The organism is Paraburkholderia sp. JPY465, from assembly GCF_050436725.1.
GTDB lineage: Bacteria > Pseudomonadota > Gammaproteobacteria > Burkholderiales > Burkholderiaceae > Paraburkholderia > Paraburkholderia youngii.
On record NZ_JBNDMT010000007.1, the window covers coordinates 57672 to 173014 of the forward strand.

Annotated in this window: 78 protein-coding genes, 50 pseudogenes and 9 other annotated features (1 of these 137 only partly in view); of the genes and pseudogenes, 50 read left to right on the plus strand and 78 right to left on the minus strand. The window is 59.0% G+C overall.

What is annotated here, in order from left to right:
• Together QFZ94_RS40700 and QFZ94_RS40705 are read right to left on the minus strand one after the other, a co-directional pair.
• Positions 1–488, minus strand: a pseudogene (locus QFZ94_RS40700) (IS6 family transposase) (its annotated part extends 31 nt beyond the left edge of the window); the annotation flags it as partial.
• Positions 489–1193: 705 nt separating this feature from the next.
• Positions 1194–1466, minus strand: coding sequence for a hypothetical protein (locus QFZ94_RS40705; RefSeq protein WP_429463744.1), 273 nt, complete (start codon positions 1464–1466; stop codon positions 1194–1196).
• A 361-nt stretch (positions 1467–1827) separates the two neighbouring features.
• On the opposite strand from QFZ94_RS40705, the gene QFZ94_RS40710 reads away from it, so the two are divergent.
• The 5 genes from QFZ94_RS40710 to QFZ94_RS40730 all read left to right on the plus strand — a co-directional run bounded on the left by QFZ94_RS40710 (position 1828) and on the right by QFZ94_RS40730 (position 6049).
• The gene (locus QFZ94_RS40710; protein WP_410853302.1) at positions 1828–2160 is read left to right on the plus strand and encodes a hypothetical protein; all 333 of its coding nucleotides are present in this window, start codon (positions 1828–1830) and stop codon (positions 2158–2160) included.
• A 208-nt stretch (positions 2161–2368) separates the two neighbouring features.
• Positions 2369–3319 (plus strand): branched-chain amino acid ABC transporter permease, encoded by a 951-nt coding sequence (locus QFZ94_RS40715; protein WP_368599720.1) that lies wholly within the window; start codon positions 2369–2371, stop codon positions 3317–3319.
• A 26-nt stretch (positions 3320–3345) separates the two neighbouring features.
• Positions 3346–4515 (plus strand): ABC transporter permease subunit, encoded by a 1170-nt coding sequence (locus tag QFZ94_RS40720; protein ID WP_368592345.1) that lies wholly within the window; start codon positions 3346–3348, stop codon positions 4513–4515.
• A 20-nt stretch (positions 4516–4535) separates the two neighbouring features.
• Positions 4536–5327 (plus strand): ABC transporter ATP-binding protein, encoded by a 792-nt coding sequence (locus QFZ94_RS40725; protein ID WP_152853905.1) that lies wholly within the window; start codon positions 4536–4538, stop codon positions 5325–5327.
• A gap of 17 nt (positions 5328–5344) precedes the next feature.
• Positions 5345–6049, plus strand: coding sequence for an ABC transporter ATP-binding protein (locus QFZ94_RS40730; RefSeq protein ID WP_429463745.1), 705 nt, complete (start codon positions 5345–5347; stop codon positions 6047–6049).
• Between the two features lie 789 nt (positions 6050–6838).
• Here QFZ94_RS40730 and QFZ94_RS40735 read toward each other — a convergent pair.
• Positions 6839–7179: pseudogene (locus QFZ94_RS40735) on the minus strand (IS5/IS1182 family transposase); the annotation flags it as partial.
• A gap of 126 nt (positions 7180–7305) precedes the next feature.
• Here QFZ94_RS40735 and QFZ94_RS40740 point away from each other — a divergent pair.
• A pseudogene (locus tag QFZ94_RS40740) lies at positions 7306–7515 on the plus strand (transposase); the annotation flags it as partial.
• A 134-nt stretch (positions 7516–7649) separates the two neighbouring features.
• Positions 7650–8870, plus strand: a pseudogene (locus tag QFZ94_RS40745) (ISL3 family transposase).
• Between the two features lie 1127 nt (positions 8871–9997).
• Here QFZ94_RS40745 and QFZ94_RS40750 read toward each other — a convergent pair.
• Positions 9998–11008, minus strand: coding sequence for an IS110 family transposase (locus QFZ94_RS40750; RefSeq protein ID WP_429463747.1), 1011 nt, complete (start codon positions 11006–11008; stop codon positions 9998–10000).
• 74 nt (positions 11009–11082) lie between these two features.
• Between QFZ94_RS40750 and QFZ94_RS40755 the strand changes: the two are divergent.
• Positions 11083–11683 (plus strand): annotated as a pseudogene (locus QFZ94_RS40755) (transposase); the annotation flags it as partial.
• 39 nt (positions 11684–11722) lie between these two features.
• On the opposite strand, the gene QFZ94_RS40760 reads toward QFZ94_RS40755, so the two are convergent.
• Positions 11723–12960 (minus strand): IS3 family transposase gene (locus QFZ94_RS40760; RefSeq protein WP_429458928.1). Its coding sequence is split into 2 segments (ribosomal slippage): positions 11723–12657 and positions 12657–12960, totalling 1239 coding nucleotides; the frame shifts between segments, so codons are not numbered across the junction.
• Positions 12554–12670: a sequence feature (AL1L pseudoknot), on the minus strand. Its footprint overlaps the gene before it by 117 nt.
• Before the next feature lie 51 nt (positions 12961–13011).
• On the opposite strand from QFZ94_RS40760, the pseudogene QFZ94_RS40765 reads away from it, so the two are divergent.
• Positions 13012–13521, plus strand: a pseudogene (locus QFZ94_RS40765) (ATP-binding protein); the annotation flags it as partial.
• Positions 13522–13586: 65 nt separating this feature from the next.
• Positions 13587–13736, plus strand: a pseudogene (locus QFZ94_RS40770) (integrase core domain-containing protein); the annotation flags it as partial.
• Positions 13737–13771: 35 nt separating this feature from the next.
• On the opposite strand, the pseudogene QFZ94_RS40775 reads toward QFZ94_RS40770, so the two are convergent.
• Positions 13772–14282: pseudogene (locus QFZ94_RS40775) on the minus strand (transposase); the annotation flags it as partial.
• A gap of 113 nt (positions 14283–14395) precedes the next feature.
• Between QFZ94_RS40775 and QFZ94_RS40780 the strand changes: the two are divergent.
• Positions 14396–14920, plus strand: a pseudogene (locus QFZ94_RS40780) (IS5 family transposase); the annotation flags it as partial.
• A 235-nt stretch (positions 14921–15155) separates the two neighbouring features.
• On the opposite strand, the gene QFZ94_RS40785 reads toward QFZ94_RS40780, so the two are convergent.
• Positions 15156–16358 carry a pectate lyase gene (locus tag QFZ94_RS40785; RefSeq protein WP_429463749.1) on the minus strand — a complete coding sequence of 401 codons (1203 nt, stop codon included), beginning with the start codon at positions 16356–16358 and terminating at the stop codon, positions 15156–15158.
• Between the two features lie 474 nt (positions 16359–16832).
• Complete coding sequence (locus QFZ94_RS40790) at positions 16833–17021, minus strand: hypothetical protein (RefSeq protein WP_429463751.1); 189 nt, start codon at positions 17019–17021, stop codon at positions 16833–16835.
• A gap of 304 nt (positions 17022–17325) precedes the next feature.
• On the opposite strand from QFZ94_RS40790, the gene rpoD reads away from it, so the two are divergent.
• The gene (gene rpoD / locus QFZ94_RS40795) at positions 17326–19311 is read left to right on the plus strand and encodes an RNA polymerase sigma factor RpoD (RefSeq protein ID WP_429463753.1); all 1986 of its coding nucleotides are present in this window, start codon (positions 17326–17328) and stop codon (positions 19309–19311) included.
• Positions 19312–20154: 843 nt separating this feature from the next.
• On the opposite strand, the gene QFZ94_RS40800 is transcribed toward rpoD, so the two are convergent.
• Positions 20155–20337, minus strand: a complete 183-nt coding sequence (locus tag QFZ94_RS40800) for a hypothetical protein (protein ID WP_410850866.1) — start codon at positions 20335–20337, stop codon at positions 20155–20157.
• Between the two features lie 642 nt (positions 20338–20979).
• Between QFZ94_RS40800 and QFZ94_RS40805 the strand changes: the two genes are divergently transcribed.
• A complete protein-coding gene (locus QFZ94_RS40805; protein ID WP_429463755.1) occupies positions 20980–21606 on the plus strand; it encodes an HD-GYP domain-containing protein in 627 nt (208 codons plus the stop codon).
• A 107-nt stretch (positions 21607–21713) separates the two neighbouring features.
• On the opposite strand, the pseudogene QFZ94_RS40810 reads toward QFZ94_RS40805, so the two are convergent.
• The 3 genes and pseudogenes from QFZ94_RS40810 to QFZ94_RS40820 all read right to left on the minus strand — a co-directional run.
• A pseudogene (locus QFZ94_RS40810) lies at positions 21714–21842 on the minus strand (transposase); the annotation flags it as partial.
• 822 nt (positions 21843–22664) lie between these two features.
• Positions 22665–23234, minus strand: coding sequence for a chorismate mutase (locus QFZ94_RS40815; protein ID WP_429464302.1), 570 nt, complete (start codon positions 23232–23234; stop codon positions 22665–22667).
• 667 nt (positions 23235–23901) lie between these two features.
• Positions 23902–24390, minus strand: coding sequence for a DUF3757 domain-containing protein (locus QFZ94_RS40820; protein ID WP_410850864.1), 489 nt, complete (start codon positions 24388–24390; stop codon positions 23902–23904).
• Between the two features lie 906 nt (positions 24391–25296).
• Here QFZ94_RS40820 and QFZ94_RS40825 point away from each other — a divergent pair.
• A complete protein-coding gene (locus QFZ94_RS40825) occupies positions 25297–25497 on the plus strand; it encodes a hypothetical protein (protein ID WP_429463758.1) in 201 nt (66 codons plus the stop codon).
• Between the two features lie 54 nt (positions 25498–25551).
• Here QFZ94_RS40825 and QFZ94_RS40830 read toward each other — a convergent pair.
• From QFZ94_RS40830 to QFZ94_RS40870, 9 genes and pseudogenes are all read right to left on the minus strand, one after another.
• Positions 25552–25693, minus strand: a pseudogene (locus QFZ94_RS40830) (IS3 family transposase); the annotation flags it as partial.
• A gap of 30 nt (positions 25694–25723) precedes the next feature.
• Positions 25724–26164: pseudogene (locus QFZ94_RS40835) on the minus strand (IS3 family transposase); the annotation flags it as partial.
• A gap of 147 nt (positions 26165–26311) precedes the next feature.
• On the minus strand, positions 26312–31762 hold the full coding sequence (locus QFZ94_RS40840) for an AAA family ATPase (RefSeq protein ID WP_429463760.1): 5451 nt from the start codon (positions 31760–31762) through the stop codon (positions 26312–26314).
• A 129-nt stretch (positions 31763–31891) separates the two neighbouring features.
• A protein-coding gene (locus QFZ94_RS40845) for an IS3 family transposase (RefSeq protein ID WP_429458928.1) occupies positions 31892–33129 on the minus strand; the annotation gives its coding sequence in 2 pieces (ribosomal slippage) (positions 31892–32826 and positions 32826–33129; 1239 coding nt in all).
• Positions 32723–32839, minus strand: a sequence feature (AL1L pseudoknot). (Overlaps the previous gene by 117 nt.)
• A gap of 1587 nt (positions 33130–34716) precedes the next feature.
• Positions 34717–35829 carry an ATP-grasp domain-containing protein gene (locus tag QFZ94_RS40850; protein ID WP_429463762.1) on the minus strand — a complete coding sequence of 371 codons (1113 nt, stop codon included), beginning with the start codon at positions 35827–35829 and terminating at the stop codon, positions 34717–34719.
• A gap of 220 nt (positions 35830–36049) precedes the next feature.
• Positions 36050–37153 (minus strand): ATP-grasp domain-containing protein, encoded by a 1104-nt coding sequence (locus QFZ94_RS40855; RefSeq protein ID WP_429463765.1) that lies wholly within the window; start codon positions 37151–37153, stop codon positions 36050–36052.
• A 139-nt stretch (positions 37154–37292) separates the two neighbouring features.
• Positions 37293–37988, minus strand: a complete 696-nt coding sequence (locus QFZ94_RS40860) for an iron-containing redox enzyme family protein (protein ID WP_410850860.1) — start codon at positions 37986–37988, stop codon at positions 37293–37295.
• Positions 37989–38146: 158 nt separating this feature from the next.
• Entirely contained in the window at positions 38147–38950 is an 804-nt protein-coding gene (locus QFZ94_RS40865) for an EamA family transporter (RefSeq protein ID WP_429464304.1), read from the minus strand.
• Between the two features lie 404 nt (positions 38951–39354).
• Positions 39355–39805, minus strand: a pseudogene (locus QFZ94_RS40870) (LysR family transcriptional regulator); the annotation flags it as partial.
• Between the two features lie 285 nt (positions 39806–40090).
• Here QFZ94_RS40870 and QFZ94_RS40875 point away from each other — a divergent pair.
• Positions 40091–40240: pseudogene (locus QFZ94_RS40875) on the plus strand (SDR family oxidoreductase); the annotation flags it as partial.
• A 141-nt stretch (positions 40241–40381) separates the two neighbouring features.
• On the opposite strand, the pseudogene QFZ94_RS40880 reads toward QFZ94_RS40875, so the two are convergent.
• From QFZ94_RS40880 to QFZ94_RS40915, 8 genes and pseudogenes are all read right to left on the minus strand, one after another.
• Positions 40382–40567: pseudogene (locus QFZ94_RS40880) on the minus strand (IS5/IS1182 family transposase); the annotation flags it as partial.
• Between the two features lie 401 nt (positions 40568–40968).
• Positions 40969–42094 (minus strand): annotated as a pseudogene (locus QFZ94_RS40885) (IS110 family transposase).
• Between the two features lie 737 nt (positions 42095–42831).
• A protein-coding gene (locus tag QFZ94_RS40890; protein WP_429458928.1) for an IS3 family transposase occupies positions 42832–44069 on the minus strand; the annotation gives its coding sequence in 2 pieces (ribosomal slippage) (positions 42832–43766 and positions 43766–44069; 1239 coding nt in all).
• Positions 43663–43779: a sequence feature (AL1L pseudoknot), on the minus strand. Its footprint overlaps the gene before it by 117 nt.
• A 46-nt stretch (positions 44070–44115) precedes the next feature.
• Positions 44116–44517 (minus strand): annotated as a pseudogene (locus QFZ94_RS40895) (IS66 family transposase); the annotation flags it as partial.
• A gap of 63 nt (positions 44518–44580) precedes the next feature.
• Positions 44581–44706: a hypothetical protein gene (locus tag QFZ94_RS40900; protein ID WP_410853385.1), complete on the minus strand. Its 126-nt coding sequence runs from the start codon at positions 44704–44706 to the stop codon at positions 44581–44583.
• A gap of 37 nt (positions 44707–44743) precedes the next feature.
• Positions 44744–44920: pseudogene (gene tnpB, locus QFZ94_RS40905) on the minus strand (IS66 family insertion sequence element accessory protein TnpB); the annotation flags it as partial.
• Positions 44917–45303 carry an IS66-like element accessory protein TnpA gene (gene tnpA / locus QFZ94_RS40910; protein ID WP_429463767.1) on the minus strand — a complete coding sequence of 129 codons (387 nt, stop codon included), beginning with the start codon at positions 45301–45303 and terminating at the stop codon, positions 44917–44919. The pseudogene tnpB (QFZ94_RS40905) and the gene tnpA (QFZ94_RS40910), both read right to left, overlap by 4 nt.
• 108 nt (positions 45304–45411) lie before the next feature.
• Positions 45412–45755: pseudogene (locus QFZ94_RS40915) on the minus strand (hypothetical protein); the annotation flags it as partial.
• A gap of 304 nt (positions 45756–46059) precedes the next feature.
• Here QFZ94_RS40915 and QFZ94_RS40920 point away from each other — a divergent pair.
• Together QFZ94_RS40920 and QFZ94_RS40925 are read left to right on the plus strand one after the other, a co-directional pair.
• Entirely contained in the window at positions 46060–46560 is a 501-nt protein-coding gene (locus QFZ94_RS40920; RefSeq protein ID WP_410852983.1) for a transposase, read from the plus strand.
• 12 nt (positions 46561–46572) lie between these two features.
• Entirely contained in the window at positions 46573–46737 is a 165-nt protein-coding gene (locus tag QFZ94_RS40925; protein WP_429455337.1) for a transposase, read from the plus strand.
• 524 nt (positions 46738–47261) lie between these two features.
• Here QFZ94_RS40925 and QFZ94_RS40930 read toward each other — a convergent pair.
• Positions 47262–48710 (minus strand): sigma-54 interaction domain-containing protein, encoded by a 1449-nt coding sequence (locus QFZ94_RS40930; protein ID WP_410852985.1) that lies wholly within the window; start codon positions 48708–48710, stop codon positions 47262–47264.
• 487 nt (positions 48711–49197) lie between these two features.
• On the opposite strand from QFZ94_RS40930, the gene QFZ94_RS40935 reads away from it, so the two are divergent.
• On the plus strand, positions 49198–50664 hold the full coding sequence (locus QFZ94_RS40935; protein ID WP_410852986.1) for an extracellular catalytic domain type 1 short-chain-length polyhydroxyalkanoate depolymerase: 1467 nt from the start codon (positions 49198–49200) through the stop codon (positions 50662–50664).
• A 632-nt stretch (positions 50665–51296) separates the two neighbouring features.
• Here the strand turns inward: QFZ94_RS40935 and QFZ94_RS40940 are convergent.
• The 3 genes from QFZ94_RS40940 to QFZ94_RS40950 form a co-directional block, all read right to left on the minus strand.
• A complete protein-coding gene (locus tag QFZ94_RS40940; RefSeq protein WP_410852987.1) occupies positions 51297–51863 on the minus strand; it encodes a hypothetical protein in 567 nt (188 codons plus the stop codon).
• Positions 51864–52019: 156 nt separating this feature from the next.
• The gene (locus QFZ94_RS40945) at positions 52020–52325 is read right to left on the minus strand and encodes a hypothetical protein (protein WP_429463771.1); all 306 of its coding nucleotides are present in this window, start codon (positions 52323–52325) and stop codon (positions 52020–52022) included.
• A 17-nt stretch (positions 52326–52342) separates the two neighbouring features.
• Positions 52343–53683, minus strand: a complete 1341-nt coding sequence (locus QFZ94_RS40950; protein ID WP_429464305.1) for a tetratricopeptide repeat protein — start codon at positions 53681–53683, stop codon at positions 52343–52345.
• Positions 53684–54594: 911 nt separating this feature from the next.
• On the opposite strand from QFZ94_RS40950, the pseudogene QFZ94_RS40955 reads away from it, so the two are divergent.
• A pseudogene (locus tag QFZ94_RS40955) lies at positions 54595–54935 on the plus strand (SDR family oxidoreductase); the annotation flags it as partial.
• Positions 54936–55218: 283 nt separating this feature from the next.
• Entirely contained in the window at positions 55219–56355 is a 1137-nt protein-coding gene (locus QFZ94_RS40960; protein ID WP_429463773.1) for a branched-chain amino acid ABC transporter substrate-binding protein, read from the plus strand.
• 5 nt (positions 56356–56360) lie between these two features.
• Here QFZ94_RS40960 and QFZ94_RS40965 read toward each other — a convergent pair whose 3' ends face one another.
• Positions 56361–56840: an Lrp/AsnC family transcriptional regulator gene (locus QFZ94_RS40965; protein ID WP_410852918.1), complete on the minus strand. Its 480-nt coding sequence runs from the start codon at positions 56838–56840 to the stop codon at positions 56361–56363.
• A 143-nt stretch (positions 56841–56983) separates the two neighbouring features.
• On the opposite strand from QFZ94_RS40965, the gene QFZ94_RS40970 reads away from it, so the two are divergent.
• The 5 genes and pseudogenes from QFZ94_RS40970 to QFZ94_RS40990 form a co-directional block, all read left to right on the plus strand.
• Positions 56984–58168 carry a M20 aminoacylase family protein gene (locus QFZ94_RS40970; RefSeq protein WP_410852917.1) on the plus strand — a complete coding sequence of 395 codons (1185 nt, stop codon included), beginning with the start codon at positions 56984–56986 and terminating at the stop codon, positions 58166–58168.
• A gap of 167 nt (positions 58169–58335) precedes the next feature.
• Positions 58336–58794 carry a M20/M25/M40 family metallo-hydrolase gene (locus tag QFZ94_RS40975; protein ID WP_429463776.1) on the plus strand — a complete coding sequence of 153 codons (459 nt, stop codon included), beginning with the start codon at positions 58336–58338 and terminating at the stop codon, positions 58792–58794.
• 312 nt (positions 58795–59106) lie between these two features.
• Positions 59107–59778 (plus strand): annotated as a pseudogene (locus QFZ94_RS40980) (pyridoxal-phosphate dependent enzyme); the annotation flags it as partial.
• A 50-nt stretch (positions 59779–59828) separates the two neighbouring features.
• Positions 59829–61066 (plus strand): IS3 family transposase gene (locus tag QFZ94_RS40985; protein ID WP_429458928.1). Its coding sequence is split into 2 segments (ribosomal slippage): positions 59829–60132 and positions 60132–61066, totalling 1239 coding nucleotides; the frame shifts between segments, so codons are not numbered across the junction.
• Positions 60119–60235, plus strand: a sequence feature (AL1L pseudoknot). It overlaps the preceding gene by 117 nt.
• Before the next feature lie 41 nt (positions 61067–61107).
• A pseudogene (locus QFZ94_RS40990) lies at positions 61108–61503 on the plus strand (diaminopropionate ammonia-lyase); the annotation flags it as partial.
• Here QFZ94_RS40990 and QFZ94_RS40995 read toward each other — a convergent pair.
• The 6 genes and pseudogenes from QFZ94_RS40995 to QFZ94_RS41020 form a co-directional block, all read right to left on the minus strand.
• Complete coding sequence (locus tag QFZ94_RS40995; protein ID WP_429464347.1) at positions 61425–61988, minus strand: hypothetical protein; 564 nt, start codon at positions 61986–61988, stop codon at positions 61425–61427. The pseudogene QFZ94_RS40990 and the gene QFZ94_RS40995 overlap by 79 nt on opposite strands.
• A gap of 220 nt (positions 61989–62208) precedes the next feature.
• A pseudogene (locus QFZ94_RS41000) lies at positions 62209–62670 on the minus strand (IS5 family transposase); the annotation flags it as partial.
• A gap of 302 nt (positions 62671–62972) precedes the next feature.
• A complete protein-coding gene (locus QFZ94_RS41005) occupies positions 62973–63890 on the minus strand; it encodes a hypothetical protein (RefSeq protein ID WP_429463778.1) in 918 nt (305 codons plus the stop codon).
• Between the two features lie 198 nt (positions 63891–64088).
• Positions 64089–64667, minus strand: coding sequence for a hypothetical protein (locus tag QFZ94_RS41010; protein ID WP_368587387.1), 579 nt, complete (start codon positions 64665–64667; stop codon positions 64089–64091).
• A gap of 172 nt (positions 64668–64839) precedes the next feature.
• A pseudogene (locus tag QFZ94_RS41015) lies at positions 64840–65021 on the minus strand (DDE-type integrase/transposase/recombinase); the annotation flags it as partial.
• Positions 65022–65641: 620 nt separating this feature from the next.
• Positions 65642–65812 carry a hypothetical protein gene (locus QFZ94_RS41020; protein ID WP_410852915.1) on the minus strand — a complete coding sequence of 57 codons (171 nt, stop codon included), beginning with the start codon at positions 65810–65812 and terminating at the stop codon, positions 65642–65644.
• Between the two features lie 111 nt (positions 65813–65923).
• On the opposite strand from QFZ94_RS41020, the pseudogene QFZ94_RS41025 reads away from it, so the two are divergent.
• The 7 genes and pseudogenes from QFZ94_RS41025 to QFZ94_RS41055 all read left to right on the plus strand — a co-directional run.
• Positions 65924–66069 (plus strand): annotated as a pseudogene (locus QFZ94_RS41025) (IS6 family transposase); the annotation flags it as partial.
• Between the two features lie 105 nt (positions 66070–66174).
• Positions 66175–66617 (plus strand): annotated as a pseudogene (locus QFZ94_RS41030) (IS110 family transposase); the annotation flags it as partial.
• A 380-nt stretch (positions 66618–66997) separates the two neighbouring features.
• Positions 66998–67951 (plus strand): IS5 family transposase, encoded by a 954-nt coding sequence (locus QFZ94_RS41035; RefSeq protein ID WP_429462112.1) that lies wholly within the window; start codon positions 66998–67000, stop codon positions 67949–67951.
• Positions 67952–68139: 188 nt separating this feature from the next.
• Positions 68140–69422 (plus strand): annotated as a pseudogene (locus QFZ94_RS41040) (IS4 family transposase).
• Between the two features lie 785 nt (positions 69423–70207).
• Positions 70208–70432, plus strand: coding sequence for a hypothetical protein (locus QFZ94_RS41045; RefSeq protein WP_429463780.1), 225 nt, complete (start codon positions 70208–70210; stop codon positions 70430–70432).
• An 81-nt stretch (positions 70433–70513) separates the two neighbouring features.
• A complete protein-coding gene (locus QFZ94_RS41050) occupies positions 70514–72247 on the plus strand; it encodes a carbamoyltransferase family protein (RefSeq protein WP_368587385.1) in 1734 nt (577 codons plus the stop codon).
• 204 nt (positions 72248–72451) lie between these two features.
• A pseudogene (locus QFZ94_RS41055) lies at positions 72452–73963 on the plus strand (phage integrase family protein).
• A gap of 123 nt (positions 73964–74086) precedes the next feature.
• Here the strand turns inward: QFZ94_RS41055 and QFZ94_RS41060 are convergent.
• The 5 genes and pseudogenes from QFZ94_RS41060 to QFZ94_RS41080 form a co-directional block, all read right to left on the minus strand.
• A protein-coding gene (locus QFZ94_RS41060; RefSeq protein WP_429458928.1) for an IS3 family transposase occupies positions 74087–75324 on the minus strand; the annotation gives its coding sequence in 2 pieces (ribosomal slippage) (positions 74087–75021 and positions 75021–75324; 1239 coding nt in all).
• Positions 74918–75034: a sequence feature (AL1L pseudoknot), on the minus strand. (Overlaps the previous gene by 117 nt.)
• 50 nt (positions 75325–75374) lie before the next feature.
• A pseudogene (locus QFZ94_RS41065) lies at positions 75375–76268 on the minus strand (ISNCY family transposase); the annotation flags it as partial.
• Positions 76269–76457: 189 nt separating this feature from the next.
• On the minus strand, positions 76458–76628 hold the full coding sequence (locus QFZ94_RS41070) for a hypothetical protein (RefSeq protein ID WP_410853299.1): 171 nt from the start codon (positions 76626–76628) through the stop codon (positions 76458–76460).
• Between the two features lie 11 nt (positions 76629–76639).
• Positions 76640–77104 (minus strand): hypothetical protein, encoded by a 465-nt coding sequence (locus tag QFZ94_RS41075; protein WP_429463783.1) that lies wholly within the window; start codon positions 77102–77104, stop codon positions 76640–76642.
• Between the two features lie 196 nt (positions 77105–77300).
• A pseudogene (locus QFZ94_RS41080) lies at positions 77301–77873 on the minus strand (helix-turn-helix domain-containing protein); the annotation flags it as partial.
• 156 nt (positions 77874–78029) lie between these two features.
• Between QFZ94_RS41080 and QFZ94_RS41085 the strand changes: the two are divergent.
• Both QFZ94_RS41085 and QFZ94_RS41090 read left to right on the plus strand, forming a co-directional pair.
• Positions 78030–79295: an IS256 family transposase gene (locus QFZ94_RS41085; protein ID WP_429455097.1), complete on the plus strand. Its 1266-nt coding sequence runs from the start codon at positions 78030–78032 to the stop codon at positions 79293–79295.
• Between the two features lie 733 nt (positions 79296–80028).
• Positions 80029–80181, plus strand: a pseudogene (locus tag QFZ94_RS41090) (transposase); the annotation flags it as partial.
• 65 nt (positions 80182–80246) lie between these two features.
• Here the strand turns inward: QFZ94_RS41090 and istB (QFZ94_RS41095) are convergent.
• From istB (QFZ94_RS41095) to QFZ94_RS41120, 6 genes and pseudogenes are all read right to left on the minus strand, one after another.
• Positions 80247–81014 carry an IS21-like element helper ATPase IstB gene (gene istB / locus QFZ94_RS41095; protein ID WP_429455436.1) on the minus strand — a complete coding sequence of 256 codons (768 nt, stop codon included), beginning with the start codon at positions 81012–81014 and terminating at the stop codon, positions 80247–80249.
• Between the two features lie 2 nt (positions 81015–81016).
• A pseudogene (locus QFZ94_RS41100) lies at positions 81017–81964 on the minus strand (IS21 family transposase); the annotation flags it as partial.
• Between the two features lie 38 nt (positions 81965–82002).
• Positions 82003–83240 (minus strand): IS3 family transposase gene (locus QFZ94_RS41105; RefSeq protein ID WP_429458928.1). Its coding sequence is split into 2 segments (ribosomal slippage): positions 82003–82937 and positions 82937–83240, totalling 1239 coding nucleotides; the frame shifts between segments, so codons are not numbered across the junction.
• Positions 82834–82950 (minus strand) — a sequence feature (AL1L pseudoknot). Its footprint overlaps the gene before it by 117 nt.
• Before the next feature lie 194 nt (positions 83241–83434).
• Entirely contained in the window at positions 83435–84700 is a 1266-nt protein-coding gene (locus tag QFZ94_RS41110; RefSeq protein ID WP_429463785.1) for an IS256 family transposase, read from the minus strand.
• 225 nt (positions 84701–84925) lie between these two features.
• A complete protein-coding gene (locus QFZ94_RS41115) occupies positions 84926–85279 on the minus strand; it encodes a hypothetical protein (RefSeq protein ID WP_429463787.1) in 354 nt (117 codons plus the stop codon).
• Between the two features lie 207 nt (positions 85280–85486).
• The gene (locus QFZ94_RS41120; protein ID WP_429463789.1) at positions 85487–85858 is read right to left on the minus strand and encodes a hypothetical protein; all 372 of its coding nucleotides are present in this window, start codon (positions 85856–85858) and stop codon (positions 85487–85489) included.
• Here QFZ94_RS41120 and istB (QFZ94_RS41125) point away from each other — a divergent pair.
• The 3 pseudogenes from istB (QFZ94_RS41125) to QFZ94_RS41135 form a co-directional block, all read left to right on the plus strand.
• Positions 85857–86638, plus strand: a pseudogene (istB, locus tag QFZ94_RS41125) (IS21-like element helper ATPase IstB). The gene QFZ94_RS41120 and the pseudogene istB (QFZ94_RS41125) overlap by 2 nt on opposite strands.
• Before the next feature lie 102 nt (positions 86639–86740).
• Positions 86741–87323 (plus strand): annotated as a pseudogene (locus QFZ94_RS41130) (IS5 family transposase); the annotation flags it as partial.
• 150 nt (positions 87324–87473) lie between these two features.
• Positions 87474–87657: pseudogene (locus QFZ94_RS41135) on the plus strand (DDE-type integrase/transposase/recombinase); the annotation flags it as partial.
• 33 nt (positions 87658–87690) lie between these two features.
• On the opposite strand, the pseudogene QFZ94_RS41140 reads toward QFZ94_RS41135, so the two are convergent.
• Positions 87691–87894 (minus strand): annotated as a pseudogene (locus QFZ94_RS41140) (transposase domain-containing protein); the annotation flags it as partial.
• 161 nt (positions 87895–88055) lie between these two features.
• A protein-coding gene (locus QFZ94_RS41145; protein ID WP_429458928.1) for an IS3 family transposase occupies positions 88056–89293 on the minus strand; the annotation gives its coding sequence in 2 pieces (ribosomal slippage) (positions 88056–88990 and positions 88990–89293; 1239 coding nt in all).
• Positions 88887–89003, minus strand: a sequence feature (AL1L pseudoknot). Its footprint overlaps the gene before it by 117 nt.
• Before the next feature lie 96 nt (positions 89294–89389).
• Here QFZ94_RS41145 and QFZ94_RS41150 point away from each other — a divergent pair.
• The 6 genes from QFZ94_RS41150 to QFZ94_RS41175 all read left to right on the plus strand — a co-directional run bounded on the left by QFZ94_RS41150 (position 89390) and on the right by QFZ94_RS41175 (position 94038).
• On the plus strand, positions 89390–90646 hold the full coding sequence (locus QFZ94_RS41150; RefSeq protein ID WP_429457814.1) for a site-specific integrase: 1257 nt from the start codon (positions 89390–89392) through the stop codon (positions 90644–90646).
• Positions 90643–91293, plus strand: coding sequence for a tyrosine-type recombinase/integrase (locus QFZ94_RS41155; protein WP_429457816.1), 651 nt, complete (start codon positions 90643–90645; stop codon positions 91291–91293). Before QFZ94_RS41150 ends, QFZ94_RS41155 begins: the two co-directional genes overlap by 4 nt.
• 113 nt (positions 91294–91406) lie before the next feature.
• Positions 91407–91589, plus strand: coding sequence for a hypothetical protein (locus QFZ94_RS41160; RefSeq protein ID WP_429457818.1), 183 nt, complete (start codon positions 91407–91409; stop codon positions 91587–91589).
• Complete coding sequence (locus QFZ94_RS41165; RefSeq protein ID WP_429463791.1) at positions 91586–92218, plus strand: tyrosine-type recombinase/integrase; 633 nt, start codon at positions 91586–91588, stop codon at positions 92216–92218. The genes QFZ94_RS41160 and QFZ94_RS41165 overlap by 4 nt, the downstream gene beginning before the upstream one ends.
• Positions 92219–92278: 60 nt before the next feature.
• Positions 92279–93544, plus strand: a complete 1266-nt coding sequence (locus tag QFZ94_RS41170; protein ID WP_429455097.1) for an IS256 family transposase — start codon at positions 92279–92281, stop codon at positions 93542–93544.
• A gap of 26 nt (positions 93545–93570) precedes the next feature.
• Complete coding sequence (locus QFZ94_RS41175) at positions 93571–94038, plus strand: tyrosine-type recombinase/integrase (RefSeq protein ID WP_429463793.1); 468 nt, start codon at positions 93571–93573, stop codon at positions 94036–94038.
• An 80-nt stretch (positions 94039–94118) separates the two neighbouring features.
• Here the strand turns inward: QFZ94_RS41175 and QFZ94_RS41180 are convergent.
• The 7 genes and pseudogenes from QFZ94_RS41180 to tnpA (QFZ94_RS41210) all read right to left on the minus strand — a co-directional run.
• Positions 94119–94235 (minus strand): annotated as a pseudogene (locus QFZ94_RS41180) (IS66 family transposase); the annotation flags it as partial.
• An 86-nt stretch (positions 94236–94321) separates the two neighbouring features.
• On the minus strand, positions 94322–95110 hold the full coding sequence (gene istB, locus QFZ94_RS41185; RefSeq protein WP_429463794.1) for an IS21-like element helper ATPase IstB: 789 nt from the start codon (positions 95108–95110) through the stop codon (positions 94322–94324).
• A gap of 6 nt (positions 95111–95116) precedes the next feature.
• Positions 95117–96233 (minus strand): annotated as a pseudogene (locus QFZ94_RS41190) (Mu transposase domain-containing protein).
• Positions 96234–96474: 241 nt separating this feature from the next.
• Positions 96475–97743: pseudogene (gene tnpC, locus QFZ94_RS41195) on the minus strand (IS66 family transposase); the annotation flags it as partial.
• A 63-nt stretch (positions 97744–97806) separates the two neighbouring features.
• On the minus strand, positions 97807–97932 hold the full coding sequence (locus QFZ94_RS41200) for a hypothetical protein (RefSeq protein WP_410853385.1): 126 nt from the start codon (positions 97930–97932) through the stop codon (positions 97807–97809).
• Between the two features lie 37 nt (positions 97933–97969).
• Positions 97970–98146, minus strand: a pseudogene (gene tnpB / locus QFZ94_RS41205) (IS66 family insertion sequence element accessory protein TnpB); the annotation flags it as partial.
• Entirely contained in the window at positions 98143–98529 is a 387-nt protein-coding gene (tnpA, locus tag QFZ94_RS41210) for an IS66-like element accessory protein TnpA (protein ID WP_429463767.1), read from the minus strand. The pseudogene tnpB (QFZ94_RS41205) and the gene tnpA (QFZ94_RS41210), both read right to left, overlap by 4 nt.
• A 71-nt stretch (positions 98530–98600) precedes the next feature.
• Between tnpA (QFZ94_RS41210) and QFZ94_RS41215 the strand changes: the two are divergent.
• Positions 98601–98886: pseudogene (locus tag QFZ94_RS41215) on the plus strand (DDE-type integrase/transposase/recombinase); the annotation flags it as partial.
• Between the two features lie 33 nt (positions 98887–98919).
• Here the strand turns inward: QFZ94_RS41215 and QFZ94_RS41220 are convergent.
• Complete coding sequence (locus QFZ94_RS41220) at positions 98920–99855, minus strand: hypothetical protein (RefSeq protein WP_410853297.1); 936 nt, start codon at positions 99853–99855, stop codon at positions 98920–98922.
• A gap of 476 nt (positions 99856–100331) precedes the next feature.
• Between QFZ94_RS41220 and QFZ94_RS41225 the strand changes: the two are divergent.
• Positions 100332–100421: pseudogene (locus QFZ94_RS41225) on the plus strand (IS6 family transposase); the annotation flags it as partial.
• 145 nt (positions 100422–100566) lie between these two features.
• On the opposite strand, the gene QFZ94_RS41230 reads toward QFZ94_RS41225, so the two are convergent.
• The 9 genes and pseudogenes from QFZ94_RS41230 to QFZ94_RS41270 form a co-directional block, all read right to left on the minus strand.
• Entirely contained in the window at positions 100567–100947 is a 381-nt protein-coding gene (locus QFZ94_RS41230; protein ID WP_429464307.1) for a type VI secretion system contractile sheath small subunit, read from the minus strand.
• A 52-nt stretch (positions 100948–100999) separates the two neighbouring features.
• Positions 101000–101906, minus strand: a pseudogene (locus QFZ94_RS41235) (IS5 family transposase); the annotation flags it as partial.
• Positions 101907–101953: 47 nt separating this feature from the next.
• Positions 101954–102076 (minus strand): annotated as a pseudogene (locus tag QFZ94_RS41240) (type VI secretion system contractile sheath small subunit); the annotation flags it as partial.
• Between the two features lie 125 nt (positions 102077–102201).
• Positions 102202–102363 (minus strand): hypothetical protein, encoded by a 162-nt coding sequence (locus QFZ94_RS41245; protein ID WP_410853016.1) that lies wholly within the window; start codon positions 102361–102363, stop codon positions 102202–102204.
• Positions 102364–102562: 199 nt separating this feature from the next.
• Positions 102563–102826: a hypothetical protein gene (locus QFZ94_RS41250; RefSeq protein WP_429463796.1), complete on the minus strand. Its 264-nt coding sequence runs from the start codon at positions 102824–102826 to the stop codon at positions 102563–102565.
• Positions 102827–102896: 70 nt separating this feature from the next.
• The gene (locus QFZ94_RS41255) at positions 102897–103154 is read right to left on the minus strand and encodes a hypothetical protein (RefSeq protein WP_152855046.1); all 258 of its coding nucleotides are present in this window, start codon (positions 103152–103154) and stop codon (positions 102897–102899) included.
• A 506-nt stretch (positions 103155–103660) separates the two neighbouring features.
• A pseudogene (locus QFZ94_RS41260) lies at positions 103661–103777 on the minus strand (IS3 family transposase); the annotation flags it as partial.
• A gap of 12 nt (positions 103778–103789) precedes the next feature.
• Positions 103790–104272: pseudogene (locus QFZ94_RS41265) on the minus strand (transposase); the annotation flags it as partial.
• A gap of 38 nt (positions 104273–104310) precedes the next feature.
• A protein-coding gene (locus tag QFZ94_RS41270) for an IS3 family transposase (protein WP_429458928.1) occupies positions 104311–105548 on the minus strand; the annotation gives its coding sequence in 2 pieces (ribosomal slippage) (positions 104311–105245 and positions 105245–105548; 1239 coding nt in all).
• Positions 105142–105258, minus strand: a sequence feature (AL1L pseudoknot). Its footprint overlaps the gene before it by 117 nt.
• On the opposite strand from QFZ94_RS41270, the gene QFZ94_RS41275 reads away from it, so the two are divergent.
• The 3 genes and pseudogenes from QFZ94_RS41275 to QFZ94_RS41285 form a co-directional block, all read left to right on the plus strand.
• The gene (locus QFZ94_RS41275; protein WP_429463799.1) at positions 105471–105959 is read left to right on the plus strand and encodes a DUF4158 domain-containing protein; all 489 of its coding nucleotides are present in this window, start codon (positions 105471–105473) and stop codon (positions 105957–105959) included. The two genes, QFZ94_RS41270 and QFZ94_RS41275, sit on opposite strands and share 78 nt — an antisense overlap.
• A complete protein-coding gene (locus tag QFZ94_RS41280; protein WP_429464349.1) occupies positions 105890–106168 on the plus strand; it encodes a hypothetical protein in 279 nt (92 codons plus the stop codon). Before QFZ94_RS41275 ends, QFZ94_RS41280 begins: the two co-directional genes overlap by 70 nt.
• Positions 106169–106272: 104 nt before the next feature.
• Positions 106273–106455: pseudogene (locus tag QFZ94_RS41285) on the plus strand (hypothetical protein); the annotation flags it as partial.
• A 51-nt stretch (positions 106456–106506) separates the two neighbouring features.
• On the opposite strand, the gene QFZ94_RS41290 reads toward QFZ94_RS41285, so the two are convergent.
• A protein-coding gene (locus QFZ94_RS41290) for an IS6 family transposase (RefSeq protein WP_429463801.1) occupies positions 106507–107227 on the minus strand; the annotation gives its coding sequence in 2 pieces (ribosomal slippage) (positions 106507–106860 and positions 106862–107227; 720 coding nt in all).
• A gap of 88 nt (positions 107228–107315) precedes the next feature.
• Here QFZ94_RS41290 and QFZ94_RS41295 point away from each other — a divergent pair.
• On the plus strand, positions 107316–107588 hold the full coding sequence (locus QFZ94_RS41295; RefSeq protein WP_429463803.1) for a hypothetical protein: 273 nt from the start codon (positions 107316–107318) through the stop codon (positions 107586–107588).
• Positions 107589–107602: 14 nt separating this feature from the next.
• Here QFZ94_RS41295 and QFZ94_RS41300 read toward each other — a convergent pair whose 3' ends face one another.
• Together QFZ94_RS41300 and QFZ94_RS41305 are read right to left on the minus strand one after the other, a co-directional pair.
• A complete protein-coding gene (locus QFZ94_RS41300) occupies positions 107603–108274 on the minus strand; it encodes a neprosin family prolyl endopeptidase (protein WP_429463805.1) in 672 nt (223 codons plus the stop codon).
• Positions 108217–108438 (minus strand): annotated as a pseudogene (locus QFZ94_RS41305) (DDE-type integrase/transposase/recombinase); the annotation flags it as partial. The gene QFZ94_RS41300 and the pseudogene QFZ94_RS41305, both read right to left, overlap by 58 nt.
• Before the next feature lie 138 nt (positions 108439–108576).
• Between QFZ94_RS41305 and QFZ94_RS41310 the strand changes: the two are divergent.
• The gene (locus tag QFZ94_RS41310; protein WP_429455097.1) at positions 108577–109842 is read left to right on the plus strand and encodes an IS256 family transposase; all 1266 of its coding nucleotides are present in this window, start codon (positions 108577–108579) and stop codon (positions 109840–109842) included.
• A 47-nt stretch (positions 109843–109889) separates the two neighbouring features.
• On the opposite strand, the pseudogene QFZ94_RS41315 reads toward QFZ94_RS41310, so the two are convergent.
• The 5 genes and pseudogenes from QFZ94_RS41315 to QFZ94_RS41335 all read right to left on the minus strand — a co-directional run.
• Positions 109890–110378 (minus strand): annotated as a pseudogene (locus QFZ94_RS41315) (IS6 family transposase); the annotation flags it as partial.
• Positions 110379–110397: 19 nt separating this feature from the next.
• The gene (locus QFZ94_RS41320) at positions 110398–111246 is read right to left on the minus strand and encodes a hypothetical protein (protein ID WP_429463807.1); all 849 of its coding nucleotides are present in this window, start codon (positions 111244–111246) and stop codon (positions 110398–110400) included.
• A gap of 234 nt (positions 111247–111480) precedes the next feature.
• Positions 111481–113067 (minus strand): integrase catalytic domain-containing protein, encoded by a 1587-nt coding sequence (locus tag QFZ94_RS41325; RefSeq protein WP_429463809.1) that lies wholly within the window; start codon positions 113065–113067, stop codon positions 111481–111483.
• Between the two features lie 91 nt (positions 113068–113158).
• A protein-coding gene (locus QFZ94_RS41330; RefSeq protein WP_429455868.1) for an IS3 family transposase occupies positions 113159–114396 on the minus strand; the annotation gives its coding sequence in 2 pieces (ribosomal slippage) (positions 113159–114102 and positions 114102–114396; 1239 coding nt in all).
• Positions 113990–114106 (minus strand) — a sequence feature (AL1L pseudoknot). (Overlaps the previous gene by 117 nt.)
• Positions 114397–114442: 46 nt before the next feature.
• Positions 114443–115024: pseudogene (locus QFZ94_RS41335) on the minus strand (IS110 family transposase); the annotation flags it as partial.
• Between the last annotated feature and the right edge of the window lie 319 nt (positions 115025–115343).

Consider the following 115343-nt stretch of genomic DNA (forward strand, 5'->3'; position numbering starts at 1 on the left):
ATCGGCGTCTCGCGTTCGGCGGTGAGCGCTTGTAGCGCCGCCAGATTTGATCCGCTTTTATCAATTGTCACAGCCTACGGTTCACCGTTCAGGGTCATCGCCTTTTCGAAGTCTCTCCGGGCCGCAGCCTTGTCACGACGGGCTCGCCGAAGGAAAGCGTTCGTGTTGCCAGCGTTGTCCGCGGCGCGGTACAAATAATATTTCCACTCGCTCCTCACGCGAATGTACGTTTCGTCCATACCCCAACTCCTGCTGCCCGCCGGCTTGCAGCGCCGAAACGGCTTCTCTAGAACCGGCAACAGTTTGAGTGTCCAGCGATGCACAGTCGGATGGCGAACCGAAATTCCTCGTTCGCCATTCGTCTGTTGGAGGTAACGCAGACTCAGCGGATACGCAGCGTACCAGCGCACGCAGAGAAGGATTACGTCAAGCGGATAATGTAGGCGCTTGAGCACCTTCGCCACCGCGCGATTCAGGTTCTGCTTCATCGGTCAGATCATCCGTCTTCGGGGCCTCCACATGGCAGGTCCCTTATTGGGACGAAACCTTGGTCATTTCTTCTTTAGTCGGACGCCGATTCCCATGCACGTTCACCATGCTCCGCGACGGCCCCAACTACCAACGACTTTAACTGCTTGATCACTTCATTCTGATCATTCTGATGGCTCATCGATCGGATCGAACTTCATCACTGGATGACCTTCGTAGCCCTGAAAACACCCACCGAAACGGAGTCCACTCGGATTGTTGAAGGTGTGACCGGGCAATCCTAACGGCAGTTCATCTCTGATACAAGCATAACTTGCTTAAGCCGGCATAAGCAGAATTTATGCGGCAAGGAAAAGTGAGCTGCGCGGATATAAGCCGAATTTATTTCATATTCCTAATCGCGCAAAATAGAATAGGGCCCAGCCTCGGCCCACCGCAGTATTGTGCCGGTGCCGGGGGTACCTTGGTCCTTCTGAAGGAGGCTGACAGTTGGGCGCGTCGGGTAGATTGACAGGAAAGGCACTGCCGCAAGGGGGGGAGGCAACGTAGCGTCGAAAGGGTGTTGGCCGCTCCGAGCCCCGAAGCTGATCATTAGGCCATCAGGCTGTTGGTGCTATTTGAAAGCGCGGTTTTGTAGACAAGCCGGCGGTTGGCGTGACGAGGCGTAGACGGTCGATGCGCTGCTGCGCCCCCTCCTGCAATGGCTAATGCACATCGTTATTTCGGGATGTCGATTCATCAGCATTGGCGATCCACAAAAAAGCGGCCGTTGACAAAAGGGTGGCGATCTGATTGCCGCTTGACGCGCGCAACGACGGGTAGGCGACACCGCTCAACAATTGTCCAGGAGAGGTACCTGAACAACATAGCGTCACGTGAGATCGCTGCGCCATCAAACGCATCATCAAGCTGATGTTCGCTTCAGGAATTTTTTGGATCTGATGCGTCATCCTGTCGGGCACATAGAGATCATGCACATGAGTCGGAAAAAGGGTAAGTATGCGACGCTTGCAATTCAAGAGTTCCAGTCGAATAGTGCTATTCCGGGGCCACGCAACAGAAATTTCTGGTTCTGTGTGATCGCTTTTGACGCTAGCCTTAGCGGGATGCGATGCGACTGCTGACGTGATCCGTGCGGCTCCGAGAAAATGTATTGATCCGTCAGTAACGCTTGGTCGAGAACACGATGAATGCTGTCAAATGTCGCGTCGACACTCGGCAAAAAAAAGAACGCGCGGACTTTTGGAATATTTGGATTTTGGCTGAAGCTTGCGTGCATATCGGGCAAAACGGATGGGAGCCCGTTATCAGTTGAGCAATACAAAGAGAGGGACATCCATGAATGGCATCAATCAGTCGTCCGCTTCGGTCGCGGCACTACCGTCCGGTGTCCGCGTGGCTGGACAGCCTAAATTCGCAACGGAGATAGTTGCTGAACCGCTGACAGGCGGGCAGTTTACCTTTGGAAAGAACGACGAAAGCGCTGTTCGAATCGCGGTTGAAGATGTGAACAGAGCATCAGCAGCGGCAAATCGTCGCTCGGTTGCGTTCGAAGTGCTATCGGAGGATGACGCAGTGGGTCGGGAACCGGGCGCGTACTCCGTTCAGAAACTCGTCTATTCGGGAGACACGACGGCGATCGGCCGCAGTATTTCTGGCGTGATTTCGTGAGAGTGCACAAGCAGATGCAATTCTCGACCATGATCGGGAAGTCGCATTCGATCGGACAGGCGACTGGATCGACGCACATGTGACGGTCTGTGCGATTTGCGGCGATAGCCGCCATCGCACTCGATTATTTTTTGACAGGTAACGGACATCATCGCACTGTCCGTTACCCCGTATCAACCCGTAGGCGGTCAACTGGAGTAAGAGAGACATGGACATTCTGGTCCAACAAATCATGAATGGACTGGTGCTTGGCAGTGTCTACGCCATCATCGCACTGGGCTATACGATGGTTTATGGCATTCTGGGCATCATCAACTTCGCTCACGGCGACGTGTTGATGGTGGGCGCGATGGTTGCGCTCTCCGCCATAGGTGTGCTGCAGAACCACTTTCCCGGCCTCGGCAACGTGCTGACGCTGGTCATCGCGTTGCTCATCGCGGCGGCAGTCTGCGCGGTGGTCGGCTACACGATCGAGCGCGTGGCCTACCGGCCGTTGCGCCGCGCACCGCGTCTCGCGCCGCTGATCACCGCGATCGGTGTGTCGATTCTGCTGCAGACGCTCGCGATGATGATCTGGTCGCGCAATCCGCTGCCGTTCCCGCAGCTGTTGCCCACCGACCCGATCAACGTGATCAAGGCCACCGACACGACGCCCGGCGCCGTGATCTCGATGACCGAAATCGTGATCATCGTGGTGGCGTTCGTCGTGATGGGCGGCCTGCTGCTGCTCGTGCACAAGACCAGGCTCGGCCGCGCGATGCGCGCGATCGCCGAGAATCCGAACGTCGCGAGCCTGATGGGTGTGAGCCCGAACTTCGTGATTTCGGCGACCTTCATGATCGGCTCGGCGCTGGCTGCGCTCGCCGGCGTGATGATCGCGTCCGAATACGGCAACGCGCACTTCTACATGGGCTTCATCCCTGGCCTGAAGGCCTTTACCGCGGCGGTGCTCGGCGGTATCGGCAATCTCGGCGGCGCGATGGTCGGCGGCGTGCTGCTTGGCCTGATCGAGCAGCTGGGCGCCGGCTATATCGGCAACCTCACGGGCGGCGTGTTCGGTAGTAACTACCAGGACGTGTTCGCGTTCATCGTGCTGATCGTCGTGCTCGTGTTCCGTCCGTCGGGTCTGCTCGGCGAACGTGTCGCGGATCGCGCCTGATCCCGGGCCACAAGGAGTCAACAATCATGACCTCAATTCAACCGATCGAGCCGTCCACGACGCTCATTCCCGAAAAGAACCGCACGAAGACGCTGACCATCGGCATCCTGACGACGATCTTCGTGATCGCGGCGCCGATGATCATCGGCGCGGCGGGCGGCAACTACTGGGTCCGCGTGCTCGACTTCGCGATGCTGTACGTGATGCTCGCGCTCGGCCTGAACGTGGTGGTGGGTTTTGCCGGCCTGCTGGACCTGGGCTACATCGCGTTCTACGCGATCGGTGCCTACACGGCCGCGCTGCTCAGTTCGCCGCACCTGTCGACGCAATTCGAGTGGATCGCGGCGCTCGCGCCGCACGGTCTGAACGTGCCGATCTGGATCATCGTGCCGATCGCGATGGCGCTGGCCGCGATGTTCGGGATTCTGCTCGGCGCGCCGACGCTGCGTCTGCGTGGCGACTACCTGGCGATCGTGACCCTCGGCTTCGGGGAAATCGTGCGGATCTTCATGAACAACCTCGACCGTCCGGTAAACATCACCAACGGTCCGAAGGGGATCACCGGGATCGCTCCGGTGCAGATCGGCGGCTTCAGCTTCGCGCAGTCGCACTCGCTGTTCGGCATGCAGTTCCCGGCGGTGTACCTGTACTACTACCTGTTCGTGCTGTGTGCGCTGTTCGTGATCTGGACGTGTACGCGTCTGCAGCATTCGCGTATCGGCCGCGCGTGGGCCGCGATCCGCGAAGATGAAATTGCCGCCAAGGCGATGGGCATCAACACCCGCAACGTGAAGCTGCTCGCGTTCGCGATGGGCGCGTCGTTCGGCGGCTTGTCGGGCGCGATGTTCGGTGCGTTCCAGGGCTTCGTGTCGCCGGAATCGTTCACGTTCTGGGAATCGGTCGTGGTGCTCGCCTGTGTGGTGCTCGGCGGCATGGGCCACATTCCGGGCGTGATCCTCGGCGCGGTGCTGCTCGCGGTGTTCCCCGAGTTCCTGCGCTCCACCATGGGTCCGCTGCAGAACATGATCTTCGGCCATGAAGTCGTCGATACCGAAGTGATTCGTCAGCTGCTGTACGGTCTCGCGATGGTCGTGATCATGCTGTATCGCTCGGAAGGCCTGTGGCCGGCGCCGAAGCACGAAGACAAGATTGCGAAGCTGGCAAAGCGTAGCGGCAAGAAGCCGGTGCGCGCATAAGGTCCGGTGGAGAAAAAGACATGAGCGATAACGTAAGCAACAACGCGGCGATCCGTCTGTCGGTGAAGGGCGTCAACAAGCGCTTCGGCGGTTTGCAGGCGCTTTCCGAGGTCGGCCTGCAGATCCGCGCGGGCGAAATCTACGGTCTGATCGGCCCGAACGGCGCCGGCAAGACGACCTTCTTCAACGTGATCACGGGTCTCTACACGCCGGATTCGGGCGAGTTCAAGCTCGACGGCGAGAACTACACGCCGACCGCGGTCTATCAGGTCGCGAAGGCGGGCATCGCGCGCACGTTCCAGAACATTCGCCTGTTCGGCGGCATGACCGCGCTCGAAAACGTGATGGTCGGCCGTCATGTGCGCACCAAGCACGGTCTGCTGGGCGCGGTGTTCCAGACGCCGGCCGAACGCAAGGAAGAGCGCGAAATCAAGGAGCGCGCGCTCGAACTGCTCGACTACGTCGGCATCACGCAATACGCGGACTACACGTCGCGCAACCTGTCGTATGGCCACCAGCGGCGCCTCGAAATCGCCCGTGCGCTGGCGACCGATCCGAAGCTGCTCGCGCTCGACGAACCGGCGGCCGGCATGAACGCCACCGAGAAGGTCGAGCTGACCAAGCTGCTCGACAAGATCCGCGCGGACGGCAAGACGATTCTGCTGATCGAACACGACGTGAAGCTCGTGATGGGCCTGTGCAACCAGATGACGGTGCTCGACTACGGCAAGGTGATCGCACAGGGTCTGCCGCAGGACGTGCAGAAAGACGCGAAGGTGATCGAAGCTTATCTGGGTGCGGGGGTTCACTGATGTCCACGACGCAAGCAATGTTGAAAATCAAGGGCCTGCAGGTCAACTACGGTGGCATCCAGGCGGTCAAGGGTGTCGACCTCGAGGTCGGGCAGGGCGAACTCGTCACGCTGATCGGCGCGAACGGCGCGGGCAAGACCACGACGATGAAGGCGATCACGGGCCTGAAGGCGTATGCGGCCGGCGATATCGAGTACATGGGCCAGTCGATCAAAGGCCTGCCCGCGCACGAGCTGCTCAAGCGCGGTCTCGCGATGGTGCCGGAAGGTCGCGGCATCTTCGCGCGCATGTCGATCGTCGAGAACATGCAGATGGGCGCGTATCTGCGCAACGATGTCGACGGTATCAAGTCGGACGTCGAGCGCATGTTCGGCTTCTTCCCGCGTCTGAAGGAGCGCGCGTCGCAATACGCGGGCACGCTGTCGGGCGGTGAGCAGCAGATGCTCGCGATGGCGCGCGCAATCATCTCGCGGCCGAAACTGTTGCTGCTCGACGAACCGTCGATGGGCCTCTCGCCGATCATGGTCGAGAAGATCTTCGAAGTGGTGCGCTCGATTTCCGCCGAAGGTATGACCGTTCTGCTCGTCGAGCAGAACGCGCGTCTCGCGCTGCAGGCGGCCAATCGTGGCTACGTGATGGACTCCGGTCTGATCACGATGTCGGGCGACGCGAAACAGATGCTCGACGATCCGAAGGTTCGGACCGCTTACCTCGGAGAATAATGCTGTTGTGTGATACTGGCTATGGTAAGTCGGGTCCCGGCTTCCCGAACGATCCGCCGATGCCGAGGTCATGCTGATCAAAAAGCGCGCTTGGCACGTTAGATCATTTACAGGCATCTACGACTATGGCTATCTCTCGCACCATCGCTTTAAGGTCGACAGTGCCTAAGCGGGATCACTTTCCGCACCGGTGTTGCGCGGTAGGTTCGATCCAGACGCGTTCAATCTGGATATTACAAATCAGCGGCCGTCTAGTGCTGACTGCCAATGGGCCCTTAAGAGCGACGTTTACGCAATACAAGCGTTTCCGGAATGTCGTTGGAGCAGTTACGGAATCGTATGGGGCAAAGCACTCTGCGTACTTGCCGGAGCTGGTCAGATACCACGACTATTCGATGATTTTGTTCGGCCGCTTGTTCTGTCGTGCGCGGGCCGGCATCGAGCGTTTCGAGCGCAACCGGATGGCGCTCTAGGATTCTTCCGGGTTCATCCTTCTGTCTGCTCGCCTTCTCGAAGTAACATCGCGCGGCGGTCTTGTCGCGATGGGCACACGCAGCAGGAGATCGACTGTTTTACCCCCTGTCGACCGCGTAGCACAGGTCTTCTTACTGTCTCTTGGTAGGCGGAAGTCTCCTCGGCGGGTTGTGCGTCTTCTACATCATGCATGATGTACGATTCGATTCGAACGATGCTATTCGCGCGCTTAACTCGACTGGACCGATCCAGCATCGACTTTCTGCGTGGCCACGTATTCACGAGTTCCGTGCTTATTGCTAAGAGAACGTTGCATAAGGACTGCTGAACGCGCTGAAGAGTCTTCCAGCAGATCGAGCAACAGCCGAGTTTGAGGAACGTTTCGTGAATAGCAGCGCGACGTTCGAAGCGAATAGCAGACGACGGAAATGATGCGGTCGGGCATGCGTACGCTCGGCAACCCGACGGACTTTCCTAGGTCCACTGCGATGCGGGTGACCACGCCGCGCGATGCAAGTTGGAATAGTGCGCGCGCGAAGAGCGCGTAGTATTTGTCGTGGTCGTAACCCCGTTCGGCATTGGCGCGGCGAGGGACGGCTCAAAGGCCGCCTGCGCCTGCCGCCGATCGGCACGATGGCCTCAATCAGCGGGACTAGTACAACATCCCTCAATTAGCTTTAGTAATTATCGGGTTGCAAGTAAGGCTGCAGGATGTAGTGGTCTAATTTCCTCGGACGGGTCGATAGGAGGACAATCCAGAATCGACGAGGAAAAAGAGCAAGATGACAAGAAGGCGCCGACAATTTGACGCCAGCTTCAAGCTGGAAGTAGTACGGATGGTGCGAGACCAAGGGCTATCGGTCAGCGAAGTGTGCCGGTCGATGGACCTTGTTGAGACAGCCGTGCGCCGCTGGGTGGCGCAGTACGATGCAGAGCGTGCTGGCGGCCCCGGCGAGGGCAAGCCGCTGACGGCTGAGCAGCAGCGTATCCGGTAGATCGAGGCGGAAAACCGGCAACTGCGCGAGGACAACGCGCTGCAAAAAAAAGGTTCTTCGTAGAAAAGCGTGGAGCGATTTTCACCAATTGCGTAACCTGATACCTGAATTCAGGGGACATCAGGGGGAGATTGCTCGATCGCAAGGCACTGCAGGCGCTGGGTTGCTGGAAGGGCTACCGGCTGGAACGCGTAGAGTGGCCACAGGGCGAGAACCACACGCTTTCGCTTTATCTGAAACCGGTCGGCCGGGTCATGCATTGTGAGCAATGCGGAGCGCGTTGTTCGCAGATTCATGAGACGACAGTGCGACGCGTGCGTGATCTGCCACTGTTCGAATATCGGGTAGTGCTGCACGTGCCCCGCCGCCGGGTCTGGTGCGAAGCTGTGGTGGTCCACGGCTGGAGAAGCTGGAGTGGCTGGGCCGCTACCAGCGGGTAACGGAGCGCTTTGCCAAGGCGTGCGAGAAGTTGTTGCAGGCGGCCAGCGTACAGGCGGTGGCCGCCTTCTACGATCTGGGCTGGCACACGGTCAAGTCGATCGACAAGATGCGCCTGCGTGCCCGTGTGGCCGACCCGGACTGGTCGGCGATCCGCTATCTGGCGATGGACGAGTTCGCGCTGCATAAGGGCCACCGCTACGCCACGGTGGTGGTCGATCCGATCGGCCGCCCAGGTGCTATGGATCGGGCCGGGGCGCTCGCGCGAAACGGCCCGGGCCTTCTTCGAGCAGCTTCCTGAAGGCGTCGCTGGGCGCATCGAGGCAGTTGCCATCGATATGACGACGGCCTATGAGCTGGAGATCAACGCGCATTGCCCACAGGCCGAAGTTGTCTACGACCTGTTCCACGTCGTCGCCAAATACGGGCGTGAAGTCATCGATCGCGTGCGCGTCGATCAGGCCAACCAGCTTCGCCATGACAGACCAGCGCGCAAGGTCCTGAAGTCCAGTCGCTGGCTGCTGCTGCACAACCGCCGCAACCTGAAACCCGAGCAGTCGGTGCATCTGAAGGAACTGCTGGCAGCAAACCAGCCGTTGTTATGCGTCTACGTGCTGCGCGACGAACTGAAACGGCTCTGGTTCTACCGCAAGCCTGCCTGGGCGCAAAAGGCCTGGGAGCAGTGGTTTGAGCAGGCCAGGCAAAGCGGTATCGCCGCCCTGCAACTGTTCGCACAGCGCCTGCAAGGCTACTGGCATGGAATCCTGGCGCGCTGCCGCCACCCACTCAACACCAATGTCGTTGAAGGGATCAACAACACAATCAAGGTCATCAAGCGCCGGGCTTACGGGTACCGCGACGAGGAGTACTTCTTCCTCAAAATCCGCGCCGCGTTCCCCGGTAATCCTCGATGAACCTTAAAATAGCGGGTAGGGTGCGACACGAAGCATGAGGCTCGAAGGACTGAGCGCAGTGCATGCTCGTTTCATCATTGTCCGACCGCGCGATGGTCTTGCACGGTAGCGGACCCGCCGTGCGACCGGCGGTAGCCTAGGAGCGCGTGCATTGCTGGCAACGGCGTTGTGCGAAGCCGTTCCGACAAAGTTGTCCGAAAGCATGTAGCGCTGCGAGGCGCTGCATGGACGCTCTGAGCAGCAACGGGGCTGAGACGCGAGGCTGACTGACATGGGCAATCTAAGTGAATCGCTGATAAACGTCGTTACTATTGACATGCCAAAGCTGCTGTTAGGCATGACCCAAAACGGGACGTGGCCGGTTATCGCTTTCCTACCAGGTGATACGTCGCCAGTGGCGCCACCGGCGAAGAGGCGGGCCCTTACTCAGTCGTGTGATGAAACGGGAACGTGGTAAGCCCGTACAGTTGCCCCCGTGGCAGATGAACCGCAAGGCTAATCGTTGACTGTGCGGGTATGAGAAAACCGAGAAAGCGAATGCCGGGCTGTAATGGTCCGGATAGAGGTTGCAACATCACTTCACGCGAAAGCGCGCTGACTTCCGTTCGGTGTTCCGGCGCAAAGCTGTTGAGTGACTCCGTAGAGGGAAGCATGAGAGAGCATCGTTCGCGATGTCTGCACCCTCCGCTGCGGCGGGAGAACCTTGACATGGCAATGCGCAGGCGTCAGTTGGACGGCGCTGGTTGCACAAACGTGTGCGGCTTTGGAATGCTTGAGCCGTATGCAGGGAAACTTGCACGTACGGTTCTTAGGGGAGGCTGCGCCGGTAACGGCGTGGCCTTACCCGCTCATACGACTGTGTTTTTGACTAACAACAAGCAAGAATCTATGGTCCGCCCCAGTTTTGCAACCCTGACGCTTGATGCTGTGTTGGCTTGCTCGAATCTATCCGGCGTCGTTGTGGGGACTGTTCCCCGCGCCTCGATGAAGTTCGCGCCCGCGGCCCCCATGAAGTTGTGCGGCTTCAGGAGCCTCTTTGCTTGCCGGGGTGTTCCGCAGGCCGGTGTGCCGTTCACGTCATCAGGTTTCAGTCGTCGCAAAAGCAGAGAGGGTTAGCCTGCGTTGATTCAAGCCGATGCTGTCGCAACCCTTGGATCAAAGGTGGTGTGACGTGCCACGATAGCCCAGGCGGTGCGAGCCAGCTTGTTGGCCAGCGCGCACGCCACCACGTTTGAGTGGCGTCGCATCAGTAGTGCACGTGTCCAGTCCGCGAGGTGGCCGGCTCGCTTCTGCAGGCATCGCATATAGGCCCGGGCGCACTGGACGAGAAGACTGCGGATCTTCTTGTCACCCCGTCGGCTGATGCCGAGAAGTTTGGATCTGCCGCCTGTGCTGTACTGGCGGGGAACAAGGCCAAGCGAGGCCGCGAAATCGCGACTGCATCTGAACTGCTTGCCATCGCCGATTTCTGAGGCAAGCACACTTGCAGTGATCGGCCCGATACCAGGAATGCTCAACAGTCTTTGTCCGACGTCGTCGTCGGCGAGCTGCTGCGCCACCTCGCGATCGATCTCACCGATCTGCTGCTGCAGGTACTTGTAGTGCTCGTGAAGCCGCTCAAGGATCGCGACAAGCCGGGGCGGCAACGGATGGAAGCTGAGAAGCTCCGACAGTCGCTCGACGCCATTCTTGCCGACCGGCAGACTGATGCCGAATTCGAGCAGAAAGCCATGCATCTGGTTGATCGTTCTCGTGCGATCGCGCACGCGGTGTAGCACCGAAAGCGTTTGCTGTGACTCGGTCTTCGGCGTTACGAACCGCATGGCCGGGCGCGATGCAGCTTCGCAGATCGCTTCGGCATCGACGAAGTCGTTCTTGTTTGACTTTACGAATGGCCTCACAAACTGCGGCGAAATCAGTCTGACTTCGTGGCCGAACGTGGCCAGCTTGCGTGCCATGAAGTGAGAACCTGCACACGCCTCCATGACGACCGTGCAGGTCGCATAGGTTGCAAAGAACTCGATCAGTTGCTTGCGCCCAAGCTTCTTCCGCAGCACAGCGTTACCCTTGCTGTCCTGACCATGGATGTGAAAGCTGTGCTTGCCAAGGTCGATCCCAACGAGCGTCGCATGGTCCATGATGGTCTCCAGTTACGAGTGAGCTCCTTCAGCGTAACCTGCCCGGTGAGGCGGGGCGGACCATGTCATTAGTGATGGAAGTGTTGACGGGGCCGGAGCGCCGGCGGCGGTGGTCAGCTGAAGAGAAGCTGACGATGGTGCGGGAGAGTTTCGAGCCGGGCAAGTCGGTCTCAATGGTTGCATGCCAGCACGGCGTCAATCCGAATCAGCTGTTTCACTGGCGCAAGCTGTATCAAGACGGCAGCCTGTCGGCTGTCAGTGCCGGCGAGGAAGTCGTGCCGGCGTCGGAACTGAGCGATGCACTCAAGCAAATCAGGGAGCTTCAGCGACTGCTCGGAAAAAGACAATGGAGAATGAGATTCTTCGTGAGGCAGTGGAGGTGGCGAAGTCGCGAAAATGGATTGCGCGCTCACCCTCATTGCCAGGGGACGACCAGTGAAGCGGGTCTGTGACGTTCTCGGTGTAGCGCGCTCGAATGTGGCGGACAAGCTGGCGCGGCCGGCTGACTGGCGGGACGGGCGTACGGCTCGAAAGACTGACGACGCCGGTCTGGTGGAAGAGATTCGACTGGCCGTTGCTGATTTGCCTAGCTATGGCTACCGTCGTGTGTGGGGCCTGTTGCGTCGGCGGCGAGAGAACCATAGCGCGGTGCCCGTCAATGCCAAACGGGTGTACTGAACCGCCCCGGGTTTCCCGGAGACTATTTTGCTTGAGTCATGCCACGGCGGCAGACCCAGCGAGATTTGCATAATAAGCGGCTTCGGCCTGCGCGGGTGGAATGTTGCCGATGGGGCCGAAGAGCCGACGATTGTTGAACCAGTCCACCCATTCGAGCGTCGCCATTTCAACGGCCTGCAGATTGCGCCACGGTCCGAGGCGATGGATGACCTCTGCCTTGTACAAGCCGTTGATCGTTTCAGCCAGTGCGTTATCGTAGGAGTCGCCCACGCTGCCCACCGACGGCTCGATGCCCGCCTCGACCAGCCGATCCGTATAGCGGATCGATACGTATTGCACGCCGCGGTCGCTGTGATGGATCAGCCCGTCCTGCTGCGCCGGCTGTCGTTCGTACAAGGCCTGCTCCAGTGCGTCCAGAACGAAGTCCGTGCGCGCCGAGCTCGACACGCGCCAGCCGACAATGCGTCGGGCGAACACGTCGATGATGAACGCGACATAGACGAAGCCCTGCCAGCTCGATACATAGGTAAAATCTGAAACCCACAGCGCATTGGGCCGTTCGGCCGTGAATTGCCGCTTCACCAGATCCTTCGGGCACGGCGTCGAACCATCGCTCACTGTCGTACGTACCGTCTTGCCCCGCACCACGCCGCGCAGGCCCATCTGCTTCATCAGCCGCTCGACCGTGCAGCGCGCCACGACAATGCCTTCGCGCTTCAATTGCGTCCAGACCTTGTCTGCGCCATAGACCTGGAAGTTTTCTTCCCACGCGCGCCGGATCTCATCCTTGAGCATCCTGTCACGCTGGGCCCGCGGCGGCACCAGGTCAGGATTGGCGCGGCGAGCCACATGGGTGTAGTACGTCGACGGTGCGATTGGCAGCACCCTGCAGATCGGCTCGACCCCGTAGACGTGCCGGTGATCATCGATGAACGTGATCATCACTTCGGTCGGCGGTCGAGCTCCGCCTGTGCGAAATACGCTGACGCCTTGCGCAGGATTTCATTGACCTGCCGAAGCTCACGTACTTCCCGCTCCAGTTCCTTGAGCCGATCCTGCTCCTGCGTACTCGTGCCCGGGCGCAAACCCCGATCCCGCTCCTCCTTGCGCACCCAGCTACGCAGCGTCTCGCCCGAGCAGCCAAACTTCGCCGCAATCGACGCGATCACTTTCCATTGCGATTCCCGGTCGCCTTGATGTTCCAGCACCATTCGCACAGCCCGCTCACGCACTTCCGGCGAGTATCTTGGGGATTTCTTCTTCGTGTTTTCCATAGCTCCATTTTCTCAAGAAGTGGAGTCTCCGGAAAACCCGGGGCGGTTCACTGCTTCGAGCTACACACGCTGAAGTTCGTCGCCGACAGCGACAACGCGCTGCTGATCGGCAAACCCGGCACCGGCAAAAGTCATATCGCCAAGGCTATCGCCTACAACGCCACCCTGCAGGGAATGAAGGTGCGATACGTCGAGTCCGACACCGTGTTCGCCGGCTATGCCGTGGAAACACGTGCCGATCAGGACCGGCTGCTCAAGGCCCTGGTCGAGCCCGAACTCCTCGTGCTTGACGATCTGTTCCTCGCCAAACGCATTCCCGATGCCGCGGCCGAATTGCTGCAGACACTGGTCCATCAACGCTACAAGCAACGTCGCAGCATCCTCGTCACGTCCAACCGTGTCGTCCAGGACTGGGGGCGCTACCTTCGCGACAGCACCATGGCCTCGACGATCCTTGATCGTCTGCTGCATCGCTCCAAACTCCTCGAGTTTGAAGGCAAGAGCTATCGACTCCGGGAAGCTGCTGCCAGGCTTGCCGTCACTGAGGAATCCGACGCATAATCCGCTCGTCCTGCCTGGGGGAATTTAGCCGCCCACAAGTGGAGGAGTTTGAACTGCCCATCGGGGCCTTCATGCCAAAACCAGATGCCGCGACCGCAGCGCGCAATCTCGCCGTCGCGTTCGAGCATTACAACGAGCAGCACCCTCATAGCGCGCTGAAGTACCGCTCGCCACGCGAGTTCAGGCGCACAACCGATTCATCAACTCAAGTGTGAGGCGGTGTCCGGAGGTGCAGGGGCAAATTCAGCCGGCCACGTAGGCCGCCAATCGGTGGAATGGCGTCAGGCAGCGGCAGCAACTGGGTGACGTCGTTGCGATTCGCCCCAGTGAGGATCGCGCCGACAAAGACGCCATTGGCGTCTACGAGGACGTGGTGCTTGGAGCCTGGGCGCGATCCGTGGGGCTCGGACCAGCTTTTCGCCCGCCCCAACGGCTCGCACAGCCAAAGAGTCGACGGCTGCTCGGCTGAAATCGAGTTCGCCTGCCTCGCGTAACTTCGGCAGCAGTAGCTCCTGCAGTCGTTTCCCGACGCCGGCCTTCTGTCAGTCGCGCAACCGTCGTCAGCAGGTTGAATCCGATCGAAAATCCCTATTTCGTCGACAGGTCGGGCCAGCGGATACCGGTCTTGAGCACGAACAGGATTCAGTTCAGTGCAGCTCGGCTGGCAACCGGCCTCGATTCTTCTTGCGCCGGGGTTTGGGCGACGGCAGCAATGGCTCGATCAGCGTCCAAAGTTCGTCATCAACAATCGGCGCGCCCATCCTTGGTTCCAGTTGTTCAGGTGGCCAAGGTTAAGGAAGGTCGGCAAAAGTCCTGGCATTGGGATTCCGGTGAACTATCCTGGGATGAAGGGAGTGAGTTAAGGAGAGCCCAGATGACGCAACTTGGACTTGACCTGGATTTGACAACGAAGCGCACGCGTAAGCGCGAATTTCTCGATGAGGACGGCGCGGTGTGCCTTGGTTGAAGCTCATTGCGCTGCTCGAACCGTACTATCCGACTGGTAAGACTGGACGGCCGCCGTTCCCGATCGCGACGATGCTGCACATTCATTTGATGCAACAGTGGTTTGGTCTGTCCGATCCAGCGATCGAAGAAGCGTTATATGACGTGCCGCTGTATCGTGACTTCGCAGGATCTGACGGCGGCACGATGCGTTTGCCGGACGAGAGCACGATTCTGCGGGTTCGTCACCTTCTCAAAGCGCCATGGACTGGCTGCGCAGATGCTCGCGCTGGTCAATGAAATCCTGGTGAAGAAAGGCATGATGCTCAAGACCGGCACGGTGGTCGTTGCCACGTTGATTCCGGCGCCCAGTTCGACGAAAAACAGCTCCGGAACGCGCGATCCCGAGATGCGTCAGACGCAGAAAAGCGATAACCGGCGTTTCGGTGTGAGGGGCGGATTTCGCTTGATAGAAGGCGCCGTCGCGCAGCATGTGAAACTCGCTCCCGGTAGCACATACTAATGCAATCACCGATACGTGCTGCGCGGCGGGCGATTCCCGATCTGTGGTATTGCAGTGCCTGCGATGCGTCGTTGGATCGTGAAAGGGCCGCCCCTGGGCACTGACGTCAATGCCAGCGAGACGACCCCAACAGCCAGCGGGAAGTCGTCCTGATTGATCGCTGGCACTAGCGAGGACCGTAGGCCGACGCGGCGTTGAGAACGGACGAGGCCGTCCCAACTCGATAGGCGTAACCGACGGGCGCGATTAAAAAAGCCTCGCCCTTTGCCGATCTGCCGGTGGACTGAACGTACCGGTTTGCGTTTTCATGAAAAGAGTAGACATCGTCCGGCAAATCCAGACCGACCTGAATGCTCTGGTTAGTTCTAAGAAAATAGTTGCTTTCAACATAAACGACGCTGCCGCTTCCGATCTGCAGGGCGTTGTACTGGGTCTCGTCTGACCCGACGGCCGTGAGGCCAGTCGGTGTGGCGTCGTTATCGAAATAATTGTCGTAGGCGTGGACCCAGCCCCGCAGCAGCGGACGCCCCTTTAGGTTGGGGCCGAACTGGTTATGGTGCAAGGTGACATGCAGCCTGTGCCCACCATATGCATACGAATCCTGCCGAGATGCGCCCACTACCATCGCCAGGCGTTCATTGGCCAGATCTTGGTTCTTGCCCGTCCAGTCCCACAGGGGATCGGGGCGCATCGCCAGCCATTCATTGGTGAAATAAAACCGGCTATACGAGACCGTCACATTATCCGATGACAGCGTCACACTCATCAGATTGTCGCTCGTATCGTAGAAGGAACAATGATCGACCCATGCATTGGTGACCCGTCGCAGCGACACGCCTTCATAGTTGATGCCGGCGTTGTTGGATGTGCCGTAGACTTGGGCGGGTAGGGCCTGTAGATCTCCGATGACGCCATGAAAAGTGATGTTTCTGATCACGACATTCTGGATGTTCTGGTCTGCCGGCAGCATTTCGCCGTCGAATTTAAGCTGGACGTTTTTCAGCACCGCATTGCCACCGCTGGCGCCTTCGATCGTGGTGTTGTTCCAGTCCGTGCTGGCGAAGGTGATGGTCGTCAGTCGCGGTCCGCCGTAGATTTCGCCCTTGACTAGGATGTGGTGCTGTCGCGCGCTGAACGCAGCCAGCAGATCAGCGAGGCTGTCGACCGTGACGGCTGGATCGTCTGATCCGGTCGCCGTTGCGAAACCGCCGGTGTCCGTGGGCAGACGCGCGGTAATTGCGGTCCGATTGAAATTGGACCGCAAGCCTGTCTCTGCTGAGCGGGCAGGCGCAGAAGACGACCCGTGCCCCCCAACACAAGCGCACAGCAGATATGCGATCAATATTGTCAGGATCAGCTGCGGCTTCATTTCATTTCCTCCTTTCAGGCCCGCACATTGTCAAGAGCCGGCATAGGCGATTTCGGCACGAAGGTGCTTCCGCACTGTCAGCTTCTCTCATTCAGCTTTGGAATACGCCGGCGCCAATGTGCATCTTGTGGCGTGGCTGCTAGTTCGTGCCGCGCCCGGTAGGACCGCCGCCCGCGGGCGGATGTGAAATCCATGCCCACAGGAGCGTTCGAGATTGCGCCAATGCGCCGATGCGCGCGCCCAAGGCGCCATAACGCCCAGCCATTCACCGAAACCCGGTGGATGCCGGATTTCTGTCAAAAAGAGCGAGAATATCGGCTTTGCTAATGAGGGTCAATCCAGAGCCCACGCGGGAGAAGGTACTGAAGGCGGCCGACACGCTAGGGCAGTTGCACGCCGTAGACGTGATATCCGTCAAACAGCAAAAGCTAGCGGTCCAGCCGAGATGTTCTCGTACGGACCTCGATGAGAGGCCTACTCGCCAATGAACCGCCATTTTCGGCGTAGAACCGACGACTGAACGACGGAAAGAGGCACGTCTCCAAGTCGGAGCTCGACCGAACCCAACGACGTTTGGCCGGAACGGCCCTGATGCGCTTCCGACTCCGCGCCGTATTCATAGATGCTCCAGTTCCACGCAAAGATCTCGATAAGCTTCGTCATATTCTATCCATCCAGATGTCGAATTCTTAGTGTGGCCCGCGGCGTAGCACGTTAACGTTGCGGACGGTCCAGATTCGCCAACTGGTGAAATGCGGTAGTTTGTGTTACGTTGCTAACGCATTGATGCTTTTCGCCAAGTCTTGCGGTTCCCTCGCGTCCGCCCGTATCTAGGGGCTACGCATTCACTGCCCGTTGCGATTCCACAGCCTGTGTCCGTCTGTAACAGCGAAACGTGCGCGGCTCGTCGGCCGAGTGTGGACAGTCGCTGGTCGCGATTGCCGGGCAATCACGTCCAGGAGAATCTATGTCAAAGGTCGATTGGCCCTATTCACGTCCAGGCACAGTTTCGTCCGCTCTGAACGCGTCGGTCCCGCGCGCGTCGAAGGTCGATCCCGTAACACCCCTGCAGTCGATCGACGGGATATCGCAGGACGAAGAGCAACAGGAGCGCTGGATGCGCACTCTCATCCGACTCGGCAACCAGCGCGGCTACCTGACTCATGCGGAAATCAACGATCATCTCCCCGACAATTTTGTGCATACCGCGGCCATTGAAATCATTGCCAGCACTTTCAACGACATCGGCATTGCAGTCTACGAGCAGGCGCCTGACACGGAGAAGCCGTTCTTGGACGACGCGGCGCCGGCAGCCACGTCGGACGACAAGGCAGATCTGGAGGCCGAAGGCGCGCTTTCAACCGTCGATCCTGAATTCGGGTGCACAACGGATCCCGTTCGGATGTATATGCGTGAAATGGGTGCGACCGAATTATTGACTCGCGCGGGCGAGACTGAGATTGCGAAACGCATCGAAGAGGGACTCCACGAAATGGGCTTGGCGATCGCACGCTGCCCGCCGACTGTCTTCACGATCCTTCGAATGGTAAAGCAGATTCAATCTGGTGAACTGCGCATCGATGAACTGGTCGACGGCCTAAATGAAGACTCCGAAGCGGTCCTTCGGTCGTTGCCAGAGCCGGCTAAAACCCCGGACATTGAACACGACAGCGCTAAGGGCGACGGCGGTGAGGGCAGCGTCGTCGAAGACCGGGACATGGTGAAGGGGAGCGAACCGCGAATGAAACAGCTCACGAGAGACGGCCTCGCTATCTTTGCGCGAGTTCGTGACCTGTACGAACAGATTTCAGAAGCCGACGCCGCGCAAGAAAACGGGCAGGTCGCCCGCGAGCGCCTTTTTGAAGCGATCCAGCGGGAGCTTGCGGCTGTTCGCTTCACGGCACGGACTATCGATGCGCTATGCGCTGATGTGCAGCAGCAAGTCGCACAGGTACGTGCGGTCGAGCGACGTATTCTGCAGATTGCCGTTGACCGGTGCGGCATGCCGCGCGCGCGTTTCGTCGAGTCGTTTTTGGGATACGAAACTGATCTCGCGTGGACTGAAAACTCGGCGACGTCCCGCGAGTACGGTGCGGCACTTTCACGCAGTCTACCGGAGATCCAGACTGAACAGCAGAAGCTTATCGATATTGAGGCTAAGGCCGGCCTGCCCTTGCAACACTTGAAGAAGATCAACAGGCAGATGGTGGCAGCCGAGTCGAAGATGCGGCAGGCGAAGCGCAAGATGATCGAGGCGAATCTGCGTCTCGTGGTCTCTATCGCGAGAAAGTACGCGAACCGAGGCGTGCCCCTTCTGGATCTGATCCAGGAAGGTAACATCGGCCTGATGAAAGCCGTCGACAAATTTCAATATCGACGCGGCTGGAAGTTTTCAACTTACGCAACATGGTGGGTCAGGCAGTCAGTCACGCGTTGTCTTGCGGATCAGGCGCGCACAATCCGAGTCCCCTCGCATATGATCGAGTCAATCAACAAGCTAAACCGGATTTCGCGGGAGATTTTGCAGGAGACTGGGCAAAAGGCTAATCCTGCTGCGTTGGCTCAGCGCATGGAATTATCAGAAGACAAGATTCGTGACATACTGAAGGTCATGAGGCAACCCTTATCGCTCGAGACGCCAGTGGGCGAAGATGCCGACGCCACGCTTGGCGATATGATCGAAGATCCAATGGCTGGATCCCCGGCGGATGCGGCCGCGCGCTCGAATCTGCGAGCCGCAATCGACGAAGCGCTGGATTCATTGTCGCCGCGTGAAGCGAAAGTACTGCGAATGCGGTTCGGGATTGATGTAGCGTGCGGCTACACGCTCCAGGAACTTGGCAAACAATTCGACCTGACGCGCGAACGAATCCGGTACATCGAAAGCAAGGCGATGCGAAAACTGATGCAGCCAAATCGCGCCGACAAGTTACGGCGATTTGTCGACGATTAAGTCCCACGTCCACGCATCGGAGGGACTCGTGGTCAGAGCAACATCGAGCTGCAGCATCCCATCCCGATCTGTGTGTTCGCCAACAAGGAACACATCCGTTACATCGAAATGTGATGGACCCGCTTGTCTACGATCGTGGCCGCATCCTTGAACGTTTCGCAGACGACGGCTCACGGCTTGGACGAACTCATGTGCATTGTCTATGCCAAGGACTTGAAGCCCGGTGCGATGGTTTCGCACCAATACGTAGACCTGTACATTGAGATAGTCAATGCTGGACCGCAGAACCTTCGGATCGGTGTTGTCGAGAATCTTTGGCGTCTTTCGTGGCAGCGTGATACCGTTCAGACCAATGCCGATTGCGCTTGTCCGACGCCAAGGCGGCTTGCTTCGTCAGGATGCGGTCTATGCATCATAGTCGCCCCGCGTGAAACCACGAAAAGGAACCGACTTGACGATAAGGGCGGATTCGATGATAGGTCGTGTCCAGCTTCCCAGCATGAGCATCTACGTCATGGGAAGCCGCTTCACCAACAGTTCCCGCGCATGTGGACGGTCACTTTGACGTCTTTCGGAGTCGACCACCTTGGACCGCCGCCAATCCACCTTTTGCTGAACCTTATTCCAACGTCTGGTGCTCATTTGCTCACAATCGCTGCCAGCAAGCGAATGCGGCGGCTTGATTGTCCCCACGGCTTTTCGGCTACTGAGATGGATTCGAGCCGCTCGCTTAGGTACGCACTGCGAGCGACCCAATCGCGCAGCGTCGAATCCCTGAGTCGCGAAAAAAACGTCATCACGCCAGCTGTGAATATCGCCGTCAGCCTCAGCATCCTCCACAGGTTACGTATCCGATTCGGTGTCCGCACCATGTGCACGAAGGGCAGCGAAAGCGTCGCCGAACTGGACGATTGCCTCTAAATCGTCATCCAACGCGAGCGATGAGTCATAGTCAGATAATGCATTTTCCGTCGCTTCGACAAGCATGGCCTCAAGCGTTTGCGGATCGATCCTTTTCCTGAGCATGGAAGACTCCTTGTGAGGTGTGCAGCCATTCCCAGCAATTTGTGGGCCACAAGAAAGAGACGGTCAGTGCAGGTTCCGACCGACTGGGCCCCATCACTTTGTCGCGTTCCGGACATGCGACCGTCATAAGTGCAACAAGATGGTCATCTCCGGTGCAGCATCGGAATCCCTGAGATTCGGCCCTCAAGAGGTGTCTTGTGAGACGTAATCTCCGGAAATCGAAAAAGCCTCGCCATTGTCAATGCAAGAACACCTTGACGCATCGCACACTTTGCCCTCTTGTCGATTTGTGTTTGCGGGACTTACCTTTATCATCCGCCGTGTCGAATCAGTTCATGGCCTCAGCTCGCGATGGAACTGGCAACAAGTTGGCGACGAGTTCTCAAGGGCTCCTCTGAAAGGGAGCGGTTTGTCGAATTGGAGGGCAGTTGCATGTATTGGGGAAAGGAACATATCGCGCACGAAACGATCGTCGTAAGTCTAATGGTTCGATCAAACCGTTTGGAGATTTGAATGCATTTTCATGAGCTAACCAATGACGAATGGGGGCGACCAAGATGCCCCGCGAATACGTTTGAGCATCGACCGCTTAAGCGAGATGGACCGATGGAACCCGGATCGTCTCTTACCCGGCGGTTGCGCGTGGCCGCGTTGCAGCGCTTTATCGAAGTTAACGGGTCCCTAGATTACAAACTCAATTCTATGGTCATCCGGCAGACAGTCAATCACAGCAAGCGCGTCGCGGCACTCGCGAGTAGGATGACGAGCAAGATGAGCGGGATGGGCTGGAACACGGACACCGCCTGCGAAATTTGGGCGAAGCGCCTGTCAGTTGCTGCGCTTTTTCACGACATAGGCAAAGCCGCTGTATCGGCGCGAATCCTTGGCAAACCGAGTGCGCTTGACAAAGCGGAATACTCAGCGGCGAAGGCTCACGCGGCACTCGGTGCGAAGCTGATTGACCAGGTAGCTTCCGGCTTTCCGCAATCCGATTTGGCTGGTCTCCTCAGGGAGGTAGCCCTGTGTCATCACGAAAAATGGGACGGAACTGGCTATCCTAGCGGCCTTCGGGGCGAATCGATTCCGATGGCAGCGCGTCTCGTCTCAGTCGCTGATGCCTACGACGCCATCCGGTATGCGCGAGTCTACAAGCGCGCTATCCCCAGAAGTCAGGCGATACGGGCGATTGTTGATGGTGCAGGCTCGCAGTTCGACCCTCGTATGGTGCACCTCTTCCTTTCGGTCGTTTCTGCCGTTCGTCAGAAATAGATGGATCTAGAAGAGGAGGGAGGGGGCCACGGAACCGAAGCGCACCCTTCCCGATTCACTCGAACTCGCCAAGGGCAACTGATCCTTCACCAAATGAGCTCCTCTCCTCTCGCACGCCAAGTGTAGAACGATGCATGACTGAACCCCTGCTTCTCGCTTAGCTCTTTGACTGGCACACCGGCATCGGCTTCCTTCAGAAAACCGATGAGTTGTCCTTCCGTAAAGCGCTTCTTCATGTTCGTCTTCTTCTCCGAAACGAACTTTACTAGGTTCCGGTTAGCTCTACTCGTTGGGAGCAGGTCACTGGGGGACGAATCATGCGGGGCCTAGCAGGCCAAAGCCACAAATATCGAGGTGGGAAGATAGTAACGGGGATCACGGCCGGGATAGAAGCGAGAGGTCAGGGATCTCGACTATTGCTAGCGAGTGTTTCGCCGAAGCTCGATGATCGCACGAAGCTCGTCTGCACTAAATCTACCGTCCAGCACAATCTTTCCTTGCCGCCAGTCCGGCGCGTTCCGGACGTCATTCCAGTCGATCCAGCCATCAGCCTGTCTGAGTACATTTCGCGCTGTTTGGTCGTCCATGCTTCCTATCTCAGCGTAGAAGGTTGATGAGCCGAACACGGCGTATTAAAGGATGATGCGTACTTCAGCGAACTTGATCGCCGATTTGGAATCGTGACCGACTCGGCGGGTCTGGCATTGCGCGATGTCGATTGTAGGTTTTTCCGCAGTTGAGATCGAGTTCGGCTCCAGGACGTTGGGGTTTTGGGGATGTTTTCTAAGTGGTCCACCTGTGCGTGATCCAGTGATGACGCCACATGAGACCGTAAAGCATCGCGTCGGCAATGGTTTCGTCGCCACTCTACTCACGGATAGTCCCCAAAGAACGTTGCGCACGTCGTCAGGGCACGCTTCGACATTGAAACAATGCTGGTGCCCCAGCGCAGGGGATCCTCTCCATCTCAAATGCGCAACGCCGCCATTTGCGCAACCGAGTTCCGATATGTCCGCCTTCAGGAAGCTTCCTTGCATGTCTTTAGCCCCCCCGGAAAGTCAAAACTTGACACATATCCGCGCGACCGCACGGTCGAGGGCCGCGAGATGTAGGGCATCAAGCGACGTTTGTTGGGCGACGCGTCCCACTGCTGTTGCAACCTGTGTCTGGCAGTCTGTATTGCTGCGAAGAGGCGCCACGCCCTTCAAATTCAGCATGATATTGGCCTGCAGCTTATCCAGAATGGGTCGAATAACGCCCGGCAAGCTCTGGCGAGGCGTTGCGGGAGCATTGCCCTGACGCATCCAGTTGCTGAGCAGCTCGTACTGAATTTCTTTGTTAGCTTCAATTTGGTCCGAGAAAATGTTTGTCACATCCTCCGTGGTTAGTCCGTACTCAGACGCCATCGCCACCGCATTTGCGATGACTTGCGCTTCTCGCTGAGGGTCATAGACGGGTTGGCCCGTGTCCCACTTGTTCAGGGCGACCTGGTCCGCGGTGTTGAGGCGATCTGCCATGCTGCGCACGAGCGGCACGAACGCATCCTGCTGTGCCTCGGCAGAGCAGCCTGTCACGAGCCATACGGCTAGTGCGAGTGTCACGGCATTCCGAGTGCAAACACACCTCATGTTCTTCTTCAGTTTCAAAACTACGACTCCCTATTGGTTCATTCTCGCCTGCGGCGAAGCGCTCCGATACGACGTCCATCGCTACAGTCGCTCTGCAGTTCGCACTACATTGGACCTCAAATCCGGATAGTTAGGACATGGTCTGAGCCAAGACATTGGTCAACGCTAATTTTCGACGCCCACTCGACAAGAATTTTCCATTTTCCAGAGCGCCGGAGAATTTAACGTAATCATCAAAACTCTCACGGTCCAGACAGTTGTCAACATGACCAGCAAGCAAAACCTCAGATTCCGCGCCCCCCATTCTCGAACTTAAGCCGGCAAGCTCCGGGAGTTTGTCGTCCGACGTCCTTGAGCTTACATGCTTCGCCGAGCGCCCCCAGTTTGCCTCCGTTTTCATTGGAGCCGACAATCGTCAGAAATCTTCCGATATCCCAACCCGTTCAATCAAGGTCAGCTTGACCGCTTGTCGCGGAGCTCCTTCGTATAGACCGCTTTTGAAATTCGATTCATCCATACCTCCGCTTCTCGGTATTACGAAACGTTGGCTCACATTCTTTTCGACCGGGCCTCATTGCGCCCGCAAGTCGGTGTTGCGGACGAAATCGCGGATCTTGCTGAACGCAAAAGCGAGGCGAGAGAAATCGTACGCTTACGATTGCTCAGGTCAGGGCCGCCGAACGACCTCGAACCTACAACGCCAAGCGGCCCGCTCAGTGCATTCATAGTAGTCGAGATCGTAAGGTCCCGATTTCCGGCGCCATAAACCTACATCGACCCTTAGACCAGGTAGCGGCGGCCTGGGGTCGAACCGTAGATCCAAATGGCCGCCTTGGGCAAGTTCGTAGGAGCACCGGACTAACGGCGATCGCACAGAACCGTCATTATCAAGTTGCGGCGGAAAAAACATGGCAGAAGTAAATTCCTTGATATTACCGTCGCCCGGCCCTCTCGAAGTACCAATCCATTCACCCTCGTTATCGTTGGTTGTTGCCGTGTACACACCCCGCGCAATCTTGATGTTGGCAGGCATCGGGCAGCTTTCGTACGTTTCAGCAGCAGCGCAATACGATGCGCCGAGCGCAAGGGCAACAACAAGTAAACTTTTCATCATCGGTTTCGTTTCTCCACTTTGCAAAACGGTAAGTTCAAGCATCTGATCGTCTGGCTGAGCACTCAACACATTCTATTATGCAAACTATAGGTGGCAGCCAATTTCGCCCTTTGATGACCTATAGTCCACAATGACCATAGAAACCAAAATCATACTTATATATTAATGACGCGGATGATGAAAAGTAAAAGTAACTTATGCCTGATAAAATATCGTTGATAGTATGTCGAGCCCATGTTTCCCGTAGCAACAAGGAGGGCGGCGATAACGCATTCAGCGGACACGAGGAAATGACGAAGATGATCCGACGCACACTCAAGGCATTCAGCGCGAAACAGGCCACCCGCAATAGTCTGCGGACAGTATGAACACTTACCAGGGCGGCGGGATCGCGACAGGTGCATGAACCAGGACCGTGCTGGCACGCGGCACTTGCCCGTCGGTGAGCGGCAACAGTCTGTTGGCAGGAATGCGAAGAAATGAAAATGGCATCAAAAAGTAACCGGAAAGTCGTGGGCTCTTTGCCCGCGTCGTGCCCGAGACCACCTCTCGACCTAGCAGCACGGTCCCCACCGACGATCGTGCGTTGGTATCAATATACTTGATGCTTTTCTTCTGGCAGTTGATCAGACAATTTAGTAAGGTACGCGATTGCGGCGCCCAGTGGACGAGTCACATAATTTACGGCATGTTAACAAAGGAATGTATATGGAAAAGATGAAGAGTGTGCTTTTTGGTGGCCTTCTGTCCGCGGTTCTAATGGGTGTGGCGGCGCAGGCCTATGCGGTCGCGGCGAGCGATATATGCATATACACAAACCAGAAAGACCCTACCGAGAGTTATCCCTACTACTGTGGGACCGGCCCGATAGATGGTCCGGGGAGTCAGGCGACGGAGTAATGTGGCCGGTCTTTGGGCTTGGCACAATGTCGGCCGAGAACCTAGGCGATGACAAAAGGAACTCGCGCAATCATCAGCGGCGTAGTATCAAACGTAGCATTGGCCGATGTCCGAGGGGAAGGTGCACTGGTGGAACTGGCTTCCATTCCGCTGTTTGTCTTGGCCAGATCACTGATTGCGGGCAAGGAACCCGCGGCGGAAGTGTTCCGCACGCCCGCCGCAGTTGTGAAGTGCTTCTATCGAAATTAGGGAGCGGCTGACCCATTTCATGCGCCCGGTTTTTCGCCTTCCAGAGGCCCCGAGTTAGTCCGTTAGCCGCGCAGGCCAGTCCTGCATGAACTGAGTTGGTGACAAGCCACGCCATGAATGACGACGACTGGCGGTTATAGAACATGTCAAGGTATTTGAACAAGTCGGCCATGGCTTCGCGATGCGTGCGATACTGGATCGGACGGAATTGGCGAAGGCCAACAGGTTAAGCAGTGATTTGATTCAGATAAAAGCGTCGTGTGAACGCGACAGGCGATTGGTAGTCAGCAGCGCCTGCGGGCGTTGCCGGTTGTAGAGGATTTCGATGTATTCGGTGATCGCCAAACGTGCCTGCTCGCACGTGGCAAAACATTAATGCTAGACCAGTTCATTCTTCGGCGTTGCCCCGACGGATTCGATCGGGGCGTTGTTGTAGCGGTTGCCACGGCGGCTCAGCAACGCGTGTATGTCAAGGTGGCCGATGAGTGTTTGATAGGCGAGCGGGCGCTAGTGCCATCCTCGATCGCTATGGTGAACCAGGCCGGCGGGTCACGACAGCGCGAAACAGCGCCGACATGACCAAATTTGTCGTCATCCGTTCCCTTACCGCCTAGCCGACAATTTTACCACTGTACAGTTCCTTCAGGCCGGCAAATACAGTCATGCCCCCGCCCCTGCTTCTCGGTATGACGAAACGTTGGCGTCCACTTTTTCCGACCGATCTCGGAACGGCGAGTTCCGGATCTGCGGCGCGCACGGATTCCGGACCTTCGGTTCAGCACGCCGAGCGAGCGCAGGCGTTACGTGTGTGACTTTAACGGCTATTCTCGATCGCCCACTTGTCAGGAAGTCGCACCTTGATCATGGTGCCGGCTCCCGGCGAGCTGATAACGTCGATCGCACCGCCCAGCATCAGAACACGCTCTTCCATCCCTGCCAGTCCGAATGACCTCTTTCTCGTTGCAAAAACATCGAATCCGCAACCGTCGTCGTGCACTTCGAGAAGGCAAGCATCGGGGGTTCGCTCTAATGCGATGATTACTCTTCTGGCCGCAGCGTGTCGGGTGACATTGGTCAGTGCCTCCTGAACGATGCGAAACAGCACGATAGCGCGATCCTCGCTTACGGCGATATTCTCGTCCTGCAAGTTGAGATGACAGACCGTCCGGCCGTTGCGGTTGAAATCGGCCACGAGCCACTCGAGCGCTGCTGCAATACCGGAATCAAGCGCTGCGGGGCGCAGCGACGCGATAACGCCTCTGACCACCTGCATCGTTACATCCACAAGTGAAACGAGCGCCTGCGTATGCTCGACCAGATCCGGGTGATCCGCGCCAAGCCTCATGCGCAATATCGACGCCCTCAGGCGAAGCGCGGTAAGGTGTTGCCCGAGTTCGTCGTGCATTTCCCGCGCAATGTGCTTGCGTTCATCCTCGCGAGCCGTCTCGCGATGTGAGGCAAGTTCACGCAGCATCTCGTAGGACTCACGCAAGCGGTGCTCAGCTTCCTTGCGCTCCGTGAGATCAACTACAAAAGCAACGCCTTCGTTCCCGCTACAGTCGAAAGCAGCGCGGCCGACCATGACCGGTATACGACTGCCATCCTTCCGCATGTATTCTTTTTCCTCGGGTTGAACGTCACCGTCGTTTCTGATTTGGGCCAAAGCCCGTTCGCTGCTTTCCTTCCAGTCAGTTGGCGTGAGATCCCTCCAGCGGAGGCATCCTGACGCAAGATCCTCTCGCTCATATCCCACCATGCGAAGAAAAGCGTCGTTGGCTTCGAGAATGTCGCCGGCAGCATTCCAGACGATGATGCCAATGATATTGGCGTCGACGAGGCGGCGAATCCTGGCCTCCCGTTCCCGCAGGTCGCGGTACAGGCGGGTGTTCTCCAGCGCAGTCGCCGCCTGCGACGCGAGCAGCCGCAGCAGTGCAATCCGGGTCGATCTGAAGGCGCGGGTGATCAGATTGTTTTCGAGGTACAGGGCCCCGATCAGCTTCGCTTGATTCATTAATGGCAGGCATAAGACGGAACGAGGCAGATACTGCCGGATATGAGGATCTGTCGCGAACCTGGGATCGGCCGCAGCATCATCGAGAATGACACTTTCGCCTGTGCGCAATACATCGTAGAGAACAGGCTCGGGAATCATGGTCGCGCTCACGGGTGCATCACGCAATTGGACGCATGCCTTGTCGCTGTCCGTCCATGCTTCCGCTGCGAGCCGCTGTTCTCCTGTATGCGAAAGTATCAGTAATCCACGCTCGGCTCCCGCCTGCTCGATAGCGGTACGCATGATCGTCTCAATCAGTCTGTCGAGGAAAACCTCTCCGGAAACAGCCTGCGACACCCTTATGACGGTAGCAAGGTCAAGGTGTTCGAGAGGCGCCCCGATAGTGCTGCCTGAGTCAGGCGCTCGCTCGTCGGCCCTGAGACCTGGGTGCAGTTGGTCGAGTTGACGCACCTTGCCTTCTGCCCCCCAGCGTCGATAAGCCCGTCGTGCGTCCTGCAAATAGACACGGGCAATCTTCTCATACCCCCGCGCCGCGTAGAACGCGGATGCGAGTTCATTGGCAAGCGCTTCATTGTGTATGAGGTCGTTTGCGCGCGCAAGATGAATGGCCGCTTCGTAGAGTCGCATCGCCTCGAGATCACGGCCTTCCAGGCGCGCCATCTCGGCGCTTACCAGTGAAACCCGATTGCCGAAATTCGCCGGACAGTTGTTCGCCCAGATCTCCAATTGCCGACAATGCGCGGCGATGCTGTGGAGGTGCTCCTGTCGCTCCTCGGCCGGCACCCGGTCGAAATGCGCGGCCCTTGTGAGAGCGGCGTAAAAATGGTACTCGCATTCCTCCAGGTGCGGCGACGAGCTCCAAAGTTGCTCTTGCGCGATCGATGCCGCGTTCATGGCGGCCACATAGTCGCCTGAAAAGAATCGTCCCTGCAGTTTCCGGATCCAGTACCAGCACGCGGCCGTCGCGAGCGCGGGGTTGCCGGACAGGTGCTCCTCTGTACGAAGCTCGTTGAACTCGTCATAGTCGAAGTGGCCGAATTTCAGTGTGACGCCGCGGAGCATCCGGATCAATGCGAGTTGCGTGGTGAGGTTATCGACGACCAGGCCGAAACGTGCCTTCCTGGAAAACGCGAGGCCCTGTACAGTTTCGAGTTCGACATCGCTTAGAGGGTCACCGCCGAAAAGTCGGTCCGAAACGATATGGCAGCAGGTATAGGCGCCAGACGGAAGGTCACCGGTCCGGCCCGCTGCTTCGAACGCACGGCGCAGCACTTCGCTGCTGAAGCGCACGTGTTTCGTCCAGCGCACAACATACAGCGCGTAGCAAAGATAGGTGACTGCCTCGAAGCGTTTGAGTCCGCGTCGCTCGACCAGATCGAAGCCGAGCTGACCGAACTGGACTCCAGCGTGGTAATCGCCAAAGCGTGGCCCAGCGATCCGCGGGAACATGACATACGCGAAGCACGAGGCGTCGCAGTTCCCGCACTCCAGACTCAAGCTGATCACTTTGCATATAGCGAGAGAAGCCAGATTCGCGTCAAAAAACCAGGCTGGTCTCAGGAGCTTGCTAAGCACGTCAGTAATTGCGAGCGACGCTGGGTCCGACATCAACGGCATATCGATGAGTGCCTCGATAGTCCGGCCCGCAAGCCGCAACCGTATGTTTTCGTACTCCCCCCGTACGTTGCTTTCATGTGGGTGTGCCGGCCAGTCGATGCCGAGTTGACGGAGGTGATCGAGGCAAACCTCGACCGCCAGATCGCTTCGATCGAGAGTCAGGTAAACATCCATTCGCAGACACGCGACGCTCGCCTGATCGACCGTGTTCGTCGCGCGGTTTGACAGCATCGCCAGCCGCTCTTCGGCATCGGTTAGCCGCCCGGTGAGGAACTCGCATTCTGCCAGGTTCAACTGGAGCGGAAAGACCAGTTCGTGCCTACGTCCCCAGCAATCGTCCTGGAGGAGTTGAGCGCCGGCAGTGAGATAGGTGAGCGCCGACGCATAGGCTGTCGACGCCTTGGCTCTCTTGCCGGCGATCAGGTTAAAGGCAGCCAGTTGTTGGCGTTCCTGCCTGGATCTCACCAGCGCCGCGCCTCGGTTAAGCTGACTGACGATATCGAAGATCGCCTCTTCCCGTTTGCTAGCGGGAGTTTGCGCCGCGAGTAGCCGTCCAATACGCAGATGCGTGTGAGCACGTAACTCTTTAGGAATCAGCGAATAGGCGGCTTCCTGCACCCGGTCGTGCACGAACCCGTAGGCGTCTTCTAGTTGCTCCACCAACTCCTGCGCGAGTGCCGGCTTCAGCAGCGCCCGAATTTCCTGCTCCGAGACGCCCAGAACTTTAGGCAGCATCACATAGGAGGCGGTGTTGCCGAGACAGGCAAGCTGTTGCACGGCGCGTTGCGTTGACGCCGGTAGGCGCACTAGCTTTACCACCATTAGGTCGACTACATTGTCGGTGTACTCTTTCCGGTGGATGCGGGGCAGGTCCCAGCTCCAACAGGCCGTGTCATGGGCAAAGCTCAGCAGATCGCTATCGGCAAGCTCGCGCAAAAACTGAATGACGAAAAACGGATTGCCCGCCGTCTTCTCATGCACGAGGTGCGCAAGCGGTGCCGCACGTCCCGGCTCACAGTGAAGCGCTTCGACAATCAGTTGCTCCACGTGTTCACAAGCAAGAGGCGCGAGAACAATTTCATCGAGCTTTGCGCCGGCAGCCCTTAACGTCTGAAGCTTGTGCAGCAGCGGATGTCCGGGAGTTACCTCATTGCTGCGATAGGCGCCGATTACCATCAGATGCTGCAGATCCGAGCGCGCAAGGAGCCCGTCGAGCAAGTCGAGCGTCGCGGCGTCGAGCCATTGCAGATCGTCAAGAAATAGTGCCAACGGATGTTCACGTCGCGCAAAGACGCCGATAAAGCGCTGGAAGACGACTTCAAAACGGCGGCGCGCCTGATTCGGCTCGAGCTCTGGGACGGGCGGGGGATCGCCGATGATCAGCCTGAGCGCAGGGATCAGATCGGTCACTAGTCGCGCGTTAGGACCGAGTGCCCCGATCAACGTCTCGCGCCAGGTTGCGAGTTCCGCGTCAGGCTCGCCGAGTAGCGGCCTGACCAGGCCCTGAAAAGCTTGAACGAGCGTCGCATAGGGTATGTCGCGCTTGTATTGGTCGAACTTGCCCGACGCGAACAGCCCGCGCGATGGTACGAGTGCCTTATGCAGTTCATGGACGATTGCGGATTTGCCGATACCCGAATACCCGGAGACGAGCACGAGTTCAGGGATGCCAGTCCTGACTACGCGATCGAACGCAGTGGTCAATGCATCCACCTCCCTCTGCCTCCCGTAGAGTTTCTCAGGGATCAGGAGGCGGTCGGTCATGTCGTATTCGCCCAGCACAAAGGGATCGATGTGGCGTTGACGCTGCCATTCGGTCAGGCAATGCCTCAGATCCCGCTCGACGCCAGCCGCCGTCTGATACCGTTCCTCGGGCGTCTTGGCGAGCAGCTTCATGACAAGCTCTGAGACGGGAAGGGGGACCGTGTCTACCCGTGCTATCGGAGGCACCGGCTTACGCGCAACATGGCAATGTACCCATTCCATCGGATCCGCAGCAGTGAACGGTAGGGACCCCGTGAGCATTTGATAAAGCGTAACTCCGAACGCGTAGAGGTCGCTGCGAGAGTCGATCGAGCGGTTCGTCCGCCCAGTCTGTTCGGGCGCCATGAAGGGTAGGGTGCCGGCGATCGTTTCGGGTGGCTGTGGAAATTGCCGCTCGCGCGGCAGTCGTGAAGCGATCCCAAATCCTGTGAGCCGCGGCCGGCTGTCCGTGCAGTCAACTAGCACATGAGCAGGCTTGAAATCCTTGTGAACGAACCCACTCCGGTGGAGCTTCTCAAGCGCCCCGGCAATTCCGACAGCGAGGCACAAAACACGTTCCACTGCGAGAGGCGCGCCCACCAGTCGCTCAAGTGGTTCGCCGCCCGGATCCTCGAAAACCAGTGCCATCCGTTCATCTTCGCGTACCAGCCTTATCGGGTGCACCGCCCACGTACCATTCAGTTGTTCTTTCAGCGCGAATTCGTGAGCAAGGCGCTCGAGAAGGGCGATCGAGGGATGTTCCTCGGTGGTCCGCAGAGTCAGGACGCTATCGCTGCCGCTCGGGGACTGGACGCGACAGAAAGTGCGCTCTGCATCCTCCCAAAGGATGTGGACACTGAAGCCTGTGTCAGAGCCATGTGGATCGTTCATCTGCCGTCATTCACTAGTCAAGTTCAGCCCCCGATCGTATCAAAGGACGCAGCCCAATTCGTCTGTCTAAAGTGCCTATGGCTACGCGTTTGAACCGCCCCGGGTTTCCCGGAGACTATTTTGCTTGAGTCATGCCACGGCGGCAGACCCAGCGAGATTTGCATAATAAGCGGCTTCGGCCTGCGCGGGTGGAATGTTGCCGATGGGGCCGAAGAGCCGACGATTGTTGAACCAGTCCACCCATTCGAGCGTCGCCATTTCAACGGCCTGCAGATTGCGCCACGGTCCGAGGCGATGGATGACCTCTGCCTTGTACAAGCCGTTGATCGTTTCAGCCAGTGCGTTATCGTAGGAGTCGCCCACGCTGCCCACCGACGGCTCGATGCCCGCCTCGACCAGCCGATCCGTATAGCGGATCGATACGTATTGCACGCCGCGGTCGCTGTGATGGATCAGCCCGTCCTGCTGCGCCGGCTGTCGTTCGTACAAGGCCTGCTCCAGTGCGTCCAGAACGAAGTCCGTGCGCGCCGAGCTCGACACGCGCCAGCCGACAATGCGTCGGGCGAACACGTCGATGATGAACGCGACATAGACGAAGCCCTGCCAGCTCGATACATAGGTAAAATCTGAAACCCACAGCGCATTGGGCCGTTCGGCCGTGAATTGCCGCTTCACCAGATCCTTCGGGCACGGCGTCGAACCATCGCTCACTGTCGTACGTACCGTCTTGCCCCGCACCACGCCGCGCAGGCCCATCTGCTTCATCAGCCGCTCGACCGTGCAGCGCGCCACGACAATGCCTTCGCGCTTCAATTGCGTCCAGACCTTGTCTGCGCCATAGACCTGGAAGTTTTCTTCCCACGCGCGCCGGATCTCATCCTTGAGCATCCTGTCACGCTGGGCCCGCGGCGGCACCAGGTCAGGATTGGCGCGGCGAGCCACATGGGTGTAGTACGTCGACGGTGCGATTGGCAGCACCCTGCAGATCGGCTCGACCCCGTAGACGTGCCGGTGATCATCGATGAACGTGATCATCACTTCGGTCGGCGGTCGAGCTCCGCCTGTGCGAAATACGCTGACGCCTTGCGCAGGATTTCATTGACCTGCCGAAGCTCACGTACTTCCCGCTCCAGTTCCTTGAGCCGATCCTGCTCCTGCGTACTCGTGCCCGGGCGCAAACCCCGATCCCGCTCCTCCTTGCGCACCCAGCTACGCAGCGTCTCGCCCGAGCAGCCAAACTTCGCCGCAATCGACGCGATCACTTTCCATTGCGATTCCCGGTCGCCTTGATGTTCCAGCACCATTCGCACAGCCCGCTCACGCACTTCCGGCGAGTATCTTGGGGATTTCTTCTTCGTGTTTTCCATAGCTCCATTTTCTCAAGAAGTGGAGTCTCCGGAAAACCCGGGGCGGTTCAGTTAGAACCATAGGGTAATTGCCGCACAAGAGCGCCGCGACGCCGCAATGGCCACTTGCATCGCACCTTTGTATGGTTTATGGAAATCCTAGCAAAAGTATCTGACACTGGCTGTCCGGGCAAGGGTTCTAACATATGATGAAACCGTCGAGAAGGCTCGGTGAGGTCTTGACTACACCCGGAACGTCTGGGTTTTGCCAATGGAAAACCGGCGTTCATCGCAAGCGTGTAGCCCGTCGGAGGTCCAGTTCCAGGGAGCTTTAATGGCTGCAGCAACAGAGCGAACGGTCGCGATGCGCCCGCTGGACAATTCCATACCATTTTGAACGTCGTGGTGGATAGCAAGCTGAAACCGCTAACGTTCCGCGCAACGGCCGGAACTGACGGCGCGGCAGATTCGCCGGCTTGTTGTGCGGCTCGGAATTTGGGCCGTGGACTGGTTTCCGGACACAAATCCCGCGCAGCGAGACGCTGTCGAGATGCCTCGTTCCGATCGTGCTCACGATTATCCGCGGTTGATACGCCGATTTTGGGCCGGCCCCTAGCGTTGGAGAAGCCACGGGAATCTCAGAGTCCGCAGGGCGACGAAAGGGGTCATATCGAATGACGAGCGAAGGCCTGTGGATCCTGCGTCGACTGCATCCGCCGACGGTCTACCAGTCACGCACACGATAGGAGCGCTTGGACGAGTTCATCCAGATTGATGGCGGGATCACCGCTAGCTCGAGGACCGCGGTCCACCGTGCACGCTGTTGGTGTGTATGTCGATGACGCAACCAGTCCCGTCATGCACCTGCAATTCACTCAGGCGGAATCGACGTTCCACCAATTTAAGGCGACGCGCGTTCTTATCGAGCGCTGCGGCAAACCTGGCGCTGTCAGGTTGGTGCCCATCTGCACTCCCTGTGTGAACAGTAGTAATACTTACTATATGATTGTTTTGATTGCTCCCGGAACGTACAGCCGTACCATGTGCCGATGCGCTGTTTGACTATGGCGAAATAACAGGCCGCGTTCCTCCGTGTCTGCAGCACTAAGCGCTGACGAAAGGGGCTTAGCGATTGTGTGCGACGCGTATCTCGAAAGGGAACATCTGACGTCCGCGGTTACGGGTCGGCAGATCACGCGTGCAGCCGCTTTGATAAAAATGCGCTTAGCCCTAGGGAGTCTAGGAATTCCCACCTGCCGCGGGATAGCTGCGCGATTGGTCGGCGACGCTTTGCTCCAACACGCCGGGTTTGCGTGTCCTGCTCATCGAGCAGTTTCCCCACCACATACGTCTCGTCGCGCGGCGTCACAAACACCACTTCTAAATTCCTAGTGCTGCGAGGTTTCTACCGAACCGCCCTAGCGCACCGAGCCAATCGATAGCCGGACTTGACATGCCAGCAACGAATCGTCGGTTCCGTACCTGAGTACGCCGCCTCGCTCCGAACGAGAAGTGTCCGTCAACAGCGCAGCTGATCATAACAGCAGGGAACCGCTGGCCGTGGTAAAGCGATTTCGTCGCGTTCATTCTCTCCTTCCAACGAGCGCCTCATCGGCAGCGTGATGGCGCATTTTCGGGCAACGGATAGCCATCATGCCAATGCCCGCGCGGCCAAGCGGGGCGGCTAGGGGCATCGATATCGCCGAGCTCGTACTGGAAGCGCTCCAAGGTCGCGGCGATCGCTGCATCAATCTCATCTTCCGATCGACCGCGGTAGCGAAACCGGCCGAGGATCTTGTCGTAGCCGCCCTTGCCGTCGAAGACATGATTTGCCTTCGGCGTAATGGCCGCATACAGCGGTGCGATACCGTCCGGGACAACGGCTCGCAAGAGGCGGCTGCCGGTCGCCTCGGGGAGCAGCAGAAACCCTCCTAGCTCGGTGGAGCGGGCCGCTGCACCCACGCCTGCCTCGGATGCGAGCGGCGTCCCGTAGTTGAGCTGCTGACGGACCCACAGGCTGAAGATGTCAATGCCGTAGAGATCGCGGAACAGGAACGGAATTTCGCCGCCGCCTACGCGCGCGCCAATCTCAAGGAAATACAGGCCGTCGGAGCCACGAATCACTTCGAGATGAAAGGCGCCGTCCACCAGCGATAGAGCGCGGAGACTCGTTTGCGCGAACGCGAGTAGTTCGTCGTTCGACGGTCCAGGCTGCAACATTATCGACCCGAGCGGTTTGCCATTGGCGAAGTCAAGACATGAGTTAAGGTAGCGCGACGCCCGGATCAGCAACGGCTTGCCGCTCGAGACGATACCGTCAACGTGATAGATCGGCCCTTCGATAAACTCCTCGCATTCGTACGAAGTGCCCGTAAGTCGGGGCAGGAGCGCACCGAACTGTTCCACCGAATCGACCCGGTGGACACCCATGCTTGCCGCGCCGGTTCGCGGCTTGACGATAAGCGGATGCCGCAATCCGGCGACAGTGGCGAGCGCGTCCTCCCGATCGTTCAATTCGACGAACTGCGGCACGCGCAGACCGGCCGCACTGACGACGCGCTTCATCACCGTCTTGTCGCGAAAGCGTGCTGCGGTGGCGGGCCGGTCGCCCGGGACGTCGAAAGTTTCCCGCAGCTGTGCCGCGGCGAGCAAGTCGAATTCGGACAGCGCGATCAGTCGGTCGACGCCGTTCAGCCTCGTACGGCATGCGTCGAACGCCACGCGCAGCCTGTGTATATCGTTGAAGTCCGGGAGGATCTCGATGTGCGAGATGCGCGTCGCTTCGAGAGCTTTCGCGCCTTCCGGTGTGCACAGATAGGCAACGTCGTGCGCATCGTGATCGATGTATCGGTGATAGGCGGCAAAATCGTCGGACCAGCGATTCATTACGACACTGCGGGTACGGCGGGGGAAGGGGGTATACGTCATCGCGACTCGTCCTTTAATGGACCTTGAATGTCAACCCCATTTCGAGCGCGCATTGCGCGCCGTTCAGTCGGCGTTCGAGCGTGGGGCGATCGGGCGCTGTAAATAGCACGTGGCCGAGCCGGCCACGGAAGTCGGTCGGCGGCGATACCCAGTCGCCGGCGCGCGGATAGATTTCCGCTTCTTGGAAGCCAGGCTGCGCACGCACTTCGTCAAGCCCGCTGACACCGACGAACGGCCCGGCTGCCTCGGGTGCGAGAAACCGGACGCCGCTTACCCGGGTGCTCCGCCCGTGGCAGTATCCCGGGGCCGGGTCCCATTCCCCGAGATAGCTACGGAGCATGACTTCCGGTAGCGAGATTGACTTAGCTAGCTCAACCAGCCGGTAGATCCGGTCGCCGCCGAGCCGCGCGGCGATTTCGATCAGCGTGGGACCGTCGCGCGTCATGCGCACTTCCGCATGAAACACGCCCAGCGTCAGGCCGATCTCTCTCGCCACCGTTTCGACATACGCGCTAAGCCGAGCTCGGTCGCGGTCGTCGAGCGTAGCGTCGACCACATGTCCCATTTCGACGAAGTAGGGCTCGGGCCCGAGGATCTTTTCGGTAATGGCAAGCATGCGCGGACCGAGCGGACCGACGTAGCCTTCCACGCTATATTCAGGTCCGTCGAGATACTGTTCAAGCATCATCGCTTGACCAACTTCGCGGCCCATGTCCTGAACAGATCGATGCGCAACGCTGTCGATCGTCGCGTGCAACTGCGCGAGCGAATCGACGCGGCGCACCAGTAGGCTGCCGCAACCATCGACCGGCTTCACGACGGCCGGAAATCCGACGTGCGCCGCCGCGCGGGCGACGTCGCCACGCTTTGCGATCGGCGCGAAACGCGGTACAGCCAGCCCGGCCATGCTGAGTCGCTGACGGCTACGGTATTTGTCACGTGTGAGCGCGGCCGCTTCGGGCGGTAGATGCGGCAACCCCAATTGCGCGGCCGCCTGCGCGACGACGTCGACCGCGTACTCAAAGCCGGGAACGAGCGCGTCGATGCCCCCGACTGTCCGCACTGCTGCAGCGACGTCATCAGCCGAGCCAGTGTCGACACTCGTCAGCGACGCCACGGTCCGTAGGTGTGTTGGCGGCACGATGTGGGTATCTGCGCAAAACACGTGTACCGGGTGCCCGAGCCGCTGCGCTGCAGCGATCAGCGCAGTGCCCGATGAGACAGGCTCCACTACTACAATAGCCACGATGCGCTCCTCATGCAACGACCACGTCCGACTGGCGCCCGGTTTCTGCCTTTAGTTCGTCAAAGTAATCGCCGACCAAGCCGATGAAGTTGCGAAGATGCATTTCGGCCTTGTCGATGCCACCCCATCCTTCGATCGCGCGCTGGACGGCGCCCCACATCAGATCGTCGTGGTCGTGCGATTCGTCGTATTGGATATGGCCAAGCGAACCCTTAACGGTGTGGTGCCCGAAGGCTCGACCCGCAGCCTCGGTGATCGTCTTATTGTAGCGGCCCGAATACCATTCGACGAACCAGTTCCACGCCATCGTCGGCAATGGGCCATCGCGTTCGATGCTGAGATACAGATAATTGATCAGCTTCCTAGTCGAGTGGAGCGGCTCAATGGTGTCAATCTGTTCGGCCGTGAGACCGAATTTTTCGATGTCGCGCAGAAAGAGCCCTTCGTGGCCGTATTCCTCGGCGAGGTATTGCGCGAGGATCTGCGCGAGTTGATTGTCCTTGAAGCCGATCTTGTAGAGCGCGAATGCATCGACTTCATTGTTCAGGCGGATGCGCAGCACTGTCTCGACGAGATGTCGCCGATAGTATTCGCGGTCGATCCATTCGCCACGGTGAAACGCGGCGGTGTCGGGCGAGGCGGTAAAGAGCGCCTGCATTTCACAGTCTGCAACCAGTTCAAAACGGGCACGATCTTGGTGGGCCATTTTCAGTCTCCAGTAAAACCACATGAAGGGAAACAGCATCGCAAGCGCGACACATACAACGACGAAGCGAACCATCCGCAGTTAGGGTCTCGGCAACATTCGAAGACGCGGAAGAAAATGCAGTGCGAGACGACGATCCACCTGCCGGCAACGCCGGCCTATGCTTGGCGGCAGCAGGCTATGCTGGCGCTGATCACGAGCAACGTGCCGATGCTTTGCAAGACCGTCGTAGGCTGACCGAGGACGACAAAACCGATTGCGGCAGCAATGGCGGGTTCGATGCTCATCAGAATGCCGAACGCGGACGCCGTCATGCGCCGCAGCGCGAACATCTCGAGGACGTAGGGCAAGAGCGGCACGAGTACCGCGAGATACGCGGCGTCAATCAATTGCGCGGCGGGCAGATGGCCACCGCTTTGCGCAAGACCAAACGGCGTGGTGACCAGGGCCGCGACGATCAGCGACATTGAGAGCCCCTCCAAGCCATCGAACAGCGTGCCGACTCGTTTCATCATCACGATGTACGTTGCCCATCCGAGCGCAGCCCCAACAGGAAAGACCAGGGCGGTTAACGAGGTGGCCCACATGCCGTCCTGCCGCGCAATGAGGACGACGCCGACCATCGCCACCATGGGCCACACTAGCATCCGGAATCTGCGGATGCCGGCCGTCGCGACGATGAGGGGACCAATGAAGCTGATGGCGACTGCGAGACCAAGAGGCACGCGCTGCACGGCTTCGAAGTAGCACAGTGTCATGCCAGCCATGGCGCTACCGAGGACGAAAGCGGCGATCCAGCGCTGTCGGGAGTAGGTATGGAGCGGCGGTCGCACCACGATCGCGAGCATCAAGCCCGCGAAACAAAGACGCAGCCAAGTCGTGCTGAGCGTACCGTATTGGATTGTCACGGGTCGCGACAATGCAGCACCAAGCTGCACGCTGTACATCGATGCGATAGCCATGGCAGGCGCGAGCACGCTGGCAACAGGTTGCGAAGACGGCTCGGAATCAGGGGCGTTAGCATCAAACGCATCGCCTTTAACTGGCTCAACCCTAGTGTCGATACGATTTGCTTGGACGACATCTAAATCTTCGCTCATACTCGGCTCCGCGGTGACGACGAGAGAATCCTAACAGCGTATATCCGCTTTGTATAAGCCGTTAATTTTTTTGAGCGCATCAATCATATTGATGATTCGCGATCGAGAAAAAGCTTGTTTTTGCAGGTAAAGCCGCCGGCGGTAGGCTGACTGCGTGTGCAAAAGAGAGTTCTGGTTCTTATCGGATGATTGTCTCGATTGCGCGCCGGACAGTCCAGTCATGCGATGTGCCGCAGCGTGCTTTGAGTATGGCGGGATAATGGGCTTCCTTTGCTCTGAAATGCATCAACTTGATGGCTGGTGTCGACACGCGCGGTTTCTGCCCATGCGCTCTGGAAGCGGTCAATGCGCGGCAGAAGCCATTTCGCGACGAACGCCGGCCTAACGGTCACCGTCAACACGCCCACAGCCGAGCCCCTTCTTCAGTCGCGCAAATCCCAGATTCAACCGATCGAACCCCTCGCGGATGTCAGGGAGCGCCCGAAGGGCGACGGCCGTTAGTACAAGACGCGATCGCCCGCCGGTAGCGCGGTGGAACAGCGGTACGTCGAGGCATTCTTCGAGGCTGCGAACGAATTGACCAACGTCGGTGGGCGTAACATTCAGTTCCATTGCAGTAGCCGAGAAGCCCGGGTGGTGCGCGCTCGACTCCAAGGCTCGCAGCGCGGCCGGGGGAGCCGGCCATGCACAGAAAGATTTTCTTTCAACGACAAACAAAACATCTCATTTGTGAGCGTAACGTCGACTGGCCAGGAATGTTCAAATCGGTCTGCAAAGCAAGGGCATTTCATGTTGCCGTTTCCGTTTTCATCGTTTTCAGGAACAGTCACAGAACATAATTTCTCTTCCACGGTAGTCATTGTCACGGGCGGCGGTTCAGCTCTCCGCAAAGCCGTCCCGCCACTGCGACGGAGGTGGTCGAATTAAGGGCACGTTCTTCATGGCGCAGGCCGCCGCGAAGGTGATGCAACAGCTCGGCGGCGCCATCGGTGCGACCTCGGGCCTGCATTCAATGCTTTCGATCCGCGTGGTCGCAATGGCCAGCCGGCCGATGTTGCCGAGGCGATTCTGTTCATGGCTTCTCTAGGCGCGTCGTGGATTACAGGTACCGTTTTCTTCAGATTGTCCATGATGGCGGAAGGCCAAGCCTGATCGAGTCTTCCTTGAGAGGAGCAAAAATGATCTATCTGCAAATCAGCCCTGGACGGTGTTATGAACTTCGAATTACTGGGATCGCATGGACGAGCATAAGCGTGGCGAAGCCGACAAAGTGCAGACCTGCGGGTGTGAAATCCGTTTTTGCTGCATCGACCTTACCGCCTGGAGATCAATTCCTTGAGCGCCCGCGGCCTGTGCAGGGTCGTCACCCGTGTAACCCTGATCGGCAAAGGCCACTTTCAGGGTTTCTTCCGTTGCTACCTTCTGCACCTGGCACGCCAGTTCCGCCACTTGTGCGCGCTCCTACTCGTTGGCCGGTGTACGTGCACGGCGAGCATCTGTCGGAGCGTATTCCTGCATGTGTCATGCTGTGCCGGCACATCCGGTTGACGTACCGATCCAGAAGGTGATCGCGCGGACAGAAAATGCAGGCAAAAAACTTTCCCTAGAACTGATATGACTTTCCGTGTCAATCGCGATCGGTTCTCGGTCTGGGTACATCTGAATTTCCTGAGGGCGACGTAGCAGTACGTCTCGACGGTGGGTCACACTGATATCCGCGGGTTGGTTACCGCATTACTGTGGTCCGCCCTATGAGCCTGCCGCTACCTATAGTCGCAAGTCGCATAAGATGTGTTGCATAGTCCAATCGCGGGTTGCTCGGGTGCCGGGCTACGCCGCCTTCAGGAAACTCTCCGTGTCCTCGTTAAGATGAGATAGTGTCAGACCGGCCTGGCATCTTTCGGTATGGCGAGAGACATCGCCAGTCTGCCGATGTCCCAGATAAACCCTGAGAGCTCTCGCGCAACGGCAACCACACCGGTGTTCACATTCTTGCCGCGCGCTGCGAGCTTGCGATATCGCCGGCATAGCCGCAGCTGGGCATCCCATGCGCGGTCAATGATCGGTTTCGGAATTCCTTCATGGCGGCGTTGGATGTCGGGGCTCACCCGAGCGGGGTATCTGTAACTCCACGCAGCCTCCACGAGCAGCTTTCTTGCATAACTGTTCCCGTTTTTGTAATGCTGCCTTGACGGCGCCGCTCGCCTGACGAGTGTTCGGAGGGCGTCACCCCGAGCCAGGCCATCAGCTGTCGCGGATGCTCGAATCGCGACAGGTCACCCAGTTCGGCGAGCATGCCAACGGCCGTGGTGAACTGGATACCGCGCATGGTCTGCAGTCCCAGTACGGCCGGATAGAAGCGCCAGTTGACGACAGCCTCGCGTAGTGCCGCCTCGAGGCGGTCGCATTGGGCGAGTCTGTCTTCAATGGTGCGGCGGCACTCGTCAAAGGCCAGTTGTTGCCAGTGGTTGGGGAATACGAAGGTGCTGATCCACCGTCGATGTGCCGGCCCCCAGTTCGCGCTGCCGGTGTAACGAATACCATGAGAGAGCAGAAACGACTTGAGGCGCTGACGCGCGTGCTTGAGATCCGCTTTGGCGGCGGCCCACGCGCGGGCCAGGTCCCGGAATGCCTCATCTTCGACGCCTGGCACGTAGACTGACGAGAGATCACCTGCACGCAACGAGCGCACGAGTTTGAGTGCGTCGCGGCGGTCAGTCTTGACCCGCTCGCCTGGTTTCTTCGGAATCAGCGACGGGGCACATACCACGCAGTCGAATCCCTTCTGCACCAGTTGCCGGTAGAGGCCATAGCCGCATGGCCCTGCTTCGTAGACGATGCGAACGTGCGTCGCCTTGGACTGCATGCGCTGGCACAGGCGATCGATGTCTGTCTTCGAAGTGCCGATCTTGCCCAGCAATTCCACCTCGCCTATCCCGACGAGGCTGCCGTGATGGATTCCTTGTGGACATCCAGACCGACGTACACAGTGCTATCGTGTCCCATGCTGGCCTCCGTGCTGGAAATCGCCGGGTGTCGCCCTCGTGCACACCATGCGGCTCTGGCAGCAATGCTAACCCGCGTCTGGTTTCTCACGGCGGGCCAGCCACCACATCACGGAAAGTCATACTGCCTAAACCGTCTCCTTTCCGACACAACAAATACCACGGCTTGTTCGCCGTAGCATTAGCGGAGCTCAACGGCACGAGCGACATTGACGCCAAGTGAGACACGCAGATGCGAGGATTCTTGATGGGTGTCAACCTGTCATCACGCAAGACTTGCGCGACATCATTTCGATGCGACAAGAATAAAACGCAAGCAAGGCGATATCCGAGAATAGGCGCAGTAGAGCATCCCCGCGAAGGCGACGCCTTTTGCATAGTGCAGTCTTGGTGCAATGCGCAAGGGTCGGGCTACCATAGTTCTCGATTCGTGCTGTTTCGACTCAGGGGCAGCCACGAGCTGTGAGACGGGTAGACGCTGCTGCGGATGAAATCCCGCCGCCCAGTAAAGACGCGGACCGGTTCGAAGCCTAACCCGGCCCACAACGGCTTACTCATAACGGCATTTGTCCTGTCAACCTCTCTACTGTTACAGGTCGGCCAATGGATGTCGATGACGAGGTCGGCATGGCTCAATCGGTAGATTATTCATATGAGCCGCGATAAAAACCTAAGAACTTCAAAAATCAGTGCAGAAAATGAACCGCCCCGGGTTTCCCGGAGACTATTTTGCTTGAGTCATGCCACGGCGGCAGACCCAGCGAGATTTGCATAATAAGCGGCTTCGGCCTGCGCGGGTGGAATGTTGCCGATGGGGCCGAAGAGCCGACGATTGTTGAACCAGTCCACCCATTCGAGCGTCGCCATTTCAACGGCCTGCAGATTGCGCCACGGTCCGAGGCGATGGATGACCTCTGCCTTGTACAAGCCGTTGATCGTTTCAGCCAGTGCGTTATCGTAGGAGTCGCCCACGCTGCCCACCGACGGCTCGATGCCCGCCTCGACCAGCCGATCCGTATAGCGGATCGATACGTATTGCACGCCGCGGTCGCTGTGATGGATCAGCCCGTCCTGCTGCGCCGGCTGTCGTTCGTACAAGGCCTGCTCCAGTGCGTCCAGAACGAAGTCCGTGCGCGCCGAGCTCGACACGCGCCAGCCGACAATGCGTCGGGCGAACACGTCGATGATGAACGCGACATAGACGAAGCCCTGCCAGCTCGATACATAGGTAAAATCTGAAACCCACAGCGCATTGGGCCGTTCGGCCGTGAATTGCCGCTTCACCAGATCCTTCGGGCACGGCGTCGAACCATCGCTCACTGTCGTACGTACCGTCTTGCCCCGCACCACGCCGCGCAGGCCCATCTGCTTCATCAGCCGCTCGACCGTGCAGCGCGCCACGACAATGCCTTCGCGCTTCAATTGCGTCCAGACCTTGTCTGCGCCATAGACCTGGAAGTTTTCTTCCCACGCGCGCCGGATCTCATCCTTGAGCATCCTGTCACGCTGGGCCCGCGGCGGCACCAGGTCAGGATTGGCGCGGCGAGCCACATGGGTGTAGTACGTCGACGGTGCGATTGGCAGCACCCTGCAGATCGGCTCGACCCCGTAGACGTGCCGGTGATCATCGATGAACGTGATCATCACTTCGGTCGGCGGTCGAGCTCCGCCTGTGCGAAATACGCTGACGCCTTGCGCAGGATTTCATTGACCTGCCGAAGCTCACGTACTTCCCGCTCCAGTTCCTTGAGCCGATCCTGCTCCTGCGTACTCGTGCCCGGGCGCAAACCCCGATCCCGCTCCTCCTTGCGCACCCAGCTACGCAGCGTCTCGCCCGAGCAGCCAAACTTCGCCGCAATCGACGCGATCACTTTCCATTGCGATTCCCGGTCGCCTTGATGTTCCAGCACCATTCGCACAGCCCGCTCACGCACTTCCGGCGAGTATCTTGGGGATTTCTTCTTCGTGTTTTCCATAGCTCCATTTTCTCAAGAAGTGGAGTCTCCGGAAAACCCGGGGCGGTTCAGGCTCGTGATGTATTTCTGTACGCGGCAACTGTGCAGGCAGCGATGCGCGTTTGGACTGTTGACGTGGCTCGTCGACTGGCGTTGCCGGCTGAAGCTGCTCGAGTTCCAGTTCGATAGCGGCGAGATCCGCGTCAATCGCCTCATCCAGCAGGTTCATCTGATCGCTGCTGAGCTGTTCGCTGCGCCGGCCGAACTGCTGGCGCCTGAGAATCGAGATCTCCTGGGTCAGCTGGTCGATACGGGTTTGTCGGTACTGCAGCTCCCGTTGCGTCTCGTCGACCTGCCTGGTCTTCTCGAGAATCTCCCGCTCCCTGTCCTCGACCTGGGCAATCAGCTGCGCGGCAAGCGCGCGTAATTGTTCCGGGCTGAGGGCGTTAAGATCGGCGGGCAGGTTCATGCAGACGAGTCTGCATGAACTTTGGAGACCGGGAAAGCGCCACCGTTTACGTCCTTGCGGGCGTCATACGACGCGAATCACGCCGTTAGGACCGATGCGCTGCCACGGCAAACCCACCACCAGACCTTCGAGCTGTTCCTGCGTGAGCGCATGATGCTTCGGTTCGCCTACCAGGGTGAGGCCACACAAACTGTCCCTCGTTCAGCCGTCGCGCTGCCAGCCAGATTCCAATCCCGTCGTGAACCAGTACCTTCAGACGGTTGGCCCGCCGGTTGGCAAACAGATAAGCATGATGTGGATGCGCGGCGCCGAATACGGTTATCACCCGGCCAAGTGCCGTATCGAAGCCGGCCCGCATGTCCAGCGGCTCGACCGCCAGCCACACCTGATCAATGCGGATCATGCGAGCCACTCACGCAGCCAGGCGGCGCATTGTGCTGCCTCTGATATCGGCGAGCTAATCGTTATCGACTGGTTCGCGCGACGCACCTCGACGCGGATCTCGGCCGGACGAACGTTCATCGTGTCGAGCGGCACCGGCACAAATGCCGGTGCCTGTGCCGACGGCACTGCCACATCGCTGCTCGCGACGGGCACCCGAGCATTCCCTTCGGCTTGTTCCACCCAACGTCGCAGCAGGTTTGCGCTCAGCCTGTGATCCAGGGCGATGGCCGCAAGCGATACACCCGGTCTTCGGCAGGCTGCCACCACCTGGGCTTTGAACTCGACGCTATATCGCCGGCGTCGACGCCTTCCAACCGGTGCCTCTTCTTCGATAGTGTTCACGTGTCCACCTATTTAAGTGCACACGATGCTCCCAAAACCTTCAACGCTACTCAAGACGGGATGGCCGGGCGCTTACGCTTAACTAATGCTGCTACACAGTAAGACCAATTAAACAATCGAGACAAGATGGGGATAGGATTCGTCCTTTCTCAGAATGTGAACGGATCTTGAGTGAGTCCGGGATAGCGATTGCTTTCGATAGAGCAAAGCGCGAAACAGATGTCGTTTGACCAGAACGTGCTGCCGGCTCAGGCCGAAGCTCCATAGGAAAGTTTGAGTGCGATCGGGAGAGCGGAGGCATTGCATGCGCCGCCCGCGTTCACGCGTGGGCTGATGACTATTTTCGGCCCGGTTCAGGCTTTGAGGAAGACGTGTTTGACGGTGGCGAGTTCGGGTATTTCGGCCTTCGTCGCAGGAAAGCTGAACAACTGGTCGGTCACGATCTTGCGTGGCCCTCCGGAACAGGGCTTTTGTCCGGATGGAGCCGGGGTACCGGGTGACGAACGCGCGGGCGTATAACCAGAGCCTGAGAAAGGGCGGCATGATCAGCCTGTATGTGCCGGGCGGCGATCTGAAGGCGCAGCTTATCAACGCAAAGATCCGTACGCCGGGCGTGTCGGGGCGTGAGCCGACCTACACCACGGCGTACATCGAGCTGATCTTTACCTTCTATCGGCTGTTGGGCGGGGGGGGGGGATGCGGCAGATCACCGGCTATATGGAGGACTAACGGGAGACTCGCGGGCTGGACATCCCGGTGCCCAGCGCCGGTCAGCTGGGCGAACGGTTCGCTTCACAGGAGGTGAGCGTCACGCAGCGTTGCGAACAGCTGGCCCGGCGTCTCGCGCGCGGCGGGACGATCAGTCTCATCGTCGACAGCACGGGATTGAGCTTTGGGCGGGCGAGCCAGTGGTATGAGGAAAAGTACGCTCAGAAGGCCGCGCGCACGCCGTGGCGCAAGATGCATCTGTCGATCGACGCTGACATGAACGTACACGCGATCCGCATCACCACTACAGAAGTATCGGACAGCGAAGGAGTGGACGCCGTGCTGCCCGCTGATGTGCCGATGGATCGGGTGATTGCCGATGGCGCGTATTTCAGCATCGAGCGTACCGAAGCGCTTTCAGGCGCGGGCGTGACGCCCGTCATCCCACCGCCGGCTCACGCTGTCGTACACGGCGAGGAGCGAACCCGCTGGCATGACCAGATCGTCAGATACATCGAGGACAAAGGCATCTATGCATTTCACAAGTAATACGGCTACGGTGTGCGCTCGCTGGTCGAGGCACAGATCTCGCGCATCAAGCGCTGCATCGGCGAACGCCTGCTGACGCAGGAGCTTGCGTCGCAGGAAGGCGAAGGCATAATCATCGCCAACCTGCTGAACCGGTGGAACGCCTTCGGCAAACGGGTTTGCGTCAAAAATGCATAGTCGCGTCCATGGCACGGGAACTCGTACCCATCCGGACAAAGCCGGTCGCAAGCCCTGCTTTGTCACGGCCGGGGGTTGCAAGACCGTCCGTGTTGCCGTCGTAGGCAATGATCCGTACGCCGCGACCTGACCATGTCGTCGCCGTTGCAGGCGGCAAGCATGGCGGTTGACAGCACGGTGACGCAGAGCGTCGTGAGTGTCGGTGAAGGATGGCGTTGCCGGGCGGTCGACGGACCGTGGATCATGTCTCCGTTCGCCGCATTGTTTGTGTTGGACTTCGTTGGCGAGCGATTTCCCATTGTCCGAACCATGATGCAACGCCGATCGGTGTTTATGGCGGCAGACCGCTCCGCGAGTGCAAGTCTCGTAAAGCGGAACCCCGGTGTCTCCGGCAGGAGACGCCCTCTCCACGAATGGACGCACATGGCTCAGGAAATCGCCGATGCATGACATCGCGACGTGCGTTGTAAGCTTCACTGGAATGGCTCGGCAGGCACGCACGCAGCGGCTAGCGTCGATCGACGTCAGATCCCGAGCGCGGCCATTTTCTTGTAAAAGGTCGCGCGTCCGATCCCGATCCGTGCGGCCGCCTTTGATACGCATCCGCCCTCGCATCGCAGTGCGGCACCGAGAAACCGCTTCTCGAACATCCGCATCGCGTTCTCGTAACTTGCTTCATTGATGTCCGCGTCACGGGCCTCACCGTGTTCGCGGGCAAATTCTGGAGCGGAGAGCGTCGAGTCGATGTCGTTGACGAACGCAACCAGCAAGTTGGCGTCGATGCACTGGTGATCGGAAAATATCACGGCCCGCTCGAGCGTATTGCGCAATTCACGCACATTGCCCGGCCACGCGTGCTCACGAAGCAGTTGTAGTGCATCTTCACTGAGGTCTGGGCGGCCGATATGGTGGTGTGCCACTAACTCATCGAGGATCATGTCCGAAAGTGCGGCGATATCGTGCGCACGCTTTCTCAACGGTGGTGTTCGGATGACGAGCACGTTAAGCCGATAGTAGAGGTCGGCGCGGAAGCGGCGGGCGGCGACGAGCTCGGGAAGCGCGACGGAAGTCGCTGCAATGATTCTCGCATTGGTCGCTACCACGCGATTCGAGCCAAGCGGCTCGAATTCCTTTTCCTGCAGCACGCGTAGGAGCTTGCTCTGGAGCGAAAGCGGCATGTCTCCGATCTCATCCAGGAAAAGCGTGCCGTCGCTAGCCAGTTCGAACTTACCCACGCGGCCCTTGCGATCGGCGCCGGTGTACGCGCCTGCGGCGGCGCCGAACAGCTCGACTTCGAGCAGCGAATCGGGAATTGCCGCGACATTCACGGCGACAAATGGCTTGTCGGCGCGTGCCGATTCCCCATGTATCGCGTGCGCGATCAATTCCTTACCGGTACCCGTTTCACCGAGTAAAAGGACGGGAAAATCGACCTGGGCTGCGCGTAGCGCGAGGCGCTTCACTTCCATGCTGGCAGGGCTCGTGCCGACGAAATTCGACAGGCTGTATCGGGCCCGCCGTGTGTGTGCTAACGCGTGTCGCGTCGCGATGAGCTCTGCTTGCAAGCGCGAGTACTGGCTAAAGAGCGGTGTGAGTGCTTTCAGTTGTCCAAAGAGGGCAAAGCCGATGGCGCCTATGGTGGCGCCGTTGTCATCCTTCAGTGGCAATCTCGTCACAATGAAAGGTTCGCGCTCGGTTTCAAGTATGTCGAGCAGAATGGGCTTTCCTGTTTTGACGACTTCTCGCATGAGGCTGTTTGGGACAACGGTCTCGCAATCGAGACCAATTGCAATCTTGGGATCGGCAAAGCCGAAGTGAGCAGCATATTTCTCACTGATCCAGACGACTTTGGCCTGTCGGTCGACGATCAGGGTGCCCTCGCTTGAATTAATGAGGGTGTCGAAGAGCGAACGCACAGCGCGCCGCCAGACATAGCTGTAGTCGCTCAGGATTGTGCCGACCTCGGTTGCCATTCGGATCTTCTCCTCGTGTGACAGCGCCGCCCGGTCCAGCTTGCTATGAACCGTCTCGGACCAGAGACGAAGGCGAGCAGTGTCTCAAGTTGTGGATCCGCGCGGGAGTGGGATTTCCCCTACCAATCCAGTTCTGTGGCTGGTGCTAGCACATTTCCGGAAATGAAGTGTGGATTCCTCAATGTCGGACTGCATAGGGGTGGCGGAAAAGGATGGGAAAGCGGTCTTTGAGCGTTGAGGGACGCGCCTTGCCCGACGGTTACGTGGCTCCGCTGGCGCGATGCCGTATCCACAATGGGCATGGCATGGACGCTGCTTGTGGTTCGCGGCGGTGCTAGGGGCGGCGGTTCTGTCCGTTTGCTTCTCGACGAAGATGGCGAATTGTCACTTCGCATCGCGAACCAATCATCCCATCGAGTCTAAATGCCCCCACGTCCCGGGGTGCTTGCCTCTCGACAGCAGTGTCCATACAACTAAAGGAGACGTTATGCAACCGCTCTCACGACCCCAAAGACGATGGATTGTTGGCTTCTTCGTCGCGCTGGCGACGACTCCTGCGTTGGCCGCGGTCACGCCCGGACCCGGAACCTGGAGTGGGCAGCAGATCTGGGCCACAGATTCGGTGAATGGCGGCAACCTGACCGGCTATTACTATTGGCCGGCGAGCCAGCCCACCACTCCCAATGGCCAGCGGGCACTGATACTTGTGCTGCACGGTTGTCTGCAGACCGCGTCCGGCGACGTGATCAACAGCAGCAGTGCGGCCGGTTTCAACTGGAAAGCAATTGCAGATCAGTACGGGGCGATCATTCTGGCGCCGAACGCGACCGGCAACGTTTATAGCAACCACTGCTGGGATTATGCGAACACGTCCCCGAGCCGCGGTACCGGGCATGTCGGTGTGCTGCTGGATCTAGTGAACCGCTTTGTTTCCAATTCGCAGTACGCGATCGACCCCAATCAGGTGTACGTCGCGGGCCTCTCCTCGGGCGGTGGCATGACGATGGTGCTGGGTTGCATTGCCCCCGACATCTTCGCCGGAATCGGTATCAATGCCGGGCCGCCGCCTGGAACGACCACGGCGCAGATCGGTTATGTGCCAAGCGGCTATACGGCTACGACCGCGGCGAACCAGTGCAGGGCATGGGCAGGATCGAACGTCGGCAAATTCTCAACGCAGATCGCCGGCGCGGTCTGGGGGACGTCGGATTACACGGTCGCGCAGGCGTACGGCCCACTCGACACTGCCACTTTTCGAATCCTCTATGGCGGCACCTTTACCCAAGGGGCGAAGGTGACGATTCAGGGCGGCGGAACGAACACGCCGTATTCCGACAGCAGCGGAAAGGTTCGGACGCACGAGATCTCAGTTTCCGGCATGTCGCACGCATGGCCGGCCGGAACCGGCGGCAACAACGCGAACTACGTGGATGCAACCCGCATCAACTATCCGACATTCCTGATGGACTATTGGGTCAAGAATAACCTCCGCGCGGCGTCGGGGCCTGCACCGTCAGGCTCCGCACCGAGCGGCCTCGCAGTGTCGGGAACAACACAGACGACCGTTTCTCTCTCGTGGAATGCCGTTGCAAATGCCACCAGCTACAGCGTCTATCGCAACGGAAGCAAGGTGGGCTCGTCCGCATCTGCCAGCTATACCGATTCAGGGTTGATCGCTGGGACGACCTATTCCTACACCGTGACCGAAATCGATCCAAATGCGGGTGAGAGCGCCCAATCGTCGTCAGTCTCGGCGACGACGCAATCGAGCTTCGTGTGCACCGAGACGACGACCACTAACTATGCACATGTACAAGCGAGCCGAGCGCATGATTCCGGCGGCACGGCCTATGCGAACGGGTCGAACCAGAGTATGGGGCTGGACAACGTCTTTTATTCGAACACGCTGGCGCAGACGTCTGCCGGATACTATGTCATCGGCAATTGTCCGTAATACGGGACGCGTTTGATGAACGCCTGAACGGACATCCTGTCCGTTCAGGCAAACCTAACGATGGTTGTTTCCGACATGGTGGCCGCGTTTTTCGTTCGACCGATACAGACGTCGTTGCGAGCCGCGATCACGCTTGCCGATATCGACTCCAAACAACCGAGGACGATACACAAATCCCGCTTACCTTTGCTAAGCGGGGCGAGTGCGTATTTCGGCGAAGCCAAACACGGATTTCGGTCAAAGTCAAACTGGATTTCGGGAGGAAAGTGAGTAGCCGTTTCGCTTGAAGTCGAACGGTTTCGAGGGATTCCACGATCGGTGTTCGGTGCTCCGAAACCGCAGTTCACCTCACCGGAATGCATGTTCGATATGAAAGGCGCGGTTTCGTCCAGTGTTACTGCGGACGGCTCTATCGGCCGTCGGTTATGGTGGCTACTTTTTGGGGACACCGATGACGCCGGCCCACCGGACGACCATTCGCAAAATGAAAGACTTGCTTCGCCTGAAAATGGACCGGCAATCTGTCCCAGCGGTAGGTGAGGGCCAGATGAGATGTCAAAGCAATTCTGGAATCTATGGTCTGCCCGAATTTTGCTACCTCTGCTCTTGACTCCCCGTGGCTTGCAAAAAATCTATCCGGAATCGCTGTTCCTCGATGGAAACCGCACCGGTCGATCCTCAAAAACGTCCGCAGCTACGGCGAGCTGTCCGACTTGTCGGCTTTTCGTCCGATCGGGTTCCCAGCGGTCACAAAACCTCGTTGCATGTCCAGATACCACTAGTGCACATGTCGCCACTTTTTCACTGCTAAGGTAACGCGACGCAACACCACTCAGCATGGAGCTCAATGCGCCAATGCCGGTCACGGCGAATGGCATCGCCGAAACACTGATCCCCGGAAAGCCGGTTGCCAACGACGTGTGGGAAATGAGCAGCGGCACCTCAGTCCAGAACGCGTAGAGCTCTCGCATATGCCCGAAATAGCCCAGCGTCGCGGCCCAGAACCCACCGATGCGAAACGCGCCGAGCACAGAGGGCGGCGATGCCGCCGGTGTATCCATCATGCCTGCCGATCCGCTCGACACGACCGAGTGCGGTCCATCGTCAAGCACGCCGACAATGGCGGCCCCACCGACAGCAAGCGGCGAGGAAGCGGAAATGATCAGTTGCCATGGGAAGACCGTGCCCAGCACGCGCATCACATGCTCGCAGCGCACTGCCGAGAATCAGCATTCCGACTAGCTGGGCGAGCGCCTGCCCGGTGCGATCGGTTGCCCAGCCGATGATCAGCTTCGTCCCCATCGGGTAGATGCAGGCGAGGCAGATTCCGACGCCAAAGCGTAACAGCGCAGCACTCACGAGATCCATCGCCAGCCACGCGAAGCCCAGGTTGAACAATGCTCCGGCGAGCGCGCTGCAAACGAAAATTCGGCTCGCGCGATCCGATCGACGGCGCCGCTCAGCGAAACGACGTAGGTGCCGAGGATGAACCCAAGTTGCATCGCGCTCGCCAGCCGGCCGATGTCGGCCGCGCTGATGTGCCAGATGTTCACCAGGTTTCCGGCAGTACTATTCGCGCTGAACCACAGTGCCGTGCCGAACAGTGGCGCGATCGAGATCTCAGCGACCGGACCTATCCCGTCGACGACCAGCTTTCGCATTCCACCCCGTCATCTCATCAATTCGCCAGCGACGTCTGGGGACTGAGCAGTTGATTGAGCCAGCGCGTGTCGCGCGGAGAAGGGCGACGCTGCAGCCGTTCGTTGAGGATCGCGTGAGCCTTCGCGGCTTCGCCGCTTCGCATCAATGCAACCAGCAGCATGTCTTCGACGATTTCGCGCTGCGCGCCGCTTCCGCCGATCCGCACAACCTCTCGCGCAACCGGCGCCAGGATCTCCGCGGCAAGCGCGTAGTCTTCTTCAGCAAAGGCCAACGACGCGCGGCAGATCGCCGGTACCACCGGGCCAGCCGAAAGCTTTCCGTCCTCGATGAGCTTGTGGAGGACAGCAACCCGTTGCTCGACAGCCTCGCCGTTGCCGCTCGCCGCGGCTACCAGCGCCATATGGAAGTCAACGAACGGAAAGCCCACGTCCTGGAAGAAATTCGACGCGTATTTCGCCGCGTCGTCCCACATTCCCGCCGGAACTGTGTGGCCGTACGCATGCAGGCGCCATAGAAACGACGAGGTGTCGCTGACAATATTGATCGGCGTGCCCTGCGACGAGGCCGGCGCGACATGGTCGTTATAGACCGCGAGGGCGCGCTCGATGTCCCCGAGCTCGAGCGCGATGAGCGCGCTATGCCATGCGATGTGGCCGTGCAGCACGCCCGTTTTGTCGTACTCAGGGAGCCAGCCGGTGATGAACTCCTGCGCCTCTTCGTTTGCACCGGACTCGTACAACACGTGTGCGACCGCGTGCGCCGCATTCACATTGTGTCGCCGCAATTGCAGCGCGCGTTGCGTCAGCATGCGTCCGAGCCGAAGGTTGCCGTTTTCGCCGTGTGCCCAGCCGCGATAGGTGAGGAACCACCAGTCGTCGGCATCGAAGTGTTTGGCATGACGCTCGCACAGGTCGACGCGTGCCTGATCGTGGTCGGCCATTCCGGAGAAGGCGAAAAGGCCGAACGCGCCCAGCGGCATCGACAGGATGACGATGTCGCGCGGCCAGCGGTCCGTGTGCACCAGCACCGCCGCGAGCGCCTTGGCCGACTGTCCATGAATGGCGAGCGACAGCGCGTTAACGTGGGTGCGCTCGCGCTCGGTCCCGTTCCTAGCGACGAGATCGAGCGCCTTGACAATCTTTGCGCGAGCTTCGGACGGCTGTGCGCTGATCGCATGCAGGCGTGCTCGTGCGGCATGCGCGAGGGCGAAATCCGGGTCGGCGGCGATCGACTCGTCCAGTGCTTCCCCGGCACCTGGCCACAACGACAGCAGGAGATCGACACCGGTTCGGTATCGCTCTGCAGCGAGGTCGGAAGTCGTTGAAAGCGGCAGGTCGTAGCGGTCAAGGCGGCCCATAAATCGGATACTCCAGAAATTCGTTAGCAATGGCTCGGCTATCGTCTGCGGCCGGCCGCGTAGCGGTTCAGTATGTGAGACATTCATTAAACCCGGTTTCTGTGTGGCAGAAATTCGACTACTTGTCGCCATGTGTCGATTATCTGCCAACACCTCGGGCACGCGCTATGAACTGGAAAATAATCGAGGCTCCGGTCGACGCCAAGCCGCCAGCGCGGCTCACGGTCCGCGCGCAGTTCATCCGGCGCGTCACTTTTTCCCCGAGCTCTCTCATCACTGGCATTAGATGGTCTATGCGACATCCGGCGCGTTGACTGTGATATCGGAGGGCGGCTCGCCCGGGATTTCTCCCGAGCAAGCCGTATGGTTGCCGACGGGCCTTCGGCCAAGATCGGTTCACGGCTCGGCGTCCAGTGTCGCAGTCTCTGGATCACGGAGGAGACCCGCACCGCGCTCGCAGGCACGACACCGATGGTGTTCGCGGTTTCGCCGTTGCTGAAGGCACTGATCGTTGAAGCGACAGGCATCGAAGTGACGCCAAGACGATGGCTACGCCGGTCGGATCAGTGCTCTGATTCTCGAGCAGCTTCGGCGTTCCCGGCCACACCCGACGGCATTGCCATGGCCCAGAGATTGCGCGCTCCCGACGCTTTGCGAGACGCTTTAAGCGGACCCGGCAGACCCGCGCGGCCCGGAAGATTGGGGGCGCGTGCTGGGCGTGTCGGCCTGTGCGCTGGCACGGCGGTTCGTCAGCGAGACCGGCATGAGCTTGCGGCCGTAGTGCCGGCGGATCAGGATGGTGAGGGCGATCGAACCGCTCGGCGGCGGGATGGGCGTGACTCGTACCGCGATGGGGCTACGGCTCGACCTCGGCGTTCGTGTATGCGTTTCGTCTCAAGATGGGCAGCAGCGTCAACAGCGCAGAGTACGGTCCAAGGGCTGCGCTCCTCGAGCTCTCCGATGAGCAGTGGCATCAGGGAATCGACACATACTTCCAGAACGTGGCTCGACCCACCCGCCTCGTCGTGCCGCACATGAAGAAGCAGCGCGCGGGCGCCATTATCAACAGATTGACAGTCTTCCCGCTACCGAAGAGCGTCGTTAAAGCGTTCCGATGCACCGGTAGGGCACAAGCGCAGAGATCGCGGCAACGGTCGCGTTTCTCGCGTCGGGCGGCGCGGCGTACAACACGGGACAGGCCATCTGGGACGATGGGGGCTTACCTGCTCGATTTGGTTCGTGCACGTCGTAGCAAGATGTCCGGCCCCGCGGGAAATGGGCCAGGTGCATCTCAGCTTGATAGCGGCGCGAAAGCTCAGGCTGCCGGAAAGTGGCGCTGCCCAGGAAGTGGGCGACGGGAAAAGGTATCGAAAAAGCCTCGTATTTGGATAGAAATTTGCAGGAAGGTCATCGCGGTTGATTTTGGCTACCGGCTCTCGTCATTAGCATAGTTACAGGTCAGCGCAATGTTGCTTGCCCAACGGGTCGTAGGTTCTGTCGATCCGATTCCCAGCCAAACTATCGAGAGTACGACCATGCAATCATCCCGGCCACTGATATGTCTCGCGACTTTGACGCTTGTCCTGCAACCTCTCGCGGCCCACGCGGATTTGACAGTAAAGATCGGGCAGGTTTCCCCGCTTACCGGTGAACTGTCCCACATCGGAAAGGATGATGAAAACGGTGTGCGGCTGGCGATCGAAGATCTGAACAGCAGAAAGATTCGGATAGGTGGGCAAAACGTTACGTTCGTGCTCGACTCCCGGGACGATGCGGCCGATCCCAAAACGGCGGTAACCGTCGCTCAGAAGCTGGTGGATGATGGCGTGGCCGGCGTCGTTGGTCACGCGAACTCCGGGACATCGATACCTGCTTCCAGGATCTACTCGGATGCAGGCGTCCCGATGATTACCGAATCGGCAACCAATCCGAAGCTCACGCAGCAAGGATTCACCAACGTGTTCCGTATGGTTGCGAATGACGTGAGACAGGGCTCCGTCATCGGAGGCTATCTGGTCCACGATCTGGGTGCGCGCAATATCGCCATCGTCGATGACCGCACGGCGTACGGTCAAGGTCTTGCCGATGAGATCGAAAAGTCAGTCAAGGGTGCCGGAGGCAACGTGGTCGGCCGCGAATACGGCACCGACAAGACAACGAACTGGATGGCGATTCTCACCACCATCAAGAGCCGTCAGCCAGAAGGTATTGCTTTCACGGGTGGCGACACGCAAGCAGCGGCGTTCGCGCAGCAGGCGCAAAAGCTTGGCTTGAGGGTGAAGTTTATTGCCGGCGACGAAGCGTGCACGCCCCAGTTCATCAAACTGGCCGGGTCTTCGATGGACAAGGACGTCTACTGCACCCTGGCGGGCGTACCGCCTGCAAAGACGCCCCAAGGACCCGAATTCTTCAAACGCTATCAGCAGCGGTTCGGTGTTCCCGTGCAGTTATATGCCCCGTATGCCTACGACGCGGTGCTCGCGATGGCGGAGGCAATGCAGGACGCTGGATCGACAGATCCTAAATTGTATCTCCCGAAGCTGCGGGCTTCGAAGCTGGACGGTGTGACAGGCCCCATCCAGTTTGATGAGAAAGGGGATATCCGTAACGGCGCAATTACCGTGCGCCAATTTGATCAGGGCGACTGGACCGACAAGTCAGTCATACGTTGACGGTCTTAGCCTCCCTCGGGAGCCACGGGTACACCGAGCCCCACCTTCACGTTGTTCATGCTCACCAGCGTCTTGAAGCGTTTGACGTTGTTGTTTGAGAAGAACAGTTGCCGCGTGAGGGCCGTGTACTCATCCATGTTGCGGACCGTCAGAAGCAGCACGAAGTCCCATTCTCCCGCGACGTAGTAGCACTGCTGGATTTCCGGGCATTGTGCGAAAGTGCGCTTCATCGAATCGAGCAGATGGATCTGCTCGCTCTCGACCTCAACCGTCGCGACGATCGTCAGCGGATAGCCGACCTTTTCGGGCGCGACGATAGCAGCGTAGTTGCGAATGACGCCTTCGTCCGACATCCGTCGCAATCCGCGATTGACGGCGGCCGTCGACAGGTTGACGCGCGCCCCCAGTTCGTTCTGAGGAATGTGCGCGTCGCGTTGGACTTCCATCAATAGCTTGAGGTCAAAGTCGTCCAGGCTGAGTGTCATGGCGTTTCGGCTAAAAGCTTCGGAAAGAGATATTTTTGCATGAGGGGCGTCGATTGAGGGATTTTTTCTGGGTGACGTGAGGAATATTATCTCCCCGGTCGACATGAGCACTCCACGAACTTCATGAACGAGGACGTCCGACAATGGAAAACACGCTGCAAGACCAGCTCAAGAGCTGGCGCCAGTATCTGCACCAACATCCCGAGACTGGCTTCGAGGAAGTCAATACGTCTGACTATGTGGCGAACATTCTCAGGACGCTTGGACTGGAGGTGCACCGTGGCATCGGCGGTACTGGACTCGTTGCCAACCTGACGGTCGGAGAGGGGAAACGTGCTATCGGCCTACGCGCCGATATGGATGCGCTGAACATCGCGGAGCTGGCACCCGATAGGGCGCATGCTTCGCGCAGCGCCGGAAAAATGCATGCGTGCGGACACGACGGGCATATGTCGATGATACTGGGGGCAGCGCGACTCCTTGCTGAACGGCGCGATTTCAACGGCACCGTGCGCTTCATCTTTCAACCGGCAGAAGAGCATGGTCGCGGTGCGAAGGCGATGATGGCCGACGGCCTGTTCGAACGGTTTCCGGTCAATGCCATCTTTGGCGCGCACAACATGCCAGGTATGCGCGCAGGAACGTTTGCAACGCGTCCAGGCGGCATCATGGCGAGTGAAGACAACTTCGTCATTCATATCAAGGGGCGGGGCACACACGCCGCACGTCCGCACATGGGGGTGGACCCGATCGTTATCGCATCACAGATCGTCATGGCGCTGCAGACTGTCGTATCGCGCAATCTCGACCCGAGTTTGCAGGCAGTGATTTCGTGCACGGAATTCATCACTGATGGCTTGAGAAACGTCATTCCGTCGAATGTCATCGTCAAGGGCGATACGCGAAGCTATTCGCGCGACGTCCAGACTCTGCTCGAGACTCGAATGCGTGAAGTATGCGAAGGCATTTGCCGTACTCACGGAGCCGACTGCACTTTTGATTACACACACGAATTCGCTCCGACTGTGAACTCGGAGCAATACGTAGACGTCACTGTCAAGGCGGCGCGCAATGTCGCGGGAGTCGATGCCGTCGATGCCAATGTTCAGCCAATGATGATTTCGGAAGACTTTGGCGCGTTCCTGCAGGTCGTTCCGGGCAACTTCATGTTTATAGGCAACGGCGAGTCGATGGGCCACGGCGGCACGCCGTTGCACAACGCCACCTACGATTTCAATGACGGAATCCTTCTGACAGGCTCCCGGTATTTTGCCGAGATCGCGCGGCTCGAGTTGCCGTGTAGCCAAAAATTGATGGGACATAAATGAATACCTCTGTGTCTTCGTCCCTGAAACTTGATGGCGCAGGCCAGCTTCGGCAACTACATCAACTCGGCGAAATGGGCGTCGATCGCGAGGTAGGTGGACGGACTTGCATCGCTCTCACTGACGATGAACATGCCGGTCGCGATCTTGTCGTCAGATGGATGCATGAGATGGGCCTTGATGTCCGCGTCGACCACCTCGGAAATATTTTCCGCACGTTGCATTCCGAATCAGATGACGGCAGCCAGCGTCCGCTGATTACGGGGTTCCACATCGACCCCGTTGAAAATGCCGGAACGCTGGATGGGTGTTACGGCGTACTGGCTTGGCTTACAGTCGTGAGAGCATTCCGTCAGGCAGGCATCAAGCCGCAGCGTTCGATCATTATCGGCGCCTCCACCAGCGAGGAAGGCATCCGCTATCAGCCAGACATGATGGGCTCGCTGGTTTTCGCTGGCGGACTGTCCATTGAAGGAGCGCTGGATACAGTTGGCATCGACGGCACCCGCCTTGGCGATGAACTCGAGCGGATTGGCTATGCCAGGCGACCTAGAGCCCGGCGCAGTCGTTCTGCACGAATGTCTCGAACTGCACATCGAGCTGGGTCCGGTTCGATCCGTGAAGCCTAGGCGCTCCGCCGAAGCTTCGATCGCATTTGCCAGTGCAGCATCGAATACGACCGGCTCGAAACCGGACCAGACGTTCGGCCATTATCCGTCGATGACGTCGGGCGCCGCCCATGACATCCAGATGATCGCGCGCATCGCGCCGGCCGCGATGATTCGTACCGAGCCGCGACGGCATCAGCCACAACCCTCGCGAACACGATCAGCTCATTGATGGCGCCAACGTGCTGATGGATGTCGTGCTCAGGCGTCTCGCAGAGAAGTGATAGATATCGGGTCGCCAATTCCCATCATTATTACTGGAGTATCACGGTCATGCTGGTAGTTAATCCACGCGCAACGCGCACCTCGTATCCCGGTGAGTTGAAACAGACTCTCAGTATCGGGAAAGCTCAGGAAAGTCGTGCCTGGCTTTCCTGCTGGGACAAGATCTCGCCCGGGCGAACGCCCTTGCGTGGGTTGCCCGGGCTGGCCGCCAAGCTCAAGATCGACAGCATCAGCATCAAGGACGAGTCGGCGCGCTCCGTACTGGGTAGCTTCAAGGCATTGGGTGCGCCAGTTGCACTGGTGCGCCTGATCCAGCGGCTTTGGTCGAACCATGATCTGGACGCTCGTGGCCTCTTCGAAGGTTGCTATCGGGATCTGCTGACGCATTTCACGGTGGTTAGCGCTACGGACGGCAACCATGGAAAGGGGTTGGCTGCCGCCGCGCAGACGCTGGGATGCCGTTGCGTGATCGTGCTGCACGCCAATGTCAGCGTCGAGCGCGAGAAGGCGATCGCAGCGTACGGTGCGGAGATTATCCGGATCACCGGAAACTACGATGAATCGGTTAAAGAGGCGGCTCGCTTAGCTTCTCTGAACGGCTGGCACGTTGTATCCGATACGTCATACGACGGTTATGAAGACATCCCGCGTGACGTGATGCAAGGCTACGGAACGATTGCGGCAGAGATTGTCGAGCAGAGCGATAGTCAACCGAACCAGTGAACCGCCCCGGGTTTTCCGGAGACTCCACTTCTTGAGAAAATGGAGCTATGGAAAACACGAAGAAGAAATCCCCAAGATACTCGCCGGAAGTGCGTGAGCGGGCTGTGCGAATGGTGCTGGAACATCAAGGCGACCGGGAATCGCAATGGAAAGTGATCGCGTCGATTGCGGCGAAGTTTGGCTGCTCGGGCGAGACGCTGCGTAGCTGGGTGCGCAAGGAGGAGCGGGATCGGGGTTTGCGCCCGGGCACGAGTACGCAGGAGCAGGATCGGCTCAAGGAACTGGAGCGGGAAGTACGTGAGCTTCGGCAGGTCAATGAAATCCTGCGCAAGGCGTCAGCGTATTTCGCACAGGCGGAGCTCGACCGCCGACCGAAGTGATGATCACGTTCATCGATGATCACCGGCACGTCTACGGGGTCGAGCCGATCTGCAGGGTGCTGCCAATCGCACCGTCGACGTACTACACCCATGTGGCTCGCCGCGCCAATCCTGACCTGGTGCCGCCGCGGGCCCAGCGTGACAGGATGCTCAAGGATGAGATCCGGCGCGCGTGGGAAGAAAACTTCCAGGTCTATGGCGCAGACAAGGTCTGGACGCAATTGAAGCGCGAAGGCATTGTCGTGGCGCGCTGCACGGTCGAGCGGCTGATGAAGCAGATGGGCCTGCGCGGCGTGGTGCGGGGCAAGACGGTACGTACGACAGTGAGCGATGGTTCGACGCCGTGCCCGAAGGATCTGGTGAAGCGGCAATTCACGGCCGAACGGCCCAATGCGCTGTGGGTTTCAGATTTTACCTATGTATCGAGCTGGCAGGGCTTCGTCTATGTCGCGTTCATCATCGACGTGTTCGCCCGACGCATTGTCGGCTGGCGCGTGTCGAGCTCGGCGCGCACGGACTTCGTTCTGGACGCACTGGAGCAGGCCTTGTACGAACGACAGCCGGCGCAGCAGGACGGGCTGATCCATCACAGCGACCGCGGCGTGCAATACGTATCGATCCGCTATACGGATCGGCTGGTCGAGGCGGGCATCGAGCCGTCGGTGGGCAGCGTGGGCGACTCCTACGATAACGCACTGGCTGAAACGATCAACGGCTTGTACAAGGCAGAGGTCATCCATCGCCTCGGACCGTGGCGCAATCTGCAGGCCGTTGAAATGGCGACGCTCGAATGGGTGGACTGGTTCAACAATCGTCGGCTCTTCGGCCCCATCGGCAACATTCCACCCGCGCAGGCCGAAGCCGCTTATTATGCAAATCTCGCTGGGTCTGCCGCCGTGGCATGACTCAAGCAAAATAGTCTCCGGGAAACCCGGGGCGGTTCACCGCGCGTGCGACGGGAACCGTCGACTCCGTGATGGCAGGACTCGCATGTGGTGAAACATCGCCGCTAGCATGGAGGTTTCTGCAGCCTGGCGTCGATGCATTCATGACGATCAGCGATGATGATGCAGTGCACGCCATGCGCATTTTGGCGGCAGGCAGCGATGTAGACGCACCCATCGTTGCCGGCGAGTCGGGTGTAGCAGGTCTCGCTGGGCTCATGGTATTGCTGCAGAACCAGCAGTTGGCGAGGCAAGTTGGCCTTGATGGCGCTTCCCGCGTATTGCTCGTCAGTACAGAAGGCGCGACTGCGCCTGCTACCTAACGGGAACTGGTCGGCGAGTCAGCCGAATCCGTCCTCGAACGCCAACTGGCTCGGTGCGCCAAAGCGATGGCCTGAGCGCACATGCGCTCGCTCGCGACCTGAACGTCCAAGCCGCGACGCGCGAAAAGACGCGGCGCAGTTACCAGTCCGCACTCCGGCAATTCGAGGTTGAGTGGGGCAGCTTTCTGCCCGCGAGCGCTGACATGATCGCGCGGTACCTTGCCGATCACGCAGAAACCCTGTCTATCAATACCCTGCGCTCGCGGCTTGCAGCGCTTGCGCAATGGCACCAGACGCAAGGTTTTCCGGATCCGACGAAAGCCCCGCATGTGCGCAAGGTCCTCAGAGGCATCGTCGCGCTGCATCCCGCAACCGAGAAACGGGCGAAGCCCATGCAGCTCGCGCAGCTCGAAAAGCTCACAGCCTGGCTCGATGAGCAGATCGTCGGACAAGCAGACGAGCGCGAGCGCCTCGCGTGCATTCGCAACCGGGCCTTGGTGCTGCTGGGCTTCTGGCGCGGCTTTCGGTCCGACGAACTCAGTCGGCTGCGGATCGAGCACGTAGCCGTTGAGGCTGGCCGCGGCATGACGCTGTACCTGCCGCGCACGAAACGCGACCGCGCGCAGCTGGGCACGACCTTCAAGGCCCCGGCGCTTTCACGCCTGTGTCCGGTGACGGCTTACGAGGCGTGGATTGCGGCGTCCGGCCTGACGGAAGGGCCCGTGTTCCGGAGCATTGACCGCTGGGGAAACATCAGCGACGAGGGACTGCATGGGGGCGTCTGCGCTTGCCCGGTCTCATCGCAACATGCCAACGAGCTGCGTCGGCCTCACAATGCTTTTCGATTCCCTGATACCCGGCGTCAGCGTAGACATCCGTCTCCTTGCCGTGCAGCAACGCCTGGGCAACGGTGGTGTCGTGCACATTGGCCGCCGTTCCAATGACTGTATGAACCAGTCCGGAGTCTGCGTCGACGCCGATGTGCGATTTCATTCCGAAATACCAGTTGCCGCCTTTCTGCGTCGAGTGCATTTCCGGATCCCGGGTGCCGGAACCGTTCTTTGTCGAACTGGGCGCGGCAATCAGGGTGGCGTCGACTGCGGATCCAGCCTTTAGCATCAAGCCCTTCTCCGTCAGGATCTCATTGACCAGTGCGAGCATTTGCGCGGCCAGCCCATGTGTTTCAAGCAGATGGCGGAACCGGAGAATCGTGCTTTCATCCGGCAAACGCACCATGCCGCCGTCGAGACCCTATCTACAGGCCCGCGAACGAAATCCGCGGCGCTGGTCCGGCGACGCCCGAACCTGGACGCCTGTCGCGCAGTAACACTGAATCCCGAGCGCGACTGCATCGTTAAAACACATACGCACTCGACTGATATAGAGCCATTGGCAACATGACCGAGGCGACAACTTGCTTGACTCGCGCCGACGGGAAACCGGCGCCACGCAAGGCCCACTTCGTCGGAGTCGATCGTCGAACCGGGGAAGTCTCAACATTTGTGCAATTTCGTACCAACTTTTCTTCGTTTGACAGACGCCATCTACGGACGTTTAACAGCCATGGTCAAAGCTGTGCGCAAGTTCGGCGTAAGCTCGACATCACCGCTGCTGACGGAATTCAGCGTTTCACGAACCAAGTCCGGATAGGCACCTTTGGAAAGCTGGCCGATAGCGATATTCGCAGCTTCCCCCGGGGAATTCAGCCGAAAGAGTTTTTGTACAGCGAGTGCACGTATCAACTCACTATCGTGGCCGTCCGCTATCTGGTTCAATGTCTGCTCGGCCTCACTTCTTAAGTTCGCGGCATCGAGAATGCTTGGTTCCTCAAGAGTGCCGATGAGATTCAGTCGCGCGACAGCGGTCCTCTCATCGGTCGTGGCATCGTTCCTCAAATCGCTCAGCGCCTTACTGAAGACCTCTTGAGGCGTTTGACTTGGCATGTTGAAGTAAGTCTCATACATCTCGGCATATTTGGATTCGTTTCTGCCCTCCCAAATGGCATTTGCTTCTTGCAAGACTATGTCTCTGCCAATTGCAGAATCAACTAGGATGGATCGAAGAATGTCTCGCTCCATGCCCTGTTCGGCAGGCATGTCGTGATAGAACTGAGTCACAAGCTTTGCGACCTCGGGGTCATTTTCCAAAGCAATCTGCAGCCGAGCCCGAAACTCATCCAGCTCATTCTGAGACATGTTGCCGCGATTCACGATCTTCTGAAAGATCGCACGAAGGCTCGCGTCAATTTGTACAGGTGTATCATTGGATGCCGCTCCGGAGGGCTTGTCATCGGTGGCCAAACTGCCGCCGGCATTAATGCCATCGGGCCACGCAATTCCCTCTTTGCTGCTTGTCGCGGTGGCTTCGGAAGACCTCAAGTCTGTGGGCTTGTATGCGCGCTTCGCTTGCTCCGAACTTACCGTGGGCGCGGCGAGAAATAAGAGGTACCCTGCCACCACCATCAGCAAGCATCCAACTATGGCTAGATGGACTCGACGCCGTGAAGTTAAATTTATATTGAAGGACATAAGTTTTATTTGTAGATAAGGAACGTCAGCCGTCTGATACAGTGCACGCCTCGCTCTTGGCGGTATCGTGGCGACACCAAAGACACTCCGCTGTCTCAAGCCAATGAACGAGGCGAATCGCGATCTGAGTAACTAAATGCGCTGATAGTTGCAGCTACTGCCACGCCACTCTGGCAAATATCCTTCACGATCATATGCGCCACCGACGTATGTGCAACGCCAACTCTCCCCCCCCATCCAATCGGAACGCCATCCCGCTGGGCAGCTTGACTGCAAGGTGAGGTAGTTATCCGCTCCGATCACGTGGACTTTCCCCCATCGTTCGCTGAAGTTGATGACTGCGCGGCCCTTCCAGCCCGGGTTAGGGCCACAAGTGACCGTTTCGCTACGAATATTGCATGCAGTCCATGACTTATTGATCCCGACATCGATCGCCATTTCGCCGATTTTTATCGGCATTCCCCACTGCGCACCGATGTTAAAGCTGGTGGTGTGGCATGACGAATGGCCTGTCGTTAACGCCACGGTTCCACAGCTTCCTCCAGAGCCACCGAAACAATAGTGCCAGTCCGATCCGTCCAAGGAGTAGCCGTGCTGGCTTTTGCCGATCCAACCCAAGAACCGGGTGTTAAGCGTCTGCGCGCTGACGGGGCCGTTATAAACGTCCAGCCAAGCAGCTATCAGCAGAATTAATATCTTCTTTGATGCCACGGAAGATTCCTCTCTTGGTTTGGGTTAAGGCTACGCTGATCAAGCCGCGTAAATGCGACTTGTTGTGACCAAGGCATGCATAAATTCTCGAGATCGCGAATAACCGCCCAAAAAGCGGGTTCTGTCGCAGTAAGAGCGAGAGGTCGGCCAAGTCCGATATGGTATGGATTCCTTATCCAGCCAGTGAATAGAATTGCTGTGCGGGAGTTTGACCAACGCCGCCATCGTCCATCTGCCCCTTGACGATCATGTGCATAACTTCGATGCCGCCCAACAGGATGCGGCACAACGAAACCTTTTGAACCCAAGCATCGGTCGAGTTCGGCGCTTGATCGCCCGATGATCCTGTTCGAGAGGGTAGGGTCGAGAACTGGCGCGCACACGGTAGGCTCCGGTGGTCTCTCCACCGCTTTCGTGGTGGTCCTCAGTCCGGAAATGCCAGCGAACCGCGCAGCTGATGACGATGGCAGGGAAAGCGGTGGCCGTGATAAAGCGACTTTCTTTTCTTCATCGCTTCATTCTACCCCGCTCCTGCGTCACCCTAACAGAGCCCGCGGATCACATGCCCCTTTTCTTTGGCTAGCTGAGCACACTTAATGGCTAGCGTACCACTACCGACAATAACACTAGACACTTTTGATAAGGTTGAGCGCTTATTCGCCCCATGATCCGGGCGCACCAAAGGAATACAATGCGACATCTCAATCTCCCAGCCAAGACCGGGGGCATCTGGCCAAGCGCGCCGCCGTTACGACGACACCAGTCACGATAAGCATCGAAGTCAATGCCGACCACTGAAATGCGGGTTCGCGAACACTATCGAAAGGCTAGTGCGTTGACGAGTTCCCGGCGACTCACGAACATAGACCCCTTGTTGCTGATGTCGCGATTTCCCCCATACCCGCCAGAGCGGGCAAGCGTTCGCATGCACGTCAAGTCCACGCCATCTGCGAGAATAAGCTGAGCGCGCCGCTTCAGATCACGATTGCCGCCCGCAGATGCCTCACCCCAGCCAAACTACCGATCAAGAAAGACTTTGTGCGCGCACAACCAAAAATCAAAACACTACGGGCCGCACGACATTTGCTACCAACATACCACCAATCGCGAATCGAATGGATATCAATTGTTTTTTCGATATCCATTCGAGTTTCTAATATCGCCCAGTTCTAAGGTTTTTAACAGCACCCGAGTTGGCGGGGTTTTGTCGCATTAGCGCGGTCAAGTAAAATCGTCGACCACAACGTATGACAAGCATGATGGCAAAGACGAAGACGCCGAGCAAGATGCTGCCCGCCGGCATTGGCAAGGTATTGAAGCGGCTGCACTACCCGCTGGACGTGACCTGCTGTGCGTCCGGTGGTACGTGGCGTACTCATTGAGCCTCCGTAACCTCGAAGAATGAAATGAACGCGTCCCACCCCGTGACCGATCCTCACGGGTCAACGGCATCGATGTGCCCAAGTGGCAAATAGGAAGCTTTCCAAGGCGACCGGAGGATCCAGTGATGAATCGTACAGCAGTCGGTATGGACATCGCGAAAAACGTGTTCCAGTTGCATTACATCGATCAGGAAACCGGCGAGATCGTGAACAAGCCGATCAAGCGAGCAAAGTTCCTCGAGCACTTCGCGAACCTTACGCCGTGCCTGATCGGGATGGAAGCGTGCGGTGGTGCGCACCACTGGGCTCGGCAACTGACGACGATGGGCCACGAGGTGAAGCTGATGCCGGGGGGGGGGTTGTGAAGGCGTTCAACATCCGAAATAAGAACGATGCAGCGGAGGCCCGGGCGATCTGGCTGGCAGTACAGCAGCCAGGCAAGCCGGTAGCGGTAAAAACCGAGATGCAGCAAGCGATGCTTGGGCTGCACCGGATGAGGCAGCAACTGCTCAAGTTCCGAACGATGCAGATCAATAACCTTCGAGGACTGACGGAATACGGCGAGGTACATATGCGAGCATGCTCTGCCCGTCATCCTTATCGCGACAGAACCCGGCGGTTCGTATTGACTTGTCCGGGAACGACAGGGAAAAAGTACTGTCGGCCTCTGAGAGAATGTTCCTGATCGGGTGTGATTTCTTCAATGATATTGAAAAAGCGGTCTACAATATTGAGCAACTGGTACCTGCCACCTAAATCATCAGGTGATGCGACGGCTAGGACCATCTCTTTATACAGAAGTAGCGCAGTAGCAGCCGTTTATCCTAAAACGCATTGAGCGATGCACCGGCGTGACCGGGGTTGTTAAGGAATGTCTGCAAAAGTCCTGGCATTGACGCCCCGTTCAGCTATCCTGGAAGCATCGCGAATTAGTTGAGGAGAAGAGTAATGTCGCAGTTGGGTCTTCACCTGGATCTGTCAACCAAGCGCACGCGCAAGCGGGAATTTCTCGATGAGATGCGGCGTGTCGTGCCTTGGTCGAAGCTGATTGCGCTGATCGAGCCGCACTATCCGGCAGGCAAAACCGGACGGCCGCCTTTCCCGATCGCGACGATGCTGCAAATTCATTTTATGCAGCAGTGGTTCGGTCTGTCGGACCCTGCAATGGAAGAGGCGCTGTACGACGTGCCGCTGTATCGCGAGTTCGCGGGTCTCGACGGCGGCATGGTGCGTTTGCCGGATGAAAGCACGATTCTCCGGTTCCGCCATCTGCTTGAAACACATGGGCTGGCCGCGCAAATGCTCGCACTGGTCAATGAGATCCTGACGGAGAAGGGCTTGATGCTAAAGGCTGGATCCGCAGTCGACGCCACCCTGATTGCCGCGCCCAGTTCGACAAAGAACGGTTCCGGCACCCGGGATCCGGAAATGCACTCGACGCAGAAAGGCGGCAACTGGTATTTCGGAATGAAATCGCACATCGGCGTCGACGCAGACTCCGGACTGGTTCATACAGTCATTGGAACGGCGGCCAATGTGCACGACACCACCGTTGCCCAGGCGTTGCTGCACGGCAAGGAGACGGATGTCTACGCTGACGCCGGGTATCAGGGAATCGAAAAGCATTGTAAGGCCGACGCAGCTCGTTGGCATGTTGCGATGAGACCGGGCAAGCGCAGACTACTGGACCAGAGTAATCCTCTGGACGCGATATACGATCAGATCGAGCGGCTCAAGGCCGGTATCCGTGCCAAGGTTGAGCACCCGTTTCGCGTCATCAAGCGGCAGTTCGGCTATGCGAAGACCCGCTATCGCGGTTTGATGAAAAACACTGCCCAGATCACCACGTTGTTCGCTTTGAGCAATTTGTGGATGGCGCGCAGAGCTTTGCGAAACGCTTAAGATGGAGCCGGTGCGGGCATATGTTTCACCGGTACAGCCTCCGACTGGTGACTGTACCGGGCGATCTCCGCACAAGGAATGTCGTCGCCGTTCAGACTGCGATGCGTGTGGAAAATCGCCGCTACGAAAACGACTTCTGCAGAGCTTCCTTAACGGCCAGAATTTCGCGCTTACTCTCGACTTTTCGAATGCGGATTCGTAATGAGCCGGGGTCATGGGTGGACGAGGAATTTGAAACACTGGATCTGGGCGACCCGAGGCGGGATCGTCGCGCGAAGGAACTGCTGAAGCGGTCCGCCGCGCGTCCCACGGCGAGTATTCCGGGTGCCTGTGAGGGCTGGGCCGAGACCATGGCGGCATACCGGTTTCTGGGCAATGAGTCACATTGACTGGCGCGACATGATGCACCCGCACTGGGATCGCACCGCTGTGCGCATGGGCGAGTTACCGGTAGTCCTGTGCGTGGCTGACACGACAGAGCTGAACGTCAACGGGCAGGATATCGAGGGCGCCGGCCCGCTCAGTTATGAAGCGCAGGTAGGCATGTACCTTCACGCTACATATGCGGTCACACCGGATCGCGAGGCGCTGGGTGTCATGAACGCCTGGATGTGGGCGCGCGAGCCGCGCGACGATAACGGCCGGCGTGGCGGCGTGGCGGCGTCTGCGAAAGCGTACGATGGATAGAACGTTAAAGGAGATCGTGGCGCAGCAGGTGGCGGCCATGCCGGGCACGCGGCTGGTATATGTGGCCGATCGCGAAGGTGATATCGCCGCGCTCATGCAGCGTGCGCAGGAGTTGGGCGAAGCGGCTGACTGGCTGATCCGCTCCCAGCACAATTGGGCACTCAAGGGCGAAGCAAAACCGTGGGAGACGGTACACGCGAGCGAGGTGCTCGGTCATGTCAGCTTCGTGCTGCCCGGGCGGGGTCGCCAGAAGGCGCGTGAAGTGAAGCAGGAACTGCGAGCACAGCGCGTGAAGTTACCCGGGCGCGGCGGCGTCGAACTGAGCTGCATTGAGGCATGTGAAGTGGATGCGCCCACTGGCGTGAAGCCCGTCGTCTGGCGCCTGCTGAGCAACCGCGAAGTGCCGAATGCACATGCCCTCACCGAACTGATCGACAGGTACCGCGCGAGGTGTGAGATCGAGATGTTCTTCAATGTGTTCAAGAACGCCTGCCGGGTTGAAACGTTGCAGCTCTCGCAGATGGAGCGCGTGGAGAAGGCGCTTGTACTGTATATGGTGGTGTCCTGGCGTATCGCACGGCTCATGCGGCTGGGCAGGACCAGCCCGGAACTGGATGCTTCGCTGTTATTTGAGGCTGACGAGATACACGGCGCTCACGTGCCCTCAAAGAAACCCCGCCCGAAAAAGCCACCGACGCTTAACCAGATGATACGGATGATCGCGTCACTGGGCGGATTCCTCGGGCGCAAGGGCGATGGTGAACCCGGAGCGAAGATACTGTAGATTGGCATGCAGCGTGTCATGGATGCGGTGATCACCATCCAGATCCTGCGTGACGGGTACGACACTTCTGTATATCGAGACGGGCCAGGACGCCGTCGCTATTAGAACTCCGTTGTCGAAGATATGGCTTGACGACCTATATGGCAAATTCACGGGATACATATGATATCGGCACTTCTAGGTAAGGTTGCGTTTGACGAGCAACGACTGGCCAAGGACCTAGCACTGTTAGAACAACATCCTCCCGCACCGGAAGTGTATTCGGAGTTTCGAGTTGGCACATTCCATACATACAATCTAAGAAACCCTTGTTCGGAGATAAACGATACGAGGCTCAATGCGGGAAACAAAGATGCAGGGTCTACGTCGCTCGGTGTGCAACTGACTTATCTCGATGAACTGCTCAACGTTCTCTTCGAGCCTTCTGCAATTCGTATGGTACGTGTGATGAAAATTCACGCGGGCATGCTATTCCCGAACCGGGATATGGTGGAGTTCGGCGAGGCTGGACGCAAGTTCACGCGAGTCCCACGTCATGCTCAAGACGAATCCAACTGCATTGCACTCGGAGTCGTCCGATGTCTTTCGAATGGAAGCGGAAGACATCGGGTTTCTGCATGTACATGGGACACATGCTGCGATCAATCGCGAAGTCGGCCCGCGATATACGATGGTGGTCGATTTGAATGAGAAGTTCGATCTTCGCTCATTGTCTACGCGACCCGGTGTCAGACCATCCACGCCGACAATGATAAGGCGCAGCGAGCTTACTTATGAGGAAATCGATGAAAAAACTGGTCAGCCGACAAAATGTACTTGATTTTTCCAGTTTTTTTTCGAAATTGCATTTTTACAAGAAAATTTCAGTTGGCCACTCGTCATCCATGACCAGGGAATTTTTCTCTGGCACCAGCGAGGAAGCAACAGCCTCTGAGTTCATAGATTTCCTGGTGGAAAGTAGAGATTTTGACGAGCGATTTCCTCTAAACGAACGCTGGATGTGGTGCTAAGCATTGTTCCGGTAATCAATGCATCGTCGAGATACTGGTCAGTGAAGTATTGAAGTAGCCTCAACCTTAAAGGATTCCAAGATGTATGTACTTGGTATTAACGCCGCTTACCACGAATCTGCCGCTTGTCTTATCAAGGATGGGCAAGTCGTAATGGCGATCGAAGAGGAGCGTCTAAATCGCATCAAGCATGGGAAACTCGCCAGTCCCGGGACGACGGGCGAGTTGCCATGGCTCGCGATCAATAAGTGTCTCGAGGCTGCGGGAATCACGCTTGCCGACTGTGAGCACCTCGGTTACTCCTTCAGCCCTGAAATTCTTCAAGAGGGTGTGGCACAATGGCGGGATACGAACGACACGCCTCACGTGTGGCCGCTGGAGAAGGATAGCTACCAGACAATCGAAGGGGGGCTGGACTTCATTGATGGGGTGCTGTCCGCGCGCAGGCAACTGATTGAGAACGCCGGATTCAGGGGGACCTTCCACTTTCTGCCGCACCACGATTGCCACGCCGCAAGCGCCTTCCACGTGTCGCAGTTCGATAAGGCCGCGGTGCTCGTGATTGACGGAATCGGGGAATGGGCGAGTACTTCGTTGTACTACGGAGAGGGCACGCAACTGCGCAAAGTGCACGATTTTATTTTTCCGAATTCACTCGGGTTTGTGTGGGAGAAGCTGTCAAAATATCTTGGCTTTAGCCAGTACGATGCGTCCAAGGTCATGGGTCTCGCCGCCTATGGCGACGCTACCAAAACCATTGACCTATTTGCGAAGATTGTGACTAGCAAGCAAAACATGAGCGTCGATCTGGCCGTGCTGCGTCATGAATCGCCAGACTTTTCTCCGTTGGAGACGCTTTTCGGCCTGCCAAGGCGCTATGAACCTGTGGACTTCAACGTCGAGAACTGGCAGGCCTACGTGAATGTCGCAGCTGGCCTGCAGTTGCTGACCGAACAGGTGCTCGTAGAAATCCTGCGTCGTTTCGATTATCAAACCCATCGCAACTTGTGCATGGCCGGGGGCGTCGCGCTAAATTGTGCAGCTAATGGCGCGATTGTGCGTGAGAAGCTGTTCGACAATATCTTTATTCAGCCGGCCTCCAACGATGCTGGCACCGCGATGGGGGCTGCATTCCTGATTTGGAATCAAATGCTTGGTCGGCCGCGGGACTATGTGTTTACGAACGCCTACCTCGGCCCGAGCTACACTGACGATGAAATCGAGGCGGTGCTTTCTCGCACGAACCTGAACTACAACAAGGTGGAAGTTGCGGGGAAAGCCGCGCAGCTTATCGCTGATGGCAACATTGTCGGTTGGTTCAGTGGTGGGATGGAGTGGGGGCCGCGTGCGCTTGGTGCGCGTAGCTTGCTAGCAGATCCACGCAACAAAGACATCCGCGAATTGATGAACGTCAAGGTGAAGCATCGCGAACTTTACCGTCCGTTCTGTCCAAGCATTCTCGGAGAACGTGCAGAGGAATGGTTCATCGGAAGTACCGACGTGAATGCAGGAAAGTACATGCTTACGACGTCAGTGGTCCACCCCGAAAAGGCGGGTGCGATCCCGGCGGTCGTTCATTTTGACCAAACTGTACGTGCGCAGACGGTTTATCGGGAGGATAACCCTGAGTACTACCGCTTGATTTCTGAGTTCGAGGCACTCACAGGCGTTCCGCTGCTGCTAAACACTTCCTTCAACGACTCGGAGCCGATTGTGTGCAGCCCTCAGGACGCCATTAATACATTTTTGAAGACCGACATCGACTACCTCGTGCTTGGCAACTACCTCGTTGAGAAAAACCCAGGTTACACCTGACATCTGCCCTGAGACCTGGCCGTACATGGGGTTGTAAGCCGGAATCGCCAAAATTTTGGAAGTTCTTTGATTTCAGGTGGTTAGAGAAGGTCGAGACCCGCAAGCATGGCTGCGATGTCGATCGGGTTCTCGTTGCGAAACGTGTAATGCCCGAGCCCGGCTCGCGACGCCTGCCGAACCCGGGGGTTCCCGGATGCCGATGCGCTGGCCGCGCTGCGTGGCTGGTATGCAGGCCTCAGTTCACGTGCAACCGTCCTGCGCTACCTGCCTGGCCTTAAGGCGCCGGGCCGGTCCGCACGTGGCATGCTCGGCCGCATCCGCCGGCAGCTCATTGCGTTCGCCGAAAGCCGCCATCGACTGGATCTGCCGGCGGTATTCCAGCACACGCGCCAAGAGCGGCGGGGGCGAGCCAAGGCAGTTGAACACGCGCTCAGGACGTTGCCCTCGTTGACTGCGCCACAGCCCCAGATCAGCGACGACATTGAATGGTGGTTCGCACCCCGGACCGCGAATGCCCTGCGTGCACACGGCATCCATACGCTCTCGGAACTGACCGTACGCATCCGGCGACGGCGCGGATGGTGGCGAACGATCGAGGGGCTCGGCGCGATGGGGGCTCGGCAAGTCGAAGCATTCTTCGCCGAGCATCCGCTGTTGACCGAGCGCGCCCGCGCACTGGTCGCGGTCACCAAGCCACGCAGCATCGTGCCGTGGGAAGAGTTGCGCCTGCCGCACGAGGTCGATGGCTCGCAGGGCAGTTTCCGGGCGCCGCGTAATGCCTGCACGCTGAACGTGACGAACGATTACGAGGCGGTACAGGCGTGGCTTGCGCTGCACGAAACAGCGACGACGCAGCGCGCCTATCGCAAGGAGGCCGAGCGGCTGATCCTGTGGGCGATCGTCGAACGCGGGCGGGCGCTGTCGTCACTGCCCTGTCAGCGCGCTCAGCAGCCTACGCACTGACGGTGCTCTCGGCGCTGTTTCGCTGGCTGATCGAGCAGCGTAACGTGCTCGCCAAATCCGTTTTCCGGCGTCAAGGTCCGAGGCCACGCCTCGCAGCCAGCGCTGGACACGACGCGCGGTTTCACCGAGGGTGAGTGGCTGCTGGTCCGCGCGATTGCCGACGGCCTCGAATGGTCCTATGGCTGGTCGGAGCCAGCGGCCCAGCGGCTGCGCTTCCTGCTTGACTTCGGCTACGCGACGGGTCTGCGCGCGAGCGAACTGGTCGGCGCCGAGCTCGGCAGCATCCGCGTGGACGGGCACGGTGATCAGTGGCTGCATCTGGTCGGCAAGGGCAGCAAGCCCGGCAAGGTGGCACTGCCGCCGCTCGCGCGTACTGCGCTCGATCAGTACCTTGCACAGCGACGCCTGCCTGTCACGCCACAACGCTGCAACCCGAAGACATCACTGGTCGCGAGTCTGGGCGAAGACGGCGACGCGGGTATCGCGGGTTCGCGTCTGGGGCGCGTCATGCGCCGCTTCTTCGCACAGGCAGCCGACGTGATCGAGGCCGATCATCCGGTAGCTGCCGAAAAATTGCGCCGCGCGAGTCCGCACTGGATGCGCCACAGCCACGCGCTCGCTAGCGGGGCCAAACTGACCAGCGTGCGCGACAACCTGCGCCATGCATCGATCGCGACGACATCGATGTACCTGCACGGCGACGAAATCCAGCGTGCGAGGGCTATGGATCAGGCCTTTGCCGCCCGAAAATAGCCGCTAACCTATTGAATTCGAAGAATTTCGAAAAAATCGGCGGTTCCAGCATATAACCCCTACAAGCGAATGATTTCGTTGGCATGAACCGCCCCGGGTTTCCCGGAGACTATTTTGCTTGAGTCATGCCACGGCGGCAGACCCAGCGAGATTTGCATAATAAGCGGCTTCGGCCTGCGCGGGTGGAATGTTGCCGATGGGGCCGAAGAGCCGACGATTGTTGAACCAGTCCACCCATTCGAGCGTCGCCATTTCAACGGCCTGCAGATTGCGCCACGGTCCGAGGCGATGGATGACCTCTGCCTTGTACAAGCCGTTGATCGTTTCAGCCAGTGCGTTATCGTAGGAGTCGCCCACGCTGCCCACCGACGGCTCGATGCCCGCCTCGACCAGCCGATCCGTATAGCGGATCGATACGTATTGCACGCCGCGGTCGCTGTGATGGATCAGCCCGTCCTGCTGCGCCGGCTGTCGTTCGTACAAGGCCTGCTCCAGTGCGTCCAGAACGAAGTCCGTGCGCGCCGAGCTCGACACGCGCCAGCCGACAATGCGTCGGGCGAACACGTCGATGATGAACGCGACATAGACGAAGCCCTGCCAGCTCGATACATAGGTAAAATCTGAAACCCACAGCGCATTGGGCCGTTCGGCCGTGAATTGCCGCTTCACCAGATCCTTCGGGCACGGCGTCGAACCATCGCTCACTGTCGTACGTACCGTCTTGCCCCGCACCACGCCGCGCAGGCCCATCTGCTTCATCAGCCGCTCGACCGTGCAGCGCGCCACGACAATGCCTTCGCGCTTCAATTGCGTCCAGACCTTGTCTGCGCCATAGACCTGGAAGTTTTCTTCCCACGCGCGCCGGATCTCATCCTTGAGCATCCTGTCACGCTGGGCCCGCGGCGGCACCAGGTCAGGATTGGCGCGGCGAGCCACATGGGTGTAGTACGTCGACGGTGCGATTGGCAGCACCCTGCAGATCGGCTCGACCCCGTAGACGTGCCGGTGATCATCGATGAACGTGATCATCACTTCGGTCGGCGGTCGAGCTCCGCCTGTGCGAAATACGCTGACGCCTTGCGCAGGATTTCATTGACCTGCCGAAGCTCACGTACTTCCCGCTCCAGTTCCTTGAGCCGATCCTGCTCCTGCGTACTCGTGCCCGGGCGCAAACCCCGATCCCGCTCCTCCTTGCGCACCCAGCTACGCAGCGTCTCGCCCGAGCAGCCAAACTTCGCCGCAATCGACGCGATCACTTTCCATTGCGATTCCCGGTCGCCTTGATGTTCCAGCACCATTCGCACAGCCCGCTCACGCACTTCCGGCGAGTATCTTGGGGATTTCTTCTTCGTGTTTTCCATAGCTCCATTTTCTCAAGAAGTGGAGTCTCCGGAAAACCCGGGGCGGTTCACTTGCCAAAGCGCCGGTTGAAGTCGGCGATGAAGGAGGGCGCCCAGGCATTAGCGGCCTCCCGCGTACTGATGCCGCGCAGCCTGAGTTCCTTGACGAGCCGGTCCTGCAGCGTCAGGTTGGCCCGCTCCACGCGCCCCTTGGCCTGACTCGTGTTCGCACAGAACGCGTCGATATTGAGCTCGTACAGGGCTCGCCCAAACTGCGTGACGCCCTTGCCGGCGGTCTCCGAGCGCTTCTTGACATAGAACACGCTGGCCTTGTCGCTGTAGAACGCCACCGGCTTGCCATGCACGCCCAGATACTTCTGCAGCGCCTCGAAATAGCTGAAGGTCGACTCCGTCGCCGTGAAGTGCAGCGCCATCAGTCGTCCGGTCGCATCATCAATGAACACCAGCAGCGTGCACGCCGGCGCCCGGTCCTCGAACCAGCGATGGTCGCTGCCATCGATCTGGATCAGCTCGCCCAGGCAGGCACGACGGTTACGCGGCTGATAGACCTTCGGCGGGCGCTCCTTGCGCGGAATCCACAGACCGGCCGCTCGCATCAGTGTGCGCACCGTCTCGACCGCCAGATCGATGCCATGACACTCCCGAAGCTTCTCGCACGCCAGCGTCGGGCCGAAATCCGCATAGCGCTCACGGATCAGCGCCAGTGCCCGTTGAGCCTTGCCCGGAGGCAACTGGTGATTGCCCGGGCGACCGCGCTTGCCCGACACCAGTCCGGCCACGCCAGCCGCCTGGTAGCGCAGCACGAGCCGCTCGACCTGTCGCACGCTCAATCCCAGCCGCTCAGCCGCCTGACCAGGCTTGAGCCGGGCTTCGGTCACCGCCTGGATGACCTTGAACCGGTCAACTTCCCGCATCGTCATCGTGATCGTCCCAGTCGCGTTCATCGCCGGCGCGCTCCATGTGGATGTCCGGCGGACAAACTACCCAGAACACGACATTTCTATTTAGCGGAAACCCGACATTTCTATTTGGGACCTACAACATAAATGTTGTTAAATTATGTTATGTCAAATCTCACCACAACAAAAAGCCCGCTAATCAGGCGGGCTCGGCGGGTCGCTGTAAGACAGACGTCAATGAAGCTTTTCCACGACAATCGTTGCGATCATGACGGCGACGAGCACAAGCGATCCCCACACCGACAGCTTGAGGCTCTGCGTGCGGGACTTGGTCGCCTGCTCAATAGCCTGCTTTCGCTCGGCGGCACTGAGGTCCGCCAGATGCGGGTTCTGCATATAATCCATGCTCTGCTCCTTCAGCCGGCCATGGCGTGGACCCATCCAGCTAGGGCCAATGTTACCACAGCGACAAACAGCGACGAGGTAAAGGCGGCGTAGCGAACAAACCACCATTCCCTGCTCCATATTGAGATCGGGGCGACGCCTGTCAAGGGCTCCGGCCCGATCGCGTTCACGCCGGCGTTTAGGCCGTTGAAGACTGCGGCAATCAGAAGCAGGAATCCCGCGATGACCATCGGCCATGTCGCTGCCTTCGCAACAGCCATGGCCTTGACGAGTTCGGCAAATGCGCCCGCCGCCCATCCCAGTCCGACGTAACCCAGCTGACCGTCGCGAAACGCGGCAAAAAAATCGACTGGATCGCGTCGTCGGAGCTGCCGTCGAAACCACCAAATGCAGCCTAGGATGATCAACGGCGCGAGCGCGCCGACGAGCACGTTAGACCCGAACCAGCCCAGCCAGTCTGCCCAGAACACTGTCACCAGGCCCCCTCCATGTTGGCGGGTGCGCTGTAAGTGTCCGAGGCCTCGTAAACGTTCGAAAGGGGCGCGAGCCAAATGGGCACGTCGCCGCTCGTGAAATTTAGGTCGTTCATGTGCTTCTCCAAAGACCGCACATGATAATGCCCCGTTTTACCGGCTGTCGAGCGGCTGGTCAATCGGGTCGGTCCTACGGGAACCTGTGACGAGCGTGCGGAGCTGCAAGGTGTCGCCGGCTGACACGCACCTCCGTGTGCATAGGATAGCGGTGGCCCTTATGCAGCGCGAACTCGTCCATCGCCAGATAGCGGATCGCCGACCAGTCCGGGTCGGCCACACGGGCACGCAGGCGCATCTTGTCGATCGACTTGACCGTGTGCCAGCCCAGATCGTAGAAGGCGGCCACCGCCTGTACGCTGGCCGCCTGCAACAACTTCTCGCACGCCTTGGCAAAGCGCTCCGTTACCCGCTGGTAGCGGCCCAGCCACTCCAGCTTCTCCAGCCGTGGACCACCACAGCTCTCGCACCAGACCCGGCGGCGGGGCACGTGCAGCACTACCCGATATTCGAACAGTGGCAGATCACGCACGCGTCGCACTGTCGTCTCATGAATCTGCGAACAACGCGCTCCGCATTGCTCACAATGCATGACCCGGCCCACCGGTTTCAGATAAAGCGAAAGCGTGTGGTTCTCGCCCTGTGGCCACTCTACGCGTTCCAGCCGGTAGCCCTTCCAGCAACCCAGCGCCTGCAGTGCCTTGCGATCGAGCAATCTCCCCCCTGATGTCCCCTGAATTCAGGTAGAGCTATTGTCGAATCTGGTGTACAGCGGGAGCGGCGGGAATTTGAGAAGGCGGTGGCGGTCTAGCGAGAATGTTGCTTGTCAAAGGCACAACCAGCGAACCCGAGAAGGCCGGACCCGACCACCATGAAGAAGATTACGCAAGAAGCGAACAGCAGTAAAGCGCAAACGAAAAGCGTGCTAGATGAGCTGATCCAGCAAGGCGCGCGGCAGATCATTCAGCAGGCAGTCGAGGTGGAACTGGCGACCATGCTCGAACAGTACAGCAACGTGAAGTCGATCGACGGCCGGCGTGCCGTGGTGCGCAACGGCTACCTGCCCGAGCGCGAGGTCGTCACAGCGATCGGTCCGGTGACGGTTCAGGTGCCGAAGGTGCGGGATCGTTCGGGCTCGGGCATCCGGTTCAATTCGACGATCGTGCCGCCGTACGTGCGCAAGTCCGCGCGCGTGTCGGCAGCGCTGCCGTGGCTGTACCTGCGAGGCATCTCGACGGGCGACATGAGCGAAGCCATGGGCATCATGCTGGGCGGCCAGGTCAGCGGCATGTCGCCGAACGTCGTGAGCCGGCTGAAGGCCCAATGGGCCGATGAGCATGAGCAGTGGAATCGGCGTGAGCTGTCGTCGGCGCGCTGGGTCTACTGGTGGGCCGACGGCATTCACACCGGTGTGCGCAGCGACGATTCCGACGGCCAGTGCCTGCTGGTGATCGTTGGCGTCAAACCGGACGGGACGAAGGAACGTGTGGCCATCGGTGACGGCTACCGGGAATCGAAGGCATCGTGGAGCGAACTGCTGCTCGATCTGAAGAAGCGCGGCCTGCCGTCGGGGCCACTGCTGGCCTGCGGCGATGGCGCGATGGGATTCTGGGCCGCGATGGAGGAAGTGTTCCCGCAGACGAAGCATCAGCGCTGCTGGTTTCACAAGATGGGTAACGTGCTCAATGCGCTGCCGAAATCGCAGCAGGCTCGAGGCAAGAAGGCGATGCAGGACATCTGGATGGCGGCCACGCGCGCTGATGCACTGGCCGCATTCAATCACTTCGTCGACGCGTACTCGGCAAAGTACCCGAAGGTCGCCGAAAAGCTGACGGAAGATCGTGACGAGCTGCTCGCGTTTTACGATTTCCCGGCTGAACACTGGCAGCATCTGCGCACCACGAACCCGATTGAATCGACCTTTGCGACGGTGCGCCATCGCACGAAACGCACGCGCAACTGTGTATCGCGCGCGACGTTCCTCGGGCTGGCGTTCAAGCTGATCGAGTCGGCCGAAGAATCGTGGCGGCGCATCCGCGCCCCGGAAAAGCTCACTTCGATGCTTGACGGGATGACGTTCAAGGATGGAGAACCGGTGACCGACAGCACACCGGCTCAGCAATCGCTAGCCGCCTGATTACGCCGAGACCGCATACACCAGATTTGACTTTAACTCATTCAGGTATCAGGTTACGCAATTGGTGAAAATCGCTCCACGCTTTTCTACGAAGAACCCATTTACTGTAATACGTTCCACGCGACCGGCTTGCGTCGCCGCCAAGATGGGCTATGAGCACATTATGCTTTTTTGAAAATCGAGAGTCCCGTTCAGATCATATTTCAGGCGTGTCGCCCCGGGGCCGAAATCGACCCTCGTCGCGGGGGTCATGCTGTCTAATTCCAACGTCGGCGCGCTCATTCTGCCTTGCCCATCTGACTGTGGCAGGACGGTTCCCAGTGCGCAGTCGGTGACTATTAAATAGTAGGAAAACTGAACAATATTGAAAATGTACTGTGTATTCGGGGCGCCTTGTGCAACTAGCGCGGGACTAGAGTCAATGTATAGCGCAACACCCATGGTCAACGCATCGCTTACCGTGAAACTTCTATCTGTATTAATTCGAAGTTTACCCATAAGGTGGTTATCAAAATATGGCCGTCCAGAATAGAAGCTGCCGTTTTGATATCCAATTGGAAGCGAGTTTTCGCCCTTTGCGGTGAATGGGAAGGCTGACGTCATTTGCCCGTACTGGAATTGCGCACCTACATCAATTGATTTTGTGGCATTTCCCCAACCAAGTGAGCTTCCCCTGAAATTTCGCCTTCCAGCAGGTCGGGTATAAACTCGACCGAAAGGAAGGAAAGAAGAAATGTTTAAGGTACCGCACCAGGTGTACACGGCGGAGTTCAAGGAAGCTGCAGTGCAACGAGTCAAGGACGGGCAAGGCGTGAGCGCCGTGGCCGGCGAATTGGGTATGTCGATACAGACGCTGCGCAACTGGCTCAAAGCGTCGGAAGCCGGCCCCGATGGGCAGTTCAAACTCCTCCACTTGTGGGCGGCTAAATTCCCCCAGGCAGGACGAGCGGATTATGCGTCGGATTCCTCAGTGACGGCAAGCCTGGCAGCAGCTTCCCGGAGTCGATAGCTCTTGCCTTCAAACTCGAGGAGTTTGGAGCGATGCAGCAGACGATCAAGGATCGTCGAGGCCATGGTGCTGTCGCGAAGGTAGCGCCCCCAGTCCTGGACGACACGGTTGGACGTGACGAGGATGCTGCGACGTTGCTTGTAGCGTTGATGGACCAGTGTCTGCAGCAATTCGGCCGCGGCATCGGGAATGCGTTTGGCGAGGAACAGATCGTCAAGCACGAGGAGTTCGGGCTCGACCAGGGCCTTGAGCAGCCGGTCCTGATCGGCACGTGTTTCCACGGCATAGCCGGCGAACACGGTGTCGGACTCGACGTATCGCACCTTCATTCCCTGCAGGGTGGCGTTGTAGGCGATAGCCTTGGCGATATGACTTTTGCCGGTGCCGGGTTTGCCGATCAGCAGCGCGTTGTCGCTGTCGGCGACGAACTTCAGCGTGTGTAGCTCGAAGCAGGCCTGCCGGGGGACTTTCGTGTTGAAGGACCAGTCGAAGTCGCTCAGGGTTTTGCGCTCGTCCAGGCCGGACTGCTGGAAGCGTCGTTCGAGAAGCCGGGACTGTCGTCGATCGAGCTCGTCCTGCAGAATCATGGAGAAGGTTTCAAGGAATGGCTGCTGGCTGGCCTGGGCTTGCAGCACCCGGGTTTCCAGTGTCGCGCTGATGCCGGACAGGCGCAGTTCGCGCAGGGCGCGGTCGATTTCGGCAAGGCTCATGCTCAAGAGAGATCTCCGTTGGGTGATGGCATGGCGGCGCTATGCTTGGCGCCGAGGGTGAACAGGTCGGCGTAGTCGTCGCCGTCCCGGATGAGGTGATGTTCCTGAGTCAAGGGCAGTTCGCCCTGGACGGGCGCGTCCAGTTCGGCCAGCGCCTGCTCCAGCAGACGCTCGGTCAGCGCCTTGACCTGTTTGTAGCTGGGCATGCCTTCTCTCATTGCGATCTCGCAGGCCGATTCGATCAGGCGGCGGGGATAGCGCCGGACCAGGCCGACGATGCCCCAGAGCTTGCGCTGACCGACTCGCCCTTCGGTGTCGAACAGATGCTGGCACAGGCGTTCGGCCGATGGCCCGATCGTCCTGGCCTGCGCGAGGATGCGGCGCGTTTCCCGGGAGGGATTGAACGGTCGCTCGTCGTGCGGCAGGATCACTGTTCCCGGCCTGTCGGCCAGAATGTGGGTGCGCAGCAATGTCTGTGTCTGGAGGTTGCGGATTTCCAGGTGACGGGCAAATTTACGCACCAGCACCTTGCTGCCAATGGGAGCCGGTTGGGCAGCGTAACTGCTGTGGTCGACCCGTACGCACGTGTCGTCGCAGACCGTGTAGACCTTGTCGGTGAAGTATTCGAAGTTGCGCGCCGGCAAGGCACGCAGATGGGGGCGCTCTTCCTCGAACATCGCCTGAACCTGGCGACGGGTACTGCCGTGGATCCTTCTGGCCGCCCAGTTCGATTCCCATTGATCAAGGAAGGCGTTTTGCTCCTCGATCGACTCGAACCGGCGCCCCTTCAGGGCCGTGCCTTGGGTATGCTGGATAGCGTTCTCGACGGTGCCCTTGCGATTCGGATCTCGTACGCGGGCTGGGTCCGCCACCACGCCGTAGTGAGCGAGCATGGCTGCATACACCGGATTGAGCTCCGGCTCGTACAGGTCCGGTTTGATCACGCCTTTGAACCGCCCCGGGTTTCCCGGAGACTATTTTGCTTGAGTCATGCCACGGCGGCAGACCCAGCGAGATTTGCATAATAAGCGGCTTCGGCCTGCGCGGGTGGAATGTTGCCGATGGGGCCGAAGAGCCGACGATTGTTGAACCAGTCCACCCATTCGAGCGTCGCCATTTCAACGGCCTGCAGATTGCGCCACGGTCCGAGGCGATGGATGACCTCTGCCTTGTACAAGCCGTTGATCGTTTCAGCCAGTGCGTTATCGTAGGAGTCGCCCACGCTGCCCACCGACGGCTCGATGCCCGCCTCGACCAGCCGATCCGTATAGCGGATCGATACGTATTGCACGCCGCGGTCGCTGTGATGGATCAGCCCGTCCTGCTGCGCCGGCTGTCGTTCGTACAAGGCCTGCTCCAGTGCGTCCAGAACGAAGTCCGTGCGCGCCGAGCTCGACACGCGCCAGCCGACAATGCGTCGGGCGAACACGTCGATGATGAACGCGACATAGACGAAGCCCTGCCAGCTCGATACATAGGTAAAATCTGAAACCCACAGCGCATTGGGCCGTTCGGCCGTGAATTGCCGCTTCACCAGATCCTTCGGGCACGGCGTCGAACCATCGCTCACTGTCGTACGTACCGTCTTGCCCCGCACCACGCCGCGCAGGCCCATCTGCTTCATCAGCCGCTCGACCGTGCAGCGCGCCACGACAATGCCTTCGCGCTTCAATTGCGTCCAGACCTTGTCTGCGCCATAGACCTGGAAGTTTTCTTCCCACGCGCGCCGGATCTCATCCTTGAGCATCCTGTCACGCTGGGCCCGCGGCGGCACCAGGTCAGGATTGGCGCGGCGAGCCACATGGGTGTAGTACGTCGACGGTGCGATTGGCAGCACCCTGCAGATCGGCTCGACCCCGTAGACGTGCCGGTGATCATCGATGAACGTGATCATCACTTCGGTCGGCGGTCGAGCTCCGCCTGTGCGAAATACGCTGACGCCTTGCGCAGGATTTCATTGACCTGCCGAAGCTCACGTACTTCCCGCTCCAGTTCCTTGAGCCGATCCTGCTCCTGCGTACTCGTGCCCGGGCGCAAACCCCGATCCCGCTCCTCCTTGCGCACCCAGCTACGCAGCGTCTCGCCCGAGCAGCCAAACTTCGCCGCAATCGACGCGATCACTTTCCATTGCGATTCCCGGTCGCCTTGATGTTCCAGCACCATTCGCACAGCCCGCTCACGCACTTCCGGCGAGTATCTTGGGGATTTCTTCTTCGTGTTTTCCATAGCTCCATTTTCTCAAGAAGTGGAGTCTCCGGAAAACCCGGGGCGGTTCAGCCCGTCCAGACTTTTCAGCTTGTTCATCGCGGCTCCTCAAATCGGTCAGGGCGACACTCTAACCGATCCTTGAGCGCTATTTGCACCACACCCTTAAAAACCAGGAGTTAAAGTCAAATCTGGTGTATGCGGTCTCGGCGTAATCAGGCGGCTATCGATTGCTGAGCCGGTGTGCTGTCGGTCACCGGTTCTCCATCCTTGAACGTCATCCCGTCAAGCATCGAAGTGAGCTTTTCCGGGGCGCGGATGCGCCGCCACGATTCTTCGGCCGACTCGATCAGCTTGAACGCCAGCCCGAGGAACGTCGCGCGCGATACACAGTTGCGCGTGCGTTTCGTGCGATGGCGCACCGTCGCAAAGGTCGATTCAATCGGGTTCGTGGTGCGCAGATGCTGCCAGTGTTCAGCCGGGAAATCGTAAAACGCGAGCAGCTCGTCACGATCTTCCGTCAGCTTTTCGGCGACCTTCGGGTACTTTGCCGAGTACGCGTCGACGAAGTGATTGAATGCGGCCAGTGCATCAGCGCGCGTGGCCGCCATCCAGATGTCCTGCATCGCCTTCTTGCCTCGAGCCTGCTGCGATTTCGGCAGCGCATTGAGCACGTTACCCATCTTGTGAAACCAGCAGCGCTGATGCTTCGTCTGCGGGAACACTTCCTCCATCGCGGCCCAGAATCCCATCGCGCCATCGCCGCAGGCCAGCAGTGGCCCCGACGGCAGGCCGCGCTTCTTCAGATCGAGCAGCAGTTCGCTCCACGATGCCTTCGATTCCCGGTAGCCGTCACCGATGGCCACACGTTCCTTCGTCCCGTCCGGTTTGACGCCAATGATCACCAGCAGGCACTGGCCGTCGGAATCGTCGCTGCGCACACCGGTGTGAATGCCGTCGGCCCACCAGTAGACCCAGCGCGCCGACGACAGCTCACGCCGATTCCACTGCTCATGCTCATCGGCCCATTGGGCCTTCAGCCGGCTCACGACGTTCGGCGACATGCCGCTGACCTGGCCGCCCAGCATGATGCCCATGGCTTCGCTCATGTCGCCCGTCGAGATGCCTCGCAGGTACAGCCACGGCAGCGCTGCCGACACGCGCGCGGACTTGCGCACGTACGGCGGCACGATCGTCGAATTGAACCGGATGCCCCAGCCCGAACGATCCCGCACCTTCGGCACCTGAACCGTCACCGGACCGATCGCTGTGACGACCTCGCGCTCGGGCAGGTAGCCGTTGCGCACCACGGCACGCCGGCCGTCGATCGACTTCACGTTGCTGTACTGTTCGAGCATGGTCGCCGGTTCCACCTCGACTGCCTGCTGAATGATCTGCCGCGCGCCTTGCTGGATCAGCTCATCTAGCACGCTTTTCGTTTGCGCTTTACTGCTGTTCGCTTCTTGCGTAATCTTCTTCATGGTGGTCGGGTCCGGCCTTCTCGGGTTCGCTGGTTGTGCCTTTGACAAGCAACATTCTCGCTAGACCGCCACCGCCTTCTCAAATTCCCGCCGCTCCCGCTGTACACCAGATTCGACAATAGCTCAAAAACCAGCTTTGTTTGATGCAGCGCTAATGCATGGCAAATAAACCACGTGTAACCCTGCAAGTCCTTACTATGATGGATCGCACAATATCAAACTCCATCATAAAGGCTGGGGGGTTTTATGGCGCAGCGTATTCAGGTTCTCTGCATCAGCAAGACGAAGAGGCAGCGTAGGCACGAGGCCATTTCGCATATCGGCGGAAAGAATGCCGACGGGAGTCGGTGGAACATGAGGGAGAAAGACGCTATTAACGGGATTGAGACGGGTAAGTGGAACTTCTATGTTGTCGGAGGTGGCGAGACTGTTGATGTGTTCGTCTGGCAAACCCCGCAAGGCCACAAATACCTCAGGACCGGGCACGACATGACCATTGCGGACAATCTTCTCGGCCTGCCCGAGTGCCCAATAAATGGTTGTCGTTGAGCATGGCGTATTCAACGTCGCCACCGCCATGCTGCCCAGCGCACCTTGCCCGGATTTCGGGGGGCGAACAAGGTAAGCACAATTTCCTATCATAGGCGCCCAAGTTATTATGACCTGATCAAATCGCCGAAAGTTGGCATATATGCCGGGCGTGCCATCCGGGCTCAGAGTTCATCCCAGATTTGCGGAAGTGTTTCAGCAGGTCGGCCAGGGAGGCTAAGACTTGGGTTGCCACAACTACCCCGCTTTTTGCAGCCCGGCAAGCCAGGCTCCCCGCTTGCCATGACTCGACATCAATTGCGCCGGACGACGCCGGAATACGACATCGCGCCTGGCGTTTTCATACGCTTCAGCGAAATCCTGCAACTTCTGGAATGCCTGATCGTAGGCGCTACCCGTTGTGCGTCGCAGGTGTGCATCGATGCTTGACCACGCCGTGTCTTCCTGTTCGAGAAGTAATGTGAGGTACCGTGTGCGTTCCTTACGACGGCGGGCCTCGGCCGACTGGCGTGCTTCCCGCTCCCTGCTTTCACGGATGGCACGATGAGAGGCGACCCGTGATTCGATTTCGGATATTCGACGGCGCCCGGGCAAATTCAATTGCAGCATGGGGCAGACTATTCCGTTCGCGTGTCTCAGACATCCGACCATCGAGAAGCTCACGAGTTGCGCCTGAGTGGCATGGCCCCCGCGCTCACCGAGCAGCAGGGACTCGCCGACATCGAAGCGATGAGCTTCGAGGAACGACTCGGCCTGCTCGTTGAGCGTGAATCCAGCGTACGCGAATCACGACAGACGACGGCGCGGCTGCGCCGCGCGAAACTGAAGTTCCCTGATGCCGTGCCCGAGGACATCGACTACCGCTCGGCTCGCGGACTCGACCGCAGCCTCATCGGGCAACTGCTGAGCGGCAACTGGGTTCGCGAACGCAACAGCACCGTAATCATCGGTGCCACCGGCCTTGGCAAGACCTGGCTGGCCTGTGCGCTGGCCAACCAGGCATGTCGTCAGGGCTTCTCGGCGCTGTATCTGAAGATGCCACGGCTCAATGAGGACCTCGCCATCGCTCACCGCAGCGGCCGATATGCGCGGCTGCTGGCCCAGTGGGCAAAGACAGACGTGCTGCTGATGGACGACTTCGCAATGGCACCGATGAGCGACGGTGCCGGGCGCGACCTGCTCGAGATACTTGATGACCGTCACGGGCATCGTTCAACGCTCGTGACAAGCCAGATTCCGGTTGAGAGCTGGCACGCCGCACTTGGCGATCCGACGCTTGCCGACGCGATTCTTGATCGGCTCGTGCACAACACTTACCGCATCAATCTCAGTGGCGAATCGATGCGCAAACGCAAAAAGAGTTTGACCGCCAATCCACAGTCAGAGTAAAAATCGAAAACCCCGCGTCGCTGCGCTCCGACTGTCCAGCTTCGCGCGAAACAACCGTCCACCTTCACGCGAAACGCGTGTCCAGCTTCCGCGAATTACGCAGGTCAGGTACTGCAGTCCAGCGGGATGAAGCTCAATAGCGGCACTATCGTGGACGCAACGCTGATCTCGGCGCCGGGTTCGACGAAGAATGAACAGAAGGCGCGGGACCCCGAAATGCATCAGACGGGCAAAGGCAAGCAGTGGCATTTCGGCATGATGCTGCACATCGGGCTCGATAGCCAAAGCGGCCTGGCGCATAGCGCTGTGGTCACGGCCGCCAACGTCCACGACAAACATCCGCTGCCAAGGTTGCTGCATGGTCAGGAGCAACGCGTCTACGGCGATAGCGCCTATGCGAGCCAGAAAGCGTTGATCCACAGCAAGGCGTCCCGGGCACGCGACTTCACCAACCAGCGAACCCGGCGTGGGTCAGGTCGATGAGGTAGCGCGTAGCAAGAATCGCAACAAGTCGAAGATCCGTGCCCGGGTTGAGCACGTGTTTGTTGTCGTGAAGCGCCTGAGGGGCTTTACGAAGGTGCGCTATCGCGGGCTGGCAAAGAATGCCAACCGCGCCTTCGTTGCACTGGCGCTGGCCAACGTCTATTTGTCGCGCAGGCGGCTGATGGCACAGGTGCGCCCGTAATGGGCGAAAAGCGGGGAAATCGCCCGCTTTTCGAGCCTGCAGGGGCTCACCGGAGCGAATGAGATTTGCTTTCACGGCGAAATGACCATTGAAGTATCGGCCAAACTCGAATTCCGCGGCTTGATCAGCGCAGCCTTACCGTGACAACGCCGCGCCGTTGACCGGGCGTGAAAGACGGTCGATTTCCGACTCAGCGCCAAGCGCGATGTGCCTGCAGCCACGGCCTTCTTCGGGAAGGCAATCAGGAGCGGCAACGATCACGCTGGACGGTTACGCCGTGTCTCATCGCGCGGTGCCCGAAATGAAGGCCGATGAGCTACTGCTCAAAGACAGTAAGCGGCCAGCAAACCCGTCTTGACGAATTGAGCTAAGCGACCGCAACTGTCGGCTGCCAGCGATGAGGCAGCAATGTTGCGACGTCGCTGGCCCTGTGGGTCGGCAATCGCGTGAGGACGTCCTTCAGATAGGCGTGCGGTTCGTGCCCATTGAGTTGTGCTGAGCGCAACAGGCTCATGATGGCGGCAGCGCGTCGGCCCGCTCGGAGTGAGCCGGCGAACAGCCAGTTGCGTCGATTATGCTGAGATCAGCATAATCGACGTTATGCGCACTTCAGGATTATGGGGAGAACAATCCGTCCCGCGAGTCTCCGCCGAGCTCCAAGGCGTCTAGAGAGCAGCGCCGAGGGGTTCTAACTGAACCGCCCCGGGTTTCCCGGAGACTATTTTGCTTGAGTCATGCCACGGCGGCAGACCCAGCGAGATTTGCATAATAAGCGGCTTCGGCCTGCGCGGGTGGAATGTTGCCGATGGGGCCGAAGAGCCGACGATTGTTGAACCAGTCCACCCATTCGAGCGTCGCCATTTCAACGGCCTGCAGATTGCGCCACGGTCCGAGGCGATGGATGACCTCTGCCTTGTACAAGCCGTTGATCGTTTCAGCCAGTGCGTTATCGTAGGAGTCGCCCACGCTGCCCACCGACGGCTCGATGCCCGCCTCGACCAGCCGATCCGTATAGCGGATCGATACGTATTGCACGCCGCGGTCGCTGTGATGGATCAGCCCGTCCTGCTGCGCCGGCTGTCGTTCGTACAAGGCCTGCTCCAGTGCGTCCAGAACGAAGTCCGTGCGCGCCGAGCTCGACACGCGCCAGCCGACAATGCGTCGGGCGAACACGTCGATGATGAACGCGACATAGACGAAGCCCTGCCAGCTCGATACATAGGTAAAATCTGAAACCCACAGCGCATTGGGCCGTTCGGCCGTGAATTGCCGCTTCACCAGATCCTTCGGGCACGGCGTCGAACCATCGCTCACTGTCGTACGTACCGTCTTGCCCCGCACCACGCCGCGCAGGCCCATCTGCTTCATCAGCCGCTCGACCGTGCAGCGCGCCACGACAATGCCTTCGCGCTTCAATTGCGTCCAGACCTTGTCTGCGCCATAGACCTGGAAGTTTTCTTCCCACGCGCGCCGGATCTCATCCTTGAGCATCCTGTCACGCTGGGCCCGCGGCGGCACCAGGTCAGGATTGGCGCGGCGAGCCACATGGGTGTAGTACGTCGACGGTGCGATTGGCAGCACCCTGCAGATCGGCTCGACCCCGTAGACGTGCCGGTGATCATCGATGAACGTGATCATCACTTCGGTCGGCGGTCGAGCTCCGCCTGTGCGAAATACGCTGACGCCTTGCGCAGGATTTCATTGACCTGCCGAAGCTCACGTACTTCCCGCTCCAGTTCCTTGAGCCGATCCTGCTCCTGCGTACTCGTGCCCGGGCGCAAACCCCGATCCCGCTCCTCCTTGCGCACCCAGCTACGCAGCGTCTCGCCCGAGCAGCCAAACTTCGCCGCAATCGACGCGATCACTTTCCATTGCGATTCCCGGTCGCCTTGATGTTCCAGCACCATTCGCACAGCCCGCTCACGCACTTCCGGCGAGTATCTTGGGGATTTCTTCTTCGTGTTTTCCATAGCTCCATTTTCTCAAGAAGTGGAGTCTCCGGAAAACCCGGGGCGGTTCAATCTGTGGTCTGATGAAGTTCCGCGAACCCGCCTGCGGAGACCATCATGTCCACCGATGCATGCCTGAAACGTCTCGCTCGCCGAGACTGGTTGATATACGGGCCGCTGAGCCAGTTCATCGATTCGTACATTGGTGAGCTGGAACGGCTACGTTATGCTCAAGGTACTATCGGAGCATATCTCCGATGTCTGGCTCATTTCAGTTATTGGATGAGGAGCCAGCGGCTATCTGCTTCCGACGTTGATGGGGCGCTTGTCGAACACTTTGTCCGGCATCACCTTCGAGTTTGTCGTTGCCCTGAACCCCGCCGATCCGTTGTGTCGGAGACACGCGCAGCGCTGCATCATCTTTTGGCATTGCCACTTTACGCGGATGTCGTGCCCGCGATCGCGCCAGGGCTGCTGGCAGACGAGTTGCACAACTTCCATGAGTATTTGCGCGACACGTGCGGCCTTGCTCCTTCGACGTGCGTCTATCGTGCTCGGCACCTCGAAGCATTTTTCGCTAGCCGCACGCCAGATGGGTTCGCTGCGTCCATCAATCTGACTACGCCGGCCGTCGACTCGTTTCTGACCAGCCTTGCCGGACAACACTGGAAACCCAGCTCACTCGGACTCGTCTGTACTAGTCTGCGAAGCTATCTGAGATTCCGTGCGTTGCAAGGTGACGATACTCGCCTTGCTGTTTTGACTTTGCCGGTGATCGCCAACTGGCCAAACCGGAAACCGCCGAAGGTACTCTCGGATATCCAGCTCGAGCATTTCCTGCAGGCCTTTGATCTCAACATCCCGTCCGGCATGCGCGACTATGCCATTGCTCGCTGCATTCTTGATCTTGGCCTGCGCGGAGACGAGGCCACCCGCCTGACACTTGACGCAATAGACTGGCGACGTGGCATCGTGACCTTACAGCACACCAAGAGCCACCGTGCGCAACGTATGCCGTTGCCTGAACAAGCGGGTGCTGCTTTAGCTCGATACCTGCGAGGGGGGCGGCCGCCAACCGACAGTCGATTTATATTTGTACGCCACCGGGCGCCGTTCGGCGTTCCGTTAAGCGTCGCGGCGATTCGCAGCGCTATGAATCGGGCGTTCGCACGCTGCAACCTGGACGATCAGTTCTGCAATACGCATGTGCTGCGGAGGTCAACCGCCACTCGTCTGCAGAGGGCGAACGTCTCGATCAAGGAGATCGCTGATCTGCTACGGCACCGGAGCTTGGACACGGCCCGCGTCTACGCTCGTGTGGATCTTGAACGCCTGCGCGAGGTTGCCCTGTCATGGCCGGGGAGCACGGCATGAACATCACCGGCGGTTGGGCCGCCCGTGTGGCGGCATATCTTGCGTATCGACGCAGCTTCGGCTTCGAACTAGCAATTGATGGCAGGCAGCTCGAATCCTTCGCCCGCTTCGCCGATCGGCGTCGCGCAGAGCATCTGACTCTGGATCTCGCGGCGGACTGGGCTCGCGATTCGAAGCGTGCCTCCTTGATTGGCTGGGCTCGCCGTATCGAAACACTGCGCGGCTTCGCCAAGTTCCAGATGCGTTCAGATCCCACAACGGTCATCCCACCGAGGAATTTGCTAGGTCGCGGACACCGTCGGCTGGTGCCACATATCTTTACTGAGCAGGAGATTCGAACGTTGCTGGCCGAAGCCAGCCTGCTTGGGCCACCTGGAGGTTTGCGCCCGGCAACGTGTTGCGCGTTGTTCGGCTTGCTGTTGACGACAGGATTGCGGATCTCCGAAGCGATTCACCTGACTGTTGCGGACGTCGATCTCGATGCTGGTGTTCTTAACGTCCGCAACTCCAAATGTCATCAGCATCGCTATGTCGCCATGCACGATACAGTCACCAGGCAGTTGCGGGAGTATGCCAACTTCCGGGACCGATTTGTCCCTGATCGATGTTCGGATCGCTTCTTCGGAGAGAAGGCGGTCAGCCGGTAACCCAACGCCAGATGTTGTACACGTTGCACGCAATATGTGAGAGGCAGCTCGGCTGGAAACCTCGCGGAGACTACCGTCGTCATCGTCTGCATGATCTACGACATACCTTCATCGTGCGCAGCGCGTTGCGCTTCTACCGAGAAGAGGAGGACATAGGGAGATGTCTGTCAGCATTGTCGATCTATGTAGGACACGCCAAGGTAGTCGATACCTATTGGTACTTTACTGGCATCCCTGAACTGATGAACATCGCGGGCGAACGCTTCCAACGCTACGCCGAAGGGGTTCCAGCATGAACAATACCCTGTTGGCTCGACCTGCCGAATTCGCCGCTTTGGTCCAGCGCTTCTTTACCGAGCGTCTGATGCAACAACAGGCTGCGAGCCCGGGAACCGTCGCGGCATATCGCGATGCATTCCGTCTTCTGCTCGGCTACGCCGAAGAACAATGCCGCAAATCAGCTGCACAACTTACGTTGCTCGACATCGACGCAGACCTCGTAGTTGGATTCCTCGCCTACCTCGAAGTGGAGCGCCACAACTCAGTACGAAGTCGTAACGCGAGGCTCGCCGCAATACGCGGGTTTGCGCAGTATATGGCGTCCCAGTGCCCGCAGGCTCTCTTTATCGCACAGCGTATTCTGGCCATCCCGATGAAGCGCTCCGACAAGCCAATGCTGGGATTCCTCACCCGTGACGAGGCAAAGGCGCTCCTGGATGCCCCTGATAGAGACACCTGGTATGGCAGGCGTGACAGGGCACTCCTCAAAGTGCTCTACAACACCGGTGCTCGGGTCTCAGAACTGACTGGCATCCATGTCAGCGATCTTGAGTTCGATGTCACTCCGAGCGTGCGCTTACGAGCTATTGTCGAATCTGGTGTACAGCGGGAGCGGCGGGAATTTGAGAAGGCGGTGGCGGTCTAGCGAGAATGTTGCTTGTCAAAGGCACAACCAGCGAACCCGAGAAGGCCGGACCCGACCACCATGAAGAAGATTACGCAAGAAGCGAACAGCAGTAAAGCGCAAACGAAAAGCGTGCTAGATGAGCTGATCCAGCAAGGCGCGCGGCAGATCATTCAGCAGGCAGTCGAGGTGGAACTGGCGACCATGCTCGAACAGTACAGCAACGTGAAGTCGATCGACGGCCGGCGTGCCGTGGTGCGCAACGGCTACCTGCCCGAGCGCGAGGTCGTCACAGCGATCGGTCCGGTGACGGTTCAGGTGCCGAAGGTGCGGGATCGTTCGGGCTCGGGCATCCGGTTCAATTCGACGATCGTGCCGCCGTACGTGCGCAAGTCCGCGCGCGTGTCGGCAGCGCTGCCGTGGCTGTACCTGCGAGGCATCTCGACGGGCGACATGAGCGAAGCCATGGGCATCATGCTGGGCGGCCAGGTCAGCGGCATGTCGCCGAACGTCGTGAGCCGGCTGAAGGCCCAATGGGCCGATGAGCATGAGCAGTGGAATCGGCGTGAGCTGTCGTCGGCGCGCTGGGTCTACTGGTGGGCCGACGGCATTCACACCGGTGTGCGCAGCGACGATTCCGACGGCCAGTGCCTGCTGGTGATCGTTGGCGTCAAACCGGACGGGACGAAGGAACGTGTGGCCATCGGTGACGGCTACCGGGAATCGAAGGCATCGTGGAGCGAACTGCTGCTCGATCTGAAGAAGCGCGGCCTGCCGTCGGGGCCACTGCTGGCCTGCGGCGATGGCGCGATGGGATTCTGGGCCGCGATGGAGGAAGTGTTCCCGCAGACGAAGCATCAGCGCTGCTGGTTTCACAAGATGGGTAACGTGCTCAATGCGCTGCCGAAATCGCAGCAGGCTCGAGGCAAGAAGGCGATGCAGGACATCTGGATGGCGGCCACGCGCGCTGATGCACTGGCCGCATTCAATCACTTCGTCGACGCGTACTCGGCAAAGTACCCGAAGGTCGCCGAAAAGCTGACGGAAGATCGTGACGAGCTGCTCGCGTTTTACGATTTCCCGGCTGAACACTGGCAGCATCTGCGCACCACGAACCCGATTGAATCGACCTTTGCGACGGTGCGCCATCGCACGAAACGCACGCGCAACTGTGTATCGCGCGCGACGTTCCTCGGGCTGGCGTTCAAGCTGATCGAGTCGGCCGAAGAATCGTGGCGGCGCATCCGCGCCCCGGAAAAGCTCACTTCGATGCTTGACGGGATGACGTTCAAGGATGGAGAACCGGTGACCGACAGCACACCGGCTCAGCAATCGCTAGCCGCCTGATTACGCCGAGACCGCATACACCAGATTTGACTTTAACTCTGCGCTTACACGGGAAAGGGCGCAAGCAACGGACAGTACCGATATGGAAGGATACGGCTGTCGAACTTCGGCGCTGGATCGAATATGCAGGCCTGCGCGCCGAACAACCTTTGCTACCTAACCGCTGGGGAAGATCGATGACGCGCTCGAACGCTGCGGAGCGGATTGCCGTCGCGGCAAACGCAGCCGCGACACGCTGTCCGTCGTTGATCGGGCGATCGATCTCGCCGCATACGCTTCGACATACGACCGCAATGCACCTGTTGCAGTCCGGCGTCGATATCACGGTCATTGCACTCTGGCTCGGACATGAGAGTCCTTCGACAACGCACGGTTACGTTGAAGCAGATCTCGCCATGAAGGAGCGTGCCCTGGCAGCGATTGCCCCACTGAAGACGCATCGATCCCGCTACCGGCCGCCAGACACGCTTCTAAAGTTTCTGGAGGCCCTTTGATTATGTGGAATCCTACGTGGCGAGCTCCGCCTGCTGTCCGGCTCGCCACACTTACCTGGCATAATCCCGAAGTGCGCATAAGCCCTCCCGATAGCCCACGGACGTATTTGGTTTTCGACCCAGTTGTTGTCTATGGGCACATGTCCGTCGTCGAGATAGCGCGTCAGCGCTTCCCAGCGTTTAAGGCTGTAATCCAGCTGTCACGGATCGGCGTAATCGAGCCGGGGATGATCGGCGTAATGAGGCCACCTGGAATGGCCCCGAAACGCGATTTCGAAGGGACTCAAGAATGCGTTTTTTTGCCTGATTTTGCAACCGCGTTTTCGCTGTTTTCGGGCATCGGTTTCGGCTTGCGGAAGCTTTCACCTTCTATGACGACACGGTAGGCGCCATGCCGTATCCGATCGAGCGTGGCAGCACCGAGGATGCGGTTGTCGGGGAACGCGTCGCCCCATTCGCTGAAGTCAAGATTCGACGTCAGGATCGTCGCCGCGCGCTCATACCTGGCGGCAATCAGATCGTGGAAGTCTTCGTCGTGGGGTGCACGCAGGGGTTTCAGCGCGAAGTCATCGACGATCAGCACCGGAACGCGCACGAACTGCTGGAGCTTGCGTTCATAGAGCTTAGTCGCCCGTGCTGCATGCAGCTTCTTGAGCAGTTCGGTTTGCGTGATGAACAGAACGTCGCGGCCCTGGCGTGCGGCGCAGTGGCCCAAGGCCTGCGCGAGATGCGACTTGCCGACGCCGGTTTGGCCGACCATCAGCACGCAGACCTTCTCGTCGATGTAGCGGCCGGTGGCGAGATCATGGATGTGAGCGCGGTTGAGTTTGGGCACGCGGTCGAAGTCGAAGTTCTCGAGGGTCTTGCCCAGGGAGAAGCCAGCGCGGGCGAGCCGCACGCCGAGCTTCTTCTGCTCTCGCCGTGCGACCTCGTCGTGCAACAGCATGGAGAGGAAATCCGTGTAGGCAAGTTGCCCGTCGATGGCCTGACGGTTGCGTTGCTCGAGCGAGTCGAGGATGCCCGAGAGGCGCAACTGCTTGAGGATCGTGTTCAGTTCTGGACATGGATTCATGGACGTTCAATGGATCAGAAGGGAATGGAGGTCACGGCCGAAGCGGCCGCCGTTCAGGTAGGTATCGGCAGACGTCGGCGCTGGTGCTGCAGTGGGCTGGCTGTCCAGACCCTTGTCGAGGATCGTCTTGACGGTGCGGTACCTGGGGCTGGCAAACACGAGCGCACGCTCGCACGCAGCCTCCAGCCGTTGATCGCCGACCTTCTCGCGAAGCCTCACGACGCCCTGCGCGCCGCGCAGGTTGACGAGCACCTTGTCGTTGAACATCGCGAGAACGAGCGCGTGGCAGGCTGGCCCGATATCCTTTGCCCGCGCCAGGCACCACTGTGGATCGTGCTCGAGCCACGCTTGCGCTTCAGGCGGCTGGTGGTCACGCACCGTGTGGCGATCGCCGGGCGTGCGCAGCCGCGGATGGGTCGCGACGAGTTCATGGCGGTGGAACACCTGTACGACCGTGTCGGTCGCCTTCAGCCACAACTGCTTGCCGACGAGAGTGAACGGCACCGAGTACAGTGCCTTCCTGTAGACGACGTGCCCGTCGGTATGCACCTTGACCTCGCACCATACGGCCAGCACTGGCGGCACATCGGGCAGTCCGGCGAGCAGCGGCTTCTCGATGGCGAAACGTGCAAGCGGCTGCTCGCGCGTCGTGCCGTGCTCGCGCGTGCCGGCCTGCTGCATCACCCAGTCGCGCAATTGACGGTAGCTGCGCTGCGTCCGCCGGAGCGAACTCCAGGATCGTCGTTGCTCTCGCGCCGCGCTCGGCCTTCAGGTGCAGCAGGAAGCGCCGCACTGCAGAATAGCTGCCCGTATAGCCGTGATTGCGCTGAAGCGCGTTGAAGATCGTCGTGCCCTGCACGTCGGCGTTAAACCAGCCGCGGACCAGATCGCGAAACGGTTCAATCGTGGAGACGCAGCTACGCGGCAGCTTCGGATTGTGTCCGAAGATCGCTGCCAGTTCGGCGTCGTCCGGCAAGGGCCGACCGGGATCGAGCCAGCCCCGAGCGAGCGCGATTTGCCTGACGGTCTTCAGCTTCCCACGCCCCATCAGGCGCGCGCTGGCAATGTCGCGGTCGGAATCACCCTGACGCATGCGCGCCAGTACCTGTCGATACTCAAACACTTCGAACCTCCTTCGACTCATCGGCCCTCCGGGCAAAAAGCCTGAAGGTACCGGGTTGCGGAAATTCGAAATGCGTTTCGGGCTGGCACCCGACAGAACACTGAGCCTGCTACGTGGCTCGATTACGCCGATCCTGCGGTGGCTCCAATACGCCGATCATCGAGTGGCCCGATTGCGGCGATCATCCGGTGGCTCGATTACGCCGATCCCGGAATGGCTCGAATATGCCGGTCAGTGACACCAGCGCTTTCGCAATCGCTGAACCTTCCGAAACCAGCTTGCGCTGCGCCACCATCCATTCATGAAGTGCGTCGCACACCGGTTTGGCCCGGCTCTGTCGAAGCCTGCGACGCTCTTCAGCTTCCAGTGTCTGCGCCTCGCGCTCGATGTCGTAAAGCGCAGCGAAGAATGGCAGCGCCAATACGGCGATCTGGCTGCTGTGATTGGCATGCAGATCGAAGAACCTGCGTCTCGCGTGCGCCGCACATCCGATTTCAGTGATTCCCTGCTGGAATCCAGCCTTGTACCCACTGTAGTCGTCGCACACCAGCTTGCCCTGCCAGCCAGCGAGGAACGCGCGGGCATGTTCGCCTGCCCGGCTCCCGGCGAAGTCGTAGACCACGGCGCGCAGCTCACTGTAGTGCGTCGGCGTATACGCCCACAGATACGCGCGATGTGTCTTGCCTTTGCCGGGACCGAGCATCTGTACCGGCGTCTCATCCGCATGCAGCACACCCTGCTGCAGGATTTCCTGATGCAGCGCGTCGACCAGCGGTTGTAGTTGCACGCCGCACGTACCGACCCATGCGCCCAATGTCGAGCGCGGTATCGCGACGCCCGCTCGCGCAAAGATCTGCTCCTGACGATACAGGGGAAGGTGGTCAGCGTACTTGGCAACCAGCACCGAAGCCAACAGTCCCGTGGTCGGGATGCCCTTGTCGATGACGTGTGCGGGCACCGGCGCCTGGATCAGCGTTTCGCAGTTCCTGCACACCCACTTGCCACGGATATGCCGCTCTACCGTGAACACACCCGGCGTGTAATCCAGTTTCTCGCTGATGTCCTCGCCGATGCGCACACGCTCGCAGCCGCACTGGCATACGGTGCCGTCAGGCTCGTGATGTATTTCTGTACGCGGCAACTGTGCAGGCAGCGATGCGCGTTTGGACTGTTGACGTGGCTCGTCGACTGGTGTTGCCGGCTGAAGCTGCTCGAGTTCCAGTTCGATAGCGGCGAGATCCGCGTCAATCGCCTCATCCAGCAGGTTCATCTGATCGCTGCTGAGCTGTTCGCTGCGCCGGCCGAACTGCTGGCGCCTGAGAATCGAGATCTCCTGGGTCAGCTGGTCGATACGGGTTTGTCGGTACTGCAGCTCCCGTTGCGTCTCGTCGACCTGCCTGGTCTTCTCGAGAATCTCCCGCTCCCTGTCCTCGACCTGGGCAATCAGCTGCGCGGCAAGCGCGCGTAATTGTTCCGGGCTGAGGGCGTTAAGATCGGCGGGCAGGTTCATGCAGACGAGTCTGCATGAACTTTGGAGACCGGGAAAGCGCCACCGTTTACGTCCTTGCGGGCGTCATACGACGCGAATCACGCCGTTAGGACCGATGCGCTGCCACGGCAAACCCACCACCAGACCTTCGAGCTGTTCCTGCGTGAGCGCATGATGCTTCGGTTCGCCTACCAGGGTGAGGCCACACAAACTGTCCCTCGTTCAGCCGTCGCGCTGCCAGCCAGATTCCAATCCCGTCGTGAACCAGTACCTTCAGACGGTTGGCCCGCCGGTTGGCAAACAGATAAGCATGATGTGGATGCGCGGCGCCGAATACGGTTATCACCCGGCCAAGTGCCGTATCGAAGCCGGCCCGCATGTCCAGCGGCTCGACCGCCAGCCACACCTGATCAATGCGGATCATGCGAGCCACTCACGCAGCCAGGCGGCGCATTGTGCTGCCTCTGATATCGGCGAGCTAATCGTTATCGACTGGTTCGCGCGACGCACCTCGACGCGGATCTCGGCCGGACGAACGTTCATCGTGTCGAGCGGCACCGGCACAAATGCCGGTGCCTGTGCCGACGGCACTGCCACATCGCTGCTCGCGACGGGCACCCGAGCATTCCCTTCGGCTTGTTCCACCCAACGTCGCAGCAGGTTTGCGCTCAGCCTGTGATCCAGGGCGATGGCCGCAAGCGATACACCCGGTCTTCGGCAGGCTGCCACCACCTGGGCTTTGAACTCGACGCTATATCGCCGGCGTCGACGCCTTCCAACCGGTGCCTCTTCTTCGATAGTGTTCACGTGTCCACCTATTTAAGTGCACACGATGCTCCCAAAACCTTCAACGCTACTCAAGACGGGATGGCCGGGCGCTTACCAAAGACACGACGCTGCGATCCTCAAAGTACTTGAACGACGTGATCGGGCAGGATCATCGTCACATCAAATCACAGCTGAACGTGATACTCGGTTTCAAACAGTTCCGGTACGCGGACAATCGCGATCTCGGGCTTCGAGCTGACCCGTCGTATTCGCAAAGGTCAGTCCGATCTGACGAACCTGCGCCTCAAAGATGCCACTGCGCCCGCTGTTTGGAAGGCAGTCCTTTCAGTTCGAAGAGGTGACGGTGGATACGCCAATTCTTTCGCTCGCCGCTGAAATTGCACCAGAGCCAGTTGCTGGGGGTCCAACTTAGACGTCGTCGGCGTAATCAATACCCGTGAGCACGCCCAGATGGGCAACCGTAGTGAAATGCGAGTCGTCGTTCGTATCCATGTCCAGCTCGCGCACATTGCCGCCCAGATCGGTCACGAAGGCACGGCGCCCTCGCCAATCCAAGCACACGCCAATCCCTTCCTTGAGTCCGCGCGCAACCACTTCACGATTAACCAGTCCCAACGTTGTGATCCTTGCGCGGTTCAGCGTATTTCCGTCGTCCGCATCGTCGCCGCGATCTGTCCAATAGAGCATCGCGTCGTGGTGGTCGATATCGAGATCAATAGGCTCCGGCAATTTGTCAAGCAAACATTCGACGTCTGAGCGTCTATCGGGAGCCGCATTTGCCGGTAGGTCAATGCCTGCCCTAAAGATGCGCCCCTGTCCGCCATCCGGAGGACCCTTCTGTGACCAGTAAATGTGTCCGTTTGTCTTATCCAGCGCAATGCCTACACAGTGGCGGGTTGCGTCAGCCGTATCTTCCGGGAAATTCCCAGTCCGCACGAGCTCCGTGACCTGACTGCCATCCAGCCGCGCACGCATGACTCGCATGCCTTCACGATCGCACCAGTACAGATGACCGGCTTCCTTGTCCAGCGCCAGTTCCTTCGGGGTTCCTGCCTTTCCCGAAGGCACGAGCACCCGATGCTCACTACCGTCTAGCTTCGAGCATTCGATCGTGCCATCGTTCGGTGGAAGTCCAGAGAGCATCGCATCGCCGTTGATTAGATGAATGCCGCTGCCCATGTTGCTCCAGTATAACAACTGGTCTTCGGCGTCCACCTTTATGCCGTCGGGCGTGTTCGTCAGGTCTGCGATAACGATTTCGTGCGAACCGTCCGGGGATAAGGCGATGATTGCCGGGGGACGTGCCTGGATGACATACAGCGTACCGCCATCACGTGTAGCCACAGTGCGACCTCCGTCGAGTCTGCAATATACGTTGTCAGGGTGGCAGCAGCGGTGTGCCGCACTGCCACTACCGAACGGTTTGTCACAAAAGCCCTCGGGTTACGCGATGACGTGAAAAGCGTCAATCCCGCCTTTTGAACCTGCGACAGATGCCGCGTTTGCCGAACCACCCATCGGGGAAGCGGGACGTTCCGGAGCCGGTGGTCACCGGCAGATGCATCATATGCTCGATAACGTTCAGCCACAACTGACTCCCGTGAGCCCAGAATTTCGATCCAATCTTTACTACGTGGTTGGATGCACTGCTCCCCGAGCAGAGGATGCCGGCAATCACGTCGGACTTGCCGGCCCGGTTCGGACGGACGGATTTCCGCGAGAACGTCCCCCCGCATGCGATCGCACATCGACGAGCTGGACACTCGTATGGCTGGGGCAGGCTCTGTCAGGTTGACGCAGGAGCGGGGTAGAATGAAGCGATGAAGAAAAGAAAGCCGCTTTATCACGGTCACCGCTTCCCTGCCTTCGTCATCAGCTGCGCGGTTCGCTGGTATTTCCGGTTCAGCCTCCCAGCGTGCAAAGACGGCGCGGCGCAAGCGGGGCACCATCGAATAGGCTTCGTCGCCCGGTTCGATTCGCGCCGCCCCAATCAGCTGGTCGAGTAGCGAACGATCTGCGTCCCACACGGGCACGATTGTCGTTGCGCGCAGCATGTCACTCATGTGTTACCCCGGTGGTTTTGCCATTCGATTCAGGTCTCTTGTTTTCAATGCCGAGTTCACCCATCAGACGCGTGCGCGCTTTCTCGTCTACTATCAACGCCTGGACACGCTTGCGGAAATGAGGGTTGTTGCCGAGCGGGCCCTTCGGCGCTTTGAGCGCATCGCGCAACGCGATCATCTGGCACAACTCCGGTACTTTCTGTACGACTGCGTCAGGAGAGAAATCGTGGATGGACTCAAATTCCAGATTCACTGTGAGCTGCGCGTCCGGACCCGGATTCGCCTCTAGGGCTTCGCTGAAGAAGCCATCGTTTTCGCAAACAGCTTGATGCTGAATTTCGGAACGCGAGATGAGCGATGCGACTGGTTCGATTTTCTGGCCATGAAGGGCCTTGCAAGCGGGTCTCTCGACCCACTTTGGCTGCTCATGGACGCACCTGTGCCATCAGCCGCGTGCGGCTCATGTAGATGTTGGCAAGCGCGAGTACAGAAGGCGCGCGTGGCGTTCTTCGCGAGGCCGCGATAGCGCACCTTGCCAAAACCCCACAGCCGCTTGACCACCGCAAAGAGGTGTTCAACCCGGGCACGAATCTTCGACTTGTTGCGGTTTTTCGAACGCCTAGCTTCATCGACTTCACCACTGCGATTGCGTACACGCTGGTTGGTTAAGTCCTTCGCTTTCTTCGCCTTGCTGGTGATGAGTTTCTTTTGGCTCGCATAGGCGCTGTCGCCGTACACACGCCGCTCGTCGCCGTGCAGCGGCGCCGGCAGCGGATGCTTGTCATGCACGTTCGCCGCCGTCACTACCGTGCTGTGTGCCAGACCCGTCTGGCTATCCACACCGATGTGAAGCTTCATGCCAAAGTACCACTGCTGGCCCTTCCTCGTCTGATGCATTTCGGGGTCTCGCGCCTTGTCCGCATTCTTTGTGGAACTGGGCGCACCGATGATGGTGGCATCCACAATCGTGCCGGTGCCTACCTTCAGTCCGCGCCCTTGCAGCACCTCGCCGACCCTCGCGAACAATTGCTCGCCGAGCTTGTTGCGCTCCAGCCGCCGCCGGAACTTCAAGAGCGTCGTACCATCGCGAACGCGCTCGCGTCCCAGGTCAACCCCGACGAATCGCCGCAATGCGGTGCTATCCAGCAGCGCTTCCTCGCAGGCTTCGTCGGCCATGTCGAACCAGTGCTGCACAAAGTGCATGCGCAGCATGCGCTCCAGACCCACCGGTGGGCGACCGCCTTGACCCTTCGGATAGTACGGCTCGACAACCTCGCACAGTTGCGCCCACGGCACGATCTGATCCAACGTCTCAAGGAATTGTCCTTGTCGACGTTGATCGACTTCATGTCTTTAATCGCTGTAGCGTCGTCGCGCAAAGTGAAGTCGCCCACCACAAGCAATTTAAGCGGCAGCTCAACTTCTTCCCTTGATTCTCCGGTGACCGGTCGATAAACGATATTGACCCGCTCCTTGGGAGCGGTTGAACTTTCATATGCCATATCTAACTCCGAAAAAAGCTAGCCGGTGTGGAGGTGCGAGACAGCATGCCCTTTTTCTGTCCACGTCTTCACCGTCGCGTTGTGCGCTAGACCTTTGACAAACCGGTATTCGGTTTTGGCAGAGTTTAGATGCGGAACGAATGTGCCGCCATGCTGCTTGTTCCGGTCGAAGGACCCGGCAGCGCATCAGAATCGGATTGCATTCCGATGTAAAGGACGGTTTCCGAGATTTCCTGCGGAGCCAAGCCATCCACGTTCGTCAGCACCAGCGCGATCGAATCGCTCACATCCTGCGGAATCGGCTGGTCTCAGGCCCGCTTCATACTCCGGCCAGTTCGTCACACGATGCGCCATCTTCGGGATGTGGTGCCGACGAGCGGCGTTGTGCTTATGCGGCATGCGTCTATTCAGAGAGAACGGGAACGTCATCTTATTACCCCTATCTTTCATCGACCTATCTATGCACCAACGCCCATTTGATCGCTTTCACTTGCCAGTTTCGCCATGACTCTCGCCGGGCGGCTCGGCACCGTGCGCACGGATCGCGGCAATCAGCTCGGCCGGCGTGATCTCATAGCGCACCTCGCGCTGAGTCCCGGGTTTGCGCTGGTCGACGTCGATCAGGACCAGGCTTTTGCCGTCGGGCGCAGCTTCGAGTCGCACTGTGCGCCTCACGCTCGCGGTCAGCGCGTCGCTGTCAGTCAGCAGATGGACGGCGCCGTGCGCGCCATTGTGTGTGGGGGGGGTCATCGGACCAGGCTCCTGAAAAGACTCACCGGTGATACCTGCAAAAGCTCACCGTCCGAATCGGACGGCGCGTTCAGTCGAGGTCGAACAATGCCCGGTCTGCCGGCCGGGTGAGAGCCTCATCCATCATTTGCCGAAAGTCGGCTTCGTCCATTTCTCCGCGCTCAACTCGCCGCAAGACGGCCTCACCCACGAGCGCAAGCTTTCGTGCCTGGTCGGCTTTGCTCTCCTTGTATGCCTTGCGGCGCGCCTTGTCGGAAGCTTTTCGTGCCTCTTTCAGGGCGCTCAGCTTTTGCTCCGTCGCCGCTAGACGGTCTTTCAGCAATGTCATCAGTTGCTCCTTACACGTCCAACCATTCTAATCGCACACGATTTGACACGCGCTATTGACACCGCAGCCCTTGATCTGCCGCAAGGAGCACCTTCATTACGTCCTTCTTGTCACACGCACCCTGTATCGTGCAGGAATAGGACATTCCGTGAGGAATAGGTAGCCATGCCGAAAATCGATGCAGGATCCCGTCCGGCGGCACTAGATGTCGCATTAGTTCCTACGGCCGCTGGCGATGCCATTAGCGCTCCCGTTGACTCCGCTCCCCCCGCAACCATCGTGCAGACCATACTTCTCCCACTAACGCGGTTGGTGTGTGGCCGACCGAGCTGGCGCACGACAGGCGCTGCGTTACAGGGAGGCAACTCGGTTGCAGCGTCATTGGAAGCAGCCGAGGCGCGATCTGCGGTGCCGGCATTGACGCGCCAATTGTACCTTGAACATCTCTTCTTTCCTTCCTTTGGGTCGAGTTTAAGCACGACCTGCTGGAAGGCGAAATTTCAGGGGAAGCTCACTTCGATGTATTCGAACAAGTCCGCTGCGGCTTCGCGATGCGTGCGATAGCGCGCTGCATGAACCCGTTCATTTTTCAGGCTGTTGAAGAAGCTCTCCGTCGGCGGGTTGACGCTCCTATGTCAAGAAGCGCGGGCCGAATCGGCCAAGTCGGCCAGAATGAGCGGGTACAACTCCCTGACGATATAGCGCTTCAGGCAGCGGTGAATTTCCTTGTTCGACATGCCTTCCTTGGTTCGTCGCTCGACGTACGCCCGGGTTCTCGGATCACTGCGCATGCGCACCATGGCGATGGTCCACAGGGCGTTGTTTGCAGCACGGTCGCCTCCGCGGTTCAGGCGATGCCGGACCGTTTTGCCAGAGGATGCTTGCAATGGGCTCGTGCCACAAAGCGCGGCGAGTGCAGCATCGCTTTTCAAGCGTTCCGGATTGTCGCCTGCAACGGCAACAAGCACAGCCGCCGTTTGAGGCCCAACGCCGAATCGTTCTCGAAGCCGTCTGGCATGCTTGAGGGTCAGGCGTTCGAGCATCGCGTCGAGCGTCTTGAGCTCTTCCGCGAGCGCGAGGTAGCGCTTTGCCAGCAAGCGCAACGTGGTTGCCAGAGTGAACCGCCCCGGGTTTCCCGGAGACTATTTTGCTTGAGTCATGCCACGGCGGCAGACCCAGCGAGATTTGCATAATAAGCGGCTTCGGCCTGCGCGGGTGGAATGTTGCCGATGGGGCCGAAGAGCCGACGATTGTTGAACCAGTCCACCCATTCGAGCGTCGCCATTTCAACGGCCTGCAGATTGCGCCACGGTCCGAGGCGATGGATGACCTCTGCCTTGTACAAGCCGTTGATCGTTTCAGCCAGTGCGTTATCGTAGGAGTCGCCCACGCTGCCCACCGACGGCTCGATGCCCGCCTCGACCAGCCGATCCGTATAGCGGATCGATACGTATTGCACGCCGCGGTCGCTGTGATGGATCAGCCCGTCCTGCTGCGCCGGCTGTCGTTCGTACAAGGCCTGCTCCAGTGCGTCCAGAACGAAGTCCGTGCGCGCCGAGCTCGACACGCGCCAGCCGACAATGCGTCGGGCGAACACGTCGATGATGAACGCGACATAGACGAAGCCCTGCCAGCTCGATACATAGGTAAAATCTGAAACCCACAGCGCATTGGGCCGTTCGGCCGTGAATTGCCGCTTCACCAGATCCTTCGGGCACGGCGTCGAACCATCGCTCACTGTCGTACGTACCGTCTTGCCCCGCACCACGCCGCGCAGGCCCATCTGCTTCATCAGCCGCTCGACCGTGCAGCGCGCCACGACAATGCCTTCGCGCTTCAATTGCGTCCAGACCTTGTCTGCGCCATAGACCTGGAAGTTTTCTTCCCACGCGCGCCGGATCTCATCCTTGAGCATCCTGTCACGCTGGGCCCGCGGCGGCACCAGGTCAGGATTGGCGCGGCGAGCCACATGGGTGTAGTACGTCGACGGTGCGATTGGCAGCACCCTGCAGATCGGCTCGACCCCGTAGACGTGCCGGTGATCATCGATGAACGTGATCATCACTTCGGTCGGCGGTCGAGCTCCGCCTGTGCGAAATACGCTGACGCCTTGCGCAGGATTTCATTGACCTGCCGAAGCTCACGTACTTCCCGCTCCAGTTCCTTGAGCCGATCCTGCTCCTGCGTACTCGTGCCCGGGCGCAAACCCCGATCCCGCTCCTCCTTGCGCACCCAGCTACGCAGCGTCTCGCCCGAGCAGCCAAACTTCGCCGCAATCGACGCGATCACTTTCCATTGCGATTCCCGGTCGCCTTGATGTTCCAGCACCATTCGCACAGCCCGCTCACGCACTTCCGGCGAGTATCTTGGGGATTTCTTCTTCGTGTTTTCCATAGCTCCATTTTCTCAAGAAGTGGAGTCTCCGGAAAACCCGGGGCGGTTCAGTATGCCCAGCGGCGCGCCATTCTCGCGCTGTCCGGCTATCGCCTGTGGAGCGAGCAGGACCGGTCCGCGCTGGCCCTCAAGGCCGCACAGCTCGTGCGGCGTGATGTGACGCCCGTCTTCGTGCTGACCGAATTCATCGTCTGGCTGAACCAGCAGCACATCGTACGTCCCGGCTATACCGTCCTGCAGGCCATCGTCAGCACTGCGTTGAGCACCGAACGGCAGCGGCTGGGCGACATGGTCGAGGCCGCCCTGACCAAGAGGCGAAAGCCGCGCTGCAGGGCCTGCTGGTGCGCGACGAGTCCCTGTCCGAACTGGCCGCGATCCGCCAGGACGCGAAGCATTTCGGCGCCCGCATGATGGGACAGGAACGCGAGAAGCGTGCGCTGCTCGAGCCCATCTATCGCGTCGCCCGGACACTGCTGCCCCGGCTCGGGATTTCGCCACAGAACGTTGCCGGATACGCGAGCCTCGCCCATTACTACACGATCTATGACCTTCGGCGCCTGCAGCCGGCCAGACAAGGCTGTACCTGCTGTGCTACGCGTGGCAACGCTACCGGCAACTGAACGACAACCTGGTCGAGGCCTTGCGCTATCACACCAAGAAATTCGAGGATGACAGCAAGGCCAGTGCCGCCCAGGAATTCGTGCGCAACGAGGCCCAGCGGCAGAAAGAAACCGCGCAGGTGGGCAGGCTTCTGCTGCTCTACGTAGATGACGCCCTCGACGACACCCTGCCATTCGGTTCCGTGCGCCGCCAAGCCTTCAGCATCATGCCCAAAGCAGCCCTGCAGCAGACGGGACAGCGGTTGACCCGCAAACCCGTCAGCCAGATGGAGCTGCGCTGGCAGGCTCCGGTGCAAATAGGTAGCGTGGTCGAAATAATCTTTAGAGATTTGGATACCTTATCGATTGAACAGGACGGCGTTCCAAACCGCGGGCGCGGTGGTATCGCTGAGCCTGAGCGCGCAGAGGTCGAACTGCGCCTTGCGAATGCGATGCATCAACTCGATGCCTGAAATCGTGATCGCGGCACTTCTGAACCGTTTGAATCCAGGCATCACGTTCGTTCTTGACTTGATGTGACGATGGTCCTGTTCGATCAGATTATTGAGATACTTCGAAGAGCGCACCTTCGTGTCCTCGGGAAGCAGGCCGTCAATTTTCATCTCACGCACGGCCCGGTGCGACGCGGCATACCCATCGAGGGTGACCGTCTCCGGTGGCTGGCCTTGATGTTTGACCGCCTTGCCGAAAAAGGGCTTTTGCCGCGGCCACATCGCGCTTTGCCCTGAGCATGAAGTCTACCGTCTGGCCGTCCCGATCCACCGCCCGATATAGATAAACCCATTTGCCCCGGATCTTCAGGTACGTCTCGTCAACCCTCCACGACCGTCCTGCAGACGTGGCAAAATGATCCCAGCGCTTGACGAACTCGGGCGTATAGCGGCGCACCCAACGCAGAATCGTCGTGTGAGCCAGCGACAACCCTCGCTCAGCCATCATCTCGACGAGATCGCGCAGGCTGAGTTTGTAGCGCAGATACCAGCGTACACAAAGAATGATCACCTCACGGTCAAAATGACGGCCGGCGAATAGCCCGTCCAGACTCTTCAGCTTGTTCATCGCGGCTCCTCAAATCGGTCAGGGCGACACTCTAACCGATCCTTGAGCGCTATTTGCACCACAACCTTGAAAACCACTCGCCTACACGATGATCAGCTTCGGCACTACTGCCGAAGCTGATCACTCGCTTCGAGACCTTTGTTTCATCGCCGGCCATCGCGCCGTGGTCACGCTCGCCCGCACCGTGCCGATCCCTTCGCACAACGACACACATCGTCGCATCGCACGCCTGGCCGCCGCGATTCCCTCCCATCCCATGGGCTTGTCCAACCGCGCTGCGCCGAGCCTGCTCGAAACGCGCAACCAGTTGATAGAGCACAGCCTTATTGAGAAAGAGCCCCAAAAAAGAATCTCGCGCTGAGCGGGAACGCGTCTTCAACTGCAGCTTGAGCCGCCCGGGCCGCCGACGAAGAAGAATCGGGTCCACCAGCTAGGATACGGTGTGTTGGTGGGCACGTTGCCGCCCTTCCCGTTGCGCAATGGCCCAACCGCGTGATAGCAGTTGGAATTTCGGAAAAGGACAAAGTCGCTCCAGGTAGCGGTATCGGCAAGATTGTAATAGTAAAGATTGCGCTGATACTCGGCATGGCCATACAGCGCGTCGCCCCAGTTTCCACTACCCGCAGCCGGCCACGAGGTACTGCCGGTCGTTTCCGTGCCGAACTTGATATCAGTCGCGTTATGGCTGTTCTGCCCGCCCTGGTAGAAGGCCGCCGGGTAGTACCCGATCGCGACGCCGTCGAAAATGACCCACCAGTTTCCCTCAGTGTCACGGTGATATCCCGTGCTGAACTCGTGCTGAGGACCACCGGGGGCACTAATGTCGGTAAATGCTCGTCCCAGCACGGTGGTTCCGGCGACCAGCACGAAATCCTGCTTGCTATCGTTGTAGGATCCGGTTTGTTGGTAGTTATCCGCCGTGCTGAAAATGAAGGGTTCTGTTGCAGTAAGGGTGTCGGGACGAGAAATGTCGATATGATAAGCATTGCTTATGACACAAGGGAGTAAAACTGCTGGGAAGCAGACGACGGGTCTTTGCCCGCACATTTCATCTGTCCTTTCCTGATCATGTGCATTACCTCGATGCCGCCGAGAATGACCCTCGCACGGTGGAAGTTCTTGAATCCCAGCATCGGCCGGGTCCGGCGTTTGATAGCCCGATGGTCCTGTTCGACAATGTTGTTCAGGTACTTGATCTGACGGACCTTGATCGGCGTCTCGCAAGAGCTATTGTCGAATCTGGTGTACAGCGGGAGCGGCGGGAATTTGAGAAGGCGGTGGCGGTCTAGCGAGAATGTTGCTTGTCAAAGGCACAACCAGCGAACCCGAGAAGGCCGGACCCGACCACCATGAAGAAGATTACGCAAGAAGCGAACAGCAGTAAAGCGCAAACGAAAAGCGTGCTAGATGAGCTGATCCAGCAAGGCGCGCGGCAGATCATTCAGCAGGCAGTCGAGGTGGAACTGGCGACCATGCTCGAACAGTACAGCAACGTGAAGTCGATCGACGGCCGGCGTGCCGTGGTGCGCAACGGCTACCTGCCCGAGCGCGAGGTCGTCACAGCGATCGGTCCGGTGACGGTTCAGGTGCCGAAGGTGCGGGATCGTTCGGGCTCGGGCATCCGGTTCAATTCGACGATCGTGCCGCCGTACGTGCGCAAGTCCGCGCGCGTGTCGGCAGCGCTGCCGTGGCTGTACCTGCGAGGCATCTCGACGGGCGACATGAGCGAAGCCATGGGCATCATGCTGGGCGGCCAGGTCAGCGGCATGTCGCCGAACGTCGTGAGCCGGCTGAAGGCCCAATGGGCCGATGAGCATGAGCAGTGGAATCGGCGTGAGCTGTCGTCGGCGCGCTGGGTCTACTGGTGGGCCGACGGCATTCACACCGGTGTGCGCAGCGACGATTCCGACGGCCAGTGCCTGCTGGTGATCGTTGGCGTCAAACCGGACGGGACGAAGGAACGTGTGGCCATCGGTGACGGCTACCGGGAATCGAAGGCATCGTGGAGCGAACTGCTGCTCGATCTGAAGAAGCGCGGCCTGCCGTCGGGGCCACTGCTGGCCTGCGGCGATGGCGCGATGGGATTCTGGGCCGCGATGGAGGAAGTGTTCCCGCAGACGAAGCATCAGCGCTGCTGGTTTCACAAGATGGGTAACGTGCTCAATGCGCTGCCGAAATCGCAGCAGGCTCGAGGCAAGAAGGCGATGCAGGACATCTGGATGGCGGCCACGCGCGCTGATGCACTGGCCGCATTCAATCACTTCGTCGACGCGTACTCGGCAAAGTACCCGAAGGTCGCCGAAAAGCTGACGGAAGATCGTGACGAGCTGCTCGCGTTTTACGATTTCCCGGCTGAACACTGGCAGCATCTGCGCACCACGAACCCGATTGAATCGACCTTTGCGACGGTGCGCCATCGCACGAAACGCACGCGCAACTGTGTATCGCGCGCGACGTTCCTCGGGCTGGCGTTCAAGCTGATCGAGTCGGCCGAAGAATCGTGGCGGCGCATCCGCGCCCCGGAAAAGCTCACTTCGATGCTTGACGGGATGACGTTCAAGGATGGAGAACCGGTGACCGACAGCACACCGGCTCAGCAATCGCTAGCCGCCTGATTACGCCGAGACCGCATACACCAGATTTGACTTTAACTCGTCTCGCAATCGGCATTCACCGCATCCAGTGCGGCCAGATTGGAGCCGCTTTTGTCGATGGTCACGGTCTCTGGCGTACCATTATGGGCGATCGCCTTTTCAAAGAACCGCCGGGCAGCGACCTTGTCCCGCCTGGCCCTGAGCAGGAAGTCGACCGTGTCGCCCGCCTTGTCCACTGCCCGGTAAAGATATTTCCACTCGCCTTTGATGTTGATATAGCTCTCGTCCATTCGCCAGCTTTTCCCAACCGGACGCTTGTGCTTGCGCAAGCTCCTTTCGAAGAGCGGCAGCAGTTTGATGACCCAGCGGTACACCGTCGAATGATCTACCGCGATACCACGCTCGCCCATCATTTCCGCAAGATTGCGCAAACTCAGCGAATAGGCCACGTACCATCGCACGCACAGCAAAATCACTTCAAGCGGGTAGTGAAGGCGCTTCAGGACCTTGGCCAGGCCCGGCGCGAGTGTGGTTCGCGGTGTCTTTGTCTTCTTCATCGCACAGCTCAAAAATTCGCTACCCAATTTTAACGTGGGCCTTACTGCAACAGAACCTGATCTGCTCGGGATGTTTTTGCGGAGCGGGTCCAAGAACTATTGGCCCGAGAACTGGCGAGAAACACTGCTTTCCTAGTTTATTAAACCCACTTGGTGTGGCGTGCAACTCATTTGCCCACTCGTTATCCGACAAGATCCCAGGCGTCCTCACGCGAATTACTGAGGCAATAAAATCGCGCACCAAGGAGTCTTGCATCACGCCCAATTCGTCAATGAGAATCTTAATTAGAGTGCGCCGAAACGAACCCGGTGCTAGATCGTCTGGATCGGGAACTCTTCGGGCATCCATCGGCGCTTTCAACCATTGCCCGAGACCTAAAAAGCCTTTTCCCGTCGGGATTGCGTAATCATAGTTATGGAGATGAATTTTGGCGCTCGGCCGAATCGCTAACGTTGCGTGAATAAGCCGTTCATACGACTGGTAAACAGTGTTGATCAAATTCGTTAAGCCTACGCTGTCGAAGCAGTCCGAAGGTTTTTTGGCGTTAGAACAATCCGGTTTCAATATTTTTTGAAAGTCATCGAATCCGGCGAAATCGTTACCTCCAGCGCTGATCAGGACGGCAGCTACCGCTGTGTATCCCTTCAATGCAGAAATGAAGCTCGCATAGTAAAAGCCGCTGGCTAATTCAACTGACGTCGCTCCATTAGCCCCGAAACATAGGATATTGGGCTCGTTTGAAAATCTGTTGATTGAGTTCAGCAAATTATTCTCGGGGTACCAAAACCAAGAGTCGCCCAAGGCCAATACATCGAGTCTTTCATTCGCTTTTTTGAATTCGGCTTCGTCCCAATACACTTTTCCCATCTCTTTTCTCCTCGAAAAAAAACGAAGAAGTAGCTCTTCCTGCAGAACCGAGCGTCAAGCCATCAAGGTTCAGGGTACAAAACTCTCCTTTGTCGCTCGCGCACGACTTAAAGACCCAAAATACACAATACTTCGGGAGATTTTGAGTCGAAAGATCGCGTTTTTGCGAAGCGTTCGTTCGCGCACTAGAGAGCGTCAAGCAGCGTGGCCGGCGTGTTGCCTCACGGGATGATGTTACTCCCGGGTAATTGTCAGTCTCTGGTTGTTTTGCGATGACGGCTGGCGCTGCGTAGCGGCGCCAGCCGTCATCGCGTCGGCATCGCCGAGTATCCGCGTCACCAGTTCTCTGGCACGGTTCGATCGCCATGCCTTCACGCGGCGCTGCAAGGTGCGCAGCTGCGCGCCGGAATACATGGTGGGAGCCATTGAAGTGAGACGCTCATGGAGCTTTTGCGCGGTAATGCCGGGCTCCGCTTCGAGCCACTGCTGTATCTTCGGCCAGGTATGCTCGAACGGATCTTCCCGGGTACGCCAGTCATGGGGGACGCGCGCTTTTCGATGATGCGTCGGCCGGACCTCTCCGGCCTGCCACGCCGTTCCAAGACTCACCAGGAAATCCGCGAGTGGAACTTGACCGGATGGCTTTGTCTCTGTCGGCGCCGCTCCGGAAGCACTGCATTCGGCGACACGCTGCTGGGCCTCGCGCATTCGACGTAAGAGATCCAGTGGGTCGAGCGCTCTGAACTGGGCGCGCAGTCTGCGTCTGGTTGCCTCTGACACCGAAGCAGAACGCAGCACGCGCTCGAGCGGCGTCAAGGGCGCCTCATAGCGCTTTGTCACCTTCGCGCCGTGACGGGTCTTCGATTTCAGCTTGAATGACGGCTGGAAGAAGTTGATGTACAGCCGCGACACCTCGTAGAGGGAAGCAAGGGTTGCCGTGGCTTCGAGGCCGCGTAACCTGCCATAGCCAACGAGGCGACGCACGATGGCGCCATTCTTTTGCTCGACCCACGCCTGATCGTTTTTCTTGTAGGCACGTGAGCGCGTCAGTTCGATACCCGTTGCCTTGCAGAAGTCAAGCATGGCCGCGTTCATGAAGGCAGTATCGTTATCGCAATCCAGACCACGCAGCGGAAACGGCAAGGCACGGCTAACACGCTCGATGTGCTCGAGAACGAACGCCCCGCTGCGATACGGCATGGTCAGGCATTCGGTCCAGCCGGTCGCGATATCTGTCATCACGAAGCTGTGCACGAAGTCGCCGTCGATCTTGGTGCCACCACAATGCTCGACGAAATCGACCTCGAGATAGCCGGGCAACGGATCGTTCCAGTCAGAGAACGTGCGGATCGGCACCGCACGGCGAATCGCATTGCCGATTCCTCCGGCGCGCCGGCGCTGGCCGGAGAAGGCCTGCTCGCGCACGTCGCGCAGCAGCCGGTCAATGGTAGCGGCGCTGATCTGCTCAAGCCGTTGGCGCACGTCCTTCGATAGCGACAGGTGACCATGCCGTGTCATCGAGTGGATCAGCGTCGGGATCAGCGCCTTCAGCCGCTTGCCGCAGATCCGGTCGGCAGCCTCCCACAGCGTGATCAGCGCCGCACGCACTTCGTCGTCGTAACGTCGCTGCGGACCTGGCTTCGTCCTTTGCGGCTGCGGATCCCGGCACAGCACCCGGATCGCATGCTTCCGGTGATAGCCCGTCAGTTCAATGAATTCGTCCAGGATCTGGCGTTTCTCCGTCCGGTCAGAACGTCGATACCGCTCGCCAACCGCATCAGTCAATTCCCGTCGTGTTGTCATGCTGAGCCGCCTCGTCATAAGTCGTCCCCGCCAGCATTCTGACGGGTAACAAATTACATGAGGCAACAGGTGAAGCGCCCCGGGTTTTCCGGAGACCGTTTTGCTTGCGTCATGCCACAGTGACAGACTCAGCGAGATTTGCATAGTAAGCGGCTTCTGCCTCGGCAGGTGGAATGTTGCCGATGGGGCCGAAGAGCCGACGATTGTTGAACCAGTCCACCCATTCGAGCGTGGCCATTTCAACGGCCTGCAGATTGCGCCACGGCCCGAGGCGGTGAATGACCTCTGCCTTGTACAAGCCATTGATCGTTTCAGCCAGCGCGTTATCGTAGGAGTCGCCCACGCTGCCCACGGATGGCTCGATGCCAGCCTCGACCAGCCGATCCGTATAGCGGATCGATACGTATTGCACGCCGCGGTCGCTGTGATGGATCAGCCCGTCCTGCTGCGCCGGCTGTCGTTCGTACAAGGCCTGCTCCAGTGCGTCCAGAACGAAGTCCGTTCGCGCCGAGCTCGAGACGCGCCAGCCGACAATGCGCCGGGCGAACACGTCGATGATGAACGCGACATAGACGAAGCCTTGCCAGCTCGATACATACGTAAAATCTGACACCCACAGCGCATTGGGCCGTTCGGCCGTGAACTGCCGCTTCACCAGATCCTTCGGGCACGGCGTCGAACCATCGCTCACTGTCGTGCGGACCGTCTTGCCCCGCACCACACCGCGCAGGCCCATCTGCTTCATCAGCCGCTCGACCGTGCAACGCGCCACGACAATGCCTTCGCGCTTCAATTGCTTCCAGACCTTGTCTGCGCCGTAGACCTGGAAGTTTTCTTCCCACACACGCTGGATCTCGTCCTTGAGCATCCTGTCGCGCTGGGCCCGCGCCGGCACCAGCTCAGGATGGGCGCGGCGGGCCACATGCGTGTAGTACGTCGACGGGGCGATTGGCAGCACCCTGCAGATCGGCTCGACCCCGTAGACGTGCCGGTGATCATCGATGAACGTGATCATCACTTCGGTCGGCGGTCGAGCTCCGCCTGTGCGAAATACGCTGACGCCTTGCGCAGGATTTCATTGACCTGCCGAAGCTCACGCACTTCCCGCTCCAGTTCCTTGATCCGATCCTGCTCCTGCGTGCTCGTGCCCGGGCGCAAACCCCGATTCCGCTCTTCCTTGCGTACCCAGCTACGCAGCGTCTCGCCCGAGCAGCCAAACTTCGCTGCGATCGACGCGATCACCTTCCATTGCGATTCGCGATCGCCTTGATGTTCCAGTACCATTCGCACAGCCCGCTCACGAACTTCCGGCGAGTACCTCGGGGACTTCTTCTTCGTGTTTTCCATAGCTCCATTTTCTCAAGAAGTGGAGTCTCCGGAAAACCCGGGGCGCTTCACTGATCTGCGTGGTAAGGTACTTGAAATGGTCGTGCAATCGCTCAAGGATCGCGATAAGTCGTGGCGGTAACTGGTGTTCGGCCAGTACGACAGGAAGGCGCTTCACGACGCCATGGCCTACGGGCAAGCTGATGCCAAATTCGAGCAGGAATCCATGCATCTGATTTGTCGTGCGTACTCGATCCCGAACCAGGGCCTGGCGGACCCGGTGCAGCGCCGACAGGATCTGCTGCGACTCGTTCTTCGGCGTGACGAACCGCATCGAAGGCCGTGATGCAGCCTCGCAGATCGCCTCAGCATCGACGAAGTCGTTCTTGTTGCTCTTCACGAATGGACGCACGAATTGTGGCGAGATCAGCTTGACGCAGTGTCCGTACTCGCCGAGCTTACGTGCCAGCCAATGCGCACCGGCACAGGCTTCCATCACGACCGTGCAGGCGTGGAACGTTGCGAAGAACTCGACGAGCTGCTTGCGTGAAACCTTCCTGCGAAACACTGCCTTGCCGGCCTTGTCCTGGCCATGCAGATGGAAAGAATGCTTGCCCAGATCAATTCCTACCAACGTGACGTTCTGCATGACAGTGGCCTCCGAAGGAAATTACCGGCTGCGAGGTGGGGGTGACCATCCCATTACAGCTTGCCGAAAAGGTTAACAGCCCCCAGCGGTGTCTTTTTGATTCCGTCTCTAAGCGATTGCTAAAACGCCTCAGGGATCCTGGCTAACCGGTGCAGCCATTTTCTTCGTCATAATGCCCTTCTTGTCAGAATGGATGCGCATATCGTGACGTTGGCTCAGCTATTGCATACGCCCCTGGCCAACCAACAAGGGCGGACTGAATTGAAGAATAAACAGGGCTGCATACCTCACGAATCGCAGGGAAAGACCCGGCGCGCCG

Excerpts from the sequence above, each read along its gene's own strand:
- QFZ94_RS40710 (WP_410853302.1), top strand. The coding sequence starts at position 1,828 with ATGAATGGCATCAATCAGTCGTCCGCTTCGGTCGCGGCACTACCGTCC.
- QFZ94_RS40715 (WP_368599720.1), top strand. The coding sequence starts at position 2,369 with ATGGACATTCTGGTCCAACAAATCATGAATGGACTGGTGCTTGGCAGT.
- QFZ94_RS40720 (WP_368592345.1), top strand. The coding sequence starts at position 3,346 with ATGACCTCAATTCAACCGATCGAGCCGTCCACGACGCTCATTCCCGAA.
- QFZ94_RS40725 (WP_152853905.1), top strand. The coding sequence starts at position 4,536 with ATGAGCGATAACGTAAGCAACAACGCGGCGATCCGTCTGTCGGTGAAG.
- QFZ94_RS40730 (WP_429463745.1), top strand. The coding sequence starts at position 5,345 with ATGTTGAAAATCAAGGGCCTGCAGGTCAACTACGGTGGCATCCAGGCG.
- QFZ94_RS40750 (WP_429463747.1), bottom strand. The coding sequence starts at position 11,008 with ATGGACCATGCGACGCTCGTTGGGATCGACCTTGGCAAGCACAGCTTT.
- QFZ94_RS40785 (WP_429463749.1), bottom strand. The coding sequence starts at position 16,358 with ATGAAGCCGCAGCTGATCCTGACAATATTGATCGCATATCTGCTGTGC.
- QFZ94_RS40790 (WP_429463751.1), bottom strand. The coding sequence starts at position 17,021 with ATGACGAAGCTTATCGAGATCTTTGCGTGGAACTGGAGCATCTATGAA.
- rpoD (WP_429463753.1), top strand. The coding sequence starts at position 17,326 with ATGTCAAAGGTCGATTGGCCCTATTCACGTCCAGGCACAGTTTCGTCC.
- QFZ94_RS40800 (WP_410850866.1), bottom strand. The coding sequence starts at position 20,337 with ATGCTCAGGAAAAGGATCGATCCGCAAACGCTTGAGGCCATGCTTGTC.
- QFZ94_RS40815 (WP_429464302.1), bottom strand. The coding sequence starts at position 23,234 with ATGAGGTGTGTTTGCACTCGGAATGCCGTGACACTCGCACTAGCCGTA.
- QFZ94_RS40820 (WP_410850864.1), bottom strand. The coding sequence starts at position 24,390 with ATGCTTGAACTTACCGTTTTGCAAAGTGGAGAAACGAAACCGATGATG.
- QFZ94_RS40825 (WP_429463758.1), top strand. The coding sequence starts at position 25,297 with ATGACAAAAGGAACTCGCGCAATCATCAGCGGCGTAGTATCAAACGTA.
- QFZ94_RS40840 (WP_429463760.1), bottom strand. The coding sequence starts at position 31,762 with ATGAACGATCCACATGGCTCTGACACAGGCTTCAGTGTCCACATCCTT.
- QFZ94_RS40860 (WP_410850860.1), bottom strand. The coding sequence starts at position 37,988 with ATGGCCCACCAAGATCGTGCCCGTTTTGAACTGGTTGCAGACTGTGAA.
- QFZ94_RS40865 (WP_429464304.1), bottom strand. The coding sequence starts at position 38,950 with ATGGCTATCGCATCGATGTACAGCGTGCAGCTTGGTGCTGCATTGTCG.
- QFZ94_RS40930 (WP_410852985.1), bottom strand. The coding sequence starts at position 48,710 with ATGGCAACCGAGGTCGGCACAATCCTGAGCGACTACAGCTATGTCTGG.
- QFZ94_RS40935 (WP_410852986.1), top strand. The coding sequence starts at position 49,198 with ATGCAACCGCTCTCACGACCCCAAAGACGATGGATTGTTGGCTTCTTC.
- QFZ94_RS40940 (WP_410852987.1), bottom strand. The coding sequence starts at position 51,863 with ATGCGCGTGCTGGGCACGGTCTTCCCATGGCAACTGATCATTTCCGCT.
- QFZ94_RS40945 (WP_429463771.1), bottom strand. The coding sequence starts at position 52,325 with ATGCGAAAGCTGGTCGTCGACGGGATAGGTCCGGTCGCTGAGATCTCG.
- QFZ94_RS40950 (WP_429464305.1), bottom strand. The coding sequence starts at position 53,683 with ATGGGCCGCCTTGACCGCTACGACCTGCCGCTTTCAACGACTTCCGAC.
- QFZ94_RS40960 (WP_429463773.1), top strand. The coding sequence starts at position 55,219 with ATGCAATCATCCCGGCCACTGATATGTCTCGCGACTTTGACGCTTGTC.
- QFZ94_RS40965 (WP_410852918.1), bottom strand. The coding sequence starts at position 56,840 with ATGACACTCAGCCTGGACGACTTTGACCTCAAGCTATTGATGGAAGTC.
- QFZ94_RS40970 (WP_410852917.1), top strand. The coding sequence starts at position 56,984 with ATGGAAAACACGCTGCAAGACCAGCTCAAGAGCTGGCGCCAGTATCTG.
- QFZ94_RS40975 (WP_429463776.1), top strand. The coding sequence starts at position 58,336 with ATGGGCCTTGATGTCCGCGTCGACCACCTCGGAAATATTTTCCGCACG.
- QFZ94_RS41005 (WP_429463778.1), bottom strand. The coding sequence starts at position 63,890 with ATGGTGGTGGCAGGGTACCTCTTATTTCTCGCCGCGCCCACGGTAAGT.
- QFZ94_RS41020 (WP_410852915.1), bottom strand. The coding sequence starts at position 65,812 with ATGGATATCGAAAAAACAATTGATATCCATTCGATTCGCGATTGGTGG.
- QFZ94_RS41035 (WP_429462112.1), top strand. The coding sequence starts at position 66,998 with ATGTCGCAGTTGGGTCTTCACCTGGATCTGTCAACCAAGCGCACGCGC.
- QFZ94_RS41045 (WP_429463780.1), top strand. The coding sequence starts at position 70,208 with ATGAAAAAACTGGTCAGCCGACAAAATGTACTTGATTTTTCCAGTTTT.
- QFZ94_RS41050 (WP_368587385.1), top strand. The coding sequence starts at position 70,514 with ATGTATGTACTTGGTATTAACGCCGCTTACCACGAATCTGCCGCTTGT.
- QFZ94_RS41070 (WP_410853299.1), bottom strand. The coding sequence starts at position 76,628 with ATGGATTATATGCAGAACCCGCATCTGGCGGACCTCAGTGCCGCCGAG.
- QFZ94_RS41085 (WP_429455097.1), top strand. The coding sequence starts at position 78,030 with ATGAAGAAGATTACGCAAGAAGCGAACAGCAGTAAAGCGCAAACGAAA.
- istB (WP_429455436.1), bottom strand. The coding sequence starts at position 81,014 with ATGAGCCTTGCCGAAATCGACCGCGCCCTGCGCGAACTGCGCCTGTCC.
- QFZ94_RS41110 (WP_429463785.1), bottom strand. The coding sequence starts at position 84,700 with ATGAAGAAGATTACGCAAGAAGCGAACAGCAGTAAAGCGCAAACGAAA.
- QFZ94_RS41115 (WP_429463787.1), bottom strand. The coding sequence starts at position 85,279 with ATGGCGGTGGCGACGTTGAATACGCCATGCTCAACGACAACCATTTAT.
- QFZ94_RS41120 (WP_429463789.1), bottom strand. The coding sequence starts at position 85,858 with ATGCTGCAATTGAATTTGCCCGGGCGCCGTCGAATATCCGAAATCGAA.
- QFZ94_RS41150 (WP_429457814.1), top strand. The coding sequence starts at position 89,390 with ATGTCCACCGATGCATGCCTGAAACGTCTCGCTCGCCGAGACTGGTTG.
- QFZ94_RS41155 (WP_429457816.1), top strand. The coding sequence starts at position 90,643 with ATGAACATCACCGGCGGTTGGGCCGCCCGTGTGGCGGCATATCTTGCG.
- QFZ94_RS41165 (WP_429463791.1), top strand. The coding sequence starts at position 91,586 with ATGAACAATACCCTGTTGGCTCGACCTGCCGAATTCGCCGCTTTGGTC.
- QFZ94_RS41170 (WP_429455097.1), top strand. The coding sequence starts at position 92,279 with ATGAAGAAGATTACGCAAGAAGCGAACAGCAGTAAAGCGCAAACGAAA.
- istB (WP_429463794.1), bottom strand. The coding sequence starts at position 95,110 with ATGAATCCATGTCCAGAACTGAACACGATCCTCAAGCAGTTGCGCCTC.
- QFZ94_RS41250 (WP_429463796.1), bottom strand. The coding sequence starts at position 102,826 with ATGACCCCCCCCACACACAATGGCGCGCACGGCGCCGTCCATCTGCTG.
- QFZ94_RS41255 (WP_152855046.1), bottom strand. The coding sequence starts at position 103,154 with ATGACATTGCTGAAAGACCGTCTAGCGGCGACGGAGCAAAAGCTGAGC.
- QFZ94_RS41275 (WP_429463799.1), top strand. The coding sequence starts at position 105,471 with ATGTTCCAGCACCATTCGCACAGCCCGCTCACGCACTTCCGGCGAGTA.
- QFZ94_RS41295 (WP_429463803.1), top strand. The coding sequence starts at position 107,316 with ATGATCAGCTTCGGCACTACTGCCGAAGCTGATCACTCGCTTCGAGAC.
- QFZ94_RS41300 (WP_429463805.1), bottom strand. The coding sequence starts at position 108,274 with ATGTGCGGGCAAAGACCCGTCGTCTGCTTCCCAGCAGTTTTACTCCCT.
- QFZ94_RS41310 (WP_429455097.1), top strand. The coding sequence starts at position 108,577 with ATGAAGAAGATTACGCAAGAAGCGAACAGCAGTAAAGCGCAAACGAAA.
- QFZ94_RS41320 (WP_429463807.1), bottom strand. The coding sequence starts at position 111,246 with ATGGGAAAAGTGTATTGGGACGAAGCCGAATTCAAAAAAGCGAATGAA.
- QFZ94_RS41325 (WP_429463809.1), bottom strand. The coding sequence starts at position 113,067 with ATGACGAGGCGGCTCAGCATGACAACACGACGGGAATTGACTGATGCG.